Below are 91,180 nucleotides of genomic sequence, written 5' to 3' on the forward strand. Positions count from 1 at the left end.
CATAGCGCATCCCTCGCTGCCGGCGAAAGTAATGCACCATCAAATCCCGGGATCAAACATCTAGTGTTCGGCTCTATGACGACCGGCTCGACGTCTTCATCGGCGGCACGAAGTTGATGACGCTGCTGCGCGGTCGCTCACTCGGTAATGGCAAGCATGGCCATGTCGTCGACTATCGCCACGTCATCCACGCCTTGCGCCGCAAACCGATGGCGCTCCTCAACCTGGTCTATCGCGACCGATTGTTCCCCCGCGAAGCCTATCGGCGGACCTTCGAGCGGCTCGTCGAGCGGTTGCCCGAGCGCGTCGCCTGTCGGACCATGGTCGATCTCCTGGCGCTGGCGCATGAGCGCGCCCGCGAAGCCGAGCTCGCCGAAATACTCACTTCCGTGCTGACAGCCGGTGGCCTTCCAGAGATGGCGGCCTTGCGAAGACGCTTCGCGCCAGACCCGGCCGCACTGCCGGTGGTAACCGTCGAACTCGTTCCGCTCGCCGTCTATGACGTGCTGTTGTCGGGAGCAGCTGCATGACACCGGTCACACACCAGATCGACGCACAGAGGCTGGCGCTCATCCTCAACGATCTGCGTCTACCTGCCATCAAGCTAAATTGGCCCGATATCGCCCAGCGTGCCGACAAGGAAGGCGGGCCCGCCGCCTGCTTCCTCGCCGCGCTCGCCGAGCACGAGATCGCCGAACGGGACCGGCGGCGCATCGAGCGTCATCTCAGCGAGGCGCGCCTCCCACCCGGCAAAACCCTGGACAGTTTCGCCTTCGACGCGGTGCCGATGATCTCGCGCGCCCAGGTCATGGCGATCTGCTCCGGCGACGGCTGGCTGGAGAAGGGCGCGAACCTGATCATGTTCGGCCCGCCCGGCGGTGGCAAAAGCCATCTCGCCGCAGCAATCGGCCTGGCGCTGATCGAGAATGGCTGGCGCGTTCTGTTCACCCGCACCTCCGACCTCGTCCAGAAGCTGCAGGTCGCTCGCCGCGAGCTGTCGCTAGAAGCCGCCATCGCCCGGCTCGACAAGTACCATCTGCTGATCCTCGATGACCTCGCCTACGTCGTCAAGGACCAGGCCGAGACGTCCGTCCTGTTCGAGCTGATCAGCTCCCGCTACGAGCGCCGTTCCACCCTCATCACCGCCAACCAACCCTTCGGCGAATGGAACAGGATCTTCCCGGACCCCGCCATGACGCTCGCCGCCGTCGACAGGCTCGTGCATCACGCAACGATCTTCGAGATGAACGTCGAGAGCTACCGGCGCCGAGCCGCCGTGCAACGTCGCACCGGAGGCGGCAGGCCCCCGACCTACGCGACAATCAAAACCATCAACCAAGCGCCGGCGGGAAACGAGCAGCCAATAGGCTGACCTTGCCAGCGACAATCAAAGGCACCAATCTCAACCCGCCGCGACAATCAGTTCTCATCCTGATTGACGCGCCGCTCTCATCCAGATCGTCGCGCTACAGGCGTGGGCCATGCCATCAAATGGGCCGTCCAGCGCGCCCGCTACATCACGCTGGATAGCATCGCGCCGATCAGCGATAATCCCATCGTCAGCCTGCAAGCCGTGGCCACCTAACCAGCCCGGCCAAGCCGGTATCGTGGTGGCTCCGCGAAGCTACACCACCAGCAGGGGCACGACAGATGATTGGGTCCAACAGCACTAACTAATTAAGGCGCGCGATGGCGAGGTATCGTCTGGCCAGCTACGTCATCTTCTTGACGAACCACAGCAGTGGCCCGATCCAGATAACCTGCGCAGCCAAGATCACGGCGATGATCAACCGCCTGATCGAGACATCGCCTGACGGGACCGCTTCTGGCCGAAGTGACTGGTCACGCACGTGATCAAACCCCACACAACCCCTTGATCGTGGGACATCTTCCTGCAGTCGGCAATGGGGGCCATCGGCTGACGGCACAGCCAGGGAACGAATCCACTATCGAGACGCATCAACGGCCATCACTGTTGCGCTCAGGATACATAGCAGCCGCCAGAATCTGATCCCCGCCGGAGCACCATGACATCCCCGCGCTCCTCGCGATGATCACGCGCGTGTCGCGGTCCAGATGGACAGGCTGGCGCAAGCCTGCGGCGGTATCCTGAATACCCAACAAGTCTGCGATCGCATCCTGCGTTCCAAGGAGCAGCGGCTGCCGAATTCACCCCCGACAGTCATCCCTTCGAAGCGAGGGGGTTGGCATTCAGGCCGAACGCCATGTCGAGAGGCCAGGTCGGTGGGGGCTCGCCCGTTTAAGCAGGCGGCCAGGGTCACGTCATCGCAGCATCAACCGCGACACGGACGAATTCCCAAGGATCGGCAGTCGCTCGCAACAGCAGAGACCCGATGAACGAGATTGGCGTCCAGATCGGCCCGGCGCGAATGCCGCGACTGCCTCTCTCCATTGCGATGACTGGTTTCGAGCGAACCGGAAGCGCCCTTCACGCGATGGCCCTGCCGCCGATGGCTCCGATTGTGAGGAGGCTCCCCGGCCGTGGTGGATGCAAAAAACCGCGAGGTCGCGCAGCGACAGACCTCGCCCTTGCTGATCGAAACAGGCGCGCGTGAAAACGGCCACGCGGCCATGATCGCCACGGCGGTTAGGGTCCCGCAGCACCTTCCAGGTGATGCTCCACGGTGGGAAGCTGGGGATGGCCCGACGCTTCGGCGCGCGGAAGCAAACCCGCCTGACCGAGCCGCTTGCGCTGGAACATCGCCTGATCGGCCTGCGAGAGCGGATCATCACCATCCGGGGCCTTCAGCAGCGACACTCCCGCGCTGCAGGTGACCGCCACAGGCCCCGTCGGCGTCGAGATCTGCAAGGCAGCGATCCGGCTGCAGATCAGCGCGGCCTTGGCCTGAGCGTTCACCTCCTCGATCTGGTGCAGGATCACGGCGAATTCGTCGCCGCCGATGCGGGCAGCGAAATCCGAAGCCCGCAGGCTCGTCGCGATCGTCTGCGCGATCGCGGCGAGGACGGCGTCCCCCGCGGGATGTCCATGGTCGTCATTGACCGATTTGAAGCGGTCGACATCGAACAGCACAAGGGCAGCCTGCCCGCCGTGCCGCCGGATCCGCTCGCGCGTGCGCCGGACCTCGTCGTTGAAGGCGCGGCGATTGGGAACGCCGCAGAGTTCATCGAGATAAGCCAGTCGGCTCAAGGTCGCGATGCGCTCCTTGGCCAGGCGCAGCTCGCGCTCGAGACGCGCTTCTCGCAGCGCAACGCGACCCGACGGATCGGGTCGCGCTCCTCGCTTCAAGCGAAGCTCCTTGGCCTTCTCGAGGGACAAGCGCACGCGCTTGGACCGTAGACGGGTAGGCAGATCCGACATGACAATGGGGCCTTGAGGCTCAGTTGTACCACCAGCGATGCGGGTTGCCGCGCGCCTGGATCTCGGTCAGGAACTCGCCATGCTCGACGCTCTTGCTCGGGCGCCTCTGCTTGAGATCGGAGAAGATCTTGCGTGCCGTCTGGTGGTCGGCGGCATTGTAATGCGCCCAGGCCCGCAGCTCCTGCATCCCGCCGGAGATGCTGCTCTGGTGCCGATCGAGGATCGCGGCGGCTTCCTGGTAGCGGCCGGCTTCATACAGCTTGATGCTTTCGCGCATCGCGCCGCTCGGCATGCCACCGCCCCCGCCTCCCCGCCCGCGTCCGGCGATCAGGCGGCCGGACCCGCTGGCATGGGGATTGGCCTGTAAGCGCCCGAGCGACGCGACCGCCGGAAACTGATCCTTGTAACGGTCGACCATCGCGACGGCTTCCGCCCGCTGCCCCGTCCGATGCATCGCCACGATCAAGCCGACGACGGCGTCCTCGCCGGGGCCCCAGGTGACGGCGCGCTCGAACCAGCCGCGCGCCGGCTCGATACGACCGCTGTTGTACAGGCTCCAGCCCAGCGCCTGCGCGCCCAGGGCCGATTGATCGCGCAGGATGAACGCCTCGAGCTGCGCCTGGCGCTCTGGGGTCAGCGCCTTGGCTGCCGGTCCTGTGATGTCGGAGGCGACGATCTCGACGAATTGCTTGCGGATCAACGGGTCGATCTCGCGATGCTGGTAGGCCAGCGCCTCGGCTTGCTCGGGGTTGCCGCCTTGGCGCAGCGCCAGGATCAGCCCCTCGATCGCCTTCGCATGGCCGGGACGCCTGGTGGCCATCGTGAACCAGTCACGGGCGAGCGTGTACTCCTTGCGGCTGAAGGTGAGCCATCCCAGAAGGGCGGCGTCGTCGGCGTTCCCGCGCCGGGCGGACGCCTCCAGCTGCTTGATCTCGCGCTCGCCCGGCATCTCGCTGAGGTCGCCTCCCGCAGCCTTGCCCACACCGCGGCGGATCAAGTCGAGCAGCACCGGATCGAACTCGCCACTGGCCCCCCGGCGCCGCCCCATCGCAATCAGTTCGTGGATGCTGGCGGCGGGCAAGGCGACCGACGCCTTCTGCACCGTGGCCAGACGCTCCTTGGGATTGTCGCATTGAGCGAGAATGTAGCGGTAGACGTCGCTGGCGCGCGGGGCGTCGCCAATGCCGGAGAAGGCCTCTGCCACCCGCCACAACAGATCGATCTCCCGGCAGGTCAGGAGATCTTGCGCTTCGCTCGCGATATCGATGACGAGATGCCAATCCTGGTCGTCACCGGCCGCCACGATCCGCTGGCGCTGCTCGGCCTGGACCAGCTTGGTACTCAGATCCGACGACGGCATGTAACTGGGCTGATGGCTCTGGAGATTGGCGATCTCCTCGCGCAGGGCCTCGAAGCGCTTCTCCGCGAGCAGGGCCCACAAAGGCTGCTCGTCGATCGCCGTACCGGCAGCCTCGAACAGATTCTGCGGCGGCTGCCAGCTCGGATTCAGGGTCTTGAGACGCCGAACCTCGGCGGCCACGCGTGCGGTATCGCCCTGCGAGGCATAAAACCGCAACGCGCTCTCGTCGACGAGCTTGGCGGCCGGCACTTGCGGCAGCGCTGGTTCCGGCGTCGCCCGGCGGATCTGCAACCCCGCGACACCGCCCGTCACCGGTCGCGGCACGGCCGGCTCTGCAGCCCTCGCCGCGGCCGTTTCGAGCTTGAAGGGTGTCTGGGCGAGGGCCGGTGCCAGCCAAAGCAGTGCCAGGCCGGTGGACATGAGCAACTTCAGAGACATTGCGGCCTCCTTTCACTGATGGCGAGGGTGCTGAGCAAAGCCAGGGTCGAGGGGTAGTAGAGGTCGTTCTTGCCCGTCGCGAGATCGGGGGGAACCGGTCGGTCCGACAAGACGCACTGGATGAACGCGAAGATCAGCCGGTAGCCCGGGGCGTCGAGCGTCGCTCCGGCCTGACCGTCGTCGATGTCTAGGACGAAGGGGCCGAGGTTCTCGGCAGCGTTCCACATCGTCGCATAGGGCCGCAGCAGATCGGTCGACACGTGGCCCGACCAGCCGACATAAAGCGGGATGCGCACGGCGTTGTAGCTGAAACGCCGTTCGAACTTGGCGGCCGGCGCGGGCTTGTCGCCACCCAGCGCCAGCCACTCGGGCGGCACGCGCAGCGGGCCAAAGCGGCTCTCCCGCAGCAGCTGGACGCCCGAGCGTCGCAGCCCCGCCCAGTCATGACCGGGCGCCAGCTGCTCGAGACGATCGAGCGCGGGGAAGACCCAGTAGGACAGGTTGACCACCGGACCGTCGGGCTGCGACTTCGCGTCGAACCCGACGGCGCCCGGGAGCAGGATCGGCCCGTAGCGGCTCGGGATCACATTGTGCCGAAACAGCGCTGCGGTGATGCGGGTCATCGCCGACTGGTAATCGGGCACGTCCCAGCGCAGCGCAGCCTCCCCCAGCGCCCAGGCGATCAAGAGATCGCCATCGCTGGCATTGTTGCGATCGGTGACTTGGGGGGTCGCCTTGGGATCCCAGCGCCAGGCCGCAAGACCATCCTCGCGAATGTAGAGCTCGCGCGCCGTCCACTCCCAGATCCGCTCGAAGGCCTCGCGATCCTGCGCGGCCAAGGCCAGGACCATGGCGTAGCCCTGCCCCTCGGAATGGCTGATGCCACCGTTGCCGTTGTCGATGACGCGTCCATCCGGCTGTACGAAGCGCGCCCTGTAGCCGGGCCATGCCTTCGCCAGAAGGGCAGCCGCCTTCGGCACCGGCGCCACCTGCGCGCGTGGGCTTTCTCCCCCCTTGGTCTCGGCTGAGGCCGCGGGAGACAGACACCCGAAGGCGAGCACGAGGGCCGCCCATCCCGACCGGCGAAGGCTCACATCCGCCTCGTGCGCAAGACCGCGGCCGTGCTCAGGGCCAGGAGCAGGGACAAGGCTGCAAGCCCCGCCAGATAATAGCGCTGATTGAGGGCAAACCAGCCGGCCAGGGTCAAGCGCAGGTTCGACGGTGAGAAATCGCCCGAGCCGATATAGACCTGGGCCGCAGCCGCATGGTTCTCCGGCCCCCAGCCCTGCGGCCGGACAAAAGCGCTCTCCCCGTTGAACCGGGTCCAGAAATGCACGCTCGTTGCCGTCGCGATCAGGTCCTCGAGTTGGCCCGGATCGGAGGCGAGCACCATGGTCTTGAGCGGCGGGACCTGCGTCGCACCGAACAGGTTCTGCCACGGCTCGTGCGTCGCGAGCACGCTGACCTCCTGCAGGACGGTGAGATCGGCAGGACCGGCGGGACCAGCGGGTGCAGCCCTCCTTGCGGCCTGACGGCGCTCGATCAGGCCGAAATCCTGCAGGGCAGCCGTGATGCCGCTGATGTCACCGCGCAACACGTTGCCGGCGCTGTGGACCCATTCGCCCAGAGGGAGCCTGTCGCTGAGCGCGCGCAGGCTCCATGTCGGCCGGGCGTCCTGGAAGAGCGAGAACGCCGCGGGCTGGAGCGACGCCGGCGCGGGAGCCTCGACGGCCACGGCCGCGGTCACCACGGCTGACGCAGCCGCCTGGCGCGACAGGGTCTGCGCCGCCTCGGTGGGGGGCCCGAAGAACAGGCCCGATGCGCCCGCGACGTCGAGCGAACCATAGCGGAAGGCAGCCGCCACCGGCTTGCCGCTCGCAGCCGTCATCCGACCGAGCCACGTCATCGCAGCGGAGAGATAGCGCGGATCCGACGACGACACGGCGACGGTCGTGACATCGTCCTGCCCGATATGGGGAAAGCCATGGGCCAGCGTCGCCGCGAGGTTCGGCAGCACGCTGACCCGCGCCAGTTGTCCAAAGCTGATCCGGCTCGAGCCGTTGATCGCCAGGCGTGCCGGTGAAGCGGCTGCGACGGTGGCATCGCAGGCACGCTCGACAGGCGCCAGATGCGCCTCCACGGCCACGAAGTTGAAGCCGGGCTTGAACATCTGCATCGGCAACTCGATGCGCCGCTGATCGGCCTCGCCCGGCCCGCGCTGATGGATCGGCACGACGGCGGCGATCTGATCGTTGACGCGGATGCTGATCTGCTTGCCCGGGCCGGCTTCGCCGATGAAGGACGATTCGAGCAGAAGCGATGCGCTGCCATAGGGGGCTGCGAAGAAGTCGCTGGGGAGCTTGAAGCCGAAGCTCGACTGCAGCATCCGCCCATCGAAGATGCGGCTGTCGACCCCCAGCTCCGCGAAGCTGAACGACGAGCCGCTGTGCACCGCTCGTCCCTTCGTATTGGCCAGGGCCCGCCGGCCGGGACTGGAACCGGTGGGTGCCGACGCCGCCTCCGTCAGACGGCGCAGGGTGGTCTCGACATCGACGCCCGGGATCGACCGGACCATCAGCGTGCTGCGGCCGGTCTCCGAGTCGGCGCTGAAGAACAACCCCAGATCACTCTCGAGCTGGATCGCGCCGGCCGGCGCCTCCCCACCGACGACGAGGTCGATCCCGGGCCCGCCCCCCGCCTCCGGCGCGATCTCGACGTGGGGACGCTGGATGTTGGCCGACAGGATCACGGCATTGACGGCTCGCATGGCGCGATCGAGTTCGAGCGTATCGGGCGCGCCGCCGATCCGCAGGCGGATCGGCGTCCTCTCGCTCCCGCTGGCGGAAAGTGCCGGAAGATCGACCAGACGGCGCAGGGCCGCTGCGGCCGGCAACCCGATCAGACCAGAATCGGAGAGGTTGATTTCGCTCCACAACTCATAGGTCGCAGTGACGCTGCAATCGACCCGGTGACGCTGGCTCGCCACGAACCGGACCGCATTGTAGCCCGCCGTCATCACGCCGAGCGGGATCGGCAGAATGGCAAGCCCCTCCCGGTTCGTGGCATCGAGGCGAACCTCGCCGATCGTCTGGTCGTTGATCAGCACGAGAAGTCGGGACCCTTCCGGCAGGTTGGAGACTGCGTTGCGATACGCGACACGGAAGGCATTCGTCCGCAGCGCCTCGGCCTGCGTCAGGAAGAGCGAGCGCTCATCGCTGGCCAGTTCGCCTCGCAGGACCAGCCGGTCGTTCAAGAGGGCCAGAGGCCGGAAATCAGCTTCGCTGATCGGCTTGGCGGCAAAGAGGACCGGCTGCGGCCTTGGCGGCTGCCGGCTCTCGAGGGACTGGGCCGCCGCAGCGTCGATCAGTCCGACGAGGGCAGCCGTGCTCATCAGCGTGCGCAGAGCAAGAAGCATCGAAAATCTCCGTCTTGTCGTGGCGCGTCAGGCGGTCGTCGGCCGAGGGATGTCCCCGAGGCCTGTGGCCTTGGGCAGTCTGGCCAGCCCCTTACGCGCCGGGCGCACCGACGGCATGACCGCCTCGTCGGTGTGGACCGGGTCGACCGGCGCAGGCGGCGCAAGAGGCGCAGGCGCGACCGGTGAGGTGCGGCGGAAGAGCAGGAAATAAAGCCCCCGCAGCATTTCGCGGGCGCCCCACAGCACGGTCCCGACACTGGCGGCGATGAGATTGCGCCTTACGTGACGAGAAGCGCGCATGTCCCGCACGGCCGTCAGATCGGCATAAGCGACGTCCGCCACCAGCCGGTAGCGCTCGGGGGCGCTGTCGACGAAGCTCAGACCGAGGATCCGCCCGCCCTCCCCGGCAACCGCCGTCGCAATCGCGACCTGCGCCTGCAGCACGGTCTTCGAGCGGACGCCGGCGACGCGGATCGTGGCACGATGGCGACCCGGTGACAGGTGCTGGGCCTGGGCGCCGGCGAGACGGACCTTCAGGCCACCGATCGAGGCGTCCAGCACCTGGACCGGAAGCCTGAGTCCCTCGACGAGCAGCTCGCCCGATCGGTTGGCCGAGAGACGCTGGATCTTGCGACGCTCGCGGCGTTCGGACACGACGCCCAACGCCAGGCCCGCCAATATCGTGTTGAACAGATTCCAGATGCCGACGACGAGCAGCAGGTTTCGCGACGCCGGCTCCTCGAAATAGCGCCAGGCCGTGAATGCCGTCGCGGCTGCCAGGATGCCGAAAATCGCATAGAACGGCCATGCCAGCGGCGAGAGGCCATCGTCGGACAGAGAATTGCCCTTTTGCGTGACGTTGAACTTCGGCGCACGGGGATTGGCCAGCACGCTGAAGATCGCACCCGACAGGTACACCGACTGGATGTACTCATACAATTCGGAGACCCAAGGCCAGCGCAGGCGGCCATAGAGGTAGTTCTGGATCAACATCACGGCGACTATGTAGGTCAGCGTGTAGGCGACGAACTCCTGCGGGGAAGCGTTGTAGATTTCGAGATTGAAGACGATGAAGAACAGCGGCGAGATCATGAAGATCAGGCGCGATAGCGGAAACAGCCAAAACAGGTTGCTGGAGGCGTAACAGAGCTTCTGCGGCAGGGAGAGACCGCGCTTGAACAGCGGGTTCTTCAGCATGAAGATCTGCAGCATGCCCCGGCACCACCGCGAGCGCTGGCCGATGAAGGATTCGAACGTTTCGGGCTGCAGGCCGGCGATCAGCGGCTTCTCGACGTAAAGGCTCTTCCAGCCGCGCGAGTGGAGTTCGAGCGCAGACTCGCAATCTTCTGTGATCGTGACGCCGGCAAAGCCGCCCACCTCGTCGAGCGCCTCGCGGCGCAGCACCGCAGCCGAGCCACAGAAAAACGCGGCATTCCAGCTGTCGAGGCCCTTCTGGATCGCACCGTAGAACATTTCGTTCTCGGACGGCATGCTCTTGAAGGTCTGCAGGTTGCGCTCGAGCGGATCCGCGTTGATGAAGAAATGTGGCGTCTGGACCAGGAAGAGGCGCCGATCCCCAGCAAAGAAACCGACTGTTTCCCGAAGGAAATCACGGGCGGGAACGTGATCGGCATCGAAGACGACAACGAGCTCTCCATCGGAATGGGCAAGTCCGTTGTTGAGATTGCCTGCCTTGGCGTGGAGATTGCGCTCGCGGGTCAGATAGGTGACGTCGAGATCGGCACACAGCTGCTGCATCGAGGCCCGCCGCTGGCGAGCGGCCGCGGCCGCTGACGGATCGATGCTGTAGACCTTCTCGTCCGTGCCGCCATCGTCGAGGAGATAGACCCGCAGCTTCTCCGCGGGATAGTCGAGACCCTTGATCGCCGCGAGCGTCGAGGCCACCAGATCCCGCTCTTCGTTGTAGGACGGCAGAAAGACATCGACGGTGGGAAGCTCGTCGTCCGGTTGCTGCGGCGCACGCCCCCGGGTGATCGGCTGGGCGTTCACGAACAGGCCCAGTGCGAGCATCGAGATGCAGTAGAGTTCCGCGATCAGCAACAGCACTCCGGGCAGAAAATCCGCGGGCTGACTCGGCGATGGAACCGTCTCGGTGACGCGCCAATAAACATAGCGCACCACGATGACGGATCCCAACGCCAAGAAGATATGCCGAAACAGGCCGGTGAGCTTGAGAACCGAAACCAGAATCATCAAACCCAGAGCAACGATGCTGAAGGCGAAATGCAGCTTGAGTCCGATTGGTTGCGTGACGAAGAGAATGAACGCCAACGCGACGGCTATCCACGTCATCCTGGCCATAAACTGGCTCATCATTACACCCTTTACGCCACGACTACTCACAACGGCGACAACCTATCACCGCGGTAACGAATCTGAAAGGATAAAGATCGAGCAGATCGCCGCATCGTTAATTGACTGGACAATGTCAAAACAATAAAAATCACGAAATAAACAAAAAATATTTCAAGATGACCCGAAAGAAAAGACAATGCTCAAATAAAGATCCTGCGTAAAAATTGAAGTTAGATTGATGCATAATATCGCACAATTTGACCCTACGTCGCCACCAAATACTGCTCTCGACTCCAGCTGAGTCAAGCACAAGAAAATTAAAACCAACAGAAAATTTGATGTATATCGCGGATACTAACGATAACCCTCTCCTCCACCGAACGTTAGCCTGCCGCGAAACTGCCCAAATTATTGGCGCACGGCCCTATGTCTGGACGATCCTTGGGCGCCTGATCGCGCCGTCAACGGGGTTCTTGCTGGCAACGTCGGGACTGTGCCATCGACCGCGACCAACGCACCCGTGCCGGGCACATCAATTCCCCGACAGCGCGTGCATGACCGGACTGCGGATGTCGCCCAGTGTAGGCACTGCGACGGCCGGCGAGGGATCGGGTCACGGTCCGCGCGGTCCTGCGATAGGCAGCTTGCACCGAGGGCAAGCCATCGGGATCAACGACAGGATCGCAGCCTGCGTGCCCATGCCAAGGCCCTGATCGTGCGTGAGCGGCCTCGCGTTCGCGAACACGGCGTGAGCGACGCGGCATGCGAAGCGACGCAGCGTCGCTCACTCAACCCCAGATGGTCCTGATCGACGGCTTAGCTTTCCGGTAATTGAACGCGTGTATCGTCGATTGCGATGGTCGAGCTCCTCCTCATCATAACGGTCGCCGCGTGCATCGGCTGGTGGCGCGCAGTGAGGTTGTTGGCGCGAAGCCGAGCCCTTCTTCGCGACGTCGTAGAGGGCATGCCGGACGGCTTCATCCTGTGGGATGCAAACGACAGGCTTGTCGCTTGGAGTGACAGGGTCAGCGACGTCTACACGATAACGGGGCCTCAGCTGCGCTCGGGTCTCCCGTTCGAAGAGCTTCTTCGGCGCGGCGTTGAAATGGGACAGTACCCAGCGGCGGCCGGGCGCGAAGATGAGTTCATCGCCGAGATGACGGCGAGGCACCGCGCGACGGGGACGACCGAATGCCAGCTCATCGGGGACCGCTGGATGCGTATTCGTGAGATGCGAACGCCGTCAGGCGGTATCATCGGCTTGAGGACCGAGATCACCGACCTCAAGCGAGCACTTGCTGACGCTGCCGCCTCACGCGCCGCTGTTGAACACGTCGCCCACCACGATGCTCTGACCGATCTGGCAAACCGTCGGCTGTTTCTCAAGAAACTCGGTCGTGCCCTTCGGGAGCGCGATAAAGCAGCGACACTTTTTATGGATCTCGATGGCTTCAAGCTGGTGAACGACCGCCTTGGCCATCTCGCCGGCGACAGTTTGCTGCGTGCGGTCGCTGCTCGTCTGCTTGACGTCGTCCCATCCGATAGCGTCGTCGCCCGGCTCGGAGGCGACGAATTCGCCGTATTGGTCGGGCCAGGATACGAGGCCGAAGTTGTCGCGCGGCGCATCGTCGAGGCCATCGCCAGGCCATTCGACCTCAACGGCGAATACGCGGAATTGGGTGCATCCGTCGGCTTGGCGCATGCGCGGTCCGGTGAGAAAGCGGAAGAGTTGATGAGACGGGCCGATGAAGCCCTGTACAGCGCCAAAAGGGCCGGTGGTCGTTGCGTTCGTCTGTATCCTGCCGACGCAGTGGTCGCGGCGGCGTGACGCCGGTCCGAGGATCACGAGGCCCAGGCAAGGCGCGTATCGTCGTGCCCGACGTGATAGAAGCGGTGTCTGGGCCCCTATGGCCGCCGTTTTGACTTGAAGCCGATCGTGGCAAGTCGGGGTCGAGCGGCAAAAGTCCGCAAGCATCGAGGCCAGGACTTGGCTCGTTCCGGCCTCCGCGAGCTCGGCCCACTTCCGATTGCTGGTCAGCGACCGACGAAGGCGGCGACGGCGGCTATGGCCAGCGCGATCACCCGGATCCCCTGCGCCATCAAGACATGCGGAGAAAAACGACCGCGAGCGCAAGCCGGCTGCCGCGTCGATCAGGGCGCAGGGCGTCGACGAACGTGAAAAGGGCATCGAAGGACCGACCCATCCAGTCGGTCGATACCGCGAGACAGGAAAGCGCTTCTGCGCCACTGCGCCTCCAAGCGCGGAATGGGCCGGCCCCTCCCCGCGGAAGGCTGTATTGGCCGGCGGCCTCGTGGGCCGCATCAACCGGTCGAACACATGGCCGCAATGCAGCACTGCCGCGGTTCAACGAAAGCCGCGCCGACGGCGAGCCGCCGCACCTCCCGCTCCGTTGTCGCGGCCCTGGCCAAAGTGACCGTTGGCGTCACGAAACACCCGCCCCGCCGGTCTCGGCGCCGAGGCCGACACTTCGCTCGATCTGATCGATTGTGACAATGGACATGGCAGTCCCGGCAGCGGCAGCGATGTCACCGATCAGTTGGGTCGCCTCGGCGACGCTGATGGCGTTGATGCCGCGATGGGCGTTTATGGCGATCATGGCCATTCGGGTTGACGCAAAATAGGCGGCCGCGGTCTGTGGAATGACATCGGCTTTTATTCTGGCTTCGTTTGACCTGTGCTCATCGAGAATGCGCCAGAGCGCATCTCGGCACAGATCCATCGCCCCGTCCTTGTCCACTCAATATTCCTCAGCTGATCCGATTTGCCGGCACTCGTTCCGTGACCGATAAGCTGAATGGTGTGGCTGGGCATTGAGCTATCTCAATCGCGGCCCAGCAGCACGCCGCAATGGGGGCGGCAGGTCGTGTCCCGATACGGAGCGTCCCTGCGGGCGGTCATCGGCGATGTTTGGGCCGCGAACGCAAACCCTGACCCCAGAGATACCGATGACGGGAGACGAACCTTAGCGGGCTGCGGGAGAGAAGCCCCCACGCCGATCCGCTGCACGAGACGATCAAGTTGCCGCGCAGCGACTGATGGATCCCGAAGTCGGCAGAATGACCGGCGCCGGCTTCAGCGCGAAGAGCCCGGGGCGACTGACGGAGCGTGAACGCTGTAGTGAACGCGACTGCGAGCCGGGCGCGGTCACTGTCGAGCGCACGACCATTGGCCGCCTATGCCGATGACCTCAGAGAACGTGCCCAAGGGTCACGAGGGCGACGGCCGCCGCGGAGTAGAGCGCCACCTTGACCGAGCCTTGCCTGACCCGCTCGATCATCTCAGGAAGGGTGTAGGAGATGTCATTCATGAACCTTCAACCGACGAATCGGGCCGTGGTTCCCCCTTCCCGCTCGACCAGCGCTTCACAGGCCACAGAATCTCCGAAACCGTCTGGTGATGTGCCGCCCCGCGACCACGAAAGGATCTCCTATGCGCGCAGTCTATATCCATTGTCCCGAGACGGGGCTTGCCGTCGATACGGGCATGGTCAGCGAGACCACGCAACTCAGTCACATCACACTGCAGGGCACGATCGAGGTCTGCCCGGCCTGCTAGGACCGACATCATTGGACGACGGAAGAGGCCTGGCTCGCCGCCGATCGGGTCGCACCGGCGCCGAGCGGCCAGGCCGAACCGACACAGACGTGAGAGCCGAAGTCTACCGGTGCAGCCCCCGGCCTGAGGCTGAGCGGCGACACGCCGTCTTGCCCGTGCGGAGGGCACCGCCGTCATCCGGCGACCCTTCGGCAAGCAGACCGTCGCCGTGAAAAAGAGGGCGCGAGGGAAGAGGTCACAAGGGGCGAGCGAAGAGGACAAGAGCAGAAAGCGCAAGGAGCTGTGGATCGGCTGACCCGCGACGACGAGAAGGCAAGACTGCGACATGGTGAAGCCTCCAAGGGGCCGCAATAGCTCATGTCAGCAAATTGCGCTTCGCACCGCCGACGAGGCCTTCGAACACCGGCCACCGGGCGCGACCACCACCAGCGCCGAACGCGCTCGCCGGCCCCAGATCGCGACGACAACGGAAACCGGCAACAAATCGACCAGACAAAAAATGGATTGGACACGGTCACGATCTGCCAAGGTTTGGCCGCTAGTCTGCTCGGCCATCGACGTCGTCAAAGGGATTTTGGACCAGTGGCAGCACGAGCAGCAGACGTTCATCGCCCTTCCAACGATGATGGACAAGAGCCCGATGGCTTGAAATCCGACTGGATCGACCTTGGCCGGGCGGAAGCCGTTCATTGTCTCTCAGGGGACGATCAGTCGGGAGATTGGGTCCAGCGCGGCTCCTTTCCCGCCCTCGTCGATATCCCTTACCTGCAGGAGTTCAGCTACGATTTCGCGACGGGGATCCTGGATCTGGTCTTCGAAGACGATGAAGGTGGGCCTCGCTGGACCCTGTCGCGGGTCGCGACACAGCTTGACAACGGTACCCCTGTGAACGCTCCACCCGGCCTCTCGCAGGAAACGCAACAGGAGATCGACGAGGGACTGAGCTACTGGTGCGGATCGTTGGGTCTCATGATCATCACCGAGGCACAAAACCACCATATCGCGTTGCGAGGTCACCTCGGCTCCCTTTTTGAGCCGCAGCGTCCCGTTCCGCTTCACGTTCTGCCGCATCTGGCGTCCGTGGATCTTATCAATGCGACCATCACGCTCTCGAACGGCGAGGTGATCTATGGCGTCCAGGCACGCCTCGGCTCCTCGCACAACCCCAATCGGACCCCGGAAGGTGACACGCTCATCGCCACGATCGAGAAGTCGAAGATCCTATGGGCGCACCTGAACTGGCTCTCGCGGACGTACAACCGCGATCCGCTGCCAAAGCGTGCGCCAACGGACCATTACGACTCCGAGATCTATCTGGTTGAAGACCTCAAACTTCCACGCGATCCCAAGACGAATGGCGACAGAACCTTCCGGGACGCCCGCGCGCTCTACAAAAAGATCTCCCGGCTGGAGCTCTGGGACGACGTCGATTCGATCCTGGATCGGTTTAGATCGGCCGCTGTACAGCGGGACAAGGCGCTTGCCCCGCCACCACGTCCGATCACGATCGACAAGCGCGGCTTCGACCGGTAGCCGCTCCTGCCGCGCAACTGAGCCGCCGTTATCGCCTACGTCGGCCCGGCCGATGGCAACGGACGAGCGGGCTGGAGCGTGGCGTTCGCGAGAAAGGCATCCCGCCGGCTGATGCGGCGGGTGCCGGAACGCTGATGAGGTCATCTGCCGCAACCCTGTCGATCAGCCACCCTCTCGCATCGACCCGAAATGTGCGCGCATCGGCCGTGTGGGTCGCGGACACGACCGGCCGGACAGGATCCAGGCCATGCTCACGAGGGCCGCGGTCCCATCTGCACCCCCTCGTCCGGCGCGGCGCCCACTCACCAAGACGTCGATCCGAAACACGGGCATCCCCCAGCCCGTCGCTGTCCCCGGCGTCGGACATGAGGAGACCCGGTCAGGCGTGCCCCCGATCAAACCGGTCTGCCGCGTCATTCGGTCCGGTATCGATCGGCGTCGGACGCGCTGACACATGTCGCCAACGAATTCGGCAACGAAATCGGCAATAGGCATTGCGTCCTAAATCGCTGGCGTTGTGCAGCCGTCTCCGGCACGTCAGAGGAATGGAAGCTAAGAATACACCGACACGGCAGCAAGGCGGGTGGCGCCAAATCGGCGTCGACGAGCCCGCTTGCCAGGATGGGTCCCTCCCGGCACTCCCGCGGGAGAGCCACGCTGCCGGCGCCGTCGGCACGGCGTGTCCGCCCGGCCCCGCCGCCCCCGATCAGCCGACCCTTCCCCTGCCCCATCGGCCCAAGGCGCCCGAGCCCGCGCCCATAGGCGACCGTCAGCCGGCCGTATTGCCCCAGCAACGGAGCAAGCGGTCGCGGCAACGTCGCCGGCCCACGCCGTCGAAAACCCAAATCGAAATCTCGAAACCGGGAGGAAGGCATCCGACCCCACAGAACCCGCACTCGCAGACGCTTCGCACGGCGCAGGACAAGACCAGACCATGACCGTTCACGACCAACAGAACACCAAGAAGGGGCGCCGGCATCAGCGGACGACGCACCAATTCGAAGACCAGATCGGCCACATCACCCTGTTCGTTCTCCAGCGGGTCGCCGACGGCCTCCCCGGCCTGCCCGGCCATCCCAAAAGGACGGGACATGTCGCACTCTCGGTCATCGCCGAGGAACTGGGGGTCCCGGTCGGCAACCTGACCCATCCCAGGCTCAGCGCGCACCTGAAGGACCTCGCGGCCACCTATGGCGTCGAAACCCCTCAGCAGGCGACGCTCGCCAAGGCGCTCACCGTCATCGAGACGACCTACGACCAGGAGCCGGTCCCCTTTCGGGGCCGCAACCCCCACCTGTCGGCGATCCGTCTCGCGACCGGTGTCGCGGTGACGGTCCTCAAGACGGCCGACGCGCAGGCTCTGCTCAGGGCCCTCGCCAAGCGCAACGGCACGGTGTCGCCGAAGGTCGATCACCAGGCCGAGATCGAGGCCCTGGAGGCATACGGCGCCAGACTGCGGAAGGCTGGGCTGCCGCTACCGGCGATGCCGGGCCGCGACGGTCCCGGCATCACCGTGATCGCCCGCGCCATCGCGATCTCGAACGATCGCTTCGCACGTCCCCATCTCGCCACAGCCCTTGCCCGGCTGGCGCGGGAGCTGGGCGTGGCGTCGACCGTCACCGTCGCGTCCGACGCAGCGCGCTTCACGGCCTTCGTCGACGCGATGATCGCGGCCCGCAAGCCCGTGCCCCACGGACGCAAGGGGATCGCCTACCGAACGATCGGCCAGCAGGCGGGAATCGTCGGCCATCGCATCATCCACAGTCACGCCCTGCAGTCGCAGCTGACGCGCTGGATCCACAAGGTCGGCGTGGAGACGACGCGATGAACGCGCTCGAGGCCAAGCCGACGTCCGGGCGCAGCGATCGTCCCCATGACAAGCTGATCAAGAAGGTCAAGCTCCTCATCCGCGAAAAGTCGTCCCCCAAGCGCGGCGGACCGATCCCCTCACGCGACGTCATCGCCGAGGCCGAGGACGTCGCCGGGATGGCGCGCGAGGCCATCGCCGATGCGATCGACTATGCAGCGATCAACGCGATGCTGCGCCACAACCGGCCAAACGATCTCCGCGCGCCGGCCTGCGTCGCGCTGCTCGTCGAGGCGGCACGGACGCTGGGCCTCGCCCCCGTCGCGCGGCCCCGCCCGACGCTCGCCGATCTGCAGCGCACCGTGCGCGCGCATCCCGAGGCAGCAGAGCTCGAGCCCGCGCTCGCCTTCGTCCGGACGCAGGCGCTGATGACGAACGCGACCCCGATCGCGCCGCTCTTCACGCCCCAGCTCGCGGGCCTGATGCCGTCGCTGCTCGCCCGCAGGGAAAGCGAGGTCGCGCCCGAGTCCATGGCGAAGCTGTTTCGGCTGGCGACGGACATGGAACGGAGCGCCGACCTGCCGCCCTACTTCGCCGGAGCGCTCAGGGCCGTGATGGACCAAAACGGATGGACGAGCGCCAGACTGGCGAAGATTGCGGGTGTCGACGAGGCGACGGTTCGCCAGTGGTGCCGCGGGTCGGAGCCGCGCAGCCACCAGCACGCGATCTGCAAAGCCTTGGAAACCGCTCTCTCAGTCCCGCCCGGCACCCTGCTCGACCGGATGAGCACAACGGCGATCCGCATGAACAGCTGCAGCGTCCTCACCGACGACGTCCGCGACGAACTCGATGCGCATTCCATTCCGATCCGCGCCCTGGGCGACGATTGGAACGGCCTCGACGATCATGAGAAGCGCTGGCGTGTCGCGACCCTGAAGAAGCTAACGCTCACGGGCGTGCCCTATCGGGACTATGCCAGGAGCGATCATCACGATGAACTGCCTCCCTTCTGCAATCCGGACTTCGACCGGGAGTTCGAAGCCCTGCGGATCTTCAAGGAGGCCAAGGAGACCGACCTGTTCGACGACGATCCGTTTGAGATCATGACGGTCGCCGGCAAAAGCCATTTCAAGAATGGTGGCATCTGGCGGGAGACGACCTCAGTCCTGCAGCACAAAAACGCCATCCGCATTCTGCGCGCACTGCGCGCCGAACTGCCGCCCACCCTGCAGGCTCAGCTCGACCGCCAAGGGCTCGGCGCTCTGGCGAGCGCCAAGCTCGTCGTCGCCGGAGCGAAAGCGATCGCCCGCCGGCGCTGTCGGCGTCTCGCCCGTTCCGGCTTCTTCGCCGACAGCCGCAATCCGGCTCCCAAGGATGGACTGGTGTTCGCCCATGGCGATGTCAGCCGCCTCATCGTCATCGCCGGCTACCTCAACCCCGCGACCGGCTATCTTTTCAAGAACCCGCCTGTGCTGAGGTGCCTCGACGGCTTCATCGATCAGGCCTGGATCGACGGGGCGAGGGCTGACTGGCCGGCGGTGGCAGTCGCGGAACGCAAGCTCATGACGAAGGCGGCCGGGAAGATCGCCAGGCGCATTTACGCCGTCCGTGATCCCTGGCTGCCGATCATGCCGTTGCTGGAGCTCCCTGCCCCCCTCGAGCCGATCTACCGCGCGCTCGACCGGATGGAGGCCGATCGCCCCCCTTTCGCCGCTTCCCCCGTCGGGATGGCCCGGCACGATCGCGACCACTGCCTGTTGCGCCTCTGGGTACACACCAAGCTGCGCCGCTCCTGCCTGGTGCAGCTGACCTACCGACCCGACAACACCGGGATGCTCCGCTTCACGGCCGATGGCGGGGCGCTGCTCGTGATCCCCCAGGAGCTGTTCAAGAATGCCGGATCCAGTGCCTTGCCTGAGGGAGGCCAGCCGATCGAATTCGTGATCGAGCCGGCGGAGAGGCGGTTGCTTCGGATCCTGCGTCGGTGGGTTGTGGGCGAGGGTCACTCGCGCTCCCTCCTGTGCCATGACCACAACAATCACTTCCTCTTCCCCGGAGACAAGGGCGGCGCGCTCAATGACGCAAGCGTCCATCGTATCTGCATGGCCTTCAGCACGCTGTACCTCGTGGCGCTGCCCTGGCGCCCCGGTGGCATCCCGGGTGTCCTGCCCTTCGGCGCGCACGCCATGCGGGATCTCGCCGGCACTCACGTGATCAAGGTCAGTGGCCTGAAGGACGACGCGGCGCTGGCTCTCCTCGATACGGTGGAGACCATCACCAAGGCCTACTCGCGCTTCACCAGCGCCGACAAGACGCGGCGCAGTACGCGGCAGATCCGCGCCTCGTTGCCTCCCGACCTTTTCGCAGACGACGATGACGTCGACTGATCCGAAGGCGATCCGTGCGCTTGGCCAACCGGACGCCGGTCCGAAAGGCCGAGCGGCTGGTCACGCGTGGCACCAAGGGGAGTGACGTCTTCCGCGCACTATGGGGCGAAGCCCACCGCGGCATGCTCGTACCGGACTTCGATCCGCAGGGGGGCGCGATGTCTGCAGTTGTGCCGCGATGGCCGTCGCGACAGCGGTGGGGGCGACGGCTCGTCCTGGCGTGTCGCGAAGCGCCGGCGGGTTGTTAGACGTCCGGCGCCGCGCCTGCGCCTGCGTGCTGCACAGAACCATGCGACCGCCCCGCGCCTTCCCCCCGGGCCCGGCGGTCGGCGGCCTCCTTGCGGCGCAGACGCATGAGCTCGCGTGGTCGCTCGCAAGTGTCCGGTCGGCCGGTCTTTGGGCGGCATCAACACCATCGTATGGCAACGAACGCAGCCCGCGAACCGCGCGGTGGCGACACTGTCAGAGGGGCTCGGGAGGCGGACGCCGCGCCTCGCCGAGCCCGAGGGCCGGCGCTTCGTTCTCATCACCCGTCCCGCCAGCCTGCCCGATCGCGATGCGAAAAACCCGCCGCCGGCAACATGTCGGCGTGCAGTCCGGTCGCGTTATCGAGATCCTCTCCCTAAACGACGGCGAACAAGACCCTCATGTCGCGACCGCCACCGCATTCCCTTCGATACCGTCCAACGCTCTTGCGCGCCGGCGAGCCCGGCCCGATCGGCTCAGGCTTCGGCCCCGGCGTCGGTCAGCAGGCTGCATCGGCTGGACTCATCGAAACCCATCGCTGTGGAACGAGACCGGGGTGCGAAGCGCATCGGCGACAGCCCTCGCTTTCCAGCTGCCGCGATGGTCCTCAAGGGGCAGATGGCGCCAGCACTATGAGCGTCGCAACTGCCGCGGCGTGGGAGCCGCGGGGCCGGGTTGCTGCACGATCGGTCACTGCAGCAATCCGAGTCCTGTTAAGTCAAAACCCCCAGTTCGCCAAGGATCTGCTGGAGGTCGGACTCCAGGAGGGTCGAAAGCTACGTCAGATTAGCCGCGCGATTTCATCGCCAATAAAAGCCAAATGCAACAGAACTCCTAGAACAGTATGGGCAGCATCAGGCCACGTCCGCCCGGATGCCGACATCCGGTGCCATTACGCCCCGGCCGATGTCGACGTAAGTAAACCCCTTGCCGCGGATTTGCTCGGCCCGGTAGACGTTGCGCAGATCCGCCAGGATCGGCGTGACCATCGCGGCCTTGATGCGGTCGAAATCGAGCGCCCGGAAGATGTTCCACTCGGTGACGATCACCGCCGCATCCGCCCCCTCGACGCACTCATAAGCGTCCTTGCAGTAGGTGACTTCGGAAGGAAGCATCGCCTTGGCCTGTTCCATCCCCTCCGGATCGAACGCCCGGATGATCGCCCCGCCATCCTGCAGCGCGGTTACGATCGCCAGCGAGGGCGCATCGCGCATGTCGTCGGTATTGGGCTTAAAGGTCAGTCCCAGCACCGCAATCGTCTTGCCGCGCACCGAGCCCCCGCAGGCGGCGACAACCTTCTTGGCCATCGCCCGCTTGCGCTGGTCGTTCACCGAGGCGACCGTTTCGACGATCCGCGAGGGCGTGCCGTAATCCTGCGCCGTCTTGATCAGCGCCAGCGTGTCCTTCGGGAAGCATGAGCCGCCATATCCGGGGCCGGCATGCAGGAACTTGCCGCCGATCCGGTTGTCGAGACCCATGCCGCGCGCGACGTCCTGGACATTAGCGCCGACCTGCTCGCACAAATCCGCCATCTCGTTGATGAAAGTGATCTTGGTCGCCAGGAAGGCGTTGGCGGCATATTTGGTCAGTTCGGCCGTCCGGCGGCTGATGTTCAGGATCGGCGCGCTGTTGAGGTAGAGCGGCCGGTAGACGTCGGCCATCACGGCCTGTGCCCGCAGTTCCTCTGTGCCGATGACGATCCGATCGGGGCGCTTGAAGTCCTCGATCGCGGCGCCCTCGCGCAGGAACTCGGGGTTCGACACCACCTCGAATTCGGCGTCGGGACGCAGTTCGCGGATGATGCGCTCGACCTCGTCGCCTGTGCCGACCGGGACGGTCGATTTGGTGACGATGACAGTGTAGCCGTCGAGCGCATGGGCGATCTCGCGCGCCGCAGCATAGACATAGGACAGGTCTGCGAAGCCGTCGCCGCGACGCGACGGCGTGCCGACCGCGATGAACACGGCGTCCGCCTGCGAGACCGGCCCGGCCAGATCGGCTGTGAAGGAGAGACGACCCGCCTCGGCATTGCTGCGCACCAGATCGGCCAGCCCGGGCTCGAAGATCGGGATCTCGCCCTGCTTCAGTGCCGTGATCTTGCTTTCCATCTTGTCGACGCAGACGACCTCATGGCCGAAATCTGCAAAACAGGCGCCGGACACGAGGCCGACATATCCCGACCCGACCATGACGATCTTCATCGGCGTTTCTCCAGTAGCGCCCAGCACGAGCGAAAAACGGCTGATACGAAAACAGGCGGCAGGCCTGTCAGAACCGCAGCGACACGAGCCTCGGTCGCCCCTTGCACGATGCCCCCTTCGACCTAGGCTCTGGCGTAAATGTCTTCAATGCGGATGATGTCGTCCTCTCCTAAATAGGAGCCGACCTGGACCTCGATCAGTTCGAGCGGGATCTTGCCAGGGTTGGTCAGGCGATGGACGCAGCCGATCGGCAGATAGATCGACTCGTTTTCATGCACGATGATCGTCTCGTCGTTGCGAGTGACTTCCGCCGTGCCTCGCACCACGACCCAGTGCTCCGCGCGGTGGAAATGCTTCTGGAGCGACAAGACCCCGCCCGGCTTCACGGTGATCCGCTTGACCTGGTGGCGCACGCCTAGATCGATCGACAAATAGCGGCCCCAGGGCCGCTGGACCTCACGATGTGCGCCGGCCTCCGATTCGCCCTTGGCGGTGATCAGCGCGACCATGTCCTTAACCTTGTCGGCTACCGCCTTCCGCGTCACCAGTATGGCATCGCGGGTCGAGATTACCACGATGTCGTCGAGACCGATCACCGCCACCAGCGCCTCCTCGGAGCGAATGAGGTTGTTGGCGCCGTCAAGCACATAGCCCCGCCCCTCGATGGCGTTGCCGTCCGGATTCTTTTCCGAAAGGTCCCAAACGGCAGGCCAGCCGCCGACATCGGACCAGCCGAAATGTCCTGAGATAACCGCCGCCTTCTGCGTCCGCTCCATGACGGCGTAGTCGATGGAGATCTTCTTCACCCCTTCGAAAGAAGCCTTATCGAGAAGCAGGAAATCGAGGTCACGCTTTGCCTTGGTGACGGCATCCGCCACGGGAGCGGCAATCCCTGGCTCGAACGCTTCGAGTTCGGCGCGCATTGTCATGGCGTCGAAAATGAAATTGCCGGAATTCCAGAGATAGCCGTCGAGCAAATATTGGGCGGCACGCGCCGCGTCCGGCTTCTCGACGAAAGCAGCGATCTGCCGCGCCACATCGCCGATCTCCGCACCGGGACGGATGTAGCCGTAGCCCGTTGCCGGACTGCTCGGCGGAATGCCGATGGTCACAATGCGTCCCTGTGCTGCAACCACACCTGCCTGCCGACAGGTCTCGACAAACAATTCGCCGTCCTGGACGACATGATCGGCGGCGAAGACACCGACGATCGCGTGTTCGTCACGAGCAAGCGCCAGCTCGGTCGCCGTGGCGACAGCCGCCGCGGAATCGCGGCGAACGGGTTCGAGCACGATCTGCGCTGCCAGCCCGATGGCCTGGAGCTGGTCGAGCACCGTGAAGCGATACTCGACATTGGTCACGACGATGGCCTGACCGAAGATGGACGCATCCGACAGGAGTCGCATTGTCCGCTGAAATGTCGACTCCTGACCGAGCAGTGGGATGAACTGCTTGGGCATGGTATCACGCGACACAGGCCAAAGGCGCGTTCCAGCGCCGCCGCACATCACGACGGGGACGATCTTGAACGACATGGGTCAAAAGCTCCTAAATTCGGAGTTCAGTAGGCCTACAGTGCCAGTGAAAGCAACGGGCGCGCCGGACGCATATTGCGTATTGCTCGCTTTTCCTCAAGCGACGCGTGGGGATCGAGGCAGCTTGATCGCAAGAAGGCAGTAGGGACGGACTATGGCCAGATTGTCTTCTGGGCGTTGGTGATGCGCCGCCCACGGGAAACAGCCCAGGCAGACACTTTAGGCGCGATTTGCGAGGAACCACTGATAGGTTTGTGCGATACCGTCCTTGAGGCCGATCTTCGGCGTCCAGCCCATGGCCCGCAGCCGGTCTGCGCTCATGAGCTTGCGCGGCGTGCCATCGGGCTTGCTCGTGTCCTTGACGATCGAACCCTCAAAGCCGACGACCTCGCACACCGTCTGCGCCAGTTCGAGGATCGTCACATCCTCGCCCGAGCCGATATTGACATGCTCGAAGCCCGAATAGGTTTTGAGCAGATGGACCAGCCCGTCGGCGCAGTCGTCGACATGCAGGAATTCGCGCCGCGGCGTGCCGGTGCCCCAGATCGTCAATTCGGCGTCGCCGCGCAGCTTGGCTTCATGCGCCTTGCGCAGCAGGGCCGGCAAGACATGGCTGGACTGGAGATCGAAATTGTCCTCCGGCCCATAGAGATTGGTCGGCATCGCCGAGATGTAGTCGCAACCATATTGCTTGCGATAGGACTGGGCGAGCTTGATGCCGGCGATCTTGGCGATCGCATACCATTCATTGGTCGGCTCGAGCGGCCCGGTCAGGAGTGAATCCTCCTGGATCGGCTGGGGTGCAAGCTTTGGATAGATGCAGCTTGATCCCAGGAAGAGCATCTTGCCGACGCCGGCCTGTCGCGACGCCTCGATGACATTCGCCTCGATCATCAGGTTCTGGTACAGGAAATCGGCCGGATAGGTGTCGTTGGCGAGGATGCCGCCGACCTTGGCCGCAGCCACGATCACGACATCCGGCTTGTTCTTCGCAAGCCAGCTCTCAGTCTGGTCCTGCCGCAGCAGATCGACGTCGCCGCGGCCGGCCGTCAGCACCTCACAGGACTCGCTCTGCAGGCGACGCACCAGCGCCGCCCCGACCATGCCGCGATGTCCCGCGACCCAGATGCGCTTGCCGGTCAGATCAAAGCCGGCCCCACCAGCCAGAACGTCACTCGGCATTACGGCGGCGCTCCTGCTGGACGACCTTCAGGTCGGACGCGACCATCTCTTCGCAGAGTTGCTGCCACTTCGTGTCATGCTTCCAGCCGAGCTTGGTGAGAGCCTTGGTCGGATCGCCGATCAGCAGCTCGACTTCCGTCGGGCGGAAATAGCGCGGATCGATCTCGACCAAGACCTTGCCGGTCTTGGCATCGAGCCCCTTTTCATCGACGCCCTCGCCCTGCCAGGCGATCTCGATGCCGACCTGCTTGAAACCATGGCTGACGAAATCGCGCACCATCGTGGTCTCGCCGGTCGCCAGGACGTAGTCGTCCGGCTCGTCCTGCTGCAGCATCAGCCACATGCCGCGGACATATTCCCGCGCATGGCCCCAGTCGCGCTTGGCATCGAGATTGCCGAGATACAGCTTGTCCTGGAAGCCCAGATGCATCGCGGCGATCGCGCGGGTGATCTTGCGGGTCACGAAGGTTTCGCCGCGCAGCGGGCTTTCGTGGTTGAACAGGATGCCGTTCGAGGCATGCATGCCATAGGCCTCGCGGTAGTTCACCACGATCCAGTAGGCGTAGAGTTTCGCCGCCGCATAGGGGCTGCGCGGATAGAACGGCGTCTTCTCGCTCTGCGGGATCTCCTGGACCTTGCCGTAAAGCTCGGAGGTCGAGGCCTGGTAGAATTTTGTCTTGTTGGTCAGGCCAAGAAGGCGGATCGCCTCCAGCAGACGCAGCGTGCCGGTGGCGTCGGCATTGGAGGTATATTCGGGCGTCTCGAACGAGACCTGCACATGGCTCTGCGCTGCGAGGTTGTAGATCTCGTCGGGCTGAACCTCCTGCACAATGCGGATCAGGTTCGTCGAATCCGTCATGTCTCCGTAGTGAAGAATGAAGCGCTGATCCGTCTCGTGGGGGTCCTGGTAGAGGTGCTCGATTCGCCCCGAATTAAAGGAGGAGGAGCGGCGCTTAACGCCGTGCACGATGTATCCCTTCTCCAGCAGCAACTCGGAGAGATAGGCCCCGTCCTGCCCTGTCACACCCGTGATCAGAGCAACTTTACCAACCCCGGACTTGTCCATGTTATCCTCTGCTATCGGCGGGTAAAAAATCGGGCCCGCCGGCCCAACACCGGTCTTCTTTCCTGCTTGGTGGCGAGGAGGGCGGATCCGGCTCGACGCAAATCCCACATAGCGTAGCATGTGGCAATGGGTGAGGCCCCCGCAGATACGTCCGAGCCGAACCAAGTCTCACGAACGGTCTCAAGCCTCTACCCGAGAAGCCGCGACGGCAGCTGATGGTCGCTCTGAGGCGGGAATGACAACTGGCGGGAGCGTTTTGTAAGCTATGTTGCGAAGGCTTCAGAAATCCGTCAGCGCATCCTCGAGCGGTTGAACCATTGGATCAAGGCAGACCAGCGGCTTATTCGAGCAGCCATGTGTTTCCAGCGCGATCGATCGGCTGACGAAGGATTTGTAGCCCAGCCATGAGCCGATGATCCTGTCGCATCCGCCACAGGCCACGGGCGCATCATCGACGAGATCGGCGGGAATCGCGATCGAAGGGGCACCGCATTCGCAAGCAGCGAATTGTGTCTTCGCAGGCACGTTGGTCATTGAACGCTCCTACTTTAAATCAATCGAGCAAAGTCCGAGCAATATTGGGGCCAACGAATTCTGTCGCTTTTCGGCACCAATCAGGCGCTGCTTCCACGGCCCAACAAAGTCAGTTGAATGCGCAGGCGTCTTCGCGCATGTGAGAATGCGGGAGGTGCCCAAACCGCTGCCCGCTTTCCAACTCTATGGCAGGTTTTCGCGCAGCACGATTTCGGTGCGCGGCGGCTCAACGCCTTGCGTCGCCGGCCGGCCCGCACGGAGATTGGCGAAGATCGAGACGCAGTCCATCATCGCCGCCTGGGGGTTCTGGGTGATCACCGCGTCCATCGCGCCCTCGATCAGCAGGGCGCGCGTATCAGGCGTCAGACCATGGCCGACGAAGACAACGCTATGCTGTCGCGCGGCCTCCTTCAGCGCACGCGCGATCCCCTCCGAGCCGCCGCCGATATTGTAGATGCCCGCAAGGTCGGGATGCTGGGCCAGGAGCGTCTTGGTCTGGCGATAATTGCGTGCCTCCTCGTCATGGCCCTCGCGCAGGCCCACCACCTGGATCGCCGGATACAGGTCCTGGAACAGATGCAGGAATCCCATCTCGCGCTCCTCATGCGCGCGATAGCTCAGGCTGCCGGCGATCATCGCGACCTTGGCGGGCCTCGGGCCGATGAAGCGCGCCAGCAGATACCCGGCCGTGCGCCCGGCTGAGCGATTATCGAGCCCGACATAGGCAACGCGCTGCGTGTTCGCGATGTCGGAAATCAGCGTCACCGTCGGCACGCCATGCCCCGCCAGCCAGGAGACCGCCTCGCGCACGGTCGGATGCTCCAGCGCCATGAAGGCGACGCCATCGACCTCGCGCCCGATTTTCTTGAGGTGCTGCGCGAGCAGTTCGGGCTTGAAGCTCTCGATGGTGTCGACCCGGGCGCGCATGTTGAAGGACGCCAGTTGCGCCTGCGCGCCGCCGATGACCCGGCCCAGCATGCCCAGGAATCGATTTCCTCCCGCCGGCAGCAGGAAGGCGAGCCGCAGTGGCTTGAGCGCGCTCGCCGGCTGCGCCCCATCGATGACGTAGCCGATCTCGCCGGCCGCCCGCAGCACGCGCTGCACCGTCACAGCGCGCACACCGGGACGGCCGTTCAAGACGCGATCGACAGTCGCGCTCGAGACGCCAGCACGCAGGGCGACATCGTCGATCCGCAGCGAACGGCGCCGCTTCGGCAAGGCATCAGGCTCTTGGGGCATCGGCTAAAACCCATCAAAACACATCAAGAATTGAGTTTGACGCCCATCATGGCCGCTCCCTATCGTTCAGGGAAGAACACCATCAACAATCAGATCGCACAGCGATCCAGGGAGGAAGACATGACCGTTTTGACCCGGCGCACGGTGCTGCGCACGCTTGCCGCCACACCCGCACTTTCGCTGATCGGAATGCCGCACATTGCCCGCGCGGCCGAGTTCGAGCTGAAATACGGCAACAACCTGCCGCTCAGCCACCCGCTCAACATCCGCGCCCAGGAAGCGGCCGAGCGGATCGCCAGGGAGAGCAAGGGCCGGGTCGAGATCAAGATCTTCCCCAACAACCAGCTTGGCGGCGACACCGATATGCTGAGCCAGGTTCGCGCCGGCGGCATCACCTTTTTCACGCCCTCCGCGCTGGTCATCGCCACGCTGGTGCCGGTCGCGGCGATCAACGCGGTGGGCTTTGCTTTCTCCGATTACGACCAGGTCTGGAAGGCGATGGACGGCAAGCTCGGCGCCCATGTCCGCGAGGCGATCTCGAAGCTCAATCTCTTTGCCTTCGAGAAGATGTGGGACAACGGCTTCCGTCAGATGACGACCTCGGGCAAGCCGATCGAAGCGGCCAAGGACATGGCCGGGCTCAAGATTCGCGTGCCGGTGTCGCCGCTCTCGATCTCGATGTTCAAGGCGCTCGACGCCGCTCCTGCCAGCCTCCAATTCTCGGAGGTCTATACGGCGCTGCAGACCAAGGTCGTCGATGCACAGGAAAACCCCCTGCCGATCATCCAGGTCGCCAAGCTGTTCGAGGTGCAAAAGAGCTGCGCACTCTCGAACCACATCTGGGACGGCTTCTGGTTCATCGCCAATGGCCGTGCCTGGCGTGGCCTTCCGGCCGACATCCAGAAGATTGTCAGTGACGCCATTAACGATGCCGGCGTGAAGCAGCGCGGCGACATCAAGGCGCTCAACGAGACCGTCCAGGCCGATCTCCAGTCCAAGGGGCTCGTCTTCAACAAGACCAACCCCGAGACCTTCCGGGCCAAGCTGCGCGATGCCGGCTTCTACAAGGAATGGCAGGAGCGTTTCGGCCCGGAGGCCTGGGGCCTGCTCGAAGGCGCCGTGGGCAAGCTCGCCTGAGCCCGCGTCCCGGCTCCATCACCAGGCGAAGGTCGGAGCAACGGCGGCGACATGCCGCCTTGCGCCCGGCCTTCCCGCCTCGCGGCCGGCGTGTGAAGGCGGGGACATCCTGAATCTGCAACCCGATCACCACCGACCAGCACGAGGATATCCCCATGAGCCGCTTCTTCGGCCAAATCCGGCAGGCCGGCTATGTCGTCCCCGATATCGAGGCGGCGATGGATTATTGGAGCCGCGTGCTCGGCGTCGGGCCATTCTTTTACAATCCGAAGGTCCCGATCAAAAACTACCGCTACAAGGGGCATGCCTATGAGCCACACAACTCGGTCGCGCTGGCCAATTCCGGCCCGCTTCAGATCGAGCTGATCCAGTGCCGCAACGCCGTGCCCTCCATGTACAAGGACTTCACGGATGCCGGCCATTCCGGCCTGCAGCACGTCGCCTATTGGACCTCCGACTACGATGCCGACCTCGAACGCCTGACGGCGCAGGGCTTCAAGGCGGTGATGTCGGGCGAGGTCGGCGAACGCGGTCGCTTCATCTATTTCGACACGCATTACCATCCCGGCACCGTGATCGAGCTCTCCGAGGTCGCCGGCCCCAAGGGCGAGATGTTCCGCCTGATCCGCGAGGCCTCAGAGATCTGGGACGGCAGCGACCCCGTGCGGCCGTTTCCGGATTTGACCAAGCTGTAGCGGGCAGCCAGACTTCCCCGTCATTGCGAGCGCAGCGAAGCAATCCAGGCGCCGTGCGCTCTTTGCCCCCTCTGGATGGCTTCGTCGGCTGCGCCTCCTCGCAATGGCGCGCGCCGACCACCGGAATTCTGACATGACCGCCGATCGCTTCGAAGCCACCTACCTGATCGAGACCCCGCTCGACCTTGCCAAGGTCGCCGAGATCATGGCCGGCGAACAGTCGAGCGGCACCTTCACCCGCGTCGCCGGCGAAACCGACGAACTGCGCAGCCGCACGCGCGCGGTCGTGACCCGTATCGAGGAGTTGGAAGTCGCCGCCGAACCCAGCCTACCCAATGCCTGGCTGGCGAAAAAGGCCATCTCCGGCCCCTGGCGCCGCGCCCGCGTCGCGATCTCCTTTCCCATCGACAATGTCGGCGCCAATCTCGCCACGCTGGCCTCAATCGTCGCCGGAAACCTCTACGATCTCGGCGAGGTCACGGGGCTTCGGCTCGACACGATGACCCTCCCGGCGGCCTTCCGCAGCCGCTTCCAGATGCCGCGCCAGGGCATTGCCGGCACGCGAAAGCTGACCGGCGTCGCCTGCGGGCCGATGGTCGGCTCGATCATCAAGCCCAATGTCGGTTTGAGCCCGCAGGAGACGGCTTCGCTCGTTGGCAAGCTCTGCGAGGCGGGCCTCGATTTCATCAAGGACGACGAGATTTCGGCCGATCCCGTCCACGCTCCGCTGGCACAGCGCGTGCCGGCCGTGATGGACGTCGTCCGGCGCCACCAGGACCAAACCGGCAAGGCGGTGATGATCGCCTTCAACATCACCGACGAGACCGACGCGATGAAACGCCATGCCGATCTGGTGGCGCGCGAGGGCGGCACCTGCGTCATGGCGAGCCTCAACTGGTGCGGTCTCTCCGCCATCGAAACGCTGCGCCGCGCGACCGATCTCGCGCTGCACGGGCACCGCAACGGCTTCGGCGCGCTCTCGCGCCATCCGCTGCTGGGCATCTCGTTCCAGGCCTATCAAACGCTCTGGCGGCTGGCGGGCGTCGACCACATGCATGTGCATGGACTGCGAGGGAAGTTCGCGCAGGAGGACGAGGAGGTCGTCTCCTCGGCGAAGGATTGCGTCACCCCACTCGCCGAAGGCATCGACGACCGCGTCCTGCCGGCCTTTTCCTCGGGACAATGGGCCGGAACGGCGCAGCCGACCTTCGACGCGATTGGCCATAGCGACCTGCTCTTCATGGCCGGCGGCGGCATCCTCGCCCATCCCGGCGGGCCGGCAGCGGGCGTCGCCAGCATCCGCCAGGCCTGGGAGGCGGTTGGATCTGGGGTATCCCTGACCGACGCCGCCGCCCTGCATCCGGAACTGCGACAGGCTCTCGACTTCTTCGGCAAGGTCGCGGGATAGGCAGGCCATGACCCCGCCTCGTCCCTCCTATGGCTGGTATGGCGACGATTTCACCGGCGCCACCGATGCGCTGGCCGCACTCGCCGAGCACGATCTGGCGGCACTGCTGTTCCTGCGCATTCCGACGCCGAAGCAGCTCGCAGCTGCCGGCCCGCTCGATGCAATCGGCATCGCCGGCGCCACCCGCGCCATGGCGCCCGAAGCCATGGCGACGGAACTCGCCGCTGCCGGCCGCTTCTTCGCGGAGGCCGACATCGGCATCCTGCATTACAAATGCTGCTCGACCTTCGACAGCGCGCCCCATCTCGGCAGCCTTGGTGCGGCCGCGCGAGCGTTGCGCCCCTTCTTCGCCAATCCCGTCCTGCCGATCATCGGCGGCCAGCCCAATCTCGGGCGCTACTGTCTCTTCGGCAATCTTTTCGCGGCGGCCGGGAGCGGAGGTCCCGTGCACCGCATCGACCGCCACCCGACCATGAGCGTCCATCCGGTGACGCCGATGGGCGAGGCCGATCTGCGCCGGCATCTCGCCGCGCAGGGGCTGGAACGGATCGATCTGATCGACTACCGCAGCTATGAAGGCACCGGTCCCGAGGCCGCGCTGACAGCCCGCCTCGCAGCGGGATCGAACGCCGATGCGGTGCTGCTCGACGTCGCGCGCATGCAGGACCTCGCCGTGATCGGCGCCCTGCTGCGGCGCCAGATGGAGCAGGGCCGGCTGCTCGCCATCGGCCCCAGCAGCGTGGCCCAGGCCCTGGCGCTGACATGGCCTGAAGGTGGCCGGGCTGCCGCCTCCGCTCCGGTCGCGGCGCCGCGTGCGGGCCCGGTGCTTGCGTTGGTCGGCAGCCTGTCGCCGGTAACGCGCGCACAAGTCGAGGCCGCGACCGCCTTTGAGCGCATCGGCATCGACACGGCGAGCCTGCTCTCCGAGCCTGCCTATGCGCTGGCGCTCGAGCAGGATGCGCAGGCCAAGCTCGCCTTGGGCCACAACGTCATGCTCGTCACAGACCGCCCGTCCCAGGCTCCCGACAATGCCGACAACGTCGCGCGGGCCACAGGCCGACTGCTGCGCGGCCTGATGGAGAGGGCAACGATCGGGCGCCTCGTCGTCGCCGGCGGCGATACATCGAGCCTCGCGGTCAAGTCGCTCGACATCTGGGGCCTGTCCTATCGCGCTCCTTGCGTGCCGGGCGCGCCGCTCTGCCGGACGCATAGCGACAACGCCGACCTCGACGGGCTCGACGGGCTCGATATCATCCTGAAGGGCGGCCAGATGGGTCCTGTCGACTTTTTCGACGCGGTTGCCGTCAGCTGACGCCGGATCGGAGCGAGAGCCGCCGCGATCAGCCGCCCCCTCATCGCCCCTGCCAGTGCGGAGCCCGCTTGCCCAGGAAGGCCTCCATGCCCTCGCGAAAATCGGCGCTGGTGTAACACATCACCACGAGGTCGTTCCCATCCTCGGGGACGGCAGCCTTGGCCAGCCGCCGCAGCGCCTCCTTTGTCGCCCGCATCGTCAACGGCGCATGGCTCGCGATCGTTGCCGCAAGCTCCCGCGCCCGCGTCATCAGCGCAGCGTGGTCGCCCAGCACCTCGCTGTAAAGCCCGATGCGCTGGCCCTCCTCCGCCTCGATCAGCCGCGCGGTGAAGATGATCTCCTTGACCCGCGCCGGCCCCAGCAGCGCCGCGAGCCGGGCGTAGTTCGCCATCGACAGGCAATTGCCGAGCGTCCGGGCGATCGGGTAGCCGAAGCGCGCCGAAGCGGTGGCGATCCGGATGTCGCAGGCGCAGGCGATGCTGCCGCCGCCGCCCGTGACCGCCCCCGAGATCGCCGCGATGGTCGGGATCGGGCAGCTCTCGATCGCGGTGATCACAGCTTCGATCCTGTCCTCATAGGCCAGCGCGTCTTCCGGCGTCGCGAAGGCGCGAAACTGCGCGATATCGGTGCCAGCCGCGAAGGCCTTGTCGCCTGCTCCGGTGACGATCAGCACCTTGGGCGAGCCATGCGCGGCAGGATCACCGCAGATCGCCGCGAGCCGCTCATACATCGCGAAGGTGAGCGCATTGCGCGCCTGCGGACGGTTCAGCATGATCGTGCCGACCCCGCTGTCGACCGCGTAGAGAACCTCGTCGTCCATGCGCCCACCGCCTTCGCTCCGGAAAGGAGCGGACTATCCGGTCAGCCCTGGACAGCGTCAACGGCGACGCCGGTTGAAAACTCTCTGCCCGGCGCCGCCTCGATCAAGGCTCGGGTATATGCATGCGCCGGCGCGGAAAACACCTGCGCGGTCGCGCCCTGCTCGACGATCACGCCCTTTTCCATGACCACGATCCGGTCGCAGATCTGCGCCGCCACCCGCAGGTCATGGGTGATGAACAGGATCGCCAGGTTGAAGCGCTCCTGCACATCGGCCAGCAGCGCCAGCACCTGCTTCTGCACGGAGACATCGAGCGCCGAGACGGCCTCGTCCGCAATCAGGATCTCGGGCTCCATCGCGAGCGCACGCGCGATCGCGATGCGCTGGCGCTGGCCGCCGGAGAACTGGTGCGGGTAGCGTTCCAGCGCCTGGGGCTGCAGGCCGACCAACGCCATCAGGTCGCGCGCGCGCTGCATCGCGTCGCTCGCGCTCAGCCCGAAATTCATCGGCCCCTCGACGATCGATGCCCCGACGGTGCGGCGCGGGTTGAGCGAGCGGAACGGGTCCTGGAAGACGACCTGGATCTTGCGGCGATAGGGCCGCAGGCGGCGCTCCGTCAGCGTGGCGATGTCGATGTCGGGCACCAGGATCGCGCCCTCGCTCGGTGGCATCAGCCTGGCGATGCAGCGGGCGACCGTCGTCTTGCCGGAGCCGGATTCCCCGACGATGCCGACGGTTTCGCCGCGCCGAACCTTGATCGCAACATCCTTGGCCGCATGCACGACGCGCGCTTTCGAAAACAGCGCCTTCGAGCTGTAGGTCTTGGCGAGCCCGACTGTTTCCAGCGCCAGCGGGCCGAGCGCCGGCTTGCGATCGGCGGGCTTGAGGCTTGGCACCGCCGCAATCAGCATCTGCGTGTAGGGGTGCTGAGGCCGGGTCAGGATGTCGACGGCCGGCCCCTGCTCGACGACGCGGCCCTTCTCCATCACCACGACGCGGTCGGCAATCTCGGCAACGACCCCGAAATCATGGGTGATGAACAGAACGCCTGTGCCGCGCCGGCTCTGCATGTCCTTGATGAGCCGGAGGATCTGCGCTTGCGTGGTGACGTCGAGCGCGGTGGTCGGCTCGTCGGCGATCAGCAGCGCGGGATCGAGGATCAGCGCAGCGGCGATCATCACGCGCTGGCGCTGCCCGCCGGAGATCTGGTGCGGATAGGAGGCATGCATCCGCTCGGGCTCGGGCAGGCGCATCGATTCCAGCATGGCGAGCACCTGGGAGCGCCGCTCGGTCGGGCCGAGATCGGTGTGAATGCGCAGCACCTCCTCGATCTGGTCGCCGATCGTCAGCACCGGGTTGAGCGCCGTCATCGGCTCCTGGAAGATCATCGCCATGCGGTCGCCGCGCAGCGCCCGCAGACGCTGGGGCGTGGCCGTCAGCAGATCCTCGCCTTCGAGCTTGATCGCGCCCGCGATCGGCCTCAGCACCTTGGCGAGCAGGCCCATGACCGAGAAGGCGGTCACGGATTTGCCCGAGCCGGATTCGCCGACAACGCAGACGATCTCGCCGGCCGCGACGCTGATCGAGACATCATCGACCGCCCTCGCCCGGTCGCCGCCACCGGGCAGCGCGATGCTCAGGCCGGATATCTCGAGGACGGGCGTCTGCGCGGCGCTCATCGGCTGACCATGGTTCACCGTCCCGCCATCGTTCATCGGCCGGCCATTTTGGGATCGAGCGTGTCACGCAGCCCGTCGCCCAGCATGTTCACTGCCAGCACGGTGATGCCGAGGAAGATGCCGGGATAGAGGATGTTGTGCGGGAAGACGCGGAACAGGTTGCGACCCTCGGCCATGATGTTGCCCCAGGTCGGAATCTCCGGGGGAATGCCGATGCCGAGGAAGGACAGGATCGCCTCGACCAGGATCGCCGAGGCCGCGATGAAGGTGCCCTGCACGATCAAGGGCGCGATCGTGTTGGGCAGGATGTGGCGGATCATCAGCTGCGGCAGGCGCGTGCCCGCCATGATCGCGGCCTCGACATAGGGCTCCTCGCGCACCGACAGCACGATCGAGCGCACCACCCGCACGACACGTGGGATTTCCGGCACGATGATCGCGATGATTACCGAGGTCAGCCCGCTGCGAAACAGCGAGACCACCGCGATGGCGAGCAGGATGCCTGGTATCGCCATCAACCCGTCCATGACGCGCATGATGACACCGTCAAGCGGGCGGACATAGCCGGCAATCAGTCCGATCACGAGCCCGATCGCGATCGCCACCGACGCCACCGAAACCGCGATCAGCAGCGAGACCCGCGCGCCATAGACGACGCGGCTGAAGACGTCGCGTCCCAACGAATCCGTCCCCATCCGGTGCTTGAACACGGTGGTCGTGCCGTCATCAGCACGGATCGTGCGCTCGAAACCCGGCAGGCGGTTGCGCGTGCTGGGGTTGATCGCGGTCGGGTCGATCGTGCCCAGCCACGGCGCGAACAGGCCCAGCAGCGTCATCAGCATGAGAACGGTGCCGCCGATCGCGACGACGGGGTTATGGACGAGCCGCCGCAGCACGGTGCGCACAGGCGGGGCCGGCTCGGCCGCGACGGCGGCGAGAAGGGTTGGCTCGGCGCTCAATAGCGGATCCTCGGGTCGAACAGGCTGTAGGCGAGGTCGATCAGCAGGTTGATGCCGACATAGACGCCCGAGAACAGCAGGATCACGGCCTGGATGGTGGGATAATCGCGCGCCAGCACGGCATCGACGGTGAGCCGCCCGAGGCCGGGGATCGAGAACACGCTCTCGGTCACGACGACCCCGCCGATCAAGAGCGCGATGCCGATGCCGACCACGGTGACGATCGGCACGGCGGCGTTCTTGAGCGCATGGCGGAACAGGATCTTGCGCTCGACCTGCCCCTTGGCGCGGGCGGTGCGGATGTAATCCTCGTTCAACACTTCGAGCACGCTGGCGCGCGTCATCCGCGCGATCAGCGCGATATAGATCACCGACAGCGTCACCGCCGGCAGCACCAGCCGCTGCAGGAACCCCCAGAACCCGCCCGACAGCGGCTGGTAGCCCTGCACCGGAAACCAGCCCAGCGTGATCGCGAAGACATAGATCAGGGCGTAGCCGATGACGAAGACCGGCACCGAAAAGCCCAGCACCGAGAAGCCCATCACGACGCGGTCGATCCAGGAGCCGTGCTTGTAGGCGGCGAGAACGCCGAGCGGGATCGCCACGCTGATCGCGATCAGCATCGTCGCAAACGCCAGCGACAGCGTCGGCTCGATGCGTCCCACGATCAGCTCGCCGATCGGCTTCTTGAAGAAGAAGCTCTCGCCGAGATTGCCCTGCATCAGATTGCCGGCCCAGATCGCGAACTGCGCCAGGATCGGCTGGTCGAGGCCGAGCCGGTTGCGGATCAGCGCGATTTGCTCGGTCGTCGCATTGTCCCCGGCGATGACCGCAGCCGGATCGCCCGGCGTCAGCCGCAGCATCAGGAAGACCAGGACGGCGACGATCACGAGGACCGGGATCGTCGCCAGCAGGCGCCGCAGGATGTAGCCGGCCATCAGCCCTGGTTCCGTGCGATCAGCGTCGCCACCTCACTTCTTCTCGACATTCCAGAACACCGGCGCGGGCGCGGTCAGGATGCCGGTGAGGTTCGTCCGCGTCGCGATCGGGACATTGTACTGGCCGAGATGGACATGGGTGACGATCTCGCGCCAGCGCATCTGCACGGCTTCCGCGATCGCCTTCTGCTTGGCCGGATCGGGCTCGCGGGCGAAATCGTCGCGCAGCTTTTCCATCTGCTCGTCGCAGGGCCAGCCGAAGGCCGCCTTGTCGCAGCTGGCATTGAAGAAGCCGGCCATCACCGGGTTGAGGATGTCGGCCGAGACCCAGGAGGTCTGCATCAGGTTCCAGCCGCCCTTGTCGACCGGGTCCTTGCGGACGCGGCGCGACACCACGGTCTGCCAATCCGAGGACTGCATATCGACCTTGAAGCCGCCCTTCTCGAGCAACTGCTTGGCGACGGGCCCGAGATTGGTCAGCGACTGCAGGTCGGTCGAGTGCAGCAGCACGATCGGCTTGCCGTCATAGCCGGCCTCCTTCAGCAGCTCCTGCGATTTCTTGAAGTTCGATTCGAGCAGCCCCTCCATGCCTTTTTCGGAGGCGAGCTGCGTGCCGCAGACGAACATCGCCTTGCAGGCGTTGAAGTATTCCGGATTGCCGACGGTCGCCTCCAGGAAGTCCTTCTGGTTGAGCGCATAGGTCACGGCCTGACGGATCTTCGGATTGTCGAAGGGCGGCTGCGTGTGGTTGAACCGCATCGTGTATTGCAGGCCGAGCGGGTTGTAGTTCCACAGCTTAATGCTTTTGTCGCCGGCGAGCAGCGGGATCAGGTCGAAGGCCGGCTGCTCGACCATGTCGATCTCGCCTGCCAGCAGCGCATTGACCGCCTGCTGCTGGTCGGAGACCGCAAGCCACTCGATCCGATCGACCTTGGCGACCTTGCCGCCAGCCAGCCCCGAAGCGGGCTCGGCGCGCGGCTTGTAGTCCTTGAACTTGGTGTAGACGATCTTGTCGCCCGGCTTCCACTCGTCGAGCTTGAGCACGAAGGGGCCGGACCCGACGAATTCCGAGATCTGGGTGTTAGGGTCGGTCTTGGCCACGCGCTCGGGCATCATGAACGGCACATTGGACGAAGGCTTGCCGAGGCCGAAGATTAAGAGCCCGGTCGGGGACTTCAGCTTCACCGTGAAGGTCTTGGCGTCGTCGGCCGTGATCGTGTCGACGAAGGTCATCAACTTCTGGCCGACGGGATCCTTGGCCGACCAGCGCGTGATCGAGGCGATGCAATCGGCCGTGGTGACCGGCTTGCCGTCATGCCAGGTCAAGCCGTCGCGCAACGTGAATTTATAGGTCAGCTTGTCGGGCGACTCGGTGAAGCTCTCGACCATCTGCGGCTTGATGTTGCCGGCCTCGTCCATCGAGAACAGCGTGTCGTAGATCATGTAGCCGTGATTGCGGACGATATAGGCCGTGGTCCAGATCGGATCGACGATCTTCACGTCGGAATGCATCACGATCTTCAGGGTCTGCGCCTGCGCGAGCGAGGTGCCGGCGACGATTGCGCAGGCAGCCGCAAGTGTCTTCAAACGCCATGTCATGGTGCTCTCCCTCAACGTTTCCTGCTCGATCGACGTGCCCCGTTCTATGCAGGGCCTGTGCCACCGGTCCGATCATGCTCGCCCGGTGCGCTCACGCGGTCAACCGTGCCAGCAGTCCAGCCATCAGCCGCGTCCGCTGCGCCAGGCTCTCGACCTCGATATGCTCCTCCAGCGTGTGATAGCCGGCGCCCAGAAGTCCCAGCCCGTCGAGCGAGGCGATGCCCTCGGCGCCGGTGAAATTCGCATCCGAGCCACCGCCCGCCGAGCCGTGCTCCAGCGTCCAGCCCAGTTCGCCCGCGACCTCGCGCGCCAGCCCGAACAGCTTGAGCGTGGCGTCATTTGGCTCCCAGACAGGGCGGGTGACGCCGCGGCTGACGGTGAAGCGCGTGCCGTCATCGTTCTGCGCGCTCAGCGCCAGCATGCGCTCGACCCCGCGGTCGAGATCCTCCTGCCGCTTCGCCATGCTCAGCGCCTCGGCGCAGCAGGACGTCGGCACGCAATTGACCCATTGCCCGCCCGAGATCACGCCGACGCTGAAGGTGCAGTCGTCATCCGTCATCGCCTCGATCGCGAGCAACTGCGTCGCCATCATGCTGATCGCCGAACGCCCGTTCTTGAGCTGCGAGCCGGCATGGCTCGGCCGCCCCTCGGCGAGCAGGTTGAAGCGCGCGATCGCATAGCGCCCGGTGACCACGCCATTGCCCGGCCGGCCGGGCTCCGGCACGAGGATAAAGCGGTGCTTGCGCGCCTCCGCCATGATGATCTCGCGCGTGCCGGGGCTGCCGATCTCCTCGTCGCTGGTGAACAGCACGCTGACCGGCAGCGGCGTCTCGACGCCCGCCTTGGCCAGCGCGACGACCGCCTGCAGCGAGGCATAGGCGCCGCCCTTCATGTCGAGGATGCCCGGCCCGTAGCAGCGCGAGCCTTCGCGCTTGAACGGCAGCGTCTTGAGCGTGCCGACCGGATGAACCGTGTCGAGATGCGACATCACCAGGATGCCGGGCTCACCCCGTCGCGGATGCGGGAAATCGCCACGCACGCAATCGCCGAGTCCGGGCGGTCCGAAAATGCGCGTCACGACGGCGCCGGCTGCCGCCAGCTCGGCCGCCGCCAGATCCATCATGCGGTTGACGGCAGCAGGGTCGAAGGTCGGGCTCTCGCACTCGATCCAGGGCCTGAGGCCCGCGAGCAGGGCGTCGGTGTCGAGCGGCAAATCTGCAGGGCGGAAATCGGCGCGCATCATGCGTCTTGTCCTCAAATGCTGGCTTGAATTAAATCGTATGATTTAAATGGCTCTGGCCCTGACGATCCCCTCGCCGTCATTCCGGGCAAGCGAAGCGCAGACCCGGAATCCATCGTAATGCGCGACGGTGCCCTATGATGGATTCCGGAGCTGCGCCGCTTCGCGGCTTGTCCGGAATGACGGCGCGGGTGATGACGAACAAACGGAGATTGACGATATCGGGCTTCATGTCGAGCCGGGCCATCACGCCACGGTTCGCGTCTCGACGAGCCGCGCCATCAGGCTCGCGCCGATCGGCAGGATGCCGTCATCGAGCATGAAGGCGGGGTTGTGGACCGGCACGCTGCCGGCATGTCCCACCCAGGCATAGGCGCCGGGCACCACGCGCAGCATGTCGGCGAAATCCTCGCTGCCCATGACGGGTTTGGGTTCGGTCAGGACATTGCCGGCCCCGACGATCTCGGCCGCCACGGCCGCCGTCGCGACAGACTGCTCCGGATGGTTCACCAGCACGTCGAAGATGCCGCGGATGTCGATGTCGATCTGCACGCCGAAGGTCAGCGCCATGCCGGCGCAGATCTCGCGCATGCGCTCGCGGATCAGCTTGGCGATCTCGGGCGAGAAGGTCCGCACCGTGCCGGCCAGCACCGCCTCCTCGGGGATCACGTTATACGCCGAGCCGGCATGGATCTGCGTGATCGAGAGCACAGCGGCCTCGCGCGGATCGGCATTGCGGCTGACGATGGTCTGCAGCGCCGCGGCCAGCGAGATCGCGACGATGACCGGGTCGCGCCCGACATGGGGCATCGCGCCATGGCTGCCCTTGCCGGTGATCTTGATGTCGAAGAAATCCGCGCCGGCCATCGCTGCGCCGGGAAAGACCGCGATCTGGCCGGGGTCGAGATTGGGGGCATTGTGGAGGCCGTAGATCTCGTCGCAGGGAAAGCGCTCGAACAGATTGTCGGCGAGCATGGCCCGCGCGCCGCCCAGCCCCTCCTCCGCCGGCTGGAACACGAACACCGCCGTACCGGCGAAGCCCCGATTCTCGGCGAGATAGCGCGCGGCGCCGAGCAGCATCGTGGTGTGGCCGTCATGGCCGCAGGCATGCATCCGGCCGGGAATCGTCGAGCGCCAGGGCAGGTTGGTCAACTCGTCCATCGGCAGCGCATCCATATCGGCGCGAAGCCCGATGCGCCGGCCGGGACCGCCGGTGCCATGAAGGATACCGACGACACCCGTGCCGCCGATGCCGCGATGCACCTCGATACCCCAGGAGGCCAGCTTCTCGGCGACGATGCCCGAAGTGCGCACCTCCTCGAAGCCGATCTCCGGATGGGCGTGGAGATCGCGGCGGATGGCGACGAGCTCGTCCGTGAAGGCCTCGATCGCGGGCAAGGCAGGCATGGGCAGAAACTCCGGGAGGGTGAAGGCGATCAGCCGAAGACGGGGCCGAGCGGCGCGGTGCGCAGGCCCGGCCGCAGATGCTTCCAGGGCAGCACGGAGGGGTCGACCGGCATCGGGCCGGGCGCCGCGCAAACCAGGATCGAATGCGCGATCGGCTCGAAATCGGCGCGAAAATGAACCGAGCTCTTGTTGACCAGGATCGTCTGCTGCGTCGGCTCGATGCCGACCTGCCGGTACATCGCCTGATCGGCCATCTGCGCCTTGCGCGAGGCGACGACGATGCGCACCCCGCCGATGCGCAGCGCCGCGCAGGGGCCGAGATTCATCCGCGACCCGCCATAGAACGGACCCGGCGCGATGAAGCGGCCATCTGACAGGTGTTCGACGATGAAGTCGCCCTCCAGCGGCACATCGCCGGGAATGCCGGATTTGGCGCCGAGCGCAGTCGTGATCGTCGCGCCCACGCCGGCCTCATGCGCCTGCCGCGCCACCTCGGGATCGACGATCAGCCCGATTGCCGCCCGCTGCGCACCGTTGCGGACGAGCGCGCGCGCCATCCCCATCGTGTCGGAATCCCCGCCCGCGCCCGGATTGTCCTGCGTGTCGGCGATGACGATCGGCTTTGTCGCCCCGGCAGACAACGCCATCGCTTCCAGAACGCCCGCATCGGGCTCGAAGACCTTGCCGTTGAACGCGGCCTCGCTGGCCAGCACCCGCGCGGCGACCGCATCAGCCGCCCGGTCGGTATCGGCTTGCGTCGCGCCATAGGCGACCACCGTCGGCCCGCAATCGGCGAAATCGGCGGCAGGGAAGCCCGGCAGGAAGGAGAGCGTCGGCACGCTATCACCTTCAAGCGCGGCAAGTTCGCCATAGATCGTCTTGCACGGCTCCATCGCCGTCGCCTGCCAGGCGATCGGGATCAGATAGGGGATCTGGCGGAAGGCCTTGGCGTCGCGCTTCGTCGTGCCGATCAGCCGGGCGAGATAGGTCGTCGCGCGGCTCCCCGTGAGCGCCATGTCGACATGCGGATAGGTGCGGTAGGCGACCAGCCCATCGGCGCTGTCGACCATCAGCTGCGTGACATTGCCATGCAGGTCGAGGCTGGCGACGAGCGGCACGTCGGGTCCGATCGCGGCGCGAACGCGCCGCAGCGTCTCGCCCTCTCCGTCCGGAAAACCCTCCGCCACCATGGCGCCGTGCAGATCGAGATAGACGCCGTCCAGCGGCAGGGCCGCCGTGATCGCCTGAACCAGCTCGCCCAGCAGCGCCTCGAAGGCCTCCGCCGTGACATGGGCGGAGGGGCTCGCCGCGCACCACAGCGTCGGCACCACTTCCCAGCCCAGCCCGCGCGCCGTCTCGACGAAGCCCGAGGCGCCAACATTGACGCTGTCGACCGCGGCGAAGATCGCCTCGCCCCGCGCCAGAGCCGGCCAGCCGCCGCCCTGGATGAAGGCCTCCATCCCCGCCTTGCTCGGCGCGAAGGTGTTGGTCTCGTGCAGGAACCCGCCGAAGGCGATGCGTGGCGACATGAGGAGCGGCTCCCGGCAAACGGCAAGACCGCTGCAGGTCATCACGCCCGCAATATCGCTTCAAGCGCGAAATCGTGCCGGCTGCCCAAGAGACAGGCAGCGCCCCAGGCCAGGGGCCTCATTTCTCGACGAAGGCGCGCTCCACGACGTAAGTCGCCGGCGTCGAGCTCGAGCCCTCGACGAAGCCGCGCCCCTCGAGCTGGAGCTTCATATCGGCGAGCATGGCCGGGCTGCCACAGAGCATGACGCGGTCATGCGCGGCATCGGCCATCGGCAGACCCAGCGAGGCAAACCAGGCATCCGAGGCGAAGAGTTCGGTCAAGCGGCCGCGATTGGGGTAGTCCTCGCGGGTGACGGTCGGATGGTAGATCAACTGGGCCGAGACCATCTCGCCGATCAGTTCGTCGGCCGGAAGGTCGTTGCGGATGAAGCTTTCATAGGCCAGCTCCGAGACCAGCCGCACGCCATGGATCAGGACGATTTTCTCGAAGCGCTCATAGGTCGTCGGGTCGCGGATCAGGCTCATGAAGGGAGCGAGGCCTGTCCCGGTCGACAGGAAATACAGGTTGCGGCCGGGCAGCAGATTGTCGTGCAGCAGCGTCCCGGTCGCCTTGCGCCCGATCAGGATCTCGTCGCCGGGCACGATGTTCTGCAGGCGCGAGGTCAGCGGCCCGTTGGGCACCTTGATGCTGAGGAATTCGAGCTCGTCATCGTAGGGCGCGCAGGCCATGCTGTAGGCGCGCAGCAGTGGGCGCCCCTCGACCATCAGGCCGATCATCGCAAACTGGCCGGCCTCGAAGCGGAAGGCAGGATTGCGGGTGGTGCGGAAGCTGAACAGCGTGTCGTTCCAGTGGTGAACCGACAGAACCTTCTCGACATATTGATTGCTCATGTTCGCGTCTTCCAGTCCGACCGTTTTCGCTCCGGGTGCCGATCAGGGCAGATCAGGGCCGTGGGCGGCCCGTTTCGATGATGCCGGCCACTCCTCTGCGAAGCGCGCGTCGAACGCAAGCCGCCCCATGCCCGGTTTTGCGCCATCGCGCTTGAATTACAACCAGGCTAGACCGCCGCAGGCGCCCCCCAAGGCAGGTTGAGGCCCGGCGCCAGGCATCGCATCGTCGCCTCGATTTTCGCAGCTGACATCGCTATGCGGGAAGCCACCATACGCCGGACCTGCCGGCGTCCGGACATCGGCAATCGGCAATCGGCAATCGGAGCGAGCATGACCATCCGCGCGCAGTTGATCGAACGCTTCTTCCGCTATGTCGCGATCGAGAGCCAGAGCGATGCCCGAGCGACCACCTTGCCGAGCACGCCTGGCCAGCAGCGCCTGGCCGATCTGCTGGCGGATGAACTGCGTGGGCTCGGCCTCGAAAACATTGTCGTGGACGACCACGCCACCGTCACTGCGCTGAAGCGCGGAACGGTCGAAGGCGCGCCCCGGATCGGCTTCATCGCCCATGTCGATACGGTCGATTCCGGCCTATCGCCGGTTATCCACCCGCAGATCCTGCGCTTCGAGGGCCAGGACCTCCGCCTGAATGAACAGCACGACATCTGGCTGCGCGTCGCCGACCATCCCGAGATCGCGCGCTGGGCGGGGGAAGACGTCATCTTCAGCGACGGCACCAGCGTGCTCGGTGCCGACAACAAGGCCGCCATCGCCATCATCATGACCCTGCTGGCAACGCTTCGCCCGCAAGACCGCCACGGCGACATTTTGGTCGCATTCGTCCCCGACGAGGAGATCGGGCTGCGCGGCGCCAAGGCGCTCGATCTCGCGCGCTTCCCCTGCGACTTCGCCTATACGATCGACTGCTGCGAGGTCGGCGAAGTCGTGATCGAGAATTTCAACGCGGCGGCGGGCGAGATCGTCTTCACCGGCGTCAGCGCCCATCCGATGTCGGCCAAGGGCGTCATGGTCAATCCCGTCCTGATGGCGCACGACTTCATCGCGCAGTTCGACCGGGCGCAGACGCCGGAGAACACGGCCGGCCGCGAGGGCTATGTCTGGTTCACCGAGATCACGGGCCATGCCAGCCAGGCCCGTCTGAAGCTCGCCATCCGCGATTTCGACAAGGAGAGCTTCGAGCAGCGCAAGCGCCGCGTCGCCGAGGTCGCGAAGCTGATCGCGGCGCGCTATCCGACCGGCGGCGTCGCCTGCACCATCATCGACACCTATGGCAACATCTCCGACAGCCTCGGCGAGGACCGCCGCAGCGTCGATCGGTTGCTGGCGGCGATGGTCGTTCTCGGCATCGCGCCGAAGCTGATCCCGATGCGCGGTGGCACGGATGGGGCGGCGCTGTCGGCAAGGGGGCTGCCGACCCCGAACTTCTTCACCGGCGCCTACAATTTCCATTCGCGCTTCGAGTTTTTGCCGGTGCCGGCGTTCGAGACCTCCTTCGCGCTCGCCCGCGCGATCTGCCTGGCTGGCACTGACAATCCAGCCGAAGAAACGCCGCCTGCAGCCCAAGTTTAGCGCTGGGCTGATGCAAAAAAGCGATTCCCACCCGTTGGCGATATGCTCTAGAAGTCTCCTGCTTCGGTTGCGCTGTGCATACGAAGTTCTCGACCGGCTCCATCCGGCGCGATGGCCCTGAAGAGCGGACTTGCATGCCCGAAGCCGATCCAGCCCAGGTTCCGCCTTCAGCAGTGGCTCCACATTTCCTGAAGGGCGACAGCGAACTCGCCGCCCTGATCGCCACCTTCGACTGGTCCGCAACCAGCCTGGGGGCGATCGAGCACTGGCCGCAGACGGTCCGTTCGATCGTCGGCATGATGCTGCAATCGCCGGTCCCCATCGTGACGCTGTGGGGCGAGCCGGGTGTGATGATCTACAACGACGCCTATTCGGTCTTCGCCGGCGGGCGCCATCCCCGGCTGCTGGGGTCGAATGTGCGCGAAGGCTGGCCGGAGGTCGCCGATTTCAACGACAATGTCGTGCGGACGGTTTTCCGGCAGGGCCAGACCCTCTCCTACAAGGATCAGGAGCTGACTCTGAACCGTGGCGGCGGCCCGGCCCAGGTCTGGATGAACCTGGATTACTCCCCCCTTCTCGGTGGTGACGGAGCGCCGCTCGGCGTGATCGCCTTCGTGGTCGAGACCACAGAAAAGGTCGTGGCCGACCGTCAGCTGCGCGATGAACGCCTGCGGCTGCAGCAGATGTACGAGCAGGCGCCCTCCTTCATGGCGATGCTGGATGGCCCCGAACACCGCTTCACCCTGGTGAACGAGGCCTATCAGCAGTTGATCGGCCATCGCGAGGTTATGGGGAAGCCGGTTGCCGAAGCTCTGCCCGATGCCGTCGAACAGGGCTATCTCAGCATTCTCGACGAGGTGTTTTCGAGCGGCCGGACCTATCGAACAGCAGGCGCCCGCTTCGTTCTGCAATCCGGCGAGGGCACCGCGCCGCAGACCCGCTATGTCGATTTCGTCTTCCAGCCCATTGCCGACGCCACCGGCAAGGTGACCGGCATCTTCGTCGACGGCATCGACGTCACCGACCGCATCACCGCCCAGGAGGCCATCCGCGCCAGCGAGGCGCAGTTTCGCACCTTCGCCCAGGCGATGCCCAACCATGTCTGGACCGCGCCGCCCGACGGCCTGCTCGACTGGTTCAACGAGCGCATCAGCGAATATAGCGGCCGCGAGCCCCAGGAACTGCTCGGCGCGCGCTGGACGGAGATCGTCCATCCCGACGACCGCAGCGAGGCCAGCCGGCAATGGCAGGCGGCACTCGTCTCCGGCGAACGCTATCAGACCGAATTTCGCATCCGCAACGCCGCCGGCGAGGACCGCTGGCATCTCGTCCGTGCACTGCCGATCCGTGCCGAGACGGGCGAAATCATCCGCTGGATCGGCACCAACACCGATATTCACGAGCAGAAACTCGCCGAGGTCGAGACCGCCAAGGACCGCAACCGGCTCTGGACGCTGTCGCAGGAGTTGATGCTCGTCTGCGACTACGCAGGCGTCGTCACCGCCGTGAACCCGTCCGCGCAGCGCCTTCTCGGCTGGAGCGAAGCCGAGATGATCGGCAAGACGCTGGCGGATTTTCTCCACCCAGACGATCTCGCAAGAACAGCGGCCGAGGTCGGCCGGCTGGCGCAGGGCGCCACCACCCTGGCGTTCGAGAATCGATATCGCTGCAAGGAAGGCGGCTATCGCCTGCTCGACTGGACAGCCGTGCCCGATGCAGGACGCATCCATGCGATCGGGCGCGACATCACCGAGGAGCGCCGGGCGACGCGCGACCGCGACCGGATCTGGAACCTCTCGCCCGTTCTCAAAGTCGTAGCGTCCCGCACAGGCGCGATCACCGCGGTCAATCCGACCTGGAGCAAGGTCCTGGGCTGGCTGCCGCAGGAAACGATCGGGCGCGACATCCTCGAATTCGTCGAGCCCGCGGACCGCGCGGGCGCCGCCACCAGGCTGACGCGGCTCTCCGAGGGCGCACCGATCGTGACCTCCGAAAGCGCCATTCTGACCAGCGATGGGGGGCGGCGGCGCATCGCCTGGACAAGCGTGCCCGACGGCGAAACCATCTATGCCTTCGGGCGCGACATCACCGCCGAGACCGAAGCCGCGGCCGCGCTCGCCAGCAGCGAGGCTGCATTGCGCCAGGCTCAGAAGATGGAAGCCATCGGCCAGCTCACCGGCGGCGTCGCCCATGACTTCAACAACCTGCTTCAGGTTGTCAGCGGCAATCTCCAGCTGTTGTCGCGCGACATCGCCGGCAACGACACGGCGTCGCGACGCATCCACAATGCGATGGAAGGCGTCGCGCGCGGCTCCCGCCTCGCCTCGCAGTTGCTCGCCTTCGGGCGTCGCCAGCCGCTCGCGCCCAAGGTCATCAATCTCGGCAAGCTCATCCGAGGCATGGACGAGATGCTGCGGCGGGCGCTGGGCGAGACGATCGAGATCGAAAGCGTCGTCGCGGGGGGCTTGTGGAACACGCTGGTCGACCCCGGCAATGTCGAGAACGCGCTGCTCAACCTTGCCATCAACGCCCGCGATGCGATGGAGGGCAGCGGCAAGCTGACGATCGAGGCCGGCAATGCCGTGCTCGACAGCGCCTATGCCCGCCAGCATCACGACGTCGTGCCCGGCCGCTATGTCATGCTGGCCGTCACCGACACAGGCTCCGGCATCCCCCCTGACATTCTCGACAAGGTCTTCGAACCCTTTTTCAGCACCAAGCCGGAGGGCAAGGGCACGGGGCTGGGCCTCTCCATGGTTTATGGCTTCGTCAAGCAGTCGGGCGGCCATGTGAAGATCTACAGCGAGCCCGGCGAAGGCACGACCATCCGCCTCTACCTGCCGCGCTCCGCCGAGGCCGAGCACGAACTGGTCTCCCATGAGTCTGGCCCCATCGCCGGAGGCACCGAAACCATTCTGGTTGCCGAGGACGACAAGGGCGTGCGCGAGACCGTGATCGAGACCCTGACCGATCTCGGCTACCGCGTTCTGCAGGCACCGGATGCGAAATCCGCGCTGGCCATCGTCGAGAGCGGGATTCCCATCGATCTGCTCTTCACCGATGTGGTCATGCCCGGCCCGATGAAGAGCACCGAGCTTGCCCGCAAGGCGGTCGAGCGGTTGCCGGGTCTCAGTGTGCTGTTCACCTCGGGCTACACCGAGAACTCGATCGTCCACGAGGGCCGCCTCGATGAAGGCGTCGAGCTCCTGAGCAAGCCCTATTCGCTGGAGCAATTGGCGCGCAAGGTCCGCCACCAGCTCGGCAATAGCGCCCAGCGCCAGCAGCAGGAGCCTTCGCAGGACCCGGTCCCCGTCGCCCAGGCCGCCCCCGCCGACACCGGCAGGCTCACCATCCTGCTCTGCGAGGATGACGCGCTGATCGCCATGGCAACGGTCGACATGCTGGAGGATCTTGGCCATGCGGTCGTCGAAGCCGGCAGCGCGAAGGAGGCGCTGGCCCTTTTCGACAAGCATCGGGTCGACATCCTGCTGACCGATGTCGGTTTGCCGGACATGCCTGGCACGGTGCTGGTCGAGAAGGCGCGTGCGACGCGGCCAGACCTGCCGGTGATCTACGCGACGGGCCATTCCACCGTCGAGGGCGCCCAGACCAATACGCGGACGGCGCTCGTCGTCAAACCCTACAGAACGGCAGACCTGACCGCCGCCATCGCGAAGGTCACGGCCTCGGCGGACGACGCGGGCTGAAAGCTCTTCAAGATTAATTCCCGCTTCTTGCGTCCGGAAGCCTGTTTCTCGCGTTCCCGACACAGATGGACCGGGAACCCTTCCAGATGATTTTGCCTGACCTGTCGCGCCGCACCGCCCTGACAATGATCGGAGCGGGCCTGCTGCCCGCCTGCACCTCGCTATCCTCGACCGGACGGGGCGAAGGCGCCCGCGATCTCGCCTTCGGCCCTCACCCGCGGCAGAAGCTCGACGTCTATGTCCCGCCCGGCGGCGGCCAGAACCGTCCGGTGGTCTTCTTCATCTATGGCGGCTCCTGGTCGGGCGGTTCTCGCGGCACCTATGCGCTGGTCGGGGAGGCATTCGCCGCACGCGGCTATGTCACGGTGATCGCCGATTACCGCCTGGTGCCAGAAGTCCGGTTCCCGGTCTTCATCGAGGATGGCGCGCTGGCCTTGCGCTTCGTGGCCGACTCCATCACCGACTACGGCGGAGACCCCGGCCGCATCCACCTCGTCGGCCATTCGGCCGGCGCCTATAACGCCATGATGCTGGCGCTCGACCGGCGCTATCTCGCAACAGCGGGCGTCGGTGCGCGCAGCATCCGCGCGGCAGTCGGGCTGTCTGGTCCCTACGACTTCCTGCCGCTCGAAGGAGCCGTCACCACGGCCGCCTTCGGCCAGGCCCGCAACCTATCGCAGACCCAGCCGATCAACGTCGTGCGCCGTGACACGCCGCCCATCCTGCTGGCCACCGGTAGCGCCGACCGAACCGTCCTGCCGAAGAACACGCAGACGCTCGCAGCCCGGCTGCGGCAGGTCGGTGCGCCGGTCACGGTCGAGGTCTATGAAGGCCTGGGACATGCCGAGCCTGCTCTGGCGCTGACCCCGCTTTTCAGCTGGCGGGCGCCGGTCCTCGACGACATCATCGCCTTCTTCGAGAGCCGCAACGGCCGCCCTTGAGCGTGCCGGCGCGGCGCTGACTCAGCGAGAGGCCGGAACGCTGCGCGCGCTGTCGAGCGTGATCGCAAACAGGCCGACATCGGTCGCGGCGCTGCGAAATCCGCCCTCGCAATAGCAGAGGTAGAATTCCCACATCCGGCGGAACGGCTCGTCAAAACCCAACGGCCCGATCGTCTGCCACTGCACGAGGAAGCGGCGGCGCCATTCCTGCAGGGTGAGCGCGTAGCTGTCGCCGAAGCTGAACATCTCCGCCAGGCTCAAACCCGCGGCGGCGATCTGCTCGCGCATCGCAGTCGGCGACGGCAACAGCCCGCCCGGGAAGATATAGTGCTGGATGAAGTCCGCGCCGCTGGCATAGGACGCAAAGCGGCTGTCCTCGATCGTGATCGCCTGCAGCACGATCCGCCCATCGGGCTTCAGGCAGTCGCGCAGGGTCGAGAAATAGCTCGGCCAGAATTCGCGCCCGACGGCCTCGATCATCTCGATGGACACGATGCGGTCGAACTGTCCGGTGACGTCGCGATAATCCTGCAGGCGCAGATCGACCTGGCCCGACAGCCCCGCCGCGTCGACACGCTGCTGGGCATAGGCAAGTTGCGAGGGCGAGAGCGTGATGCCGGTGACATGGCAGCCCTCGCGGGCGAGCCGCTCCGCCAGCGCGCCCCAGCCGCAGCCGATCTCGAGCACGCGTTCGCCGCCGGTCAGCTGCAGCCGCTCCACGATAAGATCGAGCTTGGCGGCCTGCGCCTCCTCCAGCGTCTGGCCCGGTTGCGTGAAGAGAGCAGAGGAATAGGTCATGCTCTCGTCGAGCCATTTGGCGTAGAAGGCGTTGCCGAGATCGTAATGCGCGGTGATGTTGCGGGCGCTGCCGCGCTTGGTGTTCGCTCGGCCCAGATGCAGGGCCCGGGTGATCATCCGCGCCGGCCAGGAGCCGGAGATCATCGCCCGCAGCGTATGGTCGTTCACGGCGGCGAGCTCGATCACGGCCGTCATGTCGGGGCTGCTGAAATCGCCGTCGCAATAGGCCCGTGCAAAGCCGATATCGCTCTGGAGAACAAGGCGCCGGATCGCACGCCAGCGCTTGAGCACGATCGTCGCCTCGGGCCCTTCCGCGGGACCCTGCTGCACGAGCACATCGCCCTCCGGCGTCACCACGGTGAGCGTGCCGCGGGCGAGCCGCGCCATCAGCCTCGCCAGAAACGCACGCGAAAGGCCCAGGCTCCAATCCAAGGATGGTTTGACTGGATGATCGATGGGCTTCTGCTGCATCTCTCTCATCGTCATGGTCACCTTACCGATCCCGCTGGAACGCAGCCCCGGTCTCGACGTTGGTTGAGGGCGCCGAACGTCGCCGCCCCCCTCCGCCGGCGGGGTTAGTGGACATTCATACGCTGCATCGAGGCAAACAGATTTACACGGCGGGGCGATGCCGACGCCGCCGACCGATCCGTCCGGCGGCAATGGTCGTATCTGCCAGTAACAGATCGGAGAGCGTCATGACTTTCATTGCGGGTTATCTCGTTTTTCTCCTCGTCTTCGGCGTCATCGACGTGATCTGGCTGTCAGTCATGGCCGGCGCTCTGTATCGCCCGGCTCTCGGCCATGTACTTCTCGAAAAAATTCGCTGGGCCCCAGCACTGTTGTTCTATTTCGCCTTCCCGGCGCTCTTGATCCATTTCGCGCTGATGCCGGCCCTGCAGGCCGGCTCGGCCATGGCAGCCTTCCGCGATGGCGCGCTCCTCGGTCTGCTCGCCTATGGCACCTACGACCTGACAAACTACGCGACGCTGCGCCCCTGGACGCTCAAGATCACGATCGCCGATCTGGTCTATGGCGGCGTCGTCGCGGGCGCCTCGACGCTTGCGGCCTATGTGGGTGTGGTGACGATGAGAGGCTGGGGCTGGCTCTGAGCCCCCCAAACCGTCAGGCCGGCCGCAGCCGGTAGTGCCCGACGCCCCAGGCTTCGCCTGATTCATGGCCGAACAGACCGCTGGTCGCCAGGAAGAACAGCCGCCAACGCCGCCGCCACAAGGCCGCATCGGCGCCGTAGACGTCTTTGAGGATCGGGTCGATCACCGCGCGATTACGGTCGAAATTGACCAGCCAGTCCTCGGCCGTGCGACTGTAATGCGTGCCGCTCCAGTGCCATTCGTCCTCGACCGCAAACAGCGCCGGAAAGCCATGGATCAGCCGCCGGCTCGGCATCAGCCCGCCGGTGAAGAAATGCTGCGCGATCCAGTCGGATGTGTCGTTCACGTCGAAGCGGTAGCAGGCGTTGCGATGCGTGAAGACATGCATGAACAGCCGCCCCTGGGACTTAAGCCAGCCGCGCGCCCGACCCAGCAGTTCCGTCCAGTTGGCCATATGCTCGAACATCTCGACCGAGACGATACGGTCGAATCCGCCCTCGCACGCAAACGCGTTCATGTCAGCGGTGACGATGCGCAGATTGCCCAGCCCCCGCGCGGCGGCCTGCCCCTCGATGAAGGCGCGCTGCGAGGCCGAGTTCGACACCGCCACGATCTCCGCCCTCGGCAGCCGCTCCGCCATGAACAGCGACAGCGAGCCCCAGCCGCAGCCGAGTTCGAGAATGCGCTGCCCGTCCTCGAGCCCGGCATGGGCGAGTGTCAGTTCCAGCGCCTTCACCTCCGCCTGGTCCAGCGTGGTGTGGGGCGTCTCGTAGTAGCAGGATGAGTATTTCCGCCGCGCGCCCAGCACAACCTCGAAGAAGGCGGCCGGCACTTCGTAATGCTGCTGGTTGGCAGCGTCGGTGTGCTCGGCGATGGGATAGTCCGCCATCTCCCGAATGAAGGCGTCGTCAGGTCGTGCGCCGCCTCTCTCCAGATGGCGGTTCGTGCGGGAGACCAGCGCAGAGATGCCCGCCCGGCTCACGACATCGGGCAGGGGCAGACGCTCGCCCCAGGCGCCGAGATTGTCCAGAAAACTCATATGGTCAGGCTCCCCGCGCGGTCGGCGGCCAGGGCACAAGTGCGCTCGTGCGGCGCTGATAGGCACGATAGGCCTCGCCATGCTTGGCGACCATATGCTCCTCCAGCGGCGGAATGCCCGAGATTTTCGTCAAGAGCAGCGTGATGCACACAGGCGCCAGCACGGCGACGAAGCCGAACGGATAGCCCGCGGCCGCCATCGCGATGACCGGGTAGGCACACCACAAAACGCATTCGAAGAAGTAGTTCGGATGGCGCGACCAGGCCCACAGACCCGTATCGCAGACTTTGCCCTTGCTGGCGGGATCCTGCGCGAAAGCGCGCAGCTGCCGGTCGGCGACCGCTCCGCCACCGACGCCGATCAAGAACACCAGCACACCGAGGAGGTCCTGAAAACCGAGCGTCGGCGCCGGATTATGGGCCGCCAGCACGATCGCAATCGCGAGCGGCGAGCTCGCCAGGGCCTGCATCATCATGAAGCGGAACATCTGGCGGTCCTTATCGGCCCCCCAGTCGCGCTTGAGTTTGGCATAGCGCGGGTCGTCCGAAATGCCGCGCGTGCGCGAGGCAACATGCAGCCCGAGCCGCAGCGCCCAGGCCGCAGCCAGCGCCGCGACCAGCAACCGGCGCGACCATGGCCCCTCGCCGAAAGGCAGAAGCGCGCCGATGATCCCGGTCGCGCCGAGCCCGAAAGTCCAGATCGCGTCGATCCAGCCGGAATTGCCCGTCCGCCGCTCGACCAGCCAGGCCGTCGTCATCGCGGTCGCCATCAGGGCAGCAACCGCAGCGAGCGCCAGCACGAAGGCGGTCCCCGTCACAGCCTCACCAGCGGCTGCAGCATCCGCCCGAGCCAGCCCTTGAAGCGCACCTCGCCGGTCAGCGCGACGATGCAGGTGCAGCCTTCGACGGCGTCGACATGGGGGTGGTGCTCGTGGTCCTCGTTCGCCTCGTCGAAATCGCCGCGACCAAACCGGCCATATTCGTGCTCATAGGCACCCGACAGGATCGTGGTCCATTCGTTCCCGGTGTGGCGATGCTCCGGCAGCCAGGTGCCGGGCGCCGCGCGCAGCATGAAGACCCGCGCCTCCGCGCCGGGGACATGCACCCGCCGCATCGCCACGCCACGCCCGATCGGGCGCCATTTGCCGAGCTCATAGGGCGCCAGCACGCGCGGTAGCCCGCCGTCGCGCGGCGGCTGGGACGGGGCGGCGGCGATATCCGCAGTCTCCTCGATCCGCGCCAGCGCATCCTCGGCGGAGGTCAGCATGGGCACGGCCTCGCCGCGCGCCAGCACGCCGCCGCCGATCGCCTCGATCTCGCGCAGCGCCCGGGCGCTATCCCGGTTCATCTCGACATGCGCGGCGACGACGAGCGCCATGCCCTCGTCGAGCCGGCCCGAGGCGAAGCCGGCCAAAGTCTCGTCCGACGCGAATTGCCGGGCGTTCATCGCAGATCCTCCAAATGCCGTCGCAGATGCGCCATGGCCAGCCGCAACCGGGACTTCACCGTACCCAACGGGATCGACAACCTTGTGGCGACGTCCTGGTGGCTGAACCCTTCGAGAAAGGCGAGTTCTACGACCTTGTACTGGTCCTTGGAGAGGCTGGTCAGGGCGTCGCGCACCCTTGCATCCCGCTCCGAACCCGAAACGACCTGATCGGGCTGCTCGGGGCTCTCCTCCTCGAGGATCTCGAACACCCTGGACAGCCGCACGCGTTTCTCGCGCCGGGCATGGTCGATCCGCAGATTGCGCGCGATCGTCGCGATCCAGGTGCCGGCGCCGGCCTTGGTCGGGTCAAACAGCGCCGCCTTGCGCCAGACCGTCATCAGGGTTTCCTGAGCCAGTTCCTCCGCCAGATCCGCCGGCGTGCCGCCGCGCATCAGCAGACCCTTCACGCGTGGCGCGAAATGGTCGAACAGGCGTGCAAAGGCTTGCCGGTCTGCGGAAGACGCGATGGCCTGGACAAGGGCGTCTGCATCCATGGGAACGGTGTTCGAACCTCTCCGCACCCCGGCGTTGACCGGGGTCCGTCTCGTGAGTCCTGTTTCGGGCGTTGCAAACATTCCTGCTTTACGCAGGCTGTCCGCGTCTGGATCAGATGGCAGGGACCATCGCAGGCCATCGCACGCAACGAAACCCCGCGCGCTTCAAGCCGACCGGCACCCTATCGCCGGATCGACTGAACCGAAAGGGAAGGCCCGGCGTAACCTTTGACTAACCTGAGACATAAGGCTTGTTCATGCACGGTTCGTTTCACAAGCGTCTCAGGATCGCGGTCGTCGGCTCCGGCATCTCCGGCCTGTCATCCGCCTGGCTCCTGTCACAAAACCACGACGTCACGTTGTTTGAAAGTGAATCACGGCTCGGCGGGCATGCCAACACGGCGCTGGTGCCGCAGGCGGCGGGGCCCGACATCGCGGTGGATACCGGCTTCATCGTCTATAATGAGGCGACCTATCCCAACTTCACCGCGCTGATGGCCCATCTCGGCGTCGAGACCAAGGCCACCGAAATGTCCTTTGCCGTCTCGCTCGATGACGGCGCGCTTGAATACAGCGGCACCAGCCTGTGGGGCCTGTTCGCCCAGCGCCTCAACCTGCTGAACCCGCGCTTCTGGTCGATGCTGAGCGATCTGCGCCGCTTCTACGCGCAGGCCTCGCGCGATGCCGAGACCCTGGCGGAAAGCGGCCAGTCTCTGGGCGACTATCTCGACGCCGGGCGCTATGGCCGGGCCTTCCGCGAGGATCATCTGCTGCCGATGGCGGCGGCGATCTGGTCGGCCCCCTGCTCCGAAATCCTGGCCTATCCGGCGATCGCCTTCATCCGCTTCCATCACAATCACGGCCTGCTGAAACTAACCAACCGGCCGGTTTGGCGCACGATCGTCGGCGGCAGCCGCAGCTATGTCGCCAGGCTGAAAGACGCTTTCACGGGCGAACTCGCGATCGGCCGGGCCGTTCGTCGCATCCACCGCGCAGGCGGCGCGGTCGAGGTCGAGGATACGGCCGGCACTGTGCAGCATTTCGACCATGTCGTGATCGCCACCCATGCCGACCAGGCGCTGGCCCTGCTGGCACAGCCATCCACCGAGGAGTCCGCGCTGCTGGGCGCCTTCCGCTACAGCGCCAACCGCACCATCCTCCACACCGATCCCGCACTGATGCCCAGGCGCAAAACCGCCTGGGCGAGTTGGAACCATCTTGGCGACCGGGCCGTGCCGGACGCACCCTGCGCCGTCACCTACTGGATGAACCGGCTGCAGGGCCTGTCTTCGGAGAAGCCGCTCTTCGTAACGCTCAACCCGCCTCAGGCTCCGCGGCCGGAGAGCGTGCTGCGCGAGGAGATGTATGATCACCCAATCTTCGACGGTCCGGCTCTGGCGGCGCAGGCTCGGCTGTGGTCGTTGCAGGGGCAGCGCAACACCTGGTTCTGCGGCGCTCATTTCGGCGCGGGCTTCCATGAGGATGGCCTGCAGGCCGGGCTCGCCGTGGCCGAGGATCTCGGCGGCGTCCGCCGGCCCTGGGACGTGCAGAACGATTCCGGTCGCATCGTCAGGACGCGGCTGCAAACCCCGCTGGAAAGCGCTGCGTGATCGCGCCGGCCTCCACGCTCTATGTCGGCCGCGTCTGGCACAGGCGAACGCGTCCACGCGCGCATGCGCTGGCCTACCGTGTTTTCTGGATGCTGCTCGATCTGGATGAGATCGACGCGCTTTCCGGCAGGCTGCGCTGGTTTTCGCGCAATCGGTTCAACCTCTACGCCTTCCGCGACGGCGATTTCGGCGACAGGACCGGCAGCCCGCTGCGGCCGCAGATCGAGGCGATCCTGGCCGGCGCCGGGCTCGAGCCCGATGGTGGGCCCATCCGGGTCCTGACGATGCCGCGCATCCTCGGCTACGCCTTCAACCCGCTGACCACCTGGTTCTGCCACCGCCGCGACGGCGAACTGCTGGCGATCGTCTATGAGGTCCACAACACCTTCGGCGAGACGCACAGCTATGTCGCAGCCGCCCCCGTGGTGGGCGGGCAGGTTGCGCAGGAAGCCGCGAAGAGCTTCCACGTCTCGCCCTTCATGGGGCTCGACATGCACTACAAGTTCCATGTCGTGCCGCCGGGTCCGCGCGTCTCGGTCGCGATCGAGGGCTCCGACGATGCTGGCCTTCTGATCACGGCGACGATGAGCGGCCAGCGCCGCGAGATCTCGGATGCGACGCTGCTGAGCCTGATCGCCACCCATCCGCTGCTGACGCTGAAAGTGACGTTCGCGATCCACTGGCATGCGATTCGTCTGCTGGCGAAGCGCATCCCCTTCTTCGCCCATCCCGCGCCACCGGCGCATAGCGTCACGCAAGGCCGCCCGTTGGACCCGCCCGACGCGGAGATCGTCTCCACGCCGCGCGGCTGAGCGTACGGCCGGTCAGGAGCGAGGCGCGCGCAGTCTCTTCAACGGCCCGTCATGCAGCAGCATGCCGGCCGCCATCGCCGCGACGAAGACGAAGACCGGCATCAACCCCAGCGACAAGGCCGAAACCGCGGGCCCCGGGCAAAGCCCCGCCACGCCCCAGCCGATGCCGAACAGGGCCGCCCCGAGCAGGAGCGGTCGGTCGATCACTGTGGCTTGCGGCATGTGGAATGTCTCCTCCAGCACCGGCCGGGCGAGCCGGCGTTGCAGCATCACGCCTGGGATGGCGACCGCCACCGCCCCGCCGAGCACGAACATCAGGCTCGGGTCCCAGGCGCCACTGGCGACATCCAGGAATCCGATGACACGGGCGGGATCCAGCATGCCCGACAGCGACAGGCCGAAGCCGAACAGGGCTCCCGCCAGAAGCGTCACCCCCAACCGGGCCAGATTGAGCGCATTCATCGGAAGAACCCCAAAATCGTGGCGGTGGCGACACCGGCGGCAAGGAAGGTCGCGGTGGCAGCCATCGATCGGGGCGAAAACCGCGCCAGCCCGAGAATGCCGTGGCCCGAGGTGCAGCCCGAGCCCATGCGCGTCCCGACACCCACGAGCAGCCCGGCCAGGACGAGGACCGGCCAGGATGCGGCGATCGTCACGTCCGGCAGCGCGCCGAACGCCGCCGCATAGATCAGCGGCCCCAGCACCAGGCCGATGACGAAGGCCGCGTTGGTGACGACCTGCTGTCCGCCGAGCAGGCGCCCGACGATGCCGCTGATGCCAGCAATGCGGCCGTTGACGAGCAGCAGGATCATGGCGGAAACGCCCAGCAGCATGCCGCCGAAAAGCGAAGGCCAATAGGCGGTCATGGCCGCTCCTCCTCAGTGCAGAAAATCGCGTAGAGCGCCTCGATCAGCCGGGCCGCCTTCGCTTCGGTCAGTCGGTAGAAGATCTGCTGGGCTTCGCGCCGCGTCTCGACGATGCCGGCGTCCCGCAGAACCCCGAGCTGCTGCGACAGGCTCGGCTGGCGGATGCCGAGTTTCTCCTCGAGCGCGCCGACGGCATATTCCCCCTGCGCCAGCGTGCACGCGAGCATCAGCCGGCCGGGATGCGCCAGCGTCTTGAGCAGGCCGGCGACCTCGACGGCACGGGCCTCCATCTCCGCCGGCGACATCGCCGCCGATTGCGGCGATGCAGTCTGCTCCTTCGCCATCACCACACCGCCCCTTCGAGCGCATTGAGCGGAATCTTGAGATAGCGCCGCCCGTTCGCCTCGGGTTCTGGCAGCCGCCCGCCGCGGATGTTGACCTGGAGCGCGTGCAGGATGAGCTTCGGCATCGGCAACGTCCTGTCGCGCGCCTCGCGCAGTGCGACGAAGCCTGCCTCGTCGATGCCCACGACATGCGCGTTGGCCGTCTTCTGCTCGCCGACGGTGCTCTCCCATTTCGCGTTGCGGCCCTCGGGGCGGTAGTCATGGCCGGTGAACAGGCGCATCGCATCCGGCAGGGCGAGGATGGCCTGGATCGAGGCCCACAACGCCCGGGCGCTGCCGCCGGGAAAATCGGCCCGCGCCGTGCCTGAATCGGGCACGAACAGCGTGTCGTGGACGAAGGCGGCGTCGCCGATGACATAGGTCACCGAGGCCAGGGTATGGCCGGGCGAAAACATCACCCGCCCTTCGAGCGAACCGATGCTGAAACGATCGCCGTCCGCGAAGAGCCGGTCCCATTGCGAGCCGTCGGTCTGCAGCGCGGGCCAGTTGTAGATTTCCTTCCACAACGTCTGGACGGCGGTGACCTGCGCGCCGATCGCCCGCGGCGCCCCGGTCTTGCCGGCCAGGTAATCGGCAGCGGACAGATGGTCGGCATGGGGATGGGTATCGAGGACCCAGTCGACCGTCAGACCCTCGCGCGCGATATAGGCCAGCATCGCATCGGCGCTGGACGTGCCGGTCGAGCCGGATTTCTCATCGAAATCCAGGACCGGGTCGATGATCGCGCAGCGCCGCGTCGCCGGATCGCTGACGACATACTGGAGCGAGCCGCTGCCTGGTTCGTAGAAGGCCTCGACCTTGGCCAGCCGCCCGGCCTCGCCGTCCAGCCAGGTCCCTGCACCGGACAGATCGAAGCCATGGCTGCGGCCGAAGGATTCCACATCGCCGCGCTTCATCCGGCCGGCCAAAACCTCGCCCAGCACAAACAGCGTCACGGCGCGCAGTCCGCTGCGGCAATGCGCCAGCACCGGGCCCTTGCTCTCCGCCATCGCCCTCTGGAAGGCGCGAACATCGGCGGTTGTGATGCCTGCTCCCGTCACGGGTACGAAATGATAGGCCAGCCCCGCGCGCTCGGCGGCCGCACTTTCGGCGGCATGGCCGGGCTGGTCCAACTCCTCGCCATCGGGCCGGACATTCACCAGCGTTGCGAAGCCCTCTTTTGCAAAGCCCGCAAAGGCGTCCGGATTCAACTGGCCTGCGACCGCCAGGCCATCGGTGATCGTGACGATGTTCATCTGCCATTCTCCAATCTATAATTATATATATAGATAGATTGCATTATGACACAAGAGGCAGATGGCCGATGGCTGCGATCGCGACAGTGTCGACGCAAAAAAGAGGGCACCCGAAGGCGCCCTCTCAATATCGATCCTGGCAACGACGCTCAGCGACGCGCGAAGATGTCGATTTCCTCGTCGCGATGCTGACCACCGAGCATGGCGGCCATATAGGCTGCGGCGGCACCGACCAGCAGGACGGCTGCCGTCAGGAAGGCCACGATCACGGCCGTGCGGCGCGCCTTTTCGGCGGCTTCGCGGGCCGCATCGCGCGCCTGGATCAGGCGGGCATAGGCCTCGTCGATGCGCTTCTCGGCCTCGGCCTGCGGCACGTTCATCCGCGTGGCCATCCGCGAGGCAATGTACCCGCGATCAGCCGGATCGAGGCTGCCATTGGCCAGGCTGCGGACGAGAATGCGCGAGGCCTCCTCGCGCTCGCCCTGCGTCACCGGCTCGGTGCCGGTCGAACGCATCATGCCATCCAGCGCCGAAGCCAGCGGATCGGCCTGCTGGCTGATCAGCGTGCTGGCGCCGCCGGCAACGGCGGCTGCACCCGAAGCAGCCGTGCGCGCCGCGCCCATGATCGAGGAGGAGGTGATGAAGGCCACCAGCAAAGCGCCGACGGCCCAGACAACCAGGCCATGGGCCCCGTCGCGAACGCCGCGCTCACTCGAGCTGGAATCAAGCATCGGCTTGCGCATCCGGCCGGCAAGATAGCCGCCCGCGCCGCAGGCCGAAACGGTGATCCACAGCGCCCAGAGAGCGGCCGCAATGGCCAGAACCGTCATGCTCGTCGAGCGCGAGGTATCGGCGGACACCAGCGACAGACCGATAGCCGAGCCGAAGGCAGCCATGATTGTCGAGATGGCGACGGATAGGACAGCCCCGCCGAAGATCGGGCTCCATTCGAGATAGGAGCCCGACTTGGTATCGGAACCGGGCGGGGAGACGACGACGTCGGATGTGCCGAGCGACATGGCGATACCCTTACCGGAGACCAAGGAACGACAGGATGGCCAGAACGACCACGACGAGACCAACGAGATAAATGATACTGCTCATGACAGCCCCCATAGAGAAATGCGCCGCGGCGCGAATGCGGCTTTAACCTCAGGGGCAGGTCAGATGTTCCGCGCGCTGCGGCGTGTTTGACGAGGCCGGCGCGGGTGGCGGCCTGGCACCGGTCAGCGGCGACGCCGCTGCCAGCCCTCGATGCGATCGATGATCCACATCGTGAACCGCGCCATCGGGCGTTGCAGGAAGGGCACGTCGGACGCGATCAGCATCAGCCCGAGCGGCAGCATCCAGACGCCCAGGACCGGCAGGAAGGAGAAGATACCGCCGAAGATCAGCAGGATGCCGGCGGGCAGCCGGGCCCAGCGCGAGGCCGGATGGCGCAGCCAGCGCAAAGTCGAGGCGAGCCGCCCTGGCAGCATGCGCTCAAGCCGCTTGAAGGCGGCACGCAGTTCCTGCTGCGGATCGGTCACGGGCGAAATTCCGACATGGGAGCGACGAGGATGGGCTTCAGCGAGCGAGGACGTCGGCGAAATTGGGATGGCGGCGCGCCCAGTCGGCGACGAAAGAGCAGGCCGGCACGATTCGCAATCCACGCGCCCGGGCATTCTCAAACAAGCCCTCGACCAGCAGCGAGCCCAGTCCCTGGCCGCCGAAGGCGGCGGGAACTTCCGTATGCGTGACGATCAGACGATCCCCGTCCCGCCGGAAACTCGCGAAAGCGAGCCCACCGGGGAACGCCATCTCGAACCGGCTGGCTGCCGTATTCTCGACCACCGGCCCGACACCATCCCTCATCGCACCCAAGCTCCTATCCGCATCGATGACCGGTCATCCGAAGCCGGCCACGTGGCGCGAACACGCTCAACCGAGGCCCCGCCCCAGAGTTCCAGGCACCAATGCATGATCAGTAGACAACGCGGGGATGACGCGGCGAACGCGGATCCTGCGTCGATCAGTGCCGAGTGCCGCTACTGAACGCGCCGGTGCGAACCTTCTCGGCCAGACCTGCGGCGAAAACAGCGGTCGCTTCCTCGCCATAGGTCTCGACCAATGCGCGGAAGGCGGCAAACAGCGCGGCATGCGCAAGCGCATCGCTGTCCAGCCCGTCCTGCTGCGCTTCAGTGAACGCGTCCTCGACATAGCCATAGGCGACGCGACGCGCGTCGTGGCTGTCCTCGGCCGAAACCAGATCCAGCGGCATATCGTCGGAAAGAATGGACATGAAGGCGAGGACTCTGCGGCTTGTTTTGATCGGCTTGTTGTCGCGCGTAGAAGGCTTATGTGATGCGAATCACGCCAATTCAGGCCTGCTTCGCAACGATTGTCGTCATCTCTGTCATAGGCCGTGCCAGAGCGGGACGCTACCGCCCCCTTTCGGAAAGGTTAACGCGACGGCGCAATTCGCCAGCGAAGCTGCGGTTAAGCGATGTCTGTCACCTATCCGCCATAGCGCCCGGCAAGCGATCGCGCCAGGCGCTCGCCCTCGCCCGCCAGCCGCGTCGAGGCCTCCTGACTGCCGTCCGTGCAGGCGCGATGCGTCAGCGAATAAGCGCGAAAGCCACGGTTATACGCGCTCGTCAGGCGTTCGCGCCGCAACGGCGTGCGACCCTCCGCCTCAACCAGCGCGCCCATGCGGTCGCGCCAATCCTGCGCCTCCTTGCCTCCGCACAGCGTCCGCAGATAGGCCAGCGAGCCCATGATCTCGGCGAGCTTCAGCAGTTGCGGCTCGTAGGGCGGCGGCGGCGGCTCCGGGGCCGGCACGGGCTCGGACGGCTTGGTCGTGGCAGGCGGGCGCGACTGCGCAAGCGCGGTGCCAATCGGTGCGCCGATGAACACCGCGAGCAGGCCAAGCAGCACTCCGACCAGCAGCACGCCGATCACCATGCCAGGCGCCGCCCGGCTCATGCGCCCTCCCCGGCCTCGATCCGGATCCGCTGCGCCCGGCGCAGCACCTCGGCGAGTTCGCGGGTTGTCGGCAGGCCACCGAGCTTGAGCGGATCGGCCCACATCACGGCCCCGGCCTCAGGCCCCGGCTGCGGCTCGCCGGAAACCCATTCGCCGACGAAGGACGCCACGACGAAGTGGTGGCTGACAGCGCCCAGCCCGTCGCGGCCGAAGATCTCGACATGGCGGTTGAAGCCGATGATGCGCGCGCGCACCCCGACCTCTTCCTCCAATTCGCGCAGCGCCGCCTCTTCCAGCGTCTCGCCGGCCTCGACCTTGCCGCCGGGCAGCGACCAGAGCCGGTCGGCAGGGGGCTTGGTGCGCGTCGCCAGCAGCACCTTGCCATCGCGGAAGACCGCGACGGAGGCAGCCAGCACCGGGCGCGCAGGCGCCTTGCCCGCGGCCGGAAAGCGGATGACCTGCGCGCCGTCCTCGCTCATGTCAGCGCGCCCCGCCTCATACGTGCTGGCCGCCATTGATGTGCAACTCCGCCCCGGTGACGTAGCTCGACGCATCCGTGCAGAGGAAATGGATCGCGCGCGCCACCTCCTCGGTGCGCCCCAGCCGCCCCAGAGGCAGGGTGGCGACGATCTTCTCGGTGCCCGGCGACAGGATGGCGGTGTCGATCTCGCCCGGCGAGATCGAATTGACCCTGATCCCGAGCGGCCCGAAATCTGAGGCCATCTCCCGCGTCAGGCTGGCCAGCGCCGCTTTCGAGGTCGCATAGGCCGCGCCTGCGAAAGGGTGAACGCGCGAGCCGGCGATCGAGGTGACGTTGACGATCGCCCCCTTGGCGGCTGTCAACTCATCGAGCAGGCCCCGCGCCAGCATGATCGGCGCGAAGAAATTGACCTGGAAGACCTTGTGCCAGTCGTTGAAGGATGTCGTGGCCGCGCCAAGCCGCGCGCCCTTGGGGCCCTTGGGCGAAATGCCGGCATTGTTGACCAGCGCGTTGAGCTTGCCGCCCTCGGCCGCCAGCCGGCGCTTGATCTCGGCGATGCCGCGCATCGTGTCTTCGGGATCGCCGAGATCGATCTGGACATGATCGTCGGCCCCGGAGGGCCAGGGGCATTTGTCGGAGAAGGCCTGGCGCGAGCAGGACAGGATCCGCCAGCCCGCCATCGCGAACTGCATCACCGTGGCATGCCCGATGCCGCGGCTGGCCCCGGTCAGCAGCATCACCGGCCGCTTGCCGGCTTCAGTCTTGGGAAAGTCGAATTTCGGCATCGCCATCGGGCTATCGATCCTCAAGGATAAAGGCGGGCACGCGCCCAGGGCTCGCCGACGCCAGGGCGGCTGAAGACGACGCGGTCATGCAGGCGAAACGCGCCGTCCCTCCAGAACTCCATATAGACCGGGCTGATCCGGAAACCGGTCCAGTGCGGCGGACGCGGGATCGTGCCGATGCCGAATTTGGCGGCCTGGAACGCGACCGCCTTTTCGAGCGCGAAGCGGCTCTCCAGCGGGCGCGACTGCTGCGATGCCCAGGCGCCGATCCGGCTGTCGCGCGGGCGCGACTGGAAATAGGCATCGGCCATCTCGTCGCTGACCACAGACACATGTCCCCGGATGCGGATCTGGCGGCGCAGGCTTTTCCAGTGGAACAGCGCCGCCGCCTTGGGCTGGCCGAGCAACTCCTCGCCCTTCTGGCTCTGAGTGTTGGTGTAGAAGACGAAATCCTCGCCGTCGCGCCCGTTCAGCAGCACCATGCGGCTGTTGGGCATGCCCTGCGCATCGACCGTGGACAAGGCCATCCCATTGGGGTCGTTCGGCTCGCTCTTTTTGGCCTCCTCGAACCAGGCTGCAAACAGCGCGAAGGGGTCCTGCTCTTGCGTGAAGTCACCGCTCGTTAACCGTTCCACGTGTCTAATCCTCAAAGAATTTGGGGTGTTGCGTTTGGGCGAGCGCGAGCGGTGAACTTGGTCAAGACAGCACGACTATATAGGACAGGGACGTCAGCGTTCCAAAGCCTTCCGCGGCGCGGTGCCGCCATGCGCGCGATTGCGATCGCGGGCGCTGCTGCCATGGCCCTGTTCTGTGCCGGTTGTTCGGTGTCGTTCCCGATTCTGGGCCTGTCCAGCAAGGCCGAAGACGATGTCGCCACGACCTCGTCGGTGCTGCCGGCGCGCGGCCCGGCCAAGCCCGGCGCGCTGGCCTCGCTCTCCTCAGAACTCGGCCCCGAGGATATGCGCCGGGCCGATGGCGCCATGGCGGTGGCGCTCGACCCGCAGGGCAATGGCGCCGCCGTCTCCTGGGACAACCCGCAAAGCGGCGTGAAAGGCTCCTTCATCCCCGTCGGCGGCCCATTCCTGCGCTCAGACGAGATCTGTCGCGCCTTCATAGCCAGCGTGCAGACGCAGACGAAACCCGCTAAGCTGCAGGGAACCGCCTGCCGGCCGTCGGGGGGAGACTGGCTGGTCAAGGACATCGAGCCCTGGAAGGGCACGACCTGACAAGAAGAGTTGGCTATGATGCGCCACAGCTGTTGCGTTCAGGCCACACCGTTCCCAGATAGGCTTTGAGACCAGGGTCGGCCTGTGCCTTGCGCCGGGATCGGCTCTTCAGCAGTGCCAATGGGGTTCATGAATGCGCGACCCATATCAGATTCTGGGTGTCGCCCGCACGGCGAGCGAGGCGGAGATCAAGAAGGCCTATCGCCGCCGCGCCAAGGATCTGCATCCTGACCGCAACCAGGACGATCCCAAGGCGCAGGACCGGTTTTCGGAACTGAACGGCGCCTATGAGATCCTCAGTGACGGCGCCAAGCGCAAGCAGTTCGACGCCGGCCAGATCGATGGCGAAGGCAAGCCCAAGTTCCAGGGCTTCGAGGGCATGGGCGCCGGTCGCGGCGGCCGGGCCGGCGGCTTCGAATACAATTTCGGCCAGGGCGGCCGGGGCCATCCCTTTGGCGCGGGAGCCGGCGCGGGTGCGGGCGCTGGTTTCGATCCCGCCGACATCTTCGGCTCGCTCTTCGGCGAGGCCGCTCGGCGCCAGGGCCAGGCCCGCCCCGAGGCGCACAAGCCGCCCGAGCAGAGCTTTACGCTGGAGGTGACGCTGGCCCAGGCGGTCTCCGGTGCGACGCGACGCGTCAGGCTGCCGGGCGGGCGCGAGGTCGAGGTCACGATTCCCGAGGGCGTCACGGACGGCAAGGTGATGCGCCTGCGTGGTCTCGGCCAGACCGACCCGCATTCGGGCCAGACCGGCGACGTGCTGATGACGATCAAGGTCAAGCGGGATTCGCGCTTCGTCACCGAAGGCAATGATCTGCGCACGCGCGTCACCGTCCCGCTCGCCCAGGCGGTGCTGGGCGGGCCGATCCATGTCCCGACGCTGACCGGCACCGTGGAGATGAAGATCCCGCCGCTGACGGGCACGACCCGGTCCTTCCGTCTGCGCGGAAAGGGGTTGAAGGGCGAGGCCGGCGCGGTCGGCGACCTGTTCGTTGCCATCGACATCGAGATGCCCGAAAGCGACGCCGACCTCACAGCATTGATGAAGGCGCGCGTGGAATAGCCCCGGCTGTGAAACGGCTGACGGGGGCGCTTGGGTGGACGGTCGCTGAAATCCGGTTTCCCCTTTGCGCCATCCTGTTCTAAGAGACCCGTCGACTTTATCCAGTTCGCGGGTCCCAAATGCCTGATTCCACTGCCGCCGCCCGGCCCACCGCCAATCTTCTCAAGGGCAAGCGGGGCCTCGTCATGGGCGTCGCCAACAACCGCTCGATCGCCTGGGGCATCGCCAAGGCCGCGGCCGAAGCCGGCGCCGAACTCGCCTTCACCTATCAGGGGGATGCGCTGAAGAAGCGTGTCGAGCCATTGGCGAAGGAACTCGGCGGCCATGTCGTCGGCCATTGCGATGTCACCGATCCCGCCACGATCGACGCCGTCTTCGCAGAGGTCGAGACGCTCTGGGGCAAGCTCGACTTCGTCGTTCACTGCATCGCCTTCTCCGACAAGGACGAGCTGACCGGCCGCTATGTCGAGACGACCGAAGCCAACTTCACCAAGTCGCTGCTGATCTCCTGCTACTCCTTCACCGCCGTCACCCAGCGCGCCGAGAAGCTGATGACCGATGGCGGCTCCATGCTGACCCTGACCTATTACGGCGCCGAGAAGTGGATGCCGCATTACAACGTCATGGGCGTCGCCAAGGCCGCGCTGGAATCGAGTGTGCAATATCTCGCCGCCGATCTCGGCCCCTCGAAGATCCGCGTCAACGCGATCTCGGCCGGGCCCATCAAGACGCTGGCCGCCTCCGGCATCGGCGATTTCCGCTACATCCTGCGCTGGAACGAATACAATTCGCCGCTGCGCCGCACCGTGACGATCGAGGAGGTCGGCGAGACCGCCGTGTTCCTCGTCTCCGACATGTCGCGCGGCATCACCGGCGAGATCCTGCATGTCGATGCCGGCTATCATGTCGTCGGCATGAAGGTGCCGACCGCGCCGGATATCACGCTCGACAAGGGCGAGTGAGCTAGCCTGTCAGCTTCGCGTTCAGCCGGTCCGTCGCGACACTGTCGCGGCGGATCGTTTCGTTTCTGACGGCGTCGAGCGAAGTCGAGACAGTCCTCTCTCCAATCACCATCCCAGGCGCGATCTCCGCCAGCGGTGCGAGCACGAAGGCGCGCTCCGCGATGCGCGGATGGGGCACCTGCAGTCCCGGCTCATCGATCATCTCGCGGCCATAGGTCAGGATGTCGATGTCGAGCGTGCGCGGCCCCCAGCGCTCCCGCCGCTCGCGCCCGCCCTCGCGTTCGAGATCGAGGCACAGATCGAGCAGCGCCCGCGCCGGCAGCTCCGTCTCGACCAGCACCGCCATGTTGAGGAACTCCGGCTGGTCGAGCTTGCCCCAGGGTGCCGTGCGATAGACGCTGGACGGGCGGACGGCGAAGATGGCGGGATGCTGCGCGAGCCGCGTCAGTGCGTGTGCGAAAGCCGCGACGGGATCGCCCAGATTGCCGCCGAGGCCCAGCGCCGCCTCAACCCTCACGCCGATAGCTCAGCGTGATGCCGACGCTGGCGAGCGTGGCGTGGATCGGCGGGGCGGGCTTGCGCAAGGTCACCTCGATGCGGGTGACCGGCGGAAAACCGTCGAGCACGGCGAGCGCCACCGCGCGCGCAGCCGCTTCGAGCAGGTTGAAGCGGCTCGTGGTGAAAACCTCGGTGACGACAGCGACGACCTTGCCGTAATTCACCGTGTCGGCCAGCGCATCGCTGATGGCGGACGCGCGCAGATCGACCTCCAATGCGAGATCGAGGACAAAGCGCTGGCCCAGCCGCTCCTCTTCCGAAAAGAAGCCGTGATAGGCGTAGATGTCGAGCTTCTCGATCAGGATGATGCCGGTTTCGCTCACGCGCGGGGCTCCGAAGGCTGTGACAGGGCGACCCAGACCTTGAACGCCTGCGCATGCGCGGCAACGTCATGGGCGCGAATGATGGCGGCGCCTTGCGTAGCGCCATAGAGATGGGCCGCGACGCTGCCGGCAACACGGTCGGCCGGCACGCTCTGGCCGGTGACGACGCCGATCACCGATTTGCGCGAGGCCCCGAGCAGGATCGGGCAGCCGAGTTCCTTGAGCTTCGCCAACTGGCGGATCAGCAGCAGGGATTGCTCCGGCGTCTTGCCGAACAGCCCGATCCCGGGATCGACGACAATCTGCGCGCGCGGCACGCCGGCTTCCAAGGCGATCGCGATCGACCGCTCGAGAAAGCGCAGCACGTCGGACAGGATGTCGAGCGTGGGGTCGGTGGTCTCGCGGTTGTGCATCAGCACGATCGGCGCGCCATGCCGTGCGGCAACATCGGCGATCGCGGGATCGCGCTGCGCGCCCCAGACATCGTTGACGATGGAGGCACCCGCCACCAGTGCGGCTTCCGCCACCTCCGCCTTCCAGGTGTCGATCGACAGAGGCGTCCGGATCCGCTGGCGCAGGCCCTCGATCACCGGCAGAACCCGCGCCAGTTCGGTCGCGGCCGCCAGAGGGGCGTGACCCGGCCTGGTCGATTCGCCGCCGATATCGATGATGGCGGCCTCTTCCGCCGCAAGCCGCACACCATGCGAGATCGCCTGCTCCGCATTGGTCAGCATGCCCCCGTCGGAGAAGGAATCGGGCGTGATGTTGACGATCCCCATCAGCAGGGGTGCGGCGTCGAGGGCGAGCCTGCGACCATCGGGCAAGGTCAGAGCCGGCGGCATGAAGGATCATCCGGAAGGGCGGAGTGCGGCCTATAGACCGCCTCTCCCCGACAGGCCAATGGAAACGACAGGTCGCGGCCATGGTTGCGACGCATGGCCCCGATCCGGCGCAACGCTTTGACGTCGCGCCCGCCAGCGTGCAGAAGCCGGGCCATGGACAAGCTCACGCTCCCGCACCGGCTCATCCTCGTCCGCCATGGCGAGACAGACTGGAATCGCGAGGGCCGCCTCCAGGGCGGGCAGGACATCCCCCTCAACGCACTCGGCCGCAGCCAGGCTGCCGAGGCCGCCGGGCGGCTGCGAACCCTGGCGCCCGACTTCGCCACGCTCGACTATATCGGCTCGCCGATGCAACGCGCCCGCGAAACCATGGATATTCTGCGCGCGACGCTAGAGCTGTCGCCTGGCGCCTATCGCCTCGACGACCGCCTCAAGGAGCTCACCTTCGGCTCCTGGGAGGGCTTCACCTGGCGTGACATCCGCAAGGCCGAGCGCGAGCAGGCGCAATTGCGGGAGCGTGACAAATGGAGCTTCGTGCCGCCCGGCGGCGAAAGCTACGCCATGCTTGCGCAGCGCATCCGGCCGGTTCTGGAAGAGCTCACCCGCGAGACCGTCATCGTCAGCCATGGCGGGGTCGCGCGTGCCGTGCTGGCTCTCGTTGGCGCGGTCTCCCCGCAAAAGGCCTCGATGGTCGAGATCTGGCAGGGTAAGATCCTGACCGTCACCGGCAGCCAGGCCGACTGGGTGTAGCTCACGCCAGTGGCTGCGTGTCCGCGATCTCGATCCCGAACCCGCTCAACCCCACGAAGGAGCGCGGCGACGAGGCGAGGTTGACGATCGAGCGAACCCCGAGATCGCGCAGGATCTGCGCGCCGAGCCCAACCTCGCGCCATTGCTGCGAGCGCTGCGCGTCCGACCCCTCCTCGACGCTCTTGATCGGCACGCCGGCCGCACCATCGCGCAGATAGATCAGCACGCCGCGCCCGTCGGTCTCGAAGCGCTTCAGCACGGACTGGATCGCGACCGCACCTCCAAGCACGTCGGCGACGACATCGGCACGATGCAGCCGCGCGGGGATTTTCTCACCATCGCCGATCTTGCCCGAGACGAAAGCGAAGTGCTGCGTGTCGTCGAAGGGGGTCACATAAACATGGCCGGTCAGCTCGCCGAAGGCAGTCTTGACCGGGAAGGAATGCACCCGCTCCACCAACTTCTCGCGGGACTGGCGATGCGCGATCAGATCGGCGACCGTGATCTGCCTGAGGCCATGCTTCTGGGCAAACGCCGTGATCTGCGCGCCCTTCATCACCGTGCCGTCATCATTGGCAAGTTCACAGATGACACCGACCTGCGGCAGATCGGCGAGCTTGCACAGATCGACGGCGGCCTCCGTATGCCCGGAGCGCATCAACACGCCGCCATCCTTGGCGATCAGCGGGAAGACATGGCCCGGCCGCACGAAATCGGTGGCGCCCATATTGCCATTGGCGAGCGCGCGGACCGTGTTGCAGCGCTGCTCCGCCGAGATGCCGGTGGTCAGCCCGTGCTTGACGTCGACGGTGATGGTGAAGGCGGTGCCCAGCGGCGCGTCGTTGGACGACACCATCGGGTCGAGCCGCAGCCGCCGCGCCTCGGACGAAGTCAGCGGCGCGCAGACGATCCCGCAGGTGTTGCGGATGATGAAGGCCATCTTCTCCGGCGTGCAGAGCGAGGCAGCGACGATCAGATCGCCCTCGTTCTCGCGATCGTCGTCATCGGTGACGATGACGATCTCGCCACGGGCAAAGGCTTCGATGGTGGCGGTGACATTGTTCGGCATGCTGGCCTCGCGCGGCCCGACAAGGCCGAGGAAATCATTGGGGGTGACGGAGCCGCCGGTGGCAGCGGCGATGCGCTCGGCGCTTTCGCGCGAGATCCACGCAGTCTGGTCGTTGCAGAGCGCCGTGACGCTGGCGGGCGACAGGCCGACCTGCCGCGCGAACGCGCTGCGGCCGATCTTGTTTTGCGTGAGCCAGGCGTCGAGCTTCATGACGAGAAGCTAATGCCGAACCTCTTCAGTTACAATGAAGAAGTTCACGTCTTTCAGCGAAACTGAATGGCACCGCTAACTGCGCCCTTCAGGCCTCACGCTCGCTACAAGACATAGGGTGCCCGTATCCCCGGATCGTCGGTCGAAAAATCTTTAGTGTTGCGGGTCACGAGCAGACGCCCCGCTGTCTGCGCTGTAGCCCAGATCACCGCGTCAGGCAGCTTGATGCGATGGGTCCGCCGCAATGCCACCGCGCGAATGGCGATTGCTTCGTCAAGCGCGATGACCCGAAAACCTTCGAGGAAACGCCGGGTGGGCTCGACCAGATCGGCATCCGCCCCGACCATCACCTCCATCCACGTGATGATGCTGACGGCCCGGTTTTCGAAGCGCTCGATTTCCTCGCGGGCCTGCGGGACGGCATTCAAATGGTCGATGAGGATATTGGTGTCGAACAGCGCGCCTACCATTCGCGACGGGCTTTCTCCTGATAAGCCAGTCCATCGACCTTGCGCCGACCCCACAGGCCAAAGCCGTCCTCGACCTGTTCACGATGATGGCGGTCGAGATAATCATCGATCGCAGCCCTGATCAGGGCAGCGCGGGACTGCTGCAATCGTTTGGCAATGGCGTCGAGCGCTTCGACTTGAGCATCACTCATATCGATCAGGGCTCGCATGCCACACTCCAATGCTATGGCCTATGTATATCATATAGCAAAACGTAGTCACGGGCACAATTATCGGCGGAGCGCATTACTCCCGAAACGGCCACCGCGCCTCGCCGACGCCCACCTGCGCCCGATGCAGCAGATACTGGTCGGCCAGCACGCAGGCGACCATCGCCTCGCCGACCGGCACGGCGCGGATGCCGACGCAGGGGTCGTGTCGACCCTTGGTGAACATCTCCGCCTCGCCACCGGTCCGCGTCACGGTCGCCCGTGTCGCCAGGATCGAGGAGGTCGGCTTCACCGCGAAGCGCGCGACGATCGGCTGCCCCGTCGAGATGCCGCCGAGAACCCCGCCGGCATGGTTGGACAAAAACAGCGGTGAGCCATCATTGCCGGCGCGCATCTCGTCGGCATTCTCCTCTCCCGAGAGCGCAGCGGCGTCGAACCCGTCGCCAATCTCGACGCCCTTGACCGCATTGATACTCATCAGCGCCGACGCGATCTCCGCATCGAGCTTGGCGTAGATCGGCGCGCCAAGTCCCGCCGGCACGCCCTCGGCGACGATCTCGAGCACGGCGCCGATCGAGGAGCCGGATTTCCGCACACCGTCGAGATAGCCCTCGAAGAAGGCGGCGGCTTTCGCATCGGGGCAGAAGAACGGGTTGCGGCCGACCTCGTCCCAGTCCCAGTTGCCGCGGTCGATTCTGTGCGGGCCCATCTGCACCAGCGCCCCGCGCACGACCAGTCCCGGCACGACCTTGCGCGCGATAGCACCCGCCGCGACCCGCATCGCCGTCTCCCGCGCCGAGGAGCGCCCGCCGCCGCGATAATCGCGAATGCCGTATTTCACGTCATAGGTGAAATCAGCGTGGCCCGGCCGGTAGGTGTCCTTGATCTGCGAGTAGTCCTTCGAGCGCTGGTCGACATTGTCGATCATCAGCCCGATCGATGTGCCCGTGGTGACTTGCACGCCGTCGCTCTCGCGCGGAAACACGCCCGAGACGATCCGCACCTGGTCGGGCTCCTGGCGCTGCGTGGTGAAGCGCGACTGGCCCGGCCGACGCCGGTCGAGATCGCCTTGGATATCGGCCTCGCTCAGCGGGATCAACGGCGGGCAGCCATCGACAACGCAGCCGATGGCCGGCCCATGGCTCTCGCCGAAAGTGGTGACGCGGAAGAGATGGCCGAAGCTGTTATGGGACATGATGGAGCCTGAGGCGAGAAGCTGCGTTCTTTAGGCTGGAATGGCGGAACGTGAAAGCCAGGAAGCCACTGGCATCCCTTGGCAGACCCGTGTCACATTGGTATATTATGACCAATTATATGGTCAGGAGGTCGATGTGAGATCTGTTGCCTTGGCGGAGGCGAAAGCCCAGTTGAGCGCGTTGGTCGATGCGGTCGAAGCCGGCGAAAGCATCTGCATTACACGGCATGGCAAGCCCGTTGCGCGCTTGACCGCAATCGAGAAACCGCAAAAGCCTCTCGATGTCGAGAAGCTCAGGGCATTCACCAGATCACAGCCGATGCAAGACGAGGACGCGGGCACCTTCATGCGAAGGCTGCGCGACGACGCACGCTATTGAGGCTCTACCTCGATACCTCCCTCGTCGTCTCCGCGCTCGTCCAGGAGCAGGCATCGGAAGCCGTCCATGACTGGCTGGCGAGTCGGGGCGGGATACGCTTCGCCGTCAGCGACTGGGTCGTTGTCGAGTTCGCGGCCGCCCTGTCTCGCAAGCGAGCGCTCAATGAGATTTCGGCCGGCCTCCGGGAGGAAGCGCAGTTCCAGTTCGACAGCCTCACGGCCGGAGAGTTCGATGTCCTGCCGGTCACGCGTGGGGAGTTCCGCATCGGGGCCAATCTCGCCGGCCTAAGCCTCCAGGGCTTGCGGGCTGGCGACGCGCTGCACCTGGCCATAGCGAAAAGCAACACGCTGACGCTCTGCACGCGGGACATCAAGCTCGCAGCGGCGGGCACCGATCTGGGGTGTTCGACACAGTTGATTGGCTGAAAACAGCTGGGTTCGCCTTTCAGCTCAATGCCCCATCGGCTTACCCGCCGGCACCGCCGGCGCACCCTCCCAGCGCGTATGCGCCGGCAGGTTCTCGCCCTTCATGATCACGGTCAGCAGGCCGACCTGGGCATAATCGCCGACATGGGTGTCGTAGAGCACGGTTGCGGCGGCGCCGACGCAGACGCCCCGCCCGAGCCTCACCCTTCCGACCTTCATCACGCGATCCTCATAGAGATGCGTCTGCAGGGCCGAATGGGCGTTGATGGTGCAGAAATCGCCGACGGTGACGCAGTCGAACTCGGTGATGTCGGTCATGTCCATCCAGACGCCCTTGCCGAACTTCGCGCCAAACAGCCGCAGAAACCAAGGCAGGAAGGGGGTGCCGCGCAGATACTCGAACAGCACCTTGCCACCGAGGCCCGAGTAGAGCACGGCGATCGATTCCGTGCGCATCGCCCACCACGACCACATCGGCTTCATCACCGGTTTGTAGACGCCCATCATCAGCCATTTGATGGCGACGCAGATCAGCGCCTGCGCGACGGCGATCAGCACCGCCACCGCCATGAAGGACAGGACGAGCCCAGACCAATCCCGGAGATAGATACGCTCCTGCAGCACGAGATCGACGGCGAGCGTGCCGAAGGTGATGAACAGCATCGCCGGAAAGGAGGTATGCAGCGCCTCGAACACACCGCGTAGCGTCTGCTTTTGCCAGGAAGGCCGATAGGTCCAGTTCGCGCCGAGATCGACCTTCTGCCGTGTCGGCAATTGGATCGGGGGCGAGCCGAACCAGGTGTCGCCAGGCTTCATCAACTCATTGGCCGGCGGCTTCGACTTGATGCCGATCAGCACGCGGTCGGGAATATGCGCGCCCGGCGGCACCACTGCATCGTTGCCGACGAAGACCTGGTCGCCGGTGCGGGTCATGTCGAGCCGCATATAGCCGCGCCGCATGTCCTCGTCGCCGAACACCACCTCGTCGGCGATGAAGTTGCCAGCCCCGATGCCGGTAACGTCATAGCGCCCCGACAGGTTGGTGGAGATCTCCGAGCCCTTGCCGATCGATGCCCCCATCATCCGGTACCAGGCCCGCATGTAGATGGTCGCAAACAGCGAGGACAGCGTCTCGAGCGTCACTTCCGTGGCCAGGCCGACCGTCCATTTCCGCGCAAAGAAGGCGGAATGGATTGAGTAGGAGCCGGAAGAGACGCGCGGCAGGATCAGCCAGCGGAAGGCTGCCATCAGGAACACGGTGAGGGTGATCAGACCGATCGCGGTCGGCCAGGTCAGGATCGGCAGGTACCAGAGATAGCTGACCTCCGACCAGGTCGCGATCCAGTCGTCGATTTTGTCGAAGAGCATGAAGGCGGGGAAGATCGGCAGCAGGCTGACCGGTGGTAGGACGATCAGCATCAGGATGTAGAACGCCGTCATCGCCGCGCGCCGGCGTGGCCCGGCCTCCGCCTGGGGCGGCAGCGAAGCCAGATCAACCATGCCGATCTTGCGCCCCGGAGAGCCGTCCCAGATTTCGGCCTCGCCCACATGCCCGCCGGGCGGAACCGTGGTCAGGTCGAGCAATTCGGCATGATCGGAAACGATGCAGCCATGGCCGAAGACGACGGATGAGCCGGCATAGACGTCCCGGCCGATGGTGATCGTGCCGATGATCAGCTTGTCGCCCAGCGCCTCGGCATTGGCGAAGGTCGTCTTGGCGCCGAGCGACGAACCGTCGCCGACGCTGATCAGGTCGATCGCCCCGGCCTCGTAATCGGAGATCATGACGTCCCGGCCGACCCGGGCGCCAAGCAGCCGCCAGTAGAACCGCATCACCGGGGTGGATTGCAGCCACTTAATGTGGACGAGGCCGGCGACGCGCGACGCGAACCACCAGCGGAAATAATAGACGCCCCAGAGCGGGTAGACGCCGGGCCTGGTGCGCCCGAGCACGAGCCATTTCAGGGCGATCGCGATGAAGCCGGTCACGATGGTGATGGCGACATAGACGCCGAGCAGCGCGAAGATCTGTCCGACCAGCGGCAGATCCTCGCCCGAGAGCAGCATGTAGGTGACGAAGATGCCCAGCCACTGCGCCGTCGACAGGCCGATGATGACCGGCAGAGCGACGGCCTGGGCCAGCCCACAGAGGAAGCGGCGAAGGAAGGGCGGCGGCGTGAAGGAGAGGTCCTGCGCCTCGGCGATGCCGCGTCCGTCGAGCAGCGCCGCCATGCCGCGCAAGGTCCGCGCGCCATAGACATCCTGCAGCGTGATGCCGGCATAGGCCGGCGTCTCGCGCACGATCGAGATGAACCGCGCCGCGAGCAGCGAATGGCCGCCGAGATCGACGAAGAAATCGGCCTCCAGCGGGAGGCTGGATGCACCCAGCACGCGCTTGGCCGCTTCGAGCAGCGCCGCTTCCGTCGCATTGCGCGGGGGTTCCTGCTCGCCGGCTGCGCTCGGTGCCGTCAGCGGCGCGGCCTTCAGCATCCTGCGGTCGACCTTGCCGGAGACCATGCGCGGCAGCGAGCCGACAGCCTCGAAATGCGCGGGCACCATATAGGCCGGCAATTGCTCGCGCAGCGAGGCGCGCAGGGCCGCGCCGTCGACGGCCACGCCCGGTTCGGCCACGACGAAGGCGACGAGCCGTTCGATCTCGTCGTCGATCCGCATCACCACCGCGGCCTGATTGATGCCGGGCTCGTCGGACAGCTTGGTTTCAATCTCGCCAAGCTCGACGCGGAAGCCGCGGATCTTGATCTGGTCGTCGATGCGGCCGTGGAAGACGATGTTGCCCTTGTCGTCGAGGCTGACGGCGTCGCCGGAGCGGTACAGCACCGGATCGTCGCACCCCAAGGCGCTGCCGAACGGGTTGGCGATGAATTTCTCCGCCGTCAGCTCGGGGCGTCCGTGATAGCCGCGAGCCACGCCGGGGCCGCCGATCAGCAATTCGCCCTGCTCGCCCTGGCCCACGAGCGCCATGGCCTCGTTGACGATGTAGACGGTATAGTTGGGGATCGGTTTGCCGATCGTGACGGTTTCGCCAGGCGCGACCTCGGCTGCGGTGGCGACCACGGTCGCCTCTGTCGGTCCGTAGGTGTTGAGGATGCGCCGGCCGGGCCTGGCCCATTTCTGCACGGTCGCGGGCGGCAGCGCCTCGCCGCCGAGCAGGATCAGTTTCAGCGAGGGGATGTCGGCGGGCAGGATGCCGAGCAGCGTCGGCACGGTGTCGATCACGGTGACGCCGGCCTGCGTCAGCAGCGCCGGCAGCTTTTCGGCGTCTCCCATCGTCTCGGGCGAGGCCACATAGAGCGTCGCGCCGACCAGATAGGGCGTCCAGATCTCCTCCATCGACAGGTCGAAGGCGACCGACGCCCCCTGGAACACGATGTCGGTCTCGCTGATGCCGTAGAGCGCGTTCGCGGACCGCAGGAAATGGCAGATGTTGCGATGGCTGATGACGATCGCCTTCGGCGTCCCCGTCGAGCCGGAGGTGTAGATCAGATAGGCCGGGTGATCGTTGGTCAGCCCTGCGGCCCGCGCCGGCATCGCCACGCCGTCATCGCCGGATTCCAGATCCTGCGGCGTCCAGACGCTGCGCTGCGTCGCGGCTGCGCGCTCCTGCCAGGCGGCGGCGGTGACGATGCCCTTGGCATCCGCGTCGGTGAGGCAGATGGCGATGCGCTCGATGGGAGCCTCGGCATCGAAGGGGATCCAGGCCGCGCCTGCGCGGGTGATCGCGATCTGCGCGATCAGAAGCTCGATGCCGCGCGGCATCCACAGGCCGACGAGATCGCCCGCACCGACTCCGGCGAGCGCAAGACTGCGCGCCTGCCGCCCCGCGGCAGCCCAGACCGCCTCATAGCTCTGCTGAACTGACGCATCGACCAGCGCCGGATGGCCGCCGCGCTCAGCCACCGTCGCGGCGAAAACCTCGCCCAGCACCTCGTCACGCAGCAAATCGAGCCGCTTCTCACCCGCCATCATCGCGAGCGGATTTTCAGCCGCCGACCCTGTCGTTGCCGACAGCGTGCTCATGTCGTTCATCGCGCCCCGCTGCGATCAGGCCGGCAGCGCTGCAGGGCGGCGCGATCCCGCGCCGTTCCCTGTCCGATGCAACCCTCACGCACCTTGTTTTTGCTCGGAGAAACGCATCTTTCCGATGCGATGTCCGGCTATACCCCCCGACCGAGCGTTGCCGCCGCAGCACGGCATCGCACGGCGGCTGCTCTCCTGCAAGGCAACGCGTGAACCGGCGGTGAACGCGGTCACCAGCCCGCGCATGCCGAGCGGCCGGCGGCGCGGTTCAGCCTCGCATCAGCGCCAGCACATGGGCGGCCGCCGAGCGCGACAGGCCCTCGAGATCGTAGCCACCTTCGAGGATCGAGACGAGGCGTCCGCGGCAGGAGCGGTCGGCGATGTCCATCAGCTTTTGCGTCGCCCAGGCGAAATCGGGCTCACTGAGATTGAGATTGGCGAGCGGATCGCGCCAATGCGCGTCGAACCCCGCCGAAATGATCAGCAGATCTGGCGAAAAATCCACGATGCGCGGCAGCAGCACGGTCTCCATCGCCTCGCGGAACGCCTCGGAGCCGTCGCCGGCTTGCAGCGGCGTATTGACGATGGTGCCGTGTTCGCCGCGTTCGGACGCCGCACCCGTGCCGGGGTAGAGCGGCATCTCATGGGTCGAGGCATAGAGCACGCTCGCATCGTCCCAGAAGATTTCCTGGGTGCCGTTGCCGTGGTGGACATCCCAGTCGATGATCGCCACGCGCTGCGCACCATGATGCCGTTGAGCGTGCCGGGCCGCGATGGCGGCCTGGTTGAAGAAGCAAAACCCCATTGCCTTGACGCTTTCGGCATGATGTCCGGGCGGCCGCATCGCGCAGAAGGCGTTTGCGACCTGCCCCGTCATCACCTCATCGACCGCCTGGACCGCTCCGCCGACCGCATGCAGCACGGCTTCGAGCGTGCCCGGAGACATCGTTGTGTCGTCGTCGATCCGGACCAGCCCGTCGCGGGGCGCGGCCGCGACGATCCTCTCGGCGAAGTCGCGCGGGTGACACAGCACCACCTGATCGAGCGTGCCCAGCGCGGCGCTCTCGCGAATCAGCCCCGAGAAGCGCTCATCCTCCAGCGCCGCCTCGACGGCACGGATACGGTCGGGCCGCTCGGGATGGCCTTCGGGAGTCTCATGCCGAAGGCTGGACGGGTGGGTGATCAGCAGGGTTGTCACGGCAGGCCTCTTTTTTCGTTCATTGCGGCCTGGAAGCGTGGCCGCCATGCCACGCCAGGGCGCGAAACGCCCGTTTCCGCCGGCTCAGAGGGAACCTGAATTGCGCCAGGTCCGTTTCGCGCCTAGACCGTCGATCGACAAGCGGTTGGTCTGCGGACAGAGGCGGATACGAAGCCTTAACGCTCGATTCATCATAAAGACTACCTTCGGACCGCGCGGTGGACGTCATGAAACAGACAGTGATCCTTGCATTGGCGATGTCGACCCTCCTCGGGGCCTGCCAATACAAGAGCGTGAACGCCCCCGCCCTATCGGCACGCGATGCCGAATACATCGCTCTCGTGCCAAAATTCGAGCATCATCTCACACATCTGCCCTATGAGATCAGTGACCCAACGGGGCAGGCGCCCGGCACCATCGTGGTCGATACCAAAGAGAAGTATCTCTATTACGTCCTGCCGAACAAGAAGGCGATCCGCTACGGCGTCGCCACCGGCGACGAGGCTTTCGGCTGGACCGGCCAGGCCGTGATCCAGCGCAAGGCAGAATGGCCGCGCTGGACACCCCCTGCCGAGATGATCGCGCGTTGGCCTCATCTGGCGCCCCGCGCCGGCGGCATGGAAGGTGGCCCGGACAATCCCCTCGGAGCCCGTGCCCTGTACCTTTATCAGAATGGCCAGGACACGCTCTATCGCATCCATGGCACCAACGAGCCGGAGACGATCGGACGCTCTGCCTCCTCCGGCTGCATCCGGATGCGCAATATCGACGTGATCGATCTGTTCAACCGCGTCCCCAACGGCACCAAGGTCATCGTCACCTGACAGGCCTTTCCTGAGGGCGCCAGCACGGCTCTGCCTTGGTCAGCCCAGCTCGACCAGCAGCGTCTCAGGCGGGATTCCGAAGCGAATCGGCAGTTGGCTCGTGCCGATCCCAGCCGAAACGATGAGGTCGCGTCCGTCCTCGTGGACATGGCCGTAGGCATAGCGGTTGCCATAGCGCGATGGCACGATCGGCGCCCAGCCCAGCAGCCGGACCTGCCCCCCATGCGTATGCCCTGACAGGGTCAGGGCAACGCGGTCGGGCATCCGAGCGAACACGTCTGGCTCATGGGCCATCATGATCACCGGGGCATCGTCATCGGTGATCTGCGCCATCGTGCCTGCAAGATCGTCGATGCCATGCTTCATGCCGCGCCGGCGCGGCAGGAACGCGATCTGGTCGCCAAGCCCTGCCAGCCAGATCGGTCCGCCGGCGGTCGCGATTTTCACGGCCCGGTTTTCGAGCACCGGGATACCGGCCTCTTCCAGAGCCTGCCCGACCAGCGTGGGGCCGGCGCGCCTGGCCTGGGTTTGCGGATCGTGCCACCAGTCATGGTTGCCGAGGATCGCAAAGACCCCGTCGCGGGCTTGCAGCCGTCCCAGTTCCGCAGCCCAGGCCTGCATGGCCGGATCAGACGCCCATCGCTTGCGGCTCGCCACGAAGTCGCCGAGCAGGAGTGTCATGTCGGGCTTAAGCGCGTTGGCCGCATCGACGATCTCGGTCACGCGGCTCAGCGGCACATGCAGAGAGCCGATATGCAGGTCGGAAATCACCACCAATCGCAGCGTCTGGCCCGCAGGCCAGCCTCGCGGCGTCAGCCGATAGCGCGTCACGCCATGCCGGGTCGGCTCCCAGGCGGCGGCATAGGCGCCGGGGCCCGCAAAGGCAAAAAAAAGACCGGCGAGAGTCTTGAGGACTCTGCGCCGGTCAAACATCGAAGGTCTCGAAAGAGGGTCTATGGAAGTCAGTCGTGGAAACCGTTTCGAAGGACACCGGCAAGCCGGGATGGTACATCCTTCGCACGCAGACCCAACGCGGCAGGCGCGCGTCTGGTTCCCGCAGCCAATGCGGGAAAAGCGATCGGACGGAACCACGAGGCATAAACCTCTTTGGCATGGGCATCGTGGAAACTCGCTTGGGCGGGCGGGCGACGGGGTTGGGACGGGGTCATGGGGTCCGATTGGGTTGGCTGCACGGGTCGCGATGGTTCCTGGCCATCGCCACCCGGCCAACCTGACCGGCGATCGGGACGACGCGGCGGCGTCATCATGATGCGTTCAAGGCATTTTGTGTCTGTGTGGAGTCTACCGCCACAATGGTGAACGAGAGGTGGACGCAGGCGGATTGCCCCCCTTGCGCCCCCCGTTCGCTTCAGGCCGCCAGCAGACCCTCGCCCTTTGCCCAATTCAGCGTCTTGTTCAGCGCGCGCTCGTAGCGGTCGAACATTTCCTCGAGTTCGGCCTCGGTGATGATCATCGGCGGGCAGAACGCCACACGGTCGCCCATGGCGCGGACGATCAGCCCCTCTTCCAGGGCAAAGCTGACCGATTTGGGGCCGACGCCCTTCTTGCCCTCGAAGGAGCCACGGGTCAGCTTGTCCTGCACCAGTTCGACGGCACCGATGAGGCCGACACCGCGCGCCTCTCCGACCAGCGGGTGCTCGGCGAGCTTGTGCAGCCGCCGCAGGAAGGTCGGCGCCACGCTGCGGACATGCTCGACGATTTTATCGCGCTGGTAGATCTCCAGCGTCTTGACGGCGATGGCGCAGCCAACGGGATGGCCGGCATAGGTGTTGCCATGGCCGAACGTGCCGATCTTGCGGCTCTGGTCGACGAGAACCTCATAGACGCGCTCGTTCATCATCACCGCGCTCAGCGGGAAATACGCCGAGGTGATCTGCTTGGCGCAGGAAATGGTGTCGGCGTTCAAACCGTAGGTCGTCGTGCCGAACATCTCGCCGGTGCGGCCGAAGCCGGTGATGACCTCGTCGGCGATGAACAGGATGTCGTACTTTGCCAGGATCACGTTGATCTTCTCGAAATAGCCGTCCGGCGGGGTGATCGCGCCGCCCGCGCCCATCACCGGCTCGGCGATGAAGGCGGCGACCGTGTCGGGCCCCTCGCGCAGGATCATCTCCTCGAGCTCGGCGGCGAGCCGCGACGAGAAGTCCAGCTCGGTCTCGCCGGGTTCGGAGAAGCGGTAGTGATGCGCGCAGGAAGTATGCAGGATGCCCGGCAGCGGCAGATCGAAATCGATGTGGTTGTTGGGCAGGCCGGTCAGCGAGGCCGAGGCGACAGTGACGCCATGATAGCCCTTCAGCCGCGAGATGATCTTCTTCTTCTGCGGCCGGCCGAGCGCATTGTTCATGTACCAGACCATCTTGACCTGGGTGTCGTTGGCATCCGAGCCCGAGGCGCCATAAAACACCTTCGAGATCGGGACCGGCGCGATCTCCTTCAGCTTCTCGGCCAGCTCGATCGCCGGGTCGTTGCTGCGCCCGCCGAAGATATGGGTGAAGGGCAGCTTCTTCATCTGCTCGTAGGCGGTCTCGATCAGCTCCTGGTTGGAGAAGCCGAGCGCCGTGCACCACAGCCCCGCCATGCCCTCGATATAGTCCTTGCCGCTCGAATCCGTGACGAAGACGCCCTTGCCGCTCTCGATCACGAGCGGGCCGACCTGGCGATGGGTCGCCAGGTTCGTATAGGGATGGACGAGGGTCTCGATGTCGCGAACGGCGAGGTTGGACAGCATCGTGCGGTTCCCTGATCTGGCGTTGAATGTGACAACCATAACCCGGCCGCGACACAAAGGTTGAGCGATTTTCACGCGCATCGGCGCAGACTCTGCCGCAGGACTGCGCCGCCGTGCGAGATGGGATCGCTCCCCACCGACAACCATCGCCATGCTTGCCAGCCTCCCCGCGCCCCGCCATGGTCCGGCGGCTCAAACGCCGGAATGCCCGAGACGCGACGTGGATGCCTGACGCGACCATGATCACCAGCCCGCCCCTACCGCTTCGCCAATGCGGCAGCTGCACCCTGTGCTGCAAGGTCTACGATGTCCCCCCCGTCGGGGCGACGGCCGGGAACTGGTGCCCCAACTGCGTGGCGGGCCGGGGCTGCAAGATCTACGAGATCCGTCCGCAGCAATGCCGCGACTTTCTCTGCCTCTGGATGACGCAGGACTATCTTGGCCCCGAATGGAAGCCCGAAAAGGCGCGTTTTGTCCTGACGATGGATGCCGCGACGCGATGGCTCTTCGTGCAGGCCGACCCCGGCGCGGCGCAGGCCTGGCGCAAGGAGCCATACTTCACCCAGCTGAGACGCTGGTCGGCCGCCGGCAACCGGCCGGTCATCGTTTTTGTCAGGAAACACGCCACCGCGTTGACCAGCGAGGGCGAGGCTGTGCTCGGCGAGATCGCTGCCGATGAACGGCTCGTGCTGCGCGACCTGGGCGGCGGCCGGCAGATTGTCGAGAAGCACCGTATCGGCGCCTGACGCAACCGGTCGGCACCGACCAGGATTCAGGCCCCGTCGACGGCCCGCGCCAGATCGCGCCAGGCCAGCACCAGCCGGTCGAGTTCGGCGAGGTCCGTGGTCGGCAGCCTGCCCAGCGTTTGCGCCACGAACTCCCGCTGCGCCTTGATTCCCGCTTCAGCCAGCCGGCGCCCTTCCGCCGTCAGATGCATCGCATAGGAGCGCCGGTCGCCGGCGATGGCCCGTCTCTCGACCAGCCCGGCCTGGACCAGCCGGTCGACCAGCCCCGAGACATTGCCCTTGGTGACGTAGAGCCGCTCGGCCAATTCGTTCTGGCTGATGCCCTCGCGCTCGGTCAGCGTCGAGAGCAGGTCGAATTGCGGGATCGAGAGGCCGAGCGCCCGGATGCGCGCCGTCATCTGCACCAGCATCCGTTGATGCAGCCGCATGAAGCGGAACCAGACACGATCCGGTTCAGTGGCCTCTGGACGCGAGGCAGTCGTCATATCCGGCAAGGTTTTAAGGCCTCCATGGGGAAAGATCACGCCTAAACCATCTTGCCCGCGCAAACCACCTTGCGAGGTGCAAACCATCGTGTCGGCGCAACCGTCTTGCAGTCTCGTGCGAGACGCCGCGGTCTCTTGCCTTGCCTTCGACGCGGCGCAGCGTCACCTATGGGTCATGCATCGCCGTCTCGTCTTCGAGGAACCCGTCTCGCGCGCCGCGCTCTGGAGCCGGCGGCTGGCTTGGTTCGCATTGGCCGTGCTGGCGCTGGCGCTGCTGGCCTTCCGCACCGGCGAGCCGAGCGTCGAGGGCCTGGCGCCGGTCGCAGCGGCCTATCTCGTGGTGCTGCTGGCGCTGCTTTTGTCGCTGATGGCCTTCGCCCGGATCTGGCAGTCCGGCCATCGCGGCGTCGGCATGGCGGCGGGCGCCTTCCTGCTCTGCGTGCTGATGCTCGGCCCGGCCGCTTACATCGGCGTCCGGCTGCTGACGCTTCCCGCCCTGGCAGATGTCTCGACCGACATCGACGACCCGCCCGCCTTCAGCCGCTCGCGCGCGGCACTCGATGCCCGTGCCGGCCGCGTGCCGCCCGATCTCGATATCGAGCGCCGCCGCCTGCAGCGCCGGGCCTATCCCAAGGCGGTCCCGATCGTGCTCGAGGTTCCAGCCGATATCGCCTTCGACATCGCCCGCCGCGCCGCGCTCGCCCGGGGGTGGCAGGTGCTGGAGGCGATCCGGCCCGGCGGCCGCAGCGGCGCAGGCCGGATCGAGGCCGTGGCACGCTCGCGGGTCCTGCGCACGGCGGAGGATATCACCATCCGCATCCGCCCGCGCGCCGATGGCAGCCGCATCGACATCCGCTCGGCCTCGCGCCTCGGCCCGCATGATCTCGGCGTCAATGCAGCGCGGATCGCCGCCTTCGCTGAGGAGGTCGAGCTGCTGATCGAGACGCGCTGAGCCTCAGGCGAGCCGGTAGCGGCTCGTCAGCGAGGGCAGCACCTCGTCGCACTGGACGATGCCGTGCGCCACCAGATCCTCGATCTGGGCCAGCACCGAAAGCGCGGCCGCCCCATGCAGTGCCGGCGCCAGCCCCTGATAGATTGGCGGCACCATGTCGGCGATGCGTTCGTCGCCCGCCCGCAATCGGCTGAGAATCGCCGATTCGCGCTGCCGGCGATGCTGCACCAGCCCGCGCAGGAAGCGCTGCGGTTCGGTCACGGGCCCGCCATGGCCGGGCCAGTACAAGGCCTGCTCCATCCCGCGCAGGGTCTCGATCGACGCCATATAGGCCGCCATCGAACCATCGGGCGGCGCCACGATCGAGGTCGACCAGGCCATGACATGGTCGCCCGAGAACAGGGTTTGCTCCTCGGCGAGCGTGAAGGCGAGATGATTTGCCGTATGCCCGGGCGTCGCGACGGCCGTCAGCGACCAGCCGGGCCCGGTGATGGCGTCGCCATGACCCATCTCGCTGTCGGGGGCGTAGTCGCGGTCGGCCGCCGCGTCGAGCCGGTTGATCTCGCCCTCGGCGAGTTCGCGCGCCGCCCGGTGCGACCCGCAGCCGACCACGATCGCCCCCGTCGCCGCCTTCAGCGCCGGCACGGCGGGCGAATGGTCGCGATGGGTGTGCGTCACCACGATATGGCTCACGGTTTCGCCCGCGACCGCCGCCAAAAGCCGCGCGACATGCGCCGGATCGTCGGGGCCGGGATCGATGATCGCGACCCGACCCTGCCCGACGATGTAGCTGCAGGTGCCGGTGAAGGTCATCGGTCCGCCATTGCCGGCGATGACGCGACGCACCAGCGGCGACAGCCGCGCCACCTCGCCCGGCGGGGTCGTGGCGCTGCGGTCGAACTCGATCTCGTCGCTCATGGGGGATCCTGCACTGCGGATGGGCACCGCCGGGCGCCCGACGCCGCTTGTCGGGCTTTGCCGCATTTTCTATAGACGGGAAAGATGGTCGCGCCGCGCGGCCTTGCGAACAGGACGATAAGCCATGGCCGATCTACTTCCCCTCCAGGCCCCGACGCTGGCCGGCGCGGCCCTTCCGGCCATCGCGGCGCCCCGCACCCTCCTGCTGCGCAACATCGCGCTCGCGCTCGCCGGCAGCCTGCTGCTGATCCTCGCCGCCAAGGTCAAGGTGCCGTTCTTTCCGGTTCCGATGACCCTGCAAACGCTCGCCGTGCTCGGGCTCGGCGCGGCTTACGGCTCGCGGCTGGGGGCCGCGACGGTCGCGCTCTACATCGCCTACGGGCTTGCAGGCCTACCCGTCTTCACCAACACGCCGCCGGTCGCGGCCGGCCCGCTCTATCTCGTCGGTCCCACCGGCGGCTTCCTCCTCGGCTTCGTGGCGGCAGCAGCCCTTGCCGGCTGGGCGTCCGCGCGCGACGCCTCGCTGCAGCGCCTGGTCGGCGGGCTCGTCGCCGCCGAGGCGGTGATGATGGCTCTCGGCTTCGGCTGGCTGGCGCTGGGCGCCCAGATGGCGACAGGCGCGACCGGCATCGGCTTCGCCAAGGCCTTCGCCTATGGCGTCCAGCCCTTCATCCTGGGCGATCTGGTCAAGCTCGCGCTGGTCGCCTGCCTCGCCCGCGCCGGCTGGTCGCTGCTGCAGCGCCGCGGCTGAGCGCGAGCCAACCAAACATGAAAGGCCGGGGCTCGCGCCCCGGCCTTTTTCATATCCCTCCGTATCGGCCCGCCACCTAGCGCGTGCTCATTTTTCTTGGAAGCGCGGGTCATCCCGGACGCAGCGAAGCGGAGATCCGGGATCCATTCCTGAACCTTAATCGGACGCGTTCCGGCAAGGGTACCGGTCAAGCCCGGGACGACGACGCCGTGGTTCCTTGTAAAATCAGCATGCTCTAGACCGGCTCAACCGTTGGGCGTCGATGTGCTGCAGGCCTTCTGCTCCGGGCCGGTGAAGAACGGGCCGAGATTGCCGCATTTGTCGCAGCCCGCAAGCAGGGTCGCGAGGCCGAGGATGCCGAGGAGGTGGAGAGCGCGCTTCATGATCGATTCCGCTGAGGATGTCGGGCGATCCTAGAGGCTGGACAAACCGATGGCCACATCCTCGTGAGACACCGCCTTGCCCATGACCAAAGGGCAAGCCAGTATCGGCACCCAGCAAGCTGTGAGGCCGCGCCATGATGATACCGATGTTCGCAGCCGGGGTGACGGGACTCGCGGCGCTGGCGATCCTCCCGATGGCCGAGGCTGCCGCGCAGGACAAAACCGTGCCGGTCCGCTTCAAGCCCGGCGCAACCGCTGCCACGCTGAAGGGCGCCATCCGGGGCGACCGGGGCGTCAACCACACGGTGGAAACCGCCGCCGGACAGACCCTCCAGCTGCTGTTCCAGCCCTCCAACCGCTCCTGCTTCATGAATGTCTATGCCCCTGGCAACGCTGCCGAGGCGGCTCATATCGGCTCGGCCGCCGGCAACGAGTTCGGGCAGAGCGCGACGCAGGCCGGGACCTACCGGATGCAGGTTTATCTGATGCGCAACGCGGCGCGCCGCAACGAAAGCTGCCGCTACACCCTGTCGATCGAACTCACCGGCCGGCCCGGCGGCGCCAGTGCCGGCGTCTCCGACCGGATGCTGCGCGAGCGCTGCATCGGTGAGGCGGCACCGATGTACGGCGTGCCCGCGCGACAGATCGCGCTCGCGCGTGCCGTCCAGCCGTCGTCCGAGGGCGGCTATCAGCTCGACGGCCGGGTCGACAAAGGCCGCGAGGGCATGAAGACGCTGCGCTGCCTGTTCACCGCGGACAAGCGCTTCGATCGTATCATGGCGATGACGCCCGACGGGCGCTGACCGCTCGACGCGTGGCCGATGGCGACGAGGGGACCGCCATTTGCCTGCCGCCCAAAGAAAAAGGCCCCGCAGGGCCCATTCCATCCGGCAACGATCATGTCTCGGGAAATCCAGTGGTCGGAGTGGCAGGATTTGAACCTGCGACCCCCTCGTCCCGAACGAGGTGCTCTACCAGGCTGAGCCACACTCCGATTGACTGGTGGCGCGCTTATATCCAGCGCCGGCCTCGCACGCAACAGGCGCTTTGCCTCGATGTGCCGAATTATCCCAGGCACCCGCGACAGCATAAAAGACATCCAGCATCCTCCCGGGCTCCGCACCCAACACAAAACTTCACATCCTGTCCAAGCCGGCGACGATCTGGCAGGTTGCGAAAGGCATCGACGCGTTCTAGAAGGCGCGGCGCGTTGGGGCGTCGCCAAGCGGTAAGGCAGCGGTTTTTGGTACCGCCATTCGGAGGTTCGAATCCTCCCGCCCCAGCCAGCCTATGCTAAGCCTCTGAAAAATCTGCAACGTCTGCTTCCGGGCTGTGCCGTGAGTGGGACGCTGCGCGAATCCCTGCGATATCGTTCCAAGCGGCGGTCAGCACGGCTCAGCCTGACGCGAAAGCGTCTCTGATGGGTCGCTTCCTGGTCCTGCCGGAGGACTAAAGTGTCCCAATTGCTTGAAGATGGATTGGCCCTGCCGGTCCTTAACCCATGAAACGCGGGCGAGGGTCGAAAGCCCTAGAGCGCGAGCTGTGCGGTGATGCACCCAACCCGAGCATCATCATGAGGCGCTCGATCTCGGACTATGCCCCGGCGATGACGGCGCTCTGTCCGAGGTTGACACCTCTCCGCAACTGGAGAGCCGAACCACACCTTTCGGTCACGTTGATGATGCCGGAGCATGGATCCTCCGGTTCGCCGGAACGCAAAGAATTCCCCTTCCACGCCTTGTCTGTGCCGCTGGTCGACGAGGTGCCACTCCCGGTCAGTCGCCCCATGAACATGGGCTGTCGCCGCAGGCCGCCACCGGCTAGGATGACGTTGGCCTTTAAAGACGTAGGCTAAGCTGCGGGTCGGCCGCACGCGCGCCGTGGCGGGGGAGTAAGGCGGCCCATGATCAAGGTGCTGCTTGTCGAGGATGACGCGCCGACGCGCTGGCGCCTCCAGGACGCGCTGGGAGCGACCGGTGAATTTGCCGTCACCTCCGCCGCGACCATCATGGAAGCCCGGGCCTGCCTGATGGAAGTGGCGCCCCGTGTGCTGCTGACCGATATGCAACTCCCCGACGGCCACGGCCTCGACCTGATCAGGGAGACGCGGCAGCGCCATCCCGAGACGGAGATCATGGTGATCTCGATCCTTGGCGACGAGGAGAGCGTCATCGCCGCGATCCGGCAGGGCGCCACCGGCTATCTCCTGAAGGACGCCTTCCCGACCGACATCGCGGCAACGGTGCGCGATCTCGTCGCCGGCCATTCGCCAATCTCGGCTTCGATTGCGCGATTCATCGTGCGGCGCACGCAGGCGCAACCCGCCGCGGCTCCGGCCGCGCAAGGACTCAACACGGCGCGGCTGACGCCGCGCGAGATCGATATCCTCTGGGGCATCGCCAAGGGCTTCAGCTATGCCGACATCGCCGGCCATCTCGGTCTGTCGCGGCAGACGGTGCCGGGCCACATCAAAAACATCTACCGCAAGCTCGAGGTCAACACGCGCGGCGAAGCGGTGTTCGAGGCGCTGCAGCAGGGCCTGATCCGGCTGTGAGCACGGCGGCAGCCGACTCGGAGCGACGGCGGGCTGCGCCTGTCGGCGCGCCCCGGCTGGCGCTGCGGCTGCTCTTCTACCTCGCCCTGCAGGCGCTCGTCGTTCTCGGTTGTCTCGGCCTCGTGGCCCTGCCCACGCCCGAGCCGCCGCCTCGCTGGCAACTCACCGAGGCGCGGCTTGAGCCGCCGGGCGTGGCGGTCAGCCTGCCGCATCACCATAGCGCCCGCTTCACGATGGCGGGGCCGCCCCGCTACGTGCTGGCCTTCGACAGACCTCCCGGCCTGTCGGAGGAGCCCTGGTCGGTATTGATGCCACGCTTCACCAACGGCGTCGCGGTCGCGGTCAACGGCGTCGAGATCCTCGACAGCCGCCGCAACCCGGCGGCGAACCGGCCCGATCGAAGCTCACCCGAGATCGCGGTGATCCCGAGCGCGCTGCTGCGGGAGGGGCGTAACGAGCTGACCGTCAGACTCTTCGTCTGGGGGCCGCTCACCGGCTTTCTCGACCGCGTCCATGTCGGCCCGGACGCCGTGCTGCGACCGGTCTATGACCAGCGCATCCTGCTCTTTGTGACGCTGCCGGTCGTGCTGGCCGCCTGGCAAAGCATCCTCGCGGTCATCCTGGGCATGATGTGGTTGATGCGACGCCACGAGCCGGAACATGGAGCGCTTGCCGCCGCGATGGCACTTGGCGTCATGCAGACCTTCATCTCGGCCCCGAGCGGCCAGTCTCTTTATGCCGGGCTCAACGCGGTGCTGATTGCCTCAGCGCCACTGGAGAGCGCCTTCGGGGTGCTGTTCCTGATGCTGTTCCTCGGGCTGAAGATCCCTCGGATCGCCCTGCTGCTGTTCCTGCCCGGCCTGATCATCACCGCAACGGGGCTCATCGGCGGTCCGGGCCCGGTGCGTGCTGCCTATCTGATTCTGGGCCCGCTGACCGTGGCGTTCTGCCTCGTGCTGATTGCCGTCCTGAACGCGCTCGCTTTCCTGCAGCGACGGGACGTGATCGGCCTCATGCACGGCAGCGCGGTCACGGTCGTGCTGTTCTTCTGCGTGCACGACATCCTGTCGATCCTCGACATCGCGCCCGACCGGCGAGTGTTCTTCTCGCGCCTGTCCTATTCGGTGATGGTGATCGCGATCGGCATCGGGCTGACCTGGCGCTTCGCCCGGGCGCTGAACCAGGTCGACAGCTTCGCCGGCAGGATGGTCACGCTCGTGCGCGAGGCGGAGGACAAGCTGCGAGCGACCCTGGCGCGGGACGAGGAACGGGCCCGGGCCATGGCGCTCTCAAACGAGCGGACGCGGCTGATGCGCGACCTCCATGACGGGCTCGGCGGCCAGCTCGTCAGCATCGTCGCATTGAGCGAACGGCAGCGGGCCGCGCCGATCGGCGAGGCGGCGCGGGCGGCTTTGAAGGATCTCCGGCTGGTGATCGATGCGATGGACGATATCGGCGGCGATCTGATGCTGGCGCTCGGGACCTGGCGGGAGCGGATCGCGGCGCAGTTGCGGGCCCATGAAATCGCGCTGGCCTGGCGCGTGCTGACCCCCCAGGGTCTGCCCGTCCATCCCGAGCTGCGCCCAGGCCACGTCATCCAGATGCTTCGCCTGCTCGACGAGGCGGTGACGAACGCGGTCAAGCATGCCGGCGCCAGCACCATCACCGTCGAGATCGAGACCGTCGCCGGAGCGGACGGGGATCGCGGCCGCATCTGCATCCGCGACGACGGCCGGGGTTTCGAGAGTCCGGCGGGCGAGGCCCCGCCCCTGACAGGGCGGGGCCTC

Annotated in this window: 83 protein-coding genes, 2 tRNA genes and 1 pseudogene; 32 read left to right on the forward strand and 54 right to left on the reverse strand. The window is 66.0% G+C overall.

All coding sequences use genetic code 11. The features are described 5' to 3' along the window. Positions 1-65: 65 nt before the first annotated feature. Both IP69_RS19610 and istB read left to right on the forward strand, forming a co-directional pair. Positions 66-530 (forward strand): annotated as a pseudogene (locus IP69_RS19610) (IS21 family transposase); the annotation flags it as partial. Then, on the forward strand, positions 527-1,372 hold the full coding sequence (gene istB / locus IP69_RS19615) for an IS21-like element helper ATPase IstB (protein ID WP_054144518.1): 846 nt from the start codon (positions 527-529) through the stop codon (positions 1,370-1,372). The pseudogene IP69_RS19610 and the gene istB, both read left to right, overlap by 4 nt. A 1,236-nt stretch (positions 1,373-2,608) precedes the next feature. On the opposite strand, the gene IP69_RS19620 is transcribed toward istB, so the two are convergent. From IP69_RS19620 to bcsA, 5 genes are all read right to left on the reverse strand, one after another. Next, the gene (locus IP69_RS19620; RefSeq protein ID WP_197279971.1) at positions 2,609-3,268 is read right to left on the reverse strand and encodes a GGDEF domain-containing protein; all 660 of its coding nucleotides are present in this window, start codon (positions 3,266-3,268) and stop codon (positions 2,609-2,611) included. A gap of 91 nt (positions 3,269-3,359) precedes the next feature. Further along, a complete protein-coding gene (locus IP69_RS19625; protein ID WP_054144520.1) occupies positions 3,360-5,138 on the reverse strand; it encodes a hypothetical protein in 1,779 nt (592 codons plus the stop codon). Then, the gene (locus tag IP69_RS19630; protein WP_197279972.1) at positions 5,129-6,232 is read right to left on the reverse strand and encodes a glycosyl hydrolase family 8; all 1,104 of its coding nucleotides are present in this window, start codon (positions 6,230-6,232) and stop codon (positions 5,129-5,131) included. The genes IP69_RS19625 and IP69_RS19630 overlap by 10 nt, the downstream gene beginning before the upstream one ends. Further along, complete coding sequence (locus IP69_RS19635; protein WP_054144522.1) at positions 6,229-8,553, reverse strand: cellulose biosynthesis cyclic di-GMP-binding regulatory protein BcsB; 2,325 nt, start codon at positions 8,551-8,553, stop codon at positions 6,229-6,231. The genes IP69_RS19630 and IP69_RS19635 overlap by 4 nt, the downstream gene beginning before the upstream one ends. A gap of 27 nt (positions 8,554-8,580) precedes the next feature. After that, the gene (bcsA, locus tag IP69_RS19640) at positions 8,581-10,890 is read right to left on the reverse strand and encodes a UDP-forming cellulose synthase catalytic subunit (protein WP_282568249.1); all 2,310 of its coding nucleotides are present in this window, start codon (positions 10,888-10,890) and stop codon (positions 8,581-8,583) included. Positions 10,891-11,725: 835 nt separating this feature from the next. Between bcsA and IP69_RS19645 the strand changes: the two genes are divergently transcribed. Continuing rightward, positions 11,726-12,697: a sensor domain-containing diguanylate cyclase gene (locus tag IP69_RS19645; RefSeq protein ID WP_054144523.1), complete on the forward strand. Its 972-nt coding sequence runs from the start codon at positions 11,726-11,728 to the stop codon at positions 12,695-12,697. A 616-nt stretch (positions 12,698-13,313) separates the two neighbouring features. Here the strand turns inward: IP69_RS19645 and IP69_RS22005 are convergent. Beyond that, on the reverse strand, positions 13,314-13,628 hold the full coding sequence (locus tag IP69_RS22005; RefSeq protein WP_156323563.1) for a hypothetical protein: 315 nt from the start codon (positions 13,626-13,628) through the stop codon (positions 13,314-13,316). Positions 13,629-14,320: 692 nt separating this feature from the next. Here IP69_RS22005 and IP69_RS22545 point away from each other — a divergent pair. The 5 genes from IP69_RS22545 (at position 14,321) to IP69_RS19670 (ending at position 20,173) form a co-directional block, all read left to right on the forward strand. Next, positions 14,321-14,446 (forward strand): hypothetical protein, encoded by a 126-nt coding sequence (locus IP69_RS22545; protein WP_282568250.1) that lies wholly within the window; start codon positions 14,321-14,323, stop codon positions 14,444-14,446. Between the two features lie 325 nt (positions 14,447-14,771). Beyond that, positions 14,772-15,095 carry a hypothetical protein gene (locus IP69_RS22010; protein ID WP_156323564.1) on the forward strand — a complete coding sequence of 108 codons (324 nt, stop codon included), beginning with the start codon at positions 14,772-14,774 and terminating at the stop codon, positions 15,093-15,095. After that, positions 15,092-15,979 carry a hypothetical protein gene (locus IP69_RS22015; RefSeq protein ID WP_156323565.1) on the forward strand — a complete coding sequence of 296 codons (888 nt, stop codon included), beginning with the start codon at positions 15,092-15,094 and terminating at the stop codon, positions 15,977-15,979. Before IP69_RS22010 ends, IP69_RS22015 begins: the two co-directional genes overlap by 4 nt. Before the next feature lie 934 nt (positions 15,980-16,913). Continuing rightward, complete coding sequence (locus tag IP69_RS19665) at positions 16,914-17,807, forward strand: hypothetical protein (RefSeq protein ID WP_054144527.1); 894 nt, start codon at positions 16,914-16,916, stop codon at positions 17,805-17,807. A 209-nt stretch (positions 17,808-18,016) separates the two neighbouring features. After that, positions 18,017-20,173, forward strand: a complete 2,157-nt coding sequence (locus IP69_RS19670) for a helix-turn-helix transcriptional regulator (RefSeq protein WP_156323566.1) — start codon at positions 18,017-18,019, stop codon at positions 20,171-20,173. Positions 20,174-21,273: 1,100 nt separating this feature from the next. Here IP69_RS19670 and IP69_RS19675 read toward each other — a convergent pair. From IP69_RS19675 to IP69_RS19700, 6 genes are all read right to left on the reverse strand, one after another. Continuing rightward, positions 21,274-22,620: a UDP-glucose/GDP-mannose dehydrogenase family protein gene (locus IP69_RS19675; protein ID WP_054144529.1), complete on the reverse strand. Its 1,347-nt coding sequence runs from the start codon at positions 22,618-22,620 to the stop codon at positions 21,274-21,276. A gap of 122 nt (positions 22,621-22,742) precedes the next feature. Further along, positions 22,743-24,155 carry a mannose-1-phosphate guanylyltransferase/mannose-6-phosphate isomerase gene (locus IP69_RS19680; protein ID WP_054144530.1) on the reverse strand — a complete coding sequence of 471 codons (1,413 nt, stop codon included), beginning with the start codon at positions 24,153-24,155 and terminating at the stop codon, positions 22,743-22,745. A 219-nt stretch (positions 24,156-24,374) separates the two neighbouring features. After that, the gene (locus IP69_RS19685; RefSeq protein WP_054144531.1) at positions 24,375-25,337 is read right to left on the reverse strand and encodes a GDP-L-fucose synthase; all 963 of its coding nucleotides are present in this window, start codon (positions 25,335-25,337) and stop codon (positions 24,375-24,377) included. Beyond that, positions 25,327-26,403, reverse strand: a complete 1,077-nt coding sequence (gmd, locus tag IP69_RS19690) for a GDP-mannose 4,6-dehydratase (RefSeq protein ID WP_054144532.1) — start codon at positions 26,401-26,403, stop codon at positions 25,327-25,329. Before gmd ends, IP69_RS19685 begins: the two co-directional genes overlap by 11 nt. Before the next feature lie 279 nt (positions 26,404-26,682). Further along, positions 26,683-26,937: a hypothetical protein gene (locus IP69_RS19695; RefSeq protein WP_054144533.1), complete on the reverse strand. Its 255-nt coding sequence runs from the start codon at positions 26,935-26,937 to the stop codon at positions 26,683-26,685. Between the two features lie 183 nt (positions 26,938-27,120). Continuing rightward, positions 27,121-28,155 carry a LacI family DNA-binding transcriptional regulator gene (locus tag IP69_RS19700; RefSeq protein ID WP_248306907.1) on the reverse strand — a complete coding sequence of 345 codons (1,035 nt, stop codon included), beginning with the start codon at positions 28,153-28,155 and terminating at the stop codon, positions 27,121-27,123. A gap of 141 nt (positions 28,156-28,296) precedes the next feature. Here IP69_RS19700 and IP69_RS19705 point away from each other — a divergent pair, with 141 nt between their 5' ends. The 4 genes from IP69_RS19705 to IP69_RS19720 all read left to right on the forward strand — a co-directional run bounded on the left by IP69_RS19705 (position 28,297) and on the right by IP69_RS19720 (position 32,728). Then, positions 28,297-29,313, forward strand: a complete 1,017-nt coding sequence (locus IP69_RS19705; protein ID WP_054144584.1) for a TRAP transporter substrate-binding protein — start codon at positions 28,297-28,299, stop codon at positions 29,311-29,313. A gap of 155 nt (positions 29,314-29,468) precedes the next feature. Then, entirely contained in the window at positions 29,469-30,008 is a 540-nt protein-coding gene (locus IP69_RS19710) for a VOC family protein (RefSeq protein ID WP_054144535.1), read from the forward strand. Positions 30,009-30,141: 133 nt separating this feature from the next. Continuing rightward, positions 30,142-31,416 (forward strand): ribulose-bisphosphate carboxylase large subunit family protein, encoded by a 1,275-nt coding sequence (locus IP69_RS19715; protein WP_054144536.1) that lies wholly within the window; start codon positions 30,142-30,144, stop codon positions 31,414-31,416. 7 nt (positions 31,417-31,423) lie between these two features. After that, on the forward strand, positions 31,424-32,728 hold the full coding sequence (locus tag IP69_RS19720) for a four-carbon acid sugar kinase family protein (RefSeq protein WP_054144537.1): 1,305 nt from the start codon (positions 31,424-31,426) through the stop codon (positions 32,726-32,728). A 40-nt stretch (positions 32,729-32,768) separates the two neighbouring features. On the opposite strand, the gene IP69_RS19725 is transcribed toward IP69_RS19720, so the two are convergent. The 10 genes from IP69_RS19725 to IP69_RS19765 all read right to left on the reverse strand — a co-directional run bounded on the left by IP69_RS19725 (position 32,769) and on the right by IP69_RS19765 (position 43,791). Continuing rightward, positions 32,769-33,548 (reverse strand): enoyl-CoA hydratase/isomerase family protein, encoded by a 780-nt coding sequence (locus IP69_RS19725; protein ID WP_054144538.1) that lies wholly within the window; start codon positions 33,546-33,548, stop codon positions 32,769-32,771. A 41-nt stretch (positions 33,549-33,589) separates the two neighbouring features. Beyond that, a complete protein-coding gene (locus IP69_RS19730) occupies positions 33,590-35,227 on the reverse strand; it encodes an ABC transporter ATP-binding protein (RefSeq protein ID WP_054144585.1) in 1,638 nt (545 codons plus the stop codon). Positions 35,228-35,259: 32 nt separating this feature from the next. Further along, the gene (locus IP69_RS19735) at positions 35,260-36,132 is read right to left on the reverse strand and encodes an ABC transporter permease (RefSeq protein WP_282568251.1); all 873 of its coding nucleotides are present in this window, start codon (positions 36,130-36,132) and stop codon (positions 35,260-35,262) included. A gap of 50 nt (positions 36,133-36,182) precedes the next feature. Beyond that, positions 36,183-37,124, reverse strand: coding sequence for an ABC transporter permease (locus IP69_RS19740; protein WP_054144540.1), 942 nt, complete (start codon positions 37,122-37,124; stop codon positions 36,183-36,185). A gap of 33 nt (positions 37,125-37,157) precedes the next feature. Then, positions 37,158-38,723, reverse strand: coding sequence for an ABC transporter substrate-binding protein (locus IP69_RS19745; protein ID WP_054144541.1), 1,566 nt, complete (start codon positions 38,721-38,723; stop codon positions 37,158-37,160). A gap of 91 nt (positions 38,724-38,814) precedes the next feature. Next, a complete protein-coding gene (locus IP69_RS19750) occupies positions 38,815-39,966 on the reverse strand; it encodes a M20/M25/M40 family metallo-hydrolase (protein ID WP_248306908.1) in 1,152 nt (383 codons plus the stop codon). A 76-nt stretch (positions 39,967-40,042) separates the two neighbouring features. Further along, positions 40,043-40,210 carry a hypothetical protein gene (locus IP69_RS22020; RefSeq protein WP_156323567.1) on the reverse strand — a complete coding sequence of 56 codons (168 nt, stop codon included), beginning with the start codon at positions 40,208-40,210 and terminating at the stop codon, positions 40,043-40,045. Beyond that, complete coding sequence (locus tag IP69_RS19755) at positions 40,210-41,370, reverse strand: M20 aminoacylase family protein (RefSeq protein ID WP_054144542.1); 1,161 nt, start codon at positions 41,368-41,370, stop codon at positions 40,210-40,212. The genes IP69_RS22020 and IP69_RS19755 overlap by 1 nt, the downstream gene beginning before the upstream one ends. Before the next feature lie 29 nt (positions 41,371-41,399). After that, a complete protein-coding gene (locus IP69_RS19760; protein WP_054144587.1) occupies positions 41,400-42,899 on the reverse strand; it encodes a M81 family metallopeptidase in 1,500 nt (499 codons plus the stop codon). 118 nt (positions 42,900-43,017) lie between these two features. Further along, a complete protein-coding gene (locus tag IP69_RS19765) occupies positions 43,018-43,791 on the reverse strand; it encodes a ferredoxin--NADP reductase (RefSeq protein WP_054144543.1) in 774 nt (257 codons plus the stop codon). A gap of 330 nt (positions 43,792-44,121) precedes the next feature. On the opposite strand from IP69_RS19765, the gene pepT reads away from it, so the two are divergent. From pepT to IP69_RS19780, 3 genes are all read left to right on the forward strand, one after another. Beyond that, positions 44,122-45,381, forward strand: coding sequence for a peptidase T (pepT, locus tag IP69_RS19770; RefSeq protein ID WP_054144588.1), 1,260 nt, complete (start codon positions 44,122-44,124; stop codon positions 45,379-45,381). Positions 45,382-45,515: 134 nt separating this feature from the next. Beyond that, a complete protein-coding gene (locus IP69_RS19775) occupies positions 45,516-49,088 on the forward strand; it encodes a PAS domain S-box protein (protein ID WP_082359486.1) in 3,573 nt (1,190 codons plus the stop codon). A gap of 86 nt (positions 49,089-49,174) precedes the next feature. Continuing rightward, positions 49,175-50,029: an alpha/beta hydrolase gene (locus IP69_RS19780; protein ID WP_054144589.1), complete on the forward strand. Its 855-nt coding sequence runs from the start codon at positions 49,175-49,177 to the stop codon at positions 50,027-50,029. Between the two features lie 21 nt (positions 50,030-50,050). Here the strand turns inward: IP69_RS19780 and IP69_RS19785 are convergent, their stop codons facing one another. Beyond that, complete coding sequence (locus tag IP69_RS19785; RefSeq protein WP_248306909.1) at positions 50,051-51,214, reverse strand: cyclopropane-fatty-acyl-phospholipid synthase family protein; 1,164 nt, start codon at positions 51,212-51,214, stop codon at positions 50,051-50,053. Between the two features lie 311 nt (positions 51,215-51,525). Between IP69_RS19785 and IP69_RS19790 the strand changes: the two genes are divergently transcribed. Beyond that, positions 51,526-51,939, forward strand: a complete 414-nt coding sequence (locus tag IP69_RS19790) for a DUF2177 family protein (protein WP_054144545.1) — start codon at positions 51,526-51,528, stop codon at positions 51,937-51,939. Between the two features lie 13 nt (positions 51,940-51,952). Here the strand turns inward: IP69_RS19790 and IP69_RS19795 are convergent, their stop codons facing one another. The 4 genes from IP69_RS19795 to IP69_RS19810 are packed head-to-tail and all read right to left on the reverse strand — an operon-like array spanning position 51,953 to position 54,960. Next, positions 51,953-52,978 (reverse strand): cyclopropane-fatty-acyl-phospholipid synthase family protein, encoded by a 1,026-nt coding sequence (locus IP69_RS19795; protein ID WP_054144546.1) that lies wholly within the window; start codon positions 52,976-52,978, stop codon positions 51,953-51,955. 4 nt (positions 52,979-52,982) lie between these two features. Continuing rightward, positions 52,983-53,795, reverse strand: coding sequence for a DUF1295 domain-containing protein (locus IP69_RS19800; RefSeq protein ID WP_054144547.1), 813 nt, complete (start codon positions 53,793-53,795; stop codon positions 52,983-52,985). Further along, positions 53,792-54,424 carry a ChrR family anti-sigma-E factor gene (locus tag IP69_RS19805; protein ID WP_054144548.1) on the reverse strand — a complete coding sequence of 211 codons (633 nt, stop codon included), beginning with the start codon at positions 54,422-54,424 and terminating at the stop codon, positions 53,792-53,794. The genes IP69_RS19800 and IP69_RS19805 overlap by 4 nt, the downstream gene beginning before the upstream one ends. Continuing rightward, complete coding sequence (locus tag IP69_RS19810) at positions 54,421-54,960, reverse strand: sigma-70 family RNA polymerase sigma factor (protein WP_054144549.1); 540 nt, start codon at positions 54,958-54,960, stop codon at positions 54,421-54,423. Before IP69_RS19810 ends, IP69_RS19805 begins: the two co-directional genes overlap by 4 nt. Before the next feature lie 257 nt (positions 54,961-55,217). Here IP69_RS19810 and IP69_RS19815 point away from each other — a divergent pair, with 257 nt between their 5' ends. Then, on the forward strand, positions 55,218-56,570 hold the full coding sequence (locus IP69_RS19815; protein ID WP_054144550.1) for an NAD(P)/FAD-dependent oxidoreductase: 1,353 nt from the start codon (positions 55,218-55,220) through the stop codon (positions 56,568-56,570). Then, complete coding sequence (locus tag IP69_RS19820) at positions 56,567-57,382, forward strand: DUF1365 domain-containing protein (protein ID WP_054144551.1); 816 nt, start codon at positions 56,567-56,569, stop codon at positions 57,380-57,382. Before IP69_RS19815 ends, IP69_RS19820 begins: the two co-directional genes overlap by 4 nt. Before the next feature lie 12 nt (positions 57,383-57,394). Here the strand turns inward: IP69_RS19820 and IP69_RS19825 are convergent, their stop codons facing one another. From IP69_RS19825 to pdxH, 12 genes are all read right to left on the reverse strand, one after another. Then, on the reverse strand, positions 57,395-57,844 hold the full coding sequence (locus IP69_RS19825) for a YeeE/YedE family protein (protein ID WP_054144552.1): 450 nt from the start codon (positions 57,842-57,844) through the stop codon (positions 57,395-57,397). Then, positions 57,841-58,248, reverse strand: coding sequence for a YeeE/YedE family protein (locus IP69_RS19830; protein WP_054144553.1), 408 nt, complete (start codon positions 58,246-58,248; stop codon positions 57,841-57,843). The genes IP69_RS19825 and IP69_RS19830 overlap by 4 nt, the downstream gene beginning before the upstream one ends. Beyond that, positions 58,245-58,592 (reverse strand): sulfite-sensing transcriptional repressor BigR, encoded by a 348-nt coding sequence (bigR, locus tag IP69_RS19835; RefSeq protein ID WP_054144554.1) that lies wholly within the window; start codon positions 58,590-58,592, stop codon positions 58,245-58,247. Before bigR ends, IP69_RS19830 begins: the two co-directional genes overlap by 4 nt. Further along, positions 58,592-59,887, reverse strand: a complete 1,296-nt coding sequence (blh, locus tag IP69_RS19840) for a bifunctional sulfur transferase/dioxygenase Blh (RefSeq protein WP_054144555.1) — start codon at positions 59,885-59,887, stop codon at positions 58,592-58,594. Before blh ends, bigR begins: the two co-directional genes overlap by 1 nt. A 149-nt stretch (positions 59,888-60,036) precedes the next feature. Beyond that, a complete protein-coding gene (locus IP69_RS19845; protein WP_054144556.1) occupies positions 60,037-60,906 on the reverse strand; it encodes a hypothetical protein in 870 nt (289 codons plus the stop codon). Between the two features lie 207 nt (positions 60,907-61,113). Next, entirely contained in the window at positions 61,114-61,365 is a 252-nt protein-coding gene (locus IP69_RS19850; protein WP_054144590.1) for a hypothetical protein, read from the reverse strand. 88 nt (positions 61,366-61,453) lie between these two features. Beyond that, entirely contained in the window at positions 61,454-61,741 is a 288-nt protein-coding gene (locus tag IP69_RS19855; protein ID WP_054144557.1) for a GNAT family N-acetyltransferase, read from the reverse strand. 157 nt (positions 61,742-61,898) lie between these two features. Then, on the reverse strand, positions 61,899-62,168 hold the full coding sequence (locus IP69_RS19860) for a hypothetical protein (RefSeq protein ID WP_349236306.1): 270 nt from the start codon (positions 62,166-62,168) through the stop codon (positions 61,899-61,901). Positions 62,169-62,383: 215 nt separating this feature from the next. Beyond that, positions 62,384-62,851: a TIGR02301 family protein gene (locus tag IP69_RS19865; RefSeq protein WP_248306910.1), complete on the reverse strand. Its 468-nt coding sequence runs from the start codon at positions 62,849-62,851 to the stop codon at positions 62,384-62,386. Next, complete coding sequence (locus tag IP69_RS19870) at positions 62,848-63,366, reverse strand: NUDIX domain-containing protein (RefSeq protein ID WP_349236307.1); 519 nt, start codon at positions 63,364-63,366, stop codon at positions 62,848-62,850. The genes IP69_RS19865 and IP69_RS19870 overlap by 4 nt, the downstream gene beginning before the upstream one ends. After that, positions 63,347-64,069, reverse strand: a complete 723-nt coding sequence (locus tag IP69_RS19875) for an SDR family oxidoreductase (RefSeq protein WP_082359493.1) — start codon at positions 64,067-64,069, stop codon at positions 63,347-63,349. The genes IP69_RS19870 and IP69_RS19875 overlap by 20 nt, the downstream gene beginning before the upstream one ends. Before the next feature lie 68 nt (positions 64,070-64,137). Further along, positions 64,138-64,752, reverse strand: a complete 615-nt coding sequence (pdxH, locus tag IP69_RS19880) for a pyridoxamine 5'-phosphate oxidase (RefSeq protein ID WP_054144560.1) — start codon at positions 64,750-64,752, stop codon at positions 64,138-64,140. Positions 64,753-64,881: 129 nt separating this feature from the next. On the opposite strand from pdxH, the gene IP69_RS19885 reads away from it, so the two are divergent. The 3 genes from IP69_RS19885 to fabI all read left to right on the forward strand — a co-directional run bounded on the left by IP69_RS19885 (position 64,882) and on the right by fabI (position 67,365). Continuing rightward, positions 64,882-65,343, forward strand: coding sequence for an RT0821/Lpp0805 family surface protein (locus tag IP69_RS19885; RefSeq protein WP_054144561.1), 462 nt, complete (start codon positions 64,882-64,884; stop codon positions 65,341-65,343). A 133-nt stretch (positions 65,344-65,476) separates the two neighbouring features. Then, complete coding sequence (locus IP69_RS19890) at positions 65,477-66,403, forward strand: DnaJ C-terminal domain-containing protein (protein ID WP_054144562.1); 927 nt, start codon at positions 65,477-65,479, stop codon at positions 66,401-66,403. Positions 66,404-66,522: 119 nt separating this feature from the next. Then, positions 66,523-67,365, forward strand: a complete 843-nt coding sequence (gene fabI / locus IP69_RS19895; protein ID WP_054144563.1) for an enoyl-ACP reductase FabI — start codon at positions 66,523-66,525, stop codon at positions 67,363-67,365. Between the two features lies 1 nt (position 67,366). Here the strand turns inward: fabI and folK are convergent, their stop codons facing one another. From folK to folP, 3 genes are read right to left on the reverse strand one after another with little or no spacing between them, the layout of a single operon-like run. Further along, a complete protein-coding gene (folK, locus tag IP69_RS19900) occupies positions 67,367-67,882 on the reverse strand; it encodes a 2-amino-4-hydroxy-6-hydroxymethyldihydropteridine diphosphokinase (RefSeq protein WP_156323569.1) in 516 nt (171 codons plus the stop codon). Beyond that, entirely contained in the window at positions 67,872-68,246 is a 375-nt protein-coding gene (gene folB, locus IP69_RS19905; RefSeq protein ID WP_197279973.1) for a dihydroneopterin aldolase, read from the reverse strand. Before folB ends, folK begins: the two co-directional genes overlap by 11 nt. Then, on the reverse strand, positions 68,243-69,088 hold the full coding sequence (gene folP, locus IP69_RS19910) for a dihydropteroate synthase (RefSeq protein ID WP_054144565.1): 846 nt from the start codon (positions 69,086-69,088) through the stop codon (positions 68,243-68,245). The genes folB and folP overlap by 4 nt, the downstream gene beginning before the upstream one ends. A gap of 153 nt (positions 69,089-69,241) precedes the next feature. Between folP and IP69_RS19915 the strand changes: the two genes are divergently transcribed. Continuing rightward, positions 69,242-69,838 carry a histidine phosphatase family protein gene (locus tag IP69_RS19915; RefSeq protein WP_054144566.1) on the forward strand — a complete coding sequence of 199 codons (597 nt, stop codon included), beginning with the start codon at positions 69,242-69,244 and terminating at the stop codon, positions 69,836-69,838. 1 nt (position 69,839) lies between these two features. Here the strand turns inward: IP69_RS19915 and ribB are convergent, their stop codons facing one another. The 4 genes from ribB to aroC form a co-directional block, all read right to left on the reverse strand. Beyond that, positions 69,840-71,117, reverse strand: coding sequence for a 3,4-dihydroxy-2-butanone-4-phosphate synthase (gene ribB, locus IP69_RS19920; protein WP_082359488.1), 1,278 nt, complete (start codon positions 71,115-71,117; stop codon positions 69,840-69,842). Between the two features lie 104 nt (positions 71,118-71,221). Then, the gene (locus tag IP69_RS19925; RefSeq protein ID WP_054144567.1) at positions 71,222-71,587 is read right to left on the reverse strand and encodes a type II toxin-antitoxin system VapC family toxin; all 366 of its coding nucleotides are present in this window, start codon (positions 71,585-71,587) and stop codon (positions 71,222-71,224) included. Next, positions 71,581-71,796 carry a ribbon-helix-helix protein, CopG family gene (locus IP69_RS19930; RefSeq protein ID WP_054144568.1) on the reverse strand — a complete coding sequence of 72 codons (216 nt, stop codon included), beginning with the start codon at positions 71,794-71,796 and terminating at the stop codon, positions 71,581-71,583. Before IP69_RS19930 ends, IP69_RS19925 begins: the two co-directional genes overlap by 7 nt. A 76-nt stretch (positions 71,797-71,872) precedes the next feature. Beyond that, positions 71,873-72,991: a chorismate synthase gene (aroC, locus tag IP69_RS19935; protein WP_054144569.1), complete on the reverse strand. Its 1,119-nt coding sequence runs from the start codon at positions 72,989-72,991 to the stop codon at positions 71,873-71,875. Positions 72,992-73,127: 136 nt separating this feature from the next. Here aroC and IP69_RS19940 point away from each other — a divergent pair, with 136 nt between their 5' ends. Then, entirely contained in the window at positions 73,128-73,370 is a 243-nt protein-coding gene (locus IP69_RS19940) for a type II toxin-antitoxin system prevent-host-death family antitoxin (RefSeq protein WP_054144595.1), read from the forward strand. Then, a complete protein-coding gene (locus tag IP69_RS19945) occupies positions 73,367-73,795 on the forward strand; it encodes a type II toxin-antitoxin system VapC family toxin (RefSeq protein ID WP_054144570.1) in 429 nt (142 codons plus the stop codon). Before IP69_RS19940 ends, IP69_RS19945 begins: the two co-directional genes overlap by 4 nt. Positions 73,796-73,819: 24 nt before the next feature. Here the strand turns inward: IP69_RS19945 and IP69_RS19950 are convergent, their stop codons facing one another. Together IP69_RS19950 and IP69_RS19955 are read right to left on the reverse strand one after the other, a co-directional pair. After that, the gene (locus IP69_RS19950; RefSeq protein WP_054144571.1) at positions 73,820-77,842 is read right to left on the reverse strand and encodes a Pls/PosA family non-ribosomal peptide synthetase; all 4,023 of its coding nucleotides are present in this window, start codon (positions 77,840-77,842) and stop codon (positions 73,820-73,822) included. Between the two features lie 259 nt (positions 77,843-78,101). Then, complete coding sequence (locus tag IP69_RS19955; protein WP_054144596.1) at positions 78,102-79,031, reverse strand: histone deacetylase family protein; 930 nt, start codon at positions 79,029-79,031, stop codon at positions 78,102-78,104. 227 nt (positions 79,032-79,258) lie between these two features. Between IP69_RS19955 and IP69_RS19960 the strand changes: the two genes are divergently transcribed. Further along, positions 79,259-79,855 carry a L,D-transpeptidase gene (locus IP69_RS19960; RefSeq protein ID WP_054144572.1) on the forward strand — a complete coding sequence of 199 codons (597 nt, stop codon included), beginning with the start codon at positions 79,259-79,261 and terminating at the stop codon, positions 79,853-79,855. A 39-nt stretch (positions 79,856-79,894) separates the two neighbouring features. Here the strand turns inward: IP69_RS19960 and IP69_RS19965 are convergent, their stop codons facing one another. Both IP69_RS19965 and IP69_RS19970 read right to left on the reverse strand, forming a co-directional pair. Then, a complete protein-coding gene (locus IP69_RS19965; RefSeq protein ID WP_054144573.1) occupies positions 79,895-80,788 on the reverse strand; it encodes a metallophosphoesterase in 894 nt (297 codons plus the stop codon). A 436-nt stretch (positions 80,789-81,224) separates the two neighbouring features. Further along, complete coding sequence (locus IP69_RS19970; RefSeq protein ID WP_054144574.1) at positions 81,225-82,604, reverse strand: aspartate aminotransferase family protein; 1,380 nt, start codon at positions 82,602-82,604, stop codon at positions 81,225-81,227. Positions 82,605-82,828: 224 nt separating this feature from the next. Here IP69_RS19970 and IP69_RS19975 point away from each other — a divergent pair, with 224 nt between their 5' ends. Next, positions 82,829-83,350, forward strand: coding sequence for a hypothetical protein (locus tag IP69_RS19975; RefSeq protein WP_054144575.1), 522 nt, complete (start codon positions 82,829-82,831; stop codon positions 83,348-83,350). 26 nt (positions 83,351-83,376) lie between these two features. Here IP69_RS19975 and IP69_RS19980 read toward each other — a convergent pair whose 3' ends face one another. Further along, a complete protein-coding gene (locus tag IP69_RS19980; protein WP_248306911.1) occupies positions 83,377-83,778 on the reverse strand; it encodes a MarR family transcriptional regulator in 402 nt (133 codons plus the stop codon). Positions 83,779-84,010: 232 nt separating this feature from the next. Between IP69_RS19980 and IP69_RS19985 the strand changes: the two genes are divergently transcribed. After that, positions 84,011-84,787 (forward strand): DUF1499 domain-containing protein, encoded by a 777-nt coding sequence (locus IP69_RS19985; protein WP_054144577.1) that lies wholly within the window; start codon positions 84,011-84,013, stop codon positions 84,785-84,787. Between the two features lie 3 nt (positions 84,788-84,790). Here IP69_RS19985 and IP69_RS19990 read toward each other — a convergent pair whose 3' ends face one another. Next, on the reverse strand, positions 84,791-85,705 hold the full coding sequence (locus tag IP69_RS19990; RefSeq protein WP_054144578.1) for an MBL fold metallo-hydrolase: 915 nt from the start codon (positions 85,703-85,705) through the stop codon (positions 84,791-84,793). Between the two features lie 124 nt (positions 85,706-85,829). Between IP69_RS19990 and IP69_RS19995 the strand changes: the two genes are divergently transcribed. Then, on the forward strand, positions 85,830-86,456 hold the full coding sequence (locus IP69_RS19995) for a biotin transporter BioY (RefSeq protein ID WP_054144579.1): 627 nt from the start codon (positions 85,830-85,832) through the stop codon (positions 86,454-86,456). 245 nt (positions 86,457-86,701) lie between these two features. Here the strand turns inward: IP69_RS19995 and IP69_RS22025 are convergent, their stop codons facing one another. Continuing rightward, positions 86,702-86,839: a hypothetical protein gene (locus IP69_RS22025; RefSeq protein WP_156323570.1), complete on the reverse strand. Its 138-nt coding sequence runs from the start codon at positions 86,837-86,839 to the stop codon at positions 86,702-86,704. Positions 86,840-86,973: 134 nt separating this feature from the next. Here IP69_RS22025 and IP69_RS20000 point away from each other — a divergent pair, with 134 nt between their 5' ends. Beyond that, positions 86,974-87,642, forward strand: a complete 669-nt coding sequence (locus tag IP69_RS20000) for a hypothetical protein (RefSeq protein ID WP_156323571.1) — start codon at positions 86,974-86,976, stop codon at positions 87,640-87,642. Positions 87,643-87,756: 114 nt separating this feature from the next. Here IP69_RS20000 and IP69_RS20005 read toward each other — a convergent pair. Beyond that, positions 87,757-87,833, reverse strand: a tRNA-Pro gene (locus tag IP69_RS20005). 217 nt (positions 87,834-88,050) lie between these two features. On the opposite strand from IP69_RS20005, the gene IP69_RS20010 reads away from it, so the two are divergent. From IP69_RS20010 to IP69_RS20025, 3 genes are all read left to right on the forward strand, one after another. Beyond that, a tRNA-Gln gene (locus tag IP69_RS20010) sits at positions 88,051-88,125 on the forward strand. Positions 88,126-88,742: 617 nt separating this feature from the next. Next, a complete protein-coding gene (locus IP69_RS20020; RefSeq protein WP_054144582.1) occupies positions 88,743-89,393 on the forward strand; it encodes a response regulator transcription factor in 651 nt (216 codons plus the stop codon). Then, positions 89,390-91,180, forward strand: a 1,791-nt coding sequence (locus IP69_RS20025; protein WP_054144583.1) for an ATP-binding protein, incomplete at its 3' end; no start/stop codon positions are given. The genes IP69_RS20020 and IP69_RS20025, both read left to right, overlap by 4 nt.

Source organism: Allobosea sp. AAP35 (assembly GCF_001295925.1).
Classification (GTDB): Bacteria; Pseudomonadota; Alphaproteobacteria; order Rhizobiales; family Beijerinckiaceae; genus Allobosea.

Coding starts and splice junctions, on each gene's coding strand:
- IP69_RS20000 (WP_156323571.1), top strand. CDS start 86,974: ATGATGATACCGATGTTCGCAGCCGGGGTGACGGGACTCGCGGCGCTG.
- IP69_RS19885 (WP_054144561.1), top strand. CDS start 64,882: ATGCGCGCGATTGCGATCGCGGGCGCTGCTGCCATGGCCCTGTTCTGT.
- IP69_RS19850 (WP_054144590.1), bottom strand. CDS start 61,365: ATGCTGCCAGGGCGGCTCGCCTCGACTTTGCGCTGGCTGCGCCATCCG.
- IP69_RS19680 (WP_054144530.1), bottom strand. CDS start 24,155: ATGTCGTTCAAGATCGTCCCCGTCGTGATGTGCGGCGGCGCTGGAACG.
- pepT (WP_054144588.1), top strand. CDS start 44,122: ATGACCATCCGCGCGCAGTTGATCGAACGCTTCTTCCGCTATGTCGCG.
- IP69_RS19750 (WP_248306908.1), bottom strand. CDS start 39,966: ATGATGCGCGCCGATTTCCGCCCTGCAGATTTGCCGCTCGACACCGAC.
- IP69_RS19675 (WP_054144529.1), bottom strand. CDS start 22,620: ATGAAGATCGTCATGGTCGGGTCGGGATATGTCGGCCTCGTGTCCGGC.
- IP69_RS19625 (WP_054144520.1), bottom strand. CDS start 5,138: ATGTCTCTGAAGTTGCTCATGTCCACCGGCCTGGCACTGCTTTGGCTG.
- fabI (WP_054144563.1), top strand. CDS start 66,523: ATGCCTGATTCCACTGCCGCCGCCCGGCCCACCGCCAATCTTCTCAAG.
- IP69_RS22545 (WP_282568250.1), top strand. CDS start 14,321: ATGCGCGCAGTCTATATCCATTGTCCCGAGACGGGGCTTGCCGTCGAT.
- IP69_RS19890 (WP_054144562.1), top strand. CDS start 65,477: ATGCGCGACCCATATCAGATTCTGGGTGTCGCCCGCACGGCGAGCGAG.
- IP69_RS19725 (WP_054144538.1), bottom strand. CDS start 33,548: ATGGACGACGAGGTTCTCTACGCGGTCGACAGCGGGGTCGGCACGATC.
- IP69_RS19715 (WP_054144536.1), top strand. CDS start 30,142: ATGACCGCCGATCGCTTCGAAGCCACCTACCTGATCGAGACCCCGCTC.
- IP69_RS19990 (WP_054144578.1), bottom strand. CDS start 85,705: ATGAGCGACGAGATCGAGTTCGACCGCAGCGCCACGACCCCGCCGGGC.
- IP69_RS19930 (WP_054144568.1), bottom strand. CDS start 71,796: ATGCGAGCCCTGATCGATATGAGTGATGCTCAAGTCGAAGCGCTCGAC.
- IP69_RS19670 (WP_156323566.1), top strand. CDS start 18,017: ATGCTGCGCCACAACCGGCCAAACGATCTCCGCGCGCCGGCCTGCGTC.
- IP69_RS19790 (WP_054144545.1), top strand. CDS start 51,526: ATGACTTTCATTGCGGGTTATCTCGTTTTTCTCCTCGTCTTCGGCGTC.
- IP69_RS19960 (WP_054144572.1), top strand. CDS start 79,259: ATGAAACAGACAGTGATCCTTGCATTGGCGATGTCGACCCTCCTCGGG.
- IP69_RS19705 (WP_054144584.1), top strand. CDS start 28,297: ATGACCGTTTTGACCCGGCGCACGGTGCTGCGCACGCTTGCCGCCACA.
- IP69_RS19845 (WP_054144556.1), bottom strand. CDS start 60,906: ATGTCGCTCGGCACATCCGACGTCGTCGTCTCCCCGCCCGGTTCCGAT.
- IP69_RS19780 (WP_054144589.1), top strand. CDS start 49,175: ATGATTTTGCCTGACCTGTCGCGCCGCACCGCCCTGACAATGATCGGA.
- IP69_RS19925 (WP_054144567.1), bottom strand. CDS start 71,587: ATGGTAGGCGCGCTGTTCGACACCAATATCCTCATCGACCATTTGAAT.
- IP69_RS19985 (WP_054144577.1), top strand. CDS start 84,011: ATGCATCGCCGTCTCGTCTTCGAGGAACCCGTCTCGCGCGCCGCGCTC.
- IP69_RS19995 (WP_054144579.1), top strand. CDS start 85,830: ATGGCCGATCTACTTCCCCTCCAGGCCCCGACGCTGGCCGGCGCGGCC.
- IP69_RS19860 (WP_349236306.1), bottom strand. CDS start 62,168: ATGTCCATTCTTTCCGACGATATGCCGCTGGATCTGGTTTCGGCCGAG.
- IP69_RS19635 (WP_054144522.1), bottom strand. CDS start 8,553: ATGCTTCTTGCTCTGCGCACGCTGATGAGCACGGCTGCCCTCGTCGGA.
- IP69_RS19740 (WP_054144540.1), bottom strand. CDS start 37,124: ATGGCCGGCTACATCCTGCGGCGCCTGCTGGCGACGATCCCGGTCCTC.
- IP69_RS19980 (WP_248306911.1), bottom strand. CDS start 83,778: ATGCGGCTGCATCAACGGATGCTGGTGCAGATGACGGCGCGCATCCGG.
- IP69_RS19950 (WP_054144571.1), bottom strand. CDS start 77,842: ATGAACGACATGAGCACGCTGTCGGCAACGACAGGGTCGGCGGCTGAA.
- IP69_RS22020 (WP_156323567.1), bottom strand. CDS start 40,210: ATGGCCCGGCTCGACATGAAGCCCGATATCGTCAATCTCCGTTTGTTC.
- IP69_RS19915 (WP_054144566.1), top strand. CDS start 69,242: ATGGACAAGCTCACGCTCCCGCACCGGCTCATCCTCGTCCGCCATGGC.
- bigR (WP_054144554.1), bottom strand. CDS start 58,592: ATGGCGAAGGAGCAGACTGCATCGCCGCAATCGGCGGCGATGTCGCCG.
- IP69_RS19755 (WP_054144542.1), bottom strand. CDS start 41,370: ATGCCTGCCTTGCCCGCGATCGAGGCCTTCACGGACGAGCTCGTCGCC.
- folP (WP_054144565.1), bottom strand. CDS start 69,088: ATGCCGCCGGCTCTGACCTTGCCCGATGGTCGCAGGCTCGCCCTCGAC.
- blh (WP_054144555.1), bottom strand. CDS start 59,887: ATGAACATCGTCACGATCACCGATGGCCTGGCGGTCGCAGGCCAGTTG.
- IP69_RS19685 (WP_054144531.1), bottom strand. CDS start 25,337: ATGCCGAGTGACGTTCTGGCTGGTGGGGCCGGCTTTGATCTGACCGGC.
- ribB (WP_082359488.1), bottom strand. CDS start 71,117: ATGAAGCTCGACGCCTGGCTCACGCAAAACAAGATCGGCCGCAGCGCG.
- IP69_RS19765 (WP_054144543.1), bottom strand. CDS start 43,791: ATGAGCAATCAATATGTCGAGAAGGTTCTGTCGGTTCACCACTGGAAC.
- istB (WP_054144518.1), top strand. CDS start 527: ATGACACCGGTCACACACCAGATCGACGCACAGAGGCTGGCGCTCATC.
- IP69_RS19875 (WP_082359493.1), bottom strand. CDS start 64,069: ATGCTGCTGACCGGGGCCAGCCGCGGCATCGGGCATGCCACGGTGATG.
- aroC (WP_054144569.1), bottom strand. CDS start 72,991: ATGTCCCATAACAGCTTCGGCCATCTCTTCCGCGTCACCACTTTCGGC.
- IP69_RS19805 (WP_054144548.1), bottom strand. CDS start 54,424: ATGAACGCCCGGCAATTCGCGTCGGACGAGACTTTGGCCGGCTTCGCC.
- IP69_RS19825 (WP_054144552.1), bottom strand. CDS start 57,844: ATGAATGCGCTCAATCTGGCCCGGTTGGGGGTGACGCTTCTGGCGGGA.
- IP69_RS19745 (WP_054144541.1), bottom strand. CDS start 38,723: ATGACATGGCGTTTGAAGACACTTGCGGCTGCCTGCGCAATCGTCGCC.
- IP69_RS19855 (WP_054144557.1), bottom strand. CDS start 61,741: ATGAGGGATGGTGTCGGGCCGGTGGTCGAGAATACGGCAGCCAGCCGG.
- IP69_RS19870 (WP_349236307.1), bottom strand. CDS start 63,366: ATGGCGGCCAGCACGTATGAGGCGGGGCGCGCTGACATGAGCGAGGAC.
- IP69_RS20020 (WP_054144582.1), top strand. CDS start 88,743: ATGATCAAGGTGCTGCTTGTCGAGGATGACGCGCCGACGCGCTGGCGC.
- IP69_RS19645 (WP_054144523.1), top strand. CDS start 11,726: ATGGTCGAGCTCCTCCTCATCATAACGGTCGCCGCGTGCATCGGCTGG.
- gmd (WP_054144532.1), bottom strand. CDS start 26,403: ATGGACAAGTCCGGGGTTGGTAAAGTTGCTCTGATCACGGGTGTGACA.
- IP69_RS19810 (WP_054144549.1), bottom strand. CDS start 54,960: ATGGATGCAGACGCCCTTGTCCAGGCCATCGCGTCTTCCGCAGACCGG.
- IP69_RS19815 (WP_054144550.1), top strand. CDS start 55,218: ATGCACGGTTCGTTTCACAAGCGTCTCAGGATCGCGGTCGTCGGCTCC.
- IP69_RS19795 (WP_054144546.1), bottom strand. CDS start 52,978: ATGAGTTTTCTGGACAATCTCGGCGCCTGGGGCGAGCGTCTGCCCCTG.
- IP69_RS19865 (WP_248306910.1), bottom strand. CDS start 62,851: ATGAGCCGGGCGGCGCCTGGCATGGTGATCGGCGTGCTGCTGGTCGGA.
- IP69_RS19760 (WP_054144587.1), bottom strand. CDS start 42,899: ATGTCGCCACGCATCGCCTTCGGCGGGTTCCTGCACGAGACCAACACC.
- bcsA (WP_282568249.1), bottom strand. CDS start 10,890: ATGATGAGCCAGTTTATGGCCAGGATGACGTGGATAGCCGTCGCGTTG.
- IP69_RS19975 (WP_054144575.1), top strand. CDS start 82,829: ATGCCTGACGCGACCATGATCACCAGCCCGCCCCTACCGCTTCGCCAA.
- IP69_RS22010 (WP_156323564.1), top strand. CDS start 14,772: ATGGTGAAGCCTCCAAGGGGCCGCAATAGCTCATGTCAGCAAATTGCG.
- IP69_RS19965 (WP_054144573.1), bottom strand. CDS start 80,788: ATGTTTGACCGGCGCAGAGTCCTCAAGACTCTCGCCGGTCTTTTTTTT.
- IP69_RS19710 (WP_054144535.1), top strand. CDS start 29,469: ATGAGCCGCTTCTTCGGCCAAATCCGGCAGGCCGGCTATGTCGTCCCC.
- IP69_RS19970 (WP_054144574.1), bottom strand. CDS start 82,604: ATGCTGTCCAACCTCGCCGTTCGCGACATCGAGACCCTCGTCCATCCC.
- IP69_RS19720 (WP_054144537.1), top strand. CDS start 31,424: ATGACCCCGCCTCGTCCCTCCTATGGCTGGTATGGCGACGATTTCACC.
- IP69_RS19830 (WP_054144553.1), bottom strand. CDS start 58,248: ATGACCGCCTATTGGCCTTCGCTTTTCGGCGGCATGCTGCTGGGCGTT.
- IP69_RS19775 (WP_082359486.1), top strand. CDS start 45,516: ATGCCCGAAGCCGATCCAGCCCAGGTTCCGCCTTCAGCAGTGGCTCCA.
- IP69_RS19665 (WP_054144527.1), top strand. CDS start 16,914: ATGACCGTTCACGACCAACAGAACACCAAGAAGGGGCGCCGGCATCAG.
- IP69_RS19730 (WP_054144585.1), bottom strand. CDS start 35,227: ATGAGCGCCGCGCAGACGCCCGTCCTCGAGATATCCGGCCTGAGCATC.
- IP69_RS19695 (WP_054144533.1), bottom strand. CDS start 26,937: ATGACCAACGTGCCTGCGAAGACACAATTCGCTGCTTGCGAATGCGGT.
- IP69_RS22025 (WP_156323570.1), bottom strand. CDS start 86,839: ATGAAGCGCGCTCTCCACCTCCTCGGCATCCTCGGCCTCGCGACCCTG.
- IP69_RS19785 (WP_248306909.1), bottom strand. CDS start 51,214: ATGGCGCGGCTCGCCCGCGGCACGCTCACCGTGGTGACGCCGGAGGGC.